The organism is Chryseobacterium indologenes (assembly GCF_018362995.1).
GTDB lineage: Bacteria > Bacteroidota > Bacteroidia > Flavobacteriales > Weeksellaceae > Chryseobacterium > Chryseobacterium indologenes_G.
On the sequence record NZ_CP074372.1, the window covers coordinates 1,035,901 to 1,151,243 of the forward strand.

The following is a 115,343-nucleotide window of genomic DNA, read 5'->3' on the forward strand; positions in this document are numbered from 1 at the left end:
AAGACATTCCGGGTTATCAATTAATAGTTTTTTCCATGTTAAATAAAATTATTGAGTTTTCTGTAAAGAATAAACTCATCATTGCTCTGTTTACAGTGGGGCTTGTTCTTTTTGGGGTCTATGAAACTACCAAACTTCCCATAGATGCTCAACCGGACATCACAAATAATCAGGTCCAGATCATTACCACAGCGCCTTCTTACGGTGCTGCAGATATAGAACGTCTTGTTACATTTCCTATCGAACAGGCTACAAGTAACATCAGCGGAATTACCGAACTTAGAAGTTTTTCACGTTTTGGACTTTCATTAGTAACGGTGGTTTTTGATGACAATACGGATGTCTATTGGGCACGTCAACAGGTTCAGGAACGTTTACAGCTTGTTCAGGACAACATTCCTGCGGGAATCGGTAAACCTGAATTAGGTCCTATTTCCACAGGATTGGGGGAAATTTTCCAATATGTCGTTAGGGCCAAAAAAGGATATGAAAATGTCTATGATGAAACTGAACTCAGAACCATTCAGGACTGGGTAGTCAGAAGACAGCTTCTGGGAACTAAAGGTGTGGCAGATGTTAGCAGCTTTGGAGGAAAACTGAAGCAATATGAAATTGCCATTAATCCAAACAAACTTCAGGCATTCAATATCAATATCAACGATGTTTTTGGGGCATTGGAGAAGAATAACCAGAATACAGGAGGTGCTTATATTGAGAAGAAAGAAACCGTTCTGTTTATCCGCAGTGAAGGGCTTCTGGGAAGTACGGAAGATATCGGAAATATTCAGGTGGCGGAAACCAAAGAAGGTATTCCGGTGCATATTAAAGATGTTGCTTCCGTCAAGATAGGGTATGCAACAAGGTATGGCGCTATGACCTATAATGATACCGGAGAAGTATCCGGAGCTATTGTACTGATGCTGAAAGGAGAGAATGCCAATGTAGTGATTGGGAATATTAAAGAAAGACTGGAAAAAATTCAGGAATCACTACCTGAAGGCATTGTCATTGAACCTTTCCTTGACCGTGCAAAAATGGTAAACAATACCATCAGTACAGTAAAAACAAACCTGATGGAAGGAGCTCTGATTGTTGTTTTCATTCTGGTTTTATTCTTAGGAAACTTCAGAGCTGGATTACTGGTAGCGTCTGTGATTCCTTTAGCCATGCTTTTCGCGATCATCATGATGAATATTTTTGGGGTAGGAGGAAATCTGATGAGTCTTGGAGCACTTGATTTCGGGCTTATCGTAGACGGAGCCGTCATTATTGTAGAAGCGGTACTGCATCAGCTGGCCCACAAAAAGCATTTTGGAAAAGACAATATGCTCAGCAAAAAAGAAATGGATGACCAGGTTTCCGGTTCTGCTACTAAAATGGTGAACAGTGCGGTTTTCGGGCAGATCATCATCTTAATTGTATACCTTCCGATCTTTACGCTTCAGGGAATTGAAGGGAAAATGTTTAAACCAATGGCCCAAACCGTTGCTTTTGCACTGATTGGAGCATTTATTCTTTCCCTTACTTATATTCCTATGATGAGCTCTCTGGTACTGAGCAGAAAAAAGAAGGAAAAAGAAAATATTTCAGACCGCGTAATGGGCAAAGTGGAAACAGGCCACCAGAAATTCCTGATAAAAGCCCTTAAATACAGAAAAACCATTATTCTGGGAGTATTAGTACTGTTTGTTGGTGCTGTTCTTACTCTTTCCAGAATGGGGGGAGAATTCATTCCATCTTTGGAAGAAGGTGATTTTGCGGTTGAAATGAGAATCCTTCAGGGAAGCAATATTAACGAAACAAAAAAAGCAACCACTCAGGCCGCCAATATCCTTTTAACCCAGTTTCCTGAAATACAAAAGGTGGTTATGAAGATCGGTAGTGCAGAAATTCCCACTGAACCGATGCCCATGGATTCCGGAGATATGATCATTGTTTTAAAACCTAAAAAAGAATGGACTTCCGCCAAAACATTCCCGGAGCTTTCTGATAAAATGAGTAAAGCACTGAGCGTTATTCCGGGATTGACTACCAGCTTCCAGTTTCCAGTACAAATGCGTTTCAATGAATTAATGACCGGAGCGAGACAGGATGTGGTATGCAAAATTTATGGAGAAGATCTCGACAGCCTTGCTGCTTACGCAAAAAAGATGGGAAGTATCATCAATACGGTAAAAGGAGCTCAGGATCTTTATATTGAGCCCGTTGTAGGAGCTCCACAGGTTGTGATTGATTATAACCGTTCAGAACTGTCCCGTTATAATATTTCTGTAGCTGATATCAACAGGGCAGTCAATATGGCTTTTGCAGGGCAGACAGCAGGCGCTTTGTACGAAGGTGAAAAGAAGTTTGACATCGTTGTCCGAATGGATAATGAACATAAAAAAGACATCACCAGTATTCAGAATCTATTAATTCCTACATCATCAGGAGAGCAGATTCCATTGTCACAATTGGCAAAAGTTGAGCTTAAAAACAGTCCGAATCAGATCCAGAGAGAAGATACCAAAAGAAGGATTATCGTTGGGTTTAATGTAAGAGGAAGAGATGTTCAAAGTATTGTTGAAGAGCTTCAGCAAAAAGCAGGTAAAAGCCTGAAATTATCACCTGGATATACCGTCTCTTATGGAGGAGCCTTTGAAAATTTAAATGAAGCCAAAGCCAGACTCGGAGTAGCTGTGCCGATTTCATTAGTGATGATCTTTCTGTTACTGTTCTTTGCATTCGGCTCTGTAAAACACAGCTTACTGATCTATACTGCCATTCCATTGTCAGCCATTGGAGGTGTTTATTTTCTGGCATTGAGAGGGATGCCTTTCAGTATCAGTGCGGGGGTAGGATTCATCGCTTTATTCGGAGTTGCGGTACTTAACGGAATAGTTTTGATATCAGAGTTTAACCGATTGAAAAAGAACGGAATAGCCAACACTAACAGAATTGTACTGATAGGCACAAAAATCAGGCTTCGTCCGGTTTTAATGACTGCTTTTGTTGCTTCGTTAGGATTTCTTCCTATGGCCATCAGCAACGGTGCCGGAGCAGAAGTACAGCGACCTTTGGCTACTGTTGTCATTGGTGGATTGATGCTCGCTACACTTCTCACCCTTTTTGTACTTCCTATTCTCTATGTTTTGTTTGAAAATATTAATAAAGATAAAATGAAATTCTCTAAAAAAACCAATTATAAAAAACTTTCAGTTTTCTTATTGCTGATCTCTTTCGGAAGTCTTCAGGCTCAGGAAAACATTACCTATGACCAGGCTTTGGAAAAGGCATATCAGCAAAACGGACACCTTAAAAACTCAAAATTAGTATCTGATTATCAGGAAAAACTAAAAGCCAGTTATCTGGATATTCCGCAACTGGAAGTTACAGGAGGATTCGGGCAGATTCAGGGAGAAGAAACCGATAATTCATTCGGAATTTCTCAGAGATTCAGTTTTCCTACTGTATATTCAAAAAGGAAACAGATGCTGGATGCAGAATGGTCTGCAAGTATCATTAATCAAAACCTGACTAAAACACAGCTTACCAAAGAGGTTACAGACGTTTTTTACAGAATATTGGTTCTTCAGGAGAAGAAAAAAGTATTGGAATACATCAGCCAGATGTACAATAATTTTGCTGACAAGGCAGGACTAAGATTAAAAAAAGGAGAAGCCAATATTCTGGAAGAATCAACCGCTGAAATCCAGAAAGAACAGGTGAAAATACAGCTGAACAGTCTTGAAAATGATCTGAATATGGCAAAACTGCAGCTTCAGTTATTACTTCAGTCCGAAACTCCTTACCAGCCGGTTGCTGATAAACCGATAATGAATATCGGGCTTCAGATTTCCGAGGAAATGGTAAAACAACATCCTGAGCTTCAGTATCTGCAGCAACAGATCAAAGTAGGAGAGGCCGAAGTGCAGTTAGAAAAAAGTAAACTTCTTCCGGATCTTCTTTTTGGATATACCAATCAGAGCATGAAAAACATCAATAACAACCGTTTCAATTCAGTGCAGGTGGGAGTAGGAATTCCTTTATTTACAAAGGGACAAAGAGCTTTGGCAAAGGCGGCGCAGGCTAAAATTGCCATCTCTGAAAATCAATACCAAAGAAAAGAAATTGAACTTAAAAACAGATTGAAACAGCAGCTGAATAATTATATGAACCAACAGAGAATCATTGAAAATTATGAACAAAAACAGCTTCCAAAATCCGAGACTATTTTAAAGACAGCCCAGAAACAGATGGAAGTAGGAGAAATTGATTATCTGGATTGGGTAATATTGGTGAACCAGGCCGTAAAAACGAAATCAGATTATATCGATCAGCTGGAAAAACTAAATCAGATCGGTGCCGAACTTAATTTCTTAATTTCAAAATAACAACGTCATGCATTTCAAGAATATATCAATATACAGCCTTGCCTTAATCCTTACTTTATCTTCATGTTCAGGAAAAAAAGAAGAAGAAAAAACGGTTTACGAAAACACAAAATTCACCAAAAACAATGAGAATTCGGTTCATCTTACGGAAAAACAAGTTCAGTCTGTAGGAATTACCATCACATCCATTCAGAACAGGAATATGGAGAAGCTGGTAAGACTGAACGGAAAAGCAGAAATTGCACCTTCTCACATCAGTTCGGTTTCCAGTATCATGGGCGGACACATCAAGTCTATTAACGTAATTAACGGAAGCCACTTCAATAAAGGACAGGTTCTAGCTGTTGTAGAAGATCCACAGTTTATACAGCTTCAGCAGGATTATCTGGTGACAAAAGCACAGCTTGAAGCCGCAAGACTGAACTTTAACCGTCAGAAAGACCTTAATACGAGCAAAGCAAGCAGTGATAAGACGATGCAGACCGCTCAGGCAGACTATTCTACTCTGAATGCTACTTTAAGAGGGCTTGAAGAAAAGCTGAGAATCATCGGAATCAATGCCAAAGGTTTACATACCGGGAATATCAGAAGTAAGATCAATATTTACGCTCCGTTTACCGGTTTTGTAAGTAAGATTCTTGTGAATAACGGACAATATATCAATCCGGCAGATACCTTGTTTGAGCTGATCAACCCCGCAGGACTGCTTTTGGAATTAAAAATTTTTGAAAATGATGTGAATGATGTGAAAGTAGGTCAGGAAATTTTAGTGTACAACAATCAGAATCCGGATGTAAAATCCAACGCCAGAATCGTCAGTGTAGTTCCAAGTATTGAAAATGGGGGATCCGCAACTGCAATTGCTAAGTTGTCCTCGGTAAATTCTGAATTTGTAAAAGGAATGTATATCAATGCTGAAGTTAATATCAGCAGCCGTTACACACAAGGGCTTCCGAACGAAGCGGTAGTATCTTTTGAGAATAAAAATTATGTTTTTGAAGATCTCGGAAAATCCAATTACAAAATGATTCCTGTGGTAGCCGGAATTTCTGATGATCAGTTTACAGAGATTGTAAAAGCAGATGCTTTAAAAGATAAAAAAATTGTGCAGAAAGGAGCATACAGCCTTTTGATGATGCTTAAAAACAAAGCAGAATAAGTTCTAAATACATATCATGCAATTAAAAGATCAGTCGAGAGATTGATCTTTTTTTATTTTAAAAGAATAAATACAAAGTATTCAGTTAAGCCTTTATCAGTAACAAAGTCGCGTCTCTTTACTTTCTCAAAATTGGCATTTTAATCATGTTACTTTGCGTTAAGAATTAAAAAAACATGACATTTGACATGTTTTAAGTATTGAGAAATGTTATTTAATGCATAATTCATTTTAAAATAATATATTTAAGAAGTGAATAGTTTTTAAAGGATTTTTTAGATGAATAAGAAAAGAACTTTTATCAAAAATTTATGACAAAAAAACCTTTGCACAATTTCCATATTCCGGTAATGGGACTGGCTTATACCATAGACAGCCCGATCCGTGTTGCACAATATGGAATTTCTTCTGTGATCTCTATCATTGATGATGAAATCCTTGAAAAGATGAAAAACTTTTATAACAAAAAGTTTAATCTTGACTATTTTGGAATCTCAACAAAAACAGACGATTACAGGGCAAGAAGAGTTACTGCCTATCTGGATATGGTGGATGATATCGTGAATGAAAAATTTGAATCTTTCAAACAGGAAATCAGCAAAAATACGGAGGCATTAAAAGACTTCATGGCCATACTTCCGAATACTTCGGATCTTAAAACCGGCCTTCAGAATCTTATTAATCAAAAAGATAACTGGAGCTCCAATATCAAAAACTTCATAGAATCCAACCTTAAACCGGGAAGCATTGATGTCAATATCATGACGAAAGTGGATAAAGACAATTATCAGAACAATGAGCAGCTTCCGGTAATGTATAATGATGCCCATGCTTCACTGCGCGGATTTGCCAAAAGCAAACTGTCATCATCAATGGTTCTTTCTGCAGGAATGAATCCTCGCCTGTACAGCTATATGGAAGAATTTGAAGACTTTTATCCGGATGAAAACGGAAATATCAAAAAGAAAATCATTCTTAAAGTAAGCGACTTCCGTTCAGCAATGATTCAGGGAAATTTTCTGGCTAAAAAAGGATTGTGGGTCTCAGAATACAGAATAGAATCCGGATTGAACTGCGGAGGACATGCTTTTGCAACTGAAGGATTGCTTCTTGGGCCGATCATGGAAGAATTCAAGCAAAAGAAAAATGATCTGATACAATCGGCACATACATTAATGACAGCCGCTTTGGAACAAAAAGGAAAGCCTATGGTGTCTGAACCTTTAGAAATGAAAATTACTGTTCAGGGTGGAGTAGGAACTTCCGAAGAGCATGAGTTTCTGTTGGCCAATTATAATGTAGACAGTGTAGGATGGGGCTCTCCGTTTTTATTGGTGCCAGAAGCTACATCTGTAGACACTGAAACCAGGAATCTGCTTGTGAAATCAAAAGAACAGGATCTGTATCTGAGTAATATTTCGCCTCTTGGAGTTCCTTTCAACACGGTAAAAGGAACCTCTAATGAAACATTGAAGTATGAAAAAGAAGCCAAAGGCAAATATGGAAGTTCATGTCCTAAAAAACTTCTGGCATTAAGCAAAGAGTTCTCTCCTGAAGGAACCTGCACCGCTTCCAAAAAATATCAGGACATCAAACTCAAAGAGTTGTATGCAGACCGTGAAGCCTTAACAGAAAAGGAATTCGATAAAAGAAAATCTCAGATTACCGATAAAGCCTGTCTGTGTGTAGGCCTTGTAAACGCTGCCTATATGGAGCAAAATCTTGAAATCAAAGGAGAAAAGCAGGGTGTTGTGATATGTCCCGGACCCAATATTGCCTTTTTTGACAAAGAAGTTTCACTTTCGGAAATGGTAAAACATATTTATGGAAATACCAATATTCTTTCCAATACCCAACGTCCGAATATGTTCATCAATGAACTGAAAATGTATGTGGAATATCTGAGAAAGGAAATTACAGAATCATCCGTACAGATTACCCATTCCCAAACAAAAAAATGGAATACTTTCAAGAAAAATATACTTGAAGGAATAGAATATTATCATGATCTTTTTAAAGGGTCATCATTTTTCCGCAACGGATTATCAACCATCAACCTGCAATTACAGGAGTTTAAACTTCAGCTTACCGCTATTGAGGTTCCGCAGGTTGAAAAATAACCGTATTTTTTAATTGATAGATAATAAAAACAGCTTTCAACGCGGAGGCTGTTTTTGTTTTTTTCTGTTCTGTTGAAGAAGCACAAAGCCGATAAGCGATAAGATTTATAATAGTAATACATAATTTAAGGCACTAGAACATTTCGACTTCGCTCAATATCAGATTTTTCAGCAAGTGCGTGTATAGTTTTTACAGCACACAATTTTATCGGAGATAAAATCCTTGCGCCTTATAAACGATGGTACAAATAAAATTCTTTGCGCCTTTGCGTGTATCCAACTTCTAATTATTTCAATAGATAATAATAAAAAAAACCTTGTAAACATCAGTATTTCCATTCATAATAACTATAACGGGAATGGCTATTTTGAATATTCATCAGGTTTAATATTCCTTACCTTAGAGGTCACTTAGTAAAATTATTTTTATGGAAAAAAGAAAGATCAAGAACACCGATTTAACGATTGCACCAATCAATTTCGGAGGAAATGTTTTTGGATGGACACTGGATGAAAAACAGTCTTTTGATATACTGGACCGCTTTGCAGAAGCAGGATTCAATTTTGTAGATACAGCAGATACTTATTCATGGTGGGTGAACGGGAAAGGAGGACAGTCTGAAGAGATCATCGGAAAGTGGATGAAAAGCCGTTCCAACCGTAATGACATCGTTCTGGCAACCAAAGTAGGTTCTGAAACCAAAGAACATGGCTATGATATCAGCAGAAAACATATTTTACAATCAGTAGATGAGTCACTGAAAAGACTTCAGACTGATCATATTGATCTCTATTATACTCACTTTGATGATAATATCACTCCGGTAGAAGAAACGCTTTCGGCTTATGATGAGATCATTAAGGCTGGAAAAGTTCGTTATATTGCGGCTTCTAATTTATCACCTGAGCGATTAAAAGCATCATTTGAAGCCGCGGAAAAGAATAATCTTCCCAAATATGTTGCATTGCAGCCTCATTATAACCTGATGGAAAGAGAAGGTTTTGAGAAAAATTATGCACCTCTGGCAGAACAGTTTGATTTAAGTGTATTTCCATATTGGTCTCTTGCTGCAGGTTTTCTAACAGGTAAATACCGTGATGAAGCGGACCTTGCAAAAAGCGCAAGAGGTGAGGGCGTAAGAAAATATTTAAATGATAAAGGACTTGAAGTATTAAAGGCTTTGGATCAGGTAAGTGCAAAACACAATACTACTCAGGGAACGGTTTCTTTAGCATGGCTGTTATCCAATCCTTTGATCACGGCGCCCATTGTAAGTGCTACAAGTGCATCACAGCTTGAAACAGTATTCAATGCCCCAAAACTTATTCTGGATCAGGAAGATATTGATCTGTTGAATAAAGCAAGTAACTAATTTTTCAACTTTCATTATAGACTAAAATTAAATCCGTTCATCACTGAACGGATTTTTTTATTATTTAACAACGCTAACCACCCCGTCAAAAATTCTTTGAATTTTCGCCATCCGATTAGGATTATTCAGCTGTTCATTAATCAGAGTATTCCTTCAAAAGCTGTCTGTAGCTCATCAGTATTGAAGATTTTGAAATAAAGCCTATAAAATCATTATTCTCACTCACTACCGGAAGGTTCCATACCCCTGTATCATCAAAAGTCTGAAGAATATCCAGAGGTTTATTGTCACGGTGGAGTATAGCCGGTGGTGCTTTCATAATCTGAATAACCAGTTGGAAAGCATCCATTTCTTTGTTAAAAAGATAAGGTCTAATATCATCGAGAGTTAGGATTCCCTTTAGCTTTTTATTATCATCTACAACGGCAAAGATATTCTTATCTCCATTTTTTACCATTTCAAATAGTTCAGTAACAGAAGCATTTTCATTAATCGTCTGAGAATACTGATCGATAAAATCTTCCGTTCTCAAAGCAAAAAGAAGGTTCTTATCATGTTTATTGGTCAATATTTTTCCTTCATCAGCTAAAGATTTCAGTTCCGGAGAAATTGGGGAAAACCATTTGGCAATAAGGTAAGACATCACAGAAACAATCATCAGAGGAATGAACAAATCATACCCGAAACTGGATTCAGCAATCAGAAATATCGCTGTAAGAGGAGCGTATAATACACCACTCATTGCTCCGGCCATTCCTACCAAAACAAGATTCGTTACCGGAACATCTGTAAAACCTATGTGCTGGCAGACCAAAGCAAATAAGTACCCTAAAGTTCCTCCTGCAAAAAGCGACGGGGCAAAATTACCTCCGTTACCTCCGCTGAATATCGTAAAAGAAGTAGCAAATGCTTTTAACAGCAATACCAGAACTAAAAATATAATAATGGTCCATTCTCCGATCTCAAAATACCTGAAAAAACTGTTTTCAATAATAGAATGGGTATTTCCGTTGGTAAATGCTTTCACAGTTTCATATCCTTCTCCGAATAAGGGAGGAAAAAGAACACACAATAATGAAAGTACAGCGCCTCCAAACATTGCTTTACGCATTCTGGAAAGCTGAAGCCCTTTTATAAAATGTTCTACTTTTTGAGAAATAATTACAAAATAACGGGCATACAAGCCTGTTACAATTCCTAAGATAAGGTAATAAGGAACATTTTTATAGTTGAACGCATCTCTTGTATAAAACCTGAAAAGAACATCTTCCTGAAGCAAAATCCTCGACAAAAGACTTCCGCAGACAGCAGCCACAACCAGAGGAATAAAGTCTGTAAAAACCACTCCCGTCAGGAGAATTTCAAAGGCAAACATGATTCCGGCAATCGGCGCATTGAATGCCGAAGCAATCCCTGCTGTAGCACCTGCAGCCAGCAATAAAGTACGTTCTTTGTAACTTAATCTGTAGGTCTGCGCATAGTTTGAGCCAATAGCAGCTCCGGTAACGGCAATAGGACTCTCCAATCCTGCGGAACCTCCCAACCCAACAGTAACTGCACTTTGTATTACCTGAGAATACATTTTAACGGAAGCTACGATACTGGAATTCTGTGCAATTTCATACAGAATAGCCCCGATACCTTTACGGTCCTGTCCTTTGAACAAGGTCAGAACAATCATCGTGGTAAGAACAATTCCTAAAAAAGGAAAAACAATATAGAACAGTATCTGATATTCAAAATGGACTTTATTCGTAATGAAATTGTGAATATAGTGTACCAGCGTTTTCAGAATAACTCCTGCAAGCCCTGCGGTGCAACCTACCAAAATTCCGGAAAGAACAAGAAACTGATTCCGGCTCAGTCTGTTGTTCAGCCAATGCAGAATAAGCTCATAACTACGTGCTTTTTCTAATCCGTATTTCTGGAAATCTCTTTTAAATTTAAGGAAGCTCAGGTACTTTTTTTTGTTGTGAATTTTCACCTTGGAAACATTTTTATGCTGCTATGAATGAATACAGCTCCGTAAATTTATGAAATATCTTACAAAAACACCTAAAAACACCTTTCTCAATTTCTGTTCATGATCTTTATTTATGACAAGCTTTATCCCGTTTTCTTAGAATTACCCGTCAATAGTAATCCTGCAGCCACAGCTCCAATAAGTCCTGCACCTGCCCAGATCAAAGGTTTTGCAGGAATAGAGAACAATGTTTTTCCATCAATTCCCATATTTCCTTTAGAAGGTTCCTTTACATTTCCGCCGGTGTTTTTATCCCGATGCGCTTTTTTCATGACCATCCGCATTCCTGCTGAAGAGACATAGCGAATGACTCCCGGAAACATTTCATACAGGTTTTTAAATACCACTGCAGACCAATCGGGATAGGTAGCTTCTTTTGGATTCTTAGCAGTCTCTACAATAGAAGCGGCCAGCTTACGCGGATCAAATGAAGGTGGAGGCGTACTGAGTTTTATTCCTGAGTAATTAGCAGCATGTTCTATTCCTGATGATTTCTGAAATCCCGGGTAAAGCGCACAGATATGAATATCAGGAAAATCTGAAACTTCTCCCTGTAAGGTTTCCACCATACCACGGATTCCAAATTTTGAGGCGGTATAGGCTGTTCCATAGGGTGCAGGCATCCATCCGCCAATGGAAATATTGTTAAGCAGTACTCCCTTTTTCTGTTTCTTAAAGACAGGAAGCACTGCATGGGCCGAGTGCATATATCCCAGCAGGTTTGTTTTCACGATCTGATCGCTCACATCAACCGGAATTTCTTCAAATTTACCAAATGCCAGCACTCCGGCATTATTCACCCAGTAATCAATTTTACCACTAAATTCAAGGGCTTCTTTTACTAGATTTTCAACCTCTCCGGCTATAGAAGTATCTGTGGGAACAGCAATTACCGTAGCGCCCAGTTTTCTGCATAGTTCTGCTGTTTCTTTCAAAGCATCTTCACCTCTTGCTGCCAGCACAAGATCTGCTCCCTGTTCTGCAAAAGCTTCTGCTACAGCCTTCCCAATACCACTTGAAGCACCTGTAATGACCACTGTTTCTCCAAAAAAAGGAGGTCTTCTTTGATTTTTCATAATAATAAAGATTTAAGTGTTGGTATTTTTTTAATTATCCGTTCCCTGTATTTCTTTTTGGAAAGAGAATAAGCCTAATGGATGGATTGTTGGTAATAAACAGACGGAACCAGTCCATGGCCATCTGAATTTTATTTTTGAATCCTACCAAAGGAATAATATGAATGAAAAGCCAGGTGAGCCACGCTATGAATCCATTAAAAGAATGTTTTGGAAGATCTACCACAGCATTGTATTTTGAAATAATGGCCATACTGCCTTTATCATTGTACTGGAATTGCTCCAGAACTTTTCCGTCTTTTATCCGTTTAAAATTAGCAGCAAGATTTTTCCCCTGCTGAATGGCAACCTGAGCGAGCTGGGGATGTCCTTTCGGAAATTTTTCATCAGCCAGCATTAAAGAAACGTCTCCCAATGCGTAAATATTGGTCGTTCCTTCTACTTTATTATAGGCATCTACTAAAACTCTTCTTCCTTTTCCAATGCTTTCTTCCGGTAGTCCCGGGATTTCTTTTCCGATCACTCCGGAAGTCCAGATCAGGGTCTCCGTTTCAATAGATGTGCCGTCGCTTAGAATGACTTTATGATCAGTATAGTCTTTTACGGAAACATTCAGCAGAATTTTAACACCTAATTCTTTCAGTTTTTCATAGGCAGTTTCCTGAGCCAACTTGCTCATCGGTGAAAGTAAGGTAGGTAAAGCATCAATCAGGTAAAGGTTAGAAAGCCCCAGTTTTATTTCAGGATATTCTTTCTGAGCAATATATTTTCCCATTTCAGCCAGCATCCCGGCCAGTTCTACTCCTGTAGGACCACCTCCCGCAATCACGATATTCTGAAGTTTTTCTGCTTCTTTGATGTCTTTATTCCGGGCAGCTTCTTCCAGAGTCAGCAGGATATGATTTCTGAGATAAAGAGCTTCTTCTATATTTTTCATAGGCATGGCACATTTCTTTACATTTTCCATTCCAAAGAAATTAGATTCTGTTCCTAATGCCAATACGAGATAATCATAGTTCAGGTTTCCTGTATCAGTTTCTATGGTCTTGTTTTCGGGGTTTACTTTCAACAGGCTTCCCATATGAAATTTCACATGTTTGTCGTTGGAAAAAAGTTTTCTGAAAGGGTAGCTGATATTGGAAGCTTCTATGAAGGAAGTAGCAACCTGATAGATGAGTGGCGGGAAAAAATGATAATTGTTCTTATCAACCAGGGTTATTTTGAACCTTTTATCATTTTTGAGAGATTTGATAAGATTGATCCCCGCAAATCCTCCTCCTACGATTAGAATATGCTTTTTCATAATAAATTGTTATTGAAATGGTGTACTGAAAGTGATTCAATAACAGGACCAAAGAAGTTCCAAAATAAATATTTAACATAATGTTTAAAACAACAAAACCTACCTTGTTTTAATGAGAAACAAGTGTTTCAGGATGTACTGTCTATTTTTCTTTTAACGTTTCGCACGATGTTTGCAGCCTGTTTAAGAATCCAACACTTTAAATATATTCATATAAAAACAGACATTTTAACAGAAAAGCACCGACTGGGAATAGGTGGAGTAGCGATAGGAACTGCTTTTGAAAATATTACAGATGAACAGGCTTATAAGATACTGCAAACAGCCTGGGATACAGGAATCCAGTATTATGATACGTCTCCGTGGTATGGACTGACCAAGAGTGAGCGAAGATTCGGAGGTTTTCTTAAGGATAAAGACAGGAATGACTTTGTTTTTTCAACCAAAGTAGGGAGACTTTTTCATGAGGTTCCTGAATCTGAAGTTCCGCCTACCATGTGGAAAAATCCTCTTCACTACGATTTCTTTCATGATTATACAGCTGATGCTGTGCAAAGATCTATTGAAGACAGCCTGGAAAGAACCGGACTGAGTCATATTGATATTGTTTACATACATGACCTGTCTGAAGATCAGGTAGGAGACCGCTATCCTTATTTTCTGAAACAGGCAAGAGAAGAGGCTTTTAAGATTCTTTCAAAGCTTAGGGAACAGGGAGTTATCAAAGCATGGGGAATGGGTGTGAATAAAATAGAACCTATTTTGGATTGTATTGACTCTGCCGATCCGGATATCTGTCTTTCTGCAACGCAGTATTCTATTCTGGAACATGAAGATGCGGTGGACCGGCTGCTTCCTGTTGTGAGAAAAGCAGGGGTAAAACTTGTTTCGGGAGCTGGATATAATTCAGGATATCTGGCTGGAAGAGAGCGCTACAATTATAAAGATGTGATCCCAAAAGGAATGCATGAGAAAAGAGCCCGTATGACATCTATTGCAGAAAAATACAACATAAGTATTATTGATGCTGCTCTTCATTTTGTATTGGCCGCTGATGAATTTGCTTCTATTATTCCCGGAGCGAGCCAGCCTGAACAGGTAAAAGATAATATGAAAGCTCTAAATACTACTATTCCTGTTGAATTCTGGAAAGAGTTAAAAAATGAAGGGCTGATTTATGACAAGGCACAGGTTCCGGGAGGAAAATAAATAATTTGTATCTTTTATGTTTATTCGCTTAAATTCAAAATTTCTTCAAAATTTAATGATAGTTTTATGGCATGAAAATCCTAATCGTTGAAGACGAAGCAGCACTTACCCAAAGTATTTCCGAATATCTGTCCGGAGAGAACTACCTGTGTGAAGCAGCCAGCACATTCAGTGAAGCCATGAGTAAAATAGAGATATTTGACTATGACTGCATTTTACTGGACATTATGCTTCCGGATGGAAATGGTCTGAAGATACTTGAAGAATTAAAAAAGCAACAAAAACAGGACGGCCTAATTATTATTTCTGCCAAGAATGCTCTGGATGATAAAATTGAAGGTTTAAAACTGGGTGCGGATGATTATCTTACCAAACCTTTTCATCTCTCCGAGCTTATGGCAAGGGTATATTCTATTATCCGGAGAAAGCAGTTCAGCAGTTCCAATGTGGTAAAACAAAATGAACTTCAGATTGATTTGCTGGCTAAAACAGTTGCTGTAAATGATGAAGCCATTTCGTTAACAAAAAAAGAATTTGATCTTTTAATTTATTTCATAGGCAATAAAAATAAAGTTATCTCCAAAAGTACACTGGCAGAACACCTTTCCGGAGACCTTGCAGATATGCTAGACAATCATGACTTCGTATATGCTCACGTAAAAAATCTTAAGAAAAAGCTGTATGATGCGGGATGTGGACATTATTTGAAAACAGTGTATGGAACGGGGTATAAGTGGGAAAGCTAGAATAATTATAAATTATAAATTATGAGTGAAAAGAAAAATGTACTGAAAGATAAAAAGTTTTAGTTTTGCAGTAAGGATTATTAATCTTTATAAATATCTTTCAACTCATAAAAATGAATATGTTCTGAGTAAACAGCTATTAAGAAGTGGAACAGCAGTAGGAGCCTTGATAAGAGAGTCACAGAATGCAGAAAGTAAGGCAGACTTTATTCATAAGCTCGCTGTTGCTCAAAAAGAATGTGACGAATCTATTTACTGGATTGAGCTTTTATGTCATACTGAATATTTATCATCTACTGAATTTGAAAGCATAAATAATGAAGCCATAGAAATATTAAAAATAATCCGAAGCATCATCATTACATCAAAAAACAAATAGTCTTCCGTAAAAAACAATTCATAATTTATAATTCATAATTCATCATTATCTTGAAGCCTCTACTAACCAAAACCACAAAACCCTTTCTCATCTACGTACTTATTGTACTGATGATAAGTATTCCTGTCTATTATTTTGTGGTGGACACCATCTGGAAAGGTGAGCTGGATGAGCATAATCACATTATTATCAAGAAAACAGCTTATGAATTTAACCAATTAAAGCTGTCTGAAGAAGAATTGGACAAAAGCGTTACGCTATGGAATCATATCCAGCCTGAAACGAATATTGAAAAAATTTCAACTCAGCAAATAAAACGGGATACGGTTTATACTTATGAAAAACATTTACCTTTTATTTCGGAACAAAAAAAAGAACGGTACAGATGCCTGAAAAAGGTCATTTATCTGCAAAACAAACCTTATCTTTTTACCATACAGACCAATATTGAGGAATCACACGAAACAATAGCGGTGATCGCAATGATTACCATTTTTTTCTTTGTAATCATTGTTTTAGGGCTTTTATACCTGAACAGAAAGCTTTCTTCATCTATCTGGAAACCATTCAGAGATACATTGGATCAACTGAAAACCTTCAATCTTAACAGCCAGAATACCCTACAATTTCCGGCTTCTGACACCACAGAATTTGAAGAACTGAATCAGTCTCTTTATAAACTGATAGAACGCAATATTTCTACTTATAAAACCCAGAAAGAATTTACAGAAAACGCTTCCCATGAGCTGCAGACTCCGTTGGCCATTATTAAGAATAAGCTTGATCTTTTGCTTCAGGATCAGAATCTCACTGAAAAACAGTACAGAATCGCTGAAGATATAAACAAGGCTCTTACTAGAAGCTCCCGCATCAATAAAAACCTTTTACTGCTTGCTAAAATTGAGAATAATCAGTTTGATGGTTCAGAGATTGTTTTGTTTGACCATTTACTTCAACAAAGTATTGACACACTTGGGGAACATTTTGAGCAAAAAAATATTTCCGTTCAGGAAGAGATCTCTGCTAGTGTACAGGTGAATGGAAACAGCATTCTCACAGAAATACTGATCAACAACCTCATCATCAATGCCATTCGCCATACTTCTCCCGGAGGTTTTATTTCTATCCAATTGACGGGTTCATCTTTTGAAGTTTCCAATTCCGGTGCTGAAAAGCTGAATACGGATTTCCTGTTCAAAAGATTTTCAAAACTTTCAACAGATAACAGCGGAAGCGGGCTGGGACTCGCTATCATTCAGGAAATCTGCAGGTTTCATCATTGGACGATCAGCTATCGCTTTGAAAACAATCGCCATATCTTCACTGTTAAATTATAGTTAAAGAATTTACGGCTCCGGCAATTCAAAATTTCTTCTAAATCACATTGCACCTTTGTATAGAAAATACTGAGGCAGATATTTATTTGTTATGACTGAAAATAAGTCTTCATTCACAACAACTATCTGGTTTTCTGAATCAATGCCATTGGTGGTATCTAAAAACAAAGCAATATGAGAACAGCAAACAAAGTAGCAGCCGTTACACTCCTTTTCTGGCTTATGAAAATTGTAGCCACTACCTTGGGGGAAACCTTGGGAGATTTTATTTCTATGACTCTTAATCTGGGGTATGTTGTAGGAATTTTGGTTACGCTCGCATTTTTCATCCTCATATTATCCGTACAGCTTCGTGTAAAAAAATATATTCCGGCAGTTTACTGGATCGTGATTATCGCAACAACAACTTTGGGAACAGAAATCTCCGATTTTATTGACCGTACTTTAAAAGCTGGATACCTGGTGGGGAGTCTGATTTTGCTTTTTGGCCTTTTAAATTCCTTATTCTTATGGTACAGAAAATATAAAAACCTTGAGGTTTATCCCATTTTTGAAAGAAATAAAGAATTCTATTACTGGACGGCCATCTTATTTTCGAATAGTCTGGGAACAGCTTTTGGGGATTTTCTGAGTGATAATTTAGGACTTGGATATATGACGGGAGCTTTGATCACCGGACTCATTATATTAGTAGTAGTGGCGCTTCATTATTTAACAAAAATCAATCATGTCGTCCTGTTCTGGATTGCTTTCGTTTTTACCAGACCGTTTGGTGCCACATTCGGAGATCTTTTGACAAAACCTTTAGCTAAAGGAGGTCTGGACCTTGGAACATTGAATGCTTCCCTGATATCTCTTGCTCTGATGGTTTTGATGATTATCATTTCACAAAGAAAGCACAGCCGGGAATTACCTCTTCAAAACGAATAATTAATATTTCTCCTTATAACAAACTTTTTATAGAAAATAAAGACTAGCATAATGAATAAGACAGCCTTATTATTTTTCCCAACCTGTATGGTAATTTCTTCCCTTGTTTCAGCGCAGACAGCTTCTGTAACGGCATCCGGAAGAATCATGAATAAAGATAAAACTGCAATACCTTACGCCCATATTATTTTAAAAAAAGAAAAAGACAGCACTTTTATGGCCGGAACCATTACCAATGAAGAAGGAAGATTTTCTATTACAGGCATAAAACCGGACCATTATCTTCTGGAAACCTCCATCACCGGATATGATACGCACACTCAGCCTGTTTTCATAGGAAGTCTTTCAGAATTTCTGGAAATCCCTGCCATTGAACTGAATCAGAAACAGGAAAATGAAACCAAAATAGAAGCCATCACCATTACGGTATCTAAAAAGAATGAGATAGACAGCCGACTTGATAAAAAAACGTATTCTGTAGCAGACAACATCAGCCAAAGTGGCGGATCAGTATTACAAAGCATGCAGAACCTTCCGGGAATTACTGTACAGGACGGTAAAGTACAGCTTAGAGGAAATGATAAAGTAACGGTACTTATTGATGGTAAACAGACTGCTCTCACCGGGTTTGGAAGCCAGACAGGGCTGGATAATATTCCGGCTTCTGCTATTGATAAAATTGAAATCATCAACAATCCTTCCTCAAAATATGATGCGAATGGAAATGCAGGAATCATCAATATTATCATGAAAAAGAATAAACAGAACGGATGGAACGGAAAAGCAGGATTCACAACAGGTTTAGGTTCTCTTTGGGTAAGAAAAGAAAATCTTCCCACAATAAGACCACAGTATACATTAACGCCTAAAATAAACCCATCACTGTCTGTTAATTACAGAAAAAACAAGGTAAATATATTTTTACAGGCCGATAATTTATATACTGAAACTCTTAATAAAAATGAATTTGTAACCCGTACTTATGATGATGGAACCGTTATTAATTCTCAGCTGAAAAGAAACAGAAATACGAATTTTTTCACCACTAAAGCAGGAATAGACTGGACCATTGATCCGCAAAATACCTTAACCATTTCAGGAATGTATGGAAGCGAAAAGATCATCGACAGGGGAGACCAGCCGTTTTTCAATGGAGATATGTCCCAACGTCTGCGTCTGTGGCAGTTTTTGGAAGACGAGCTGAAAACAACCGTGATGGGAACCGCTTCTTATCAGCATAAATTCAAAGATGCCGGGCATGTTTTGAATGCAGGATTCAATTATACTTTCCACAGAGAGGATGAAAAGTATTTCTATGATAATTACCTTCCTTATTCCACAGGAACGGATGCTTTTAAGTTACTATCTGATGAACAGGTGTATGATTTCAATGTAGATTATGTAAAACCTCTGAAATACGGCCGGATAGAAACCGGAATTAAATTAAGAAACAGAAGCATTCCTACCAATATGAATTTCATTCCCGGTACCAACTCTGTGCTGGATGCTTCTGCAGGAGGAAAAGCTGATTATAAAGAATTTATTCCTGCGGTATACGGAAATTATGTTTTTGAAAATGAAAAATGGGAAGCAGAACTGGGACTGAGATTGGAATACGTAAAAATTCAATATGATGTAAATCCCAACCACCCAACTTATAAAAGTGACGGGTACAATTATACCCAGCCATTTCCGAATTTCAGACTTGCTTATAAGCTTGATGACCGTAATAAGTTCTCTGTATTTTATAATAGAAGGGTAGACCGTCCTAACGAAGTAGACATCCGTATTTTTCCAAAGTATGATGATGCAGAAATCATTAAGGTAGGAAATCCGGCACTGCGTCCTCAGTTTACGAATTCTATTGAGCTTGGATATAAACACAATTGGGATAATGGATATCTGTATTCTGCTTTATACCACCGTTTTGCCAACGGAACTATCACGAGAATTTCAAGTATTGTTCCGAACAGCACTCTTATCTATGCCATATTCCAGAATGCCGGAAAAAGCTATAACACAGGGATTGAAACGATATGGAATCAAAAGGTATCGGATGTATATTCCTTTAATGTCAACGGGAATTTATACCGTAATCAGATCAATGCATTTACTGTAGAAAATCTGTATCCAAAGCCTAATACTTTTTCTGCAGACCAGCAGACTGCCATTTCAGGGAATGTCAAGATGAATAACGTTTTTCATTTTTCAAAAGGCCTGGATATGCAGTTTACAATGGTTTATCTGGCTCCGGATATTATTCCGCAGGGAAGAATAAAATCAAGGTTTTCAATGGATGCAGGAGTGAAAAAAGCCATTCAGAAAGGGAAGGGTGAACTGTTTTTAAATGCTTCGGATTTACTCAATACAATGGTCATCAGAAAATCTATTCAGGGCAGCGGTTTTGCTTATACCAGCAAGGATTATTATGAAACCCAGGTGATCCGGCTTGGGTACAGTTATAAATTTTAACACAAAATTCGGTAATGCCATTTTATCAGAATAAAATTGTAGGAACAGGATTGGTAAAAACCTTTTAACATACAAAAGACTGTCTCAAAAGTCAGATAATTTCGCTTTTGTCATTGATTGAGATTCTTCATTTCATTCAGAATGACACTTTTGAGGCAGTCTCTTTTTTATACTACTTTCGCCTTACGGACTATTTTTGCCAACAGGTTCGGAAAGAATCTCTTCAGGTAAACTGCCATGACTTCTTTGCCACCTATGGCTTTTTGTTTTTTCTGTTTTTCTATGGCATAGAGCATTTTTTTTGCGAAAATATCTACGGGCATTCCATTTTTTGTGGCATCATCCATTGTACCTTGTAATGATCCGTCTCCGGTAACCGCATTAATGGAAATATCGGTCTGTATAAAACCCGGACAAATAATCGTAATCCCAATATTCTGACTGAATAATTCTGCCCGTAAAGCATCGAAAAAACCATGTAAAGCATGTTTTGCTCCCGCATATCCACTTCGCATAGGAGCTCCGAATATTCCCATAAGACTGGATACAACCGCAATCTGTCCTCCTTTATTTCTGATCATATAAGGTACTGTTGCTTTAGTCAGGGCCACCGTTCCGATATAATCAATATCTATAAGCTGTTTATCCACTTCAATATCCGTTTCCATGGCTAAAGAACGTTGAGAAAGTCCTGCATTATTGATCAGGATATCAATCTTTCCAAACTGTTCTGATGCTTTCGCTGCAATGGCAGGCATTTCTTTATAATTCTTCAGATCTAAAGGAATCACAGCATACCGATCTGTATTCAATCCGGCTTTTTCAGCCACCAGATGCAGCTGTTCTTCTTTTCGGGATGACAGAATGATTTTAGCATTGCTGTTCTTTGCAAGACTTGTTACCAAAGCTTCTCCGATACCTGATGAGGCTCCAGTAACCCAAATCACTTTATGATCGAAATAACTGCTCATTCTTTACTATTATTTAATTTTTAAGTCCTGCAATATATTTCCCGGCTTTCATTCCTGAAAAAATACAGCCTCCCAAAAATGTTCCTTCCAGCGCTCTGTAGCCGTGCATTCCGCCACCGCCAAAACCAGCTGCTTCTCCGGCTGCATACAGTCCTTCAATAATGCTGTCGTCATCTTTTAAAACCTGACCATTAAGATTGGTTTTTATACCTCCTAATGTTTTACGCGTTAAAATATTGAGTCTTACAGCAATCAAAGGTCCGTTTTCAGGAGCTAAAATTTTATGGGGAGCTGCTACACGTCCAAGTTTATCTCCTAAATAATTTCGGGTATTGCGGAGATAATTGACCTGTGTATCTTTTGAAAATTTATTGTCTAACTCTCTGTCACGGGCTTCGATCTGAGATTTTATTTTATCATAATTCAAAAGTCTGTTTCCGGCCAGTTCATTCATTCGCTTTACCAGATCTTCCAGATTATCTGATACAATAAAGTCTTTTCCATGCTCTTTAAAAGCTTCTACCGGTCCGGGAGCCTTTTTACCAAAAATTCTTTTCAGAAAAAGAACGTAGTCTTTATTCGTGATATCCGGATTCTGTTCTGACCCCGAAAGGGCAAATTCTTTTTTAATAATTTTCTGAGTGAGGATAAACCATGAGTAAGAAAAACCTGTTTCCTGTATATACTGTAAAGTTCCCAACGTATCAAATCCGGGAAGAAAAGGAGCGGGGAGACGTTTTCCTTTTGCATCAAACCATAAGGAAGAAGGACCAGGTAATATACGAATCCCATGGTTAGGCCAGATCGGATTCCAGTTTTGTAACCCTTCTGTGTAGTGCCACATTCTGTCGCGGTTGATAATATGAGCTCCAGTATTTTCTGCGATGCCAATCATTTTGCCATCTACATAGGCAGGAACGCCGCAGACCATATTTTCCGGTGCTTTACCAAGTCTTTCCGGCCAGTTTTTTCTTACCAGCTCATGATTGGCACCAATCCCTCCGGAAGCAATGATAATATTGGGAGCGGTATATTCAAATGATGAAATAACATTTCGGTTTGTTTCAGCGCCTCTTTCTTTAGTATCATTCTCCAGAATATCTCCTTTGAGACCTTTTATCTTCCCATTTTCTAAAATAAATTCCGTCACCCGATGTCTGAACTTCATCTGCAGCAAACCTTTTTCCTGAGCTTTGTATGCTTTTTCTACAAAAGGTTTTACGACTCCTGTCCCAGTTCCCCAACTTACGTGAAAGCGAGGCACCGAATTTCCATGCCCTGTTGCAGAACCATCACCACGTTCTGCCCAGCCAACCATAAACATCAGCTTGATCCCTAATTTTGAAATGTATTCATACTTTTCACCGACAGCAAATTTCAGATAAGCTTCAGCCCATTGACGGGGCCAGTAATCTTCCGGACGATCGAAACCCGCTGTTCCTTTCCAATCCTGAAGTGCCAGTTCATAAGAATCTTTGATCCCCATTTTCCTTTGCTGAGGAGAATTAATCAGGAACAGCCCTCCGAAAGACCAGAATGCCTGTCCTCCTATATTCTGTTCAGTTTCCTGATCCAAAAGCAGGACTTTTTTTCCGGCATTGGTAATTTCCATGGCAGCAGTAAGCCCTGCCAGTCCGCTTCCTATGATGATGGCATCAGGCCGGAATGTTTCTTCCATTTTCCAGGTATTTTTATTGAATGATACTTACTATAAATGTATTAAATATTTAAATGAAACAATTAAAAAATCTTAATACTTTTATTGTTTGTATAGAATAGAAAAATGAAATAAAATCATAAATACCAGGCATTTGCAGTATTAAATGACGGAACACGCCAGCCCATTGAGGCAGAATCAATTATTATCCAGCTGGAAGAGGAGGAAATTGAAATTCCATTAGCGCCACATCCTGTTTTTCAGGGAAAATTAACTCTTGTTACCGGATCAGCCATTCAGGGCAGAGAGAATGAAAGAGTACGGGGAACACAGTTTATCATAGAACCTGGCGCCTCTAATGTGATTCATATCACTCCAAAAAAGATATGATCTCTTCAAAATATCCTGTAAACGCTGATTTTCCTGTAATCCTCTATAAAACATTTCTATCTTTGTGAAAAATAGAAGTATGAAGTATTTGTTTATCATTGCCTGCTTTGTCTGTTCCATTTTCAGCCAGGCACAGCAAAAACAGGATCCATGGAAAGACAGCCAGCTTATGGACCCGGCGTTACTGGCTTCCCGAATCGAAAAGCATAAAACAAAAGATCTGGTAATCATTTCGGTGGGTCCTGAAGCTATCATCAAAGGTTCCGTAGACATCGGACCAACGCATGAGCCTGAAAACCTGGAAAAACTGAGAAACTATCTGAAAGACATTCCTAAAAACAGAGAAATCGTAATCTACTGCGGATGCTGTCCTTTTGTAAAATGTCCTAATATACGTCCTGCTTTTGCTTTACTGATGGAAATGGGTTTTAAAAACGCAAAGCTTTTAAATCTTCCGAAAAATATCAAAACAGACTGGCTGGATAAAGACTATCCTACAAATGATTAATATGAAGATCCGTTTTATTCTATTACTTTTAATAATCTTCTCAGGATCCGTTGTTGCCCAAAGTGCAATAGAAGCAGGAAAAAAAGCTCCTGAAATTACAATGACCAAGGCAGACGGAACTCCATTTGCCCTTTCAACATTAAAAGGAAAGGTAGTGCTGATCGATTTCTGGGCAACCTGGTGTGCCCCTTGTGTAGAAGAGCAGCCTGAGCTGAAAACATTATATGATACCTATTCTGAACAGGTAAAAAACAATACGTTTGAAATTCTGGGAATTTCTTTAGATAAAAATAAAGAAAGCTGGCAGAAAGCAATTGACAGATTTAATATCAAATGGATACAGATCAGTGATTTAAAATTCTGGAAAAGCCCTGTCGCGAAGTTGTATGAAGTTGATGAACTTCCTTTTAATGTCATCATCGACGGGCAGGGAACGATTTTAGCTAAAAATCTTCATGGTAAAGAGCTGGAAGAGTTTTTAAAGAAAACTTTAAATCAAAATTAAGAATATAAAATATTGCAGATATTGAAAGAGTGGTAAATAATTACCGCTCTTTATTTTTTATATACGCTACAAAGTAATTGATATACAGTATACAACAAGCCTTTCTTTCGTTTTATAGCTTTGAAGGATGAAAAAAAGTGTCTTCCTTCGCCTGGGGCTATCAGTGATATTGCTGATGCATAGTGTGATTTCCATTTTTAGTGGAGATGTTAATAATTTTGGACATTTTTATCTGGATAGTATAGGATTCAGCCCTATTGGAATTTATATGGCATGGGCAGTAAAACTCACTCATCTTTTCTCTGTGCCCTTACTTTGGTTTGACCAATATATAAAGCCAGTGGCTATTGCTAATATTATCATTTTTATTTTTGGAATCTACTTCGTACATTGGCAAAATGGCTGGTTTGTAGTGGGAGGCGGAACAAATGGAATCGAGTTCAATGTCTTGCTGATCTTCAGTTTTCTGAACCTGATGTATCCCGAAATTTATTTTAAAAAGCAGAACCGTTTTATCCATGAAAAGGATATTTAAGTCTTCTGGAAATCCGCAGGTTTTAATCTTTAATAACAATTCAAAACTGTAGTTTGTAGATCGTTACCTTAATTTGATCAACATATATTTCTATATTTGATTGAACAAACAGTACTTTGTACACCTAAAATCATGATCAACCTGAAATCATACAAAAGATCTAAGTGGCAGATTCATTTGCTTTTTTGGATATTGTATTATATCCTGGAGGTTTACCTTGACTTTTACTGGTCCAGGTATCAGTTTCCGGATTTCAAATGGCAAATAAGACTTCAGAATACCCTGATCCTTGAGCTAGGTTATCTTTTGATCAAAATACCTCTTGCTTATACTTTACTGTATGTATTTGAAAAGAGTCATATTAAATTGATTTTCAAATATTTTCTCTATATTTTTATCCTGACCACGGCTGTTTTAGGACATCGTTTTTTAACACATTATATTATTTATCCTTATATCTATGGTGTTAAAGAGACTCTGGATGGAAAGTATCCATCGGGGTTTATCAATGGTTATGTGGCATTCAATTCTTTTATGGATCTGATTTTCATGGTGGGTCTGATTTTCGGGGTTGAAATTACCCGGCAGAAAAATCTTCTGAAAGAACAGATCTCCCAGTTAAAGTCTGAAAAGCTTGATCAGGAACTTACTATGCTGAAAGCACAGATCAATCCTCATTTTCTGTTTAACACCCTCAATAATATTTATGGAATGGCTCTGAAAAAGGCTGATGAAACTCCGGATGTTATTCTTAAGCTATCCAAGATAATGCGGTATAATATCTATGAAGCAGCAGAAAAAACTATTTCTATAGGTAAGGATATTGAGAATATCAAGGATTTCATACAGATCCAGAAAATCCGCCACCGTCATCTTACCATACACTTTACGGAAGATATTGATCAGCCTTCTCAGGAAATCTCACCGCTGATCCTTATACAGTTTGTTGAAAATGCTTTCAAACATGGCGTTTCTGAAAGTTTAGGAGAGACATTTATTACCATCGATATCAGGTTGAAAAATGGAATTCTTACTTATTTCATAGAAAATTCCAAAGAAGAAAAGCCCAATACGCATTCCACAAAAATAGGTCAGAAAAATATCAGTAGACAGCTTGAACTGCTTTATCCTCAACACACTCTTTCTGTGGAAGATCAAAGTGACCGCTATATTGTAACATTAACCATAGATTTCCATGACGCACCAAATCTCTAAAAAATACAACTGCATTATCGTAGAAGACGAGCCAATTGCAGCAGAAATTCTGGAAAATTTTATCTCTAGGGATCAGGAACTGAATCTGGTGGGAAAATGTGCCGATGCCATATATGCCAGCAGTCTTTTAAGTATTCATGAGGTGGATCTGATGTTTTTGGATCTCCACCTTCCCGTGGTAAAAGGCTTTGACTTTTTGAGGAAAATAAAAAATCCTCCATTCGTTATTGTTACCACTGCTTATCATCAGTATGCTGTAGAAGGCTACGAATTAGATATTGCAGATTACCTAATGAAACCTATTCCCTATGAGCGTTTTCAGGCTGCGATAGGGAAGTTCAAACATTTAATGGAGGCGGAGGATGCATTACTGGAAGTATCTGAACGTGATTATATCTTCATCAATAGCGGGAAAAAGCAGATTAAAATTATTCTGCAGGATATTTTCTACATCGAGAGCTTAAGAGAATATATTCACATTCATACAAAAGCAGAAACTTTCACTTTTAAAATGCCTATCAGTAAAATAGAAGAGGTTTTAAATCCTAAAATGTTTGCCCGTATTCATAAATCGTATATCATTTCAAAAGCCAAAATAGAAGTTAAGTCGGCCAACATCATCCAGATTAGGGGGAAAAACCTTCCGGTGGGAAGGACATATAAGCCGTTGTTGGAGCTTTAACAGGGAAGTGTTTAAACCACCCCGTCAAAAATTTTAAAATTTTTGCCACCCCTCCGAGGGAAGGGAATTTTCAGCCGTTCAATTCAAAATTCAGGAAACCGGCAGTTTTTGTAGTTTCTGTTTCACAGTTTATAATTTTAGTAGATTTTATCGCGTTGTTGATATATATTTTTGACTCAATTCTTCACTTTTTATCCAAATTTACATAGCAAAAGATATTTTCATTCATGATAAAAAATCAAATGAGATAAATGTGGTTAGTTTATTATGCTAATGTTGAATGATGATTGGCTTAACGATTAGCGATAATCTTAAGCCAATTTCTTTTTCAGAAGGAATATCTTATTTTAAAATATTTTAAGTCCCACTATTCCTGCAACAATCAGTAATGCAGAGAGTAATCGTAAAATACTTGCTGAGTCCTGAAAAAACAGAATTCCCACCAATAAAGTTCCTACAGCACCAATTCCGGTCCAGACTGCATAAGCTGTTCCAATAGGGATACTTTTCTGAGCGTACCAGAGAAATCCGCCGCTAACGGCCATACAAACGATCGAAAATATGATCCAGCTCCATTTATTATTTTCCAGTTGTTGAGATAACTTAAGTCCCAAAGGCCATCCAATTTCAAAAATTCCTGCGATAATTAATGCAATCCAGTTCATACTACTTATTTTTTAATGATGTTACTTTTATTTAAAATGTCATTAAAATGAATTCTTTACAATAAAAAACATCATCAAATTACTGCTGTAAATTATGATTATCCACTCATATTCAATACAATAAACTGTGTGATCCCGCAAAAAGCAGAGATAAAACGTACTATACAGACTGTGAACCGTTCAATATTCCATAATAAAATGTGACTCTCAATATCCCTAATATTGATATCTTTATACTATAAAAAAAGAGAAGGCAGAGATCTCTTATTTTCTATACTATCATCTCAATTATGTTAACAGACATCATTACAGCTCATCTTAACGTCCTTTTTTGTGGAATCAATCCGGGTTTAAAATCATCAGATGACGGACATCATTTTTCGGGAAAGAGTAACCGTTTCTGGAAAGTCCTTCATCAGTCGGGGTTTACTTCTTATCAAATTGAAGCGGTGAATGATACTTCTATCCTGGATTTCGGGCTGGGGCTCACCACTGCTGTAGCAAGGGCAACTTCCCGTGCTGATGAACTTTCAAAAGAAGAGTTTGAGAATGCTTTGGATACATTTAAAGCAAAAATAACAGAATATCAGCCTAAATATGTTGCTTTTCTCGGCAAAGCTGCTTACAAGGCTTTCTCTAAAAAGAAAGAAATTCTATGGGGACTGCAGGCAGAAGATTTCTGTGGAGCAAAAGTGTGGGTTTTGCCCAATACCAGCGGTTTGAACCGGGGATTTTCACTTGATCAGCTGGTTGCTTATTATAAGGAGTTTTATCTTACACTTCACAAACCGTAACTGTTATATTGTATTCGGTTTGCTTACATATTTATTTCCTTTCACAAAGAACCGCCAGGGTAAAAGGGCATCTTCCTGAGCATAAGCAACGCCTATACGGGGAACCTTTATAATATCATCAGAAGGATATCGAATGCCGTGATCTTCAATCCATATTTCATTTCCATCCAGATCTTTTTTATTAAAAGATTGATCAATACCTAAAGCTTTGGCTGCAGATCCGGGGCCGGAAGAAATAGCTGCTTTACCGGCAGACATATTCCGTCTGAGTTCCATGATGTCTTTTCCTATTAATGGCTCAACAGCTCTGATTAAAACAGCGTGAGGCTCATCTTTTACAGAAGTTACAACATTGAACAGATGATGAATTCCGTAACATAAATAAACATAGGAAACACCACCATGACTGTACAGCGTTTCTGTGCGGTTGGTCCGTCTGCCGCCATACGCATGGGAAGCTTTATCCAAAACTCCGAAATAGGCTTCCGTTTCTACTATAATTCCGGCAGTTACTTCATCATTGATATCTGTAAAAAGAACTTTTCCCAGAAGATCCTGAGCGAGAAAAAGAACGTCTTGATGAGAATAATAGGAGAGTGGCAGTTTCAAATGAATAGCTTTATGGATTTAACAGGTTAAAAGTAAGGATATAAAAACAATTTTCATAGAGTTAAACAGATTGTCACTACATTTGAGTATGAATTTCATTCGCCCAAAAACAAAATTATGATGAAAGCTTTTAATCTGACGCTGTTTATGGTCACTTTTTGTCTGACAGCATTGCCATTCAGTATTCCTTATCAGCAGTCTTATCAAAAAATGATTGTTGGGAAGTGGCAGCCGGTACTTTCTATCACTGAAGGTATTGAAGCAAACGGAAAACGAACGGGACAGACTCATTCAAAATTCAGCAGCAAAGACATCATGCAGTTTAATGCTGACGGCTCTATTATTGATGGCGGACAGCTTTATTTTTCGTATTCACTGGACCCTGATCATAAGATCTTATCTTTATTTGATGGAAGTAACTCTGAGAAAAAATTTGAAATCATTCAGCTAGACAAAACAGCAATGAAAATAATAATGAATGAAGTTGATAAATACAAAGGAGAGCCCTTTCATATAACCTGGACCCTTACCTTTAAAAGAAAATAAAAAGTCCCACATTATTGTGAGACTTTTTTATAAATGATCCTATCTTCCTCCCGGAGGACAGTGTTCTTTTAAATATTTTGTAAATAGAGTAGCAAGGTGCTCTGACGTACCTTCCCCTTCATCAATAGAGTGTGTACGGTTAGGATAAGACATCAGCTGAAACTGTTTGTTGTATTTTACCAGTTCGTTGATATATACTTCGGTATTCTGGTAATGTACATTATCATCACCTGTTCCATGAACCAGTAAAAGATTTCCTTTTAGGTTTTTAGCATAAGCCAGTGGAGATCCATTCACAAAATCTTCTCTGTTTTCCTGTGGAAGTCCCATATATCTTTCCTGATAAATATTGTCATAGAACAACTGATTGGCTACCGGAGCAATAGCAATTCCGGTCTGGTAAATATCAGGATATTGTCCCAAAAGGTTCAGGGTAGAAGAACCTCCGCCGCTCCAGCCCCATACGGCAACCCTTGAAGTATCTGCATAAGGCCATTTTGCGAATAAAGCTTTAGCCCCCATTGCCTGATCACGAATATTAAGCTGTCCTATTTTACGATAAATCGATTTTCTCCATTCACGTCCTCTTGGAGCCGGGGTTCCGCGGTTTTCAAGGGAAACATACAGGTAACCGTCTTCCGCCATATCCCCAACGTATAATTGATTCCAGCCTGTATAGAAACCGTCTGTTACTGTTTGCATTGCCGGTTCTCCATAGACTGTGAAAACAACCGGATATTTTTTATTAGGATCAAAATTTTTAGGCTTTACCACCCATCCGTCCAATGTAACACCATCTTGTGTGGTAATCTGGAAAAACTCTGTTTTAGACTTTGCAGGATCTGCTTTTGCTGTTCTTTTGGCAGCAACCAGTTCTTTATGTTCCGGAAGTGATATTACCGAACCCATTGAAATGGCATTAACGCTGTTATTGGTGAACATTGCGATTTTCCCATTGGGTGATATCGTATATGTATTGGAACCTGTATAAGCTTCAGGGGTAACTTTTTGTGCTTTTCCTCCTTTCATACTTACTTTGTACAGATACTTTTGAGTCGCATTATTGGGTGACGCTGAAAAGTAAATCTGTTTGTTCTGAACATCAAAAAACTCAGGTTTTATCACATCAAAAGCATCTTTGGTAATCAATGTTTCCTTACCGCTCATATCTATTTTATAAATATGTCTCCATCCGTCTTTTTCAGAAAGCCAAAGGAACTCTTTTCCATTCTCAATCCAGTCCCAGCCACTTGGGTCATTATCGTTCCAACGGGATTTGATATCAATCCATGCAGCATCTGTTTCTGTATGAATAGTCTTACTGTTGCCGGAGCTGGCATCTGCCACGATGATCTTACTTTGATTTTGCTTTCTGTTCAGCTGCTGGAGAATAACAGATTTAGAATCCAGCACCCATTCCATTCTCGGAATATAGTTTTGCATTTCATCTCCTGCAATATCTGCTTTCTTTGAAGATTTAGAAGCAAGATCGTAAAACCAGATGCTGCAGCCTGAAGGATTTTCTCCTACTTTCGGATATTCTACAGGAACAGTAAATGAATACAAACTGTCTGTATTATTTATCATCAGGAAGTTTTTTGTACCTCTTGCATCCAGCTTCCAGTAAGCAATTTTGTTACCGTCGGGTGACCATCGGAAACCATCCTGAGTTCCAAATTCCTCTTCATATACCCAATCGAAAGTACCGTTGATCATCCCGTCTGTACCATCAGTCGTAATTTGGGTAATCTGATTGTTTGAAAGGTCTTCAACATACATATTATGCTTAGATACATACGCTACTTTTTTTCCATCCGGAGAATACTTTGCAAACATCAGTGACGAATAAGGCAATCCTTTTCCAAGCTGGGTAAGTTTTTTAGTAGTTTTGTCAAAGATCCAGTAATCTCCACGGGTATTGTCTCTCCATACTTTTCGGGTATTGGCAAAGAGTAACAAACTTTTGTCATCCGGAGATACCTGAAAGCTTTGTACCTGCAGTGGTTCAGAACTTCCCGCAGGAACAAGTTCATTGCTGTTTAAAAGTGTCTGGTCTTTTCCGGGATGCAGTACATCAACAATTTCAACCCCCTTTTTAGTAAATGAATAGTAAGCATTACCATCCGGAGTCCACTGTGTTTTTTGTGCCGCCAATGGCGACAGACACAGGAAGTATAATGCAATAACGGTTAGTTTTTTTATATTCTTCATAGATCGTATTTGATTAAGCTAAATATTCAGCTCTGTAATTTTCAATTTCTTGAACTGTTTTTATTAATCCGTTCCCAAGAAGTCTGTACCCGTCATCAGTAATCAGGAAATCATCTTCCACACGGATTCCTCCAAAGTTTCGGTATTCATTTACTTTATCGTAATTGATAAAATCTGCATTTTTATTTTCAGCCTGCCAGATATCAATCAGTTCCGGAATCATATAAATACCGGGTTCAACCGTTACTACAAATCCGGATTCAAGAGACTTTCCTAAACGTAAAGATTTAAGACCGAATGTTTTGGTATCTTTTGGTTCTTCTTCGGTATAGCCAATGTATTGCTCTCCGAGATCTTCCATATCATGTACATCAAGTCCCATCATATGTCCCAATCCGCATTGAAAAAATAGGGTATGGGCATGGTTTTTCACCGCTTCTTCAGGATTTCCTTTCATCAATCCAAGATCAATAAGACCTTCTACAAGATGCTGAGAAGCTTTCAGATGAATATCCTTGAATCGAACACCCGGTTTCAGAAGCTGTTGCGCATTATTAAAAGCATTCAGAACCACTTCATACATTTCCTTTTGTTTTGTACTAAAAATCTTGCTCACAGGAAAAGTTCTGGTAAGGTCGCCCGCATATCCCATTGCCGTTTCCGCTCCGGAATCGTTAAGGAAAAGATCTCCTTCTTTCAAAGTATTAAGGCGATAGTGATTATGCAGAATTCCTCCGTTTATGGTTACAATCGGAGGATAAGACATCTGACATTCTTTATTGGCAGCCAGATATTGAATGGCATTGGCTATTTCATATTCTTTAATGCCCGGTTTTGCAGTCCGCATTGCCAGCAAATGCATTTCATTGGATACATTCACTGCCTGTTCTATCTGCACTATTTCCTGAGACTCTTTTATAGAACGCTGCTTCACAATGGCTTTAATCATCTCTACAGAAGGTTGTAATGCAGCTATTTTAATACCAAGAAGATCAGCAAGTAAAATTTTATTGGAAGACTGATACGGAGGAAGATAATGTACCTTTCTGCCGGAAGTCTGTGCTTTTAAAATATATTGAGAAAGCTCTGTATAAGGCATGGTTTCCTGTACTCCGGATTTCAGACTTTTCTCTTTCAGGGTTTCCTGTCTGCCCATCCATACAATGTCATCTATACTTAATTCATCTCCGAAAATAATGGTTTTATTCTCATCAATATCAATAATGGCCGCAATACGGGGTTCCTGGATTCCGAAATAATATAAATACGTACTGTCCTGACGGAAATAATAAGGATTGTGTTCAAAGTTCACAGGATTCTCTATATTTCCCAAAAACAATAAAATTCCGCCCGATACATTACTTTGTAAAACTGCTCTTCTATCTTGATAGGTTTGTGTTGAAAACATATTATGAATACTTTTTAATTTAAAGCTTTAAAGTTACGATTTTGTACTATTGACCGCTCTTTATTTACTAAAATAAAGAATAATGTAAAGTTTGGATTTTAATATGATATCCAGTGTTCATATTTTGCTTAAATTCGGTCATATTTTAACCTTTTACATCAAAATATTGGTTCTATGAAGAGTCTTCAGTTTTCAGTCCCTGCTGATACCAACAAAAGTATCCGTATTCAGGAAGATATAATGCCCAATTTTTATCCTTACTTCCATCGCCATACGGAAACCCAGATCATGTGGATTCTTAAAGGACACGGAACACTGGCCATAGAACAAAATCTCTTTAATTTTGAGGCTGGTGATATTTTCTATCTGGGAGCTAATCAATCACATGTCTTCCGGGGTAATTTTGATAAAGATGAAAAACAAAAAGTTCATTCCATCTCTATATTTTTTGATCCGTATAAAAAGATCGCTGCATTTTTTGACTTACCGGAATTTGGAGAACTTAAAAATTTTATAGCCCATTCAGAAGTCGGTTTCCAGGTCGCTCCTAAATTAAAAATATGTATCGGGGAAAACATTGCAGCATTACAAAAAACAGAAGGAGTAGAGCAGATCATAGATTTTATCAGGATTTTAAACCATCTTATGCAAAACAGACATCTGCATATTCCCTTATCTTCAGAAAAGAATCTGCCCAATCATATTTCAGATTATGATCAAAGAATTATAGATGCCCAAACCTTTATTAAGAAGAATTTTGCTCAAACTAAACTTACCCTTGACAGTATTGCTCAGGAAGCCTGTATGACCCCTCAGGCATTTTGCAGATCTTTTAAAAAACGAACCGGAATCACTTATATTGAATATCTTAATGAACTCCGGGTACAGCGAGCTTGCAGACTACTGACATCCAGCAGTATGTACAGTATTTCTTCTGTGGCTTTTAACAGCGGATTCAACAGCCTTACCAATTTTAACCGGGTCTTCAAGTCCATTATGAAATATTCGCCTAAAGAATACCTTAAACACTATAAAGAGGCCACTATAGAGCAATAAAAAGCAACCTGTTAAAATACGGTTAGTATCTATTAAAATATTAACATTTACCGTTTTGAAATTCACCTAGTTTTGAATAAATATTATTTGATATGAGTACAAAACTAAACTGGGAAGGGATTTATCCTGCTGTATTAACTCCTTTTACCAAAGAAGGTGAGATAGACTTTGAAATGTTTGCTCTCAATACAGAAGCCCAGATTAAAGCAGGCGTTCACGGAATTATCCTTGCAGGAACATTAGGAGAAGCCAGTGCACTGGAAACTGAAGAAAAATTTGAGTTGCTTAAATATGCAAAAAAAATAACGCAGGGAAGAATTCCTGTCATTCTTAACCTTTCTGAAAATACTACCAAAAATGCAGTAAACTTTGCACAAAAAGCCAAAGAATTTGGGGCAGACGGTCTGATGCTTCTTCCGCCAATGCGTTACAAAGCCGATAATCATGAAGTCGTAGAATATTTCAAAGCAGTGGCTTCCGCTACGGACCTTCCAATCCTGATCTATAACAATCCGGTTGATTATGGAATTTATGTCACCCTTGAAATGTTTGAGGAACTTATTGAATACCCAACCATTCAGGCTGTTAAAGAATCTACTAGAGATCTTGCGAATGTAACCAGAATGATCAACCGCTTTGGAAAAAGAATTAAAATTCTTGGAGGGGTAGATACTATTTGCCTTGAAACCCTCATGCTTGGCGCAGACGGACTTGTAGCAGGTCTTGTAGATGCTTTCCCTTATGAAACCATGGCAATGTACAACTATGTGAAAGCAAATGAATATGACAAAGCCGTAGCCATCTACAGATGGTTTATGCCATTGCTGGAACTCGATATCCACCCAAAACTTATTCAGTATATCAAACTGGCTGCTACAGCAGAAGGAATAAGCAATCCGTATGTAAGAGCTCCACGTCTGGAACTTCATGGAGAGGAAGCTGAAAGAATTCAAAAGATTATTGAAGAAGGCAGAGTGAATCGTCCGAAACTACTAACTCCGGAAATACAGATATGATAGAAGAAACATCACCACAAAATATTGATAGAAGAATTCAGATGGCGGTAGAAGCTTATCAGTTCCTGAAGAATACCACTGTAAAAGAACGGGCTGCCTTCATGAACACCGTTGCCGATCAAATTGAAGCACTGGGAGAAGAACTTTTGACAACGGCTCATACTGAAACATCACTGCCTTTAGCCAGACTTACTGGTGAAAAAGCAAGAACAACAGGACAATGGAGAAGCTATGCCAAAGCGGTAGCCACCGGAATATATACAGAACCAAGAATTAATCTTGCCCAATCTGACAAACAAAAAGGAGACATCCGAAAATACAATGTGGGTATAGGACCTGTAGTTGTTTTCGGAGCAAGTAATTTCCCGTTTGCTTTTTCTACAGCAGGCGGTGATACGGCAAGTGCTATTGGAGCAGGTTGTCCTGTTATTGTAAAAGCTCATCCGGCTCACCCTAAAACCTCTCAGCTCATGGCTGATGCTATAACAGCAGCCGTGAAAGAATGTGGCTGGCCTGAAGGAATCTTCAGCCATATTACCGGAATATCCCATGACATCGGGGCTTATTTAGTTAAGCATAAAGAGATCAGAGCTGTTGCATTTACCGGTTCATTTGCCGGAGGAAAAGCGTTGTTCGATATGGCGAGTCACCGTGAAGATCCTATTCCTGTTTTCGCAGAAATGGGCAGTATCAATCCAATATTTGCCCTGCCGGATTTGCTTGAAAACAGAGCAGAAGCATTCGCTAAAGAATATCTTTCATCCTTAACATTAGGAGTGGGGCAATTCTGTACCAATCCGGGAGTATGTATTGCTCTTAAAGGAGAATCTCTGGACCGTTTTATCATTACCCTGAAAAATGAAATTCAGACAGCCATTCCCGCAAAGATGCTTCACAGAGGAATTTATGAAAGTTTTGAAAAACATAAGACCTTTGCAGCAGAACAGCCTGAAGTACAAATTATTGCAACAGCAGATACAGAAATTAATGAAGGGTACGGACGTGCTATGGTGATAGAAACCAACGCCAAAAACTTCATGAAAAATCCTGTACTAAGTGAAGAGGTTTTCGGACCTTTTGGTATCATTGTAACTTGCGAAACCCAGGAAGAGATGACGGAAATCGCTAAACAACTGAAAGGACAGTTAACAATTACCGTAGCAGCTACCGATGAAGATGCCCGTAATCATTTTATGCTTATTAATCTTCTGAAGGATAAATGTGGAAGGTTACTCTTCAACGGAATGCCTACAGGAGTAGAAGTTGTTTATGCCATGCAACACGGAGGCCCTTTTCCTTCCACTACTGATTCCCGTTTTACCTCCGTAGGACCGGATGCTGTAAAGAGGTTTATCCGTCCTATTTCTTTCCAAAACTGGCCGGATGAATTTTTGCCCGAAGAACTGAGGAATGAAAATCCGTTACAGATCAGCAGAATAGTCGATGGAGAAGTCAATTCAGAATCATTAAAATTACAAACCACATGAACAGAACATTTTTTTGTATAGATTCACATACCTGTGGATGTCCCGTACGTCTTGTTGCAGGAGGAGGTCCTATTCTAAAAGGAAAATCCATGATGGAACGTCGCCTTCATTTTATGAAAGAATACGACTGGATCCGGAAAGGGCTCATGTTTGAACCCCGTGGCCATGATATGATGAGTGGAAGTATTTTGTATCCGCCTTTTGACGAAGAAAACGATATCGGAGTTTTATATATTGAAACCAGCGGATGTCTTCCCATGTGCGGACACGGAACGATAGGCACAGTAACCATTGCCATAGAAGAAGGTTTGATTTTTCCTAAAATTCCCGGCAAGCTGCGCCTGGAAACACCGGCAGGACTTATTCTTATTGATTATATACAGGAAGGCAAAAAAGTAATCTCTGTAAAACTGACCAATGTAAAATCCTTTCTGTATGCTGAAAATCTGGAAGTTGATTGTCCGGATCTCGGAGTAATAAAAGCGGATGTAGCTTATGGAGGAAACTTTTATGCGATTATAGATCCTCAGGAAAATTTCAGCGATATTTCCGATTTTACAGCCAGCCAACTTATTCATTATGGAAAGATGATCAGAAAATTACTCAATGACAAGTATGAATTTATTCATCCTGAAAATGAACACATTACCGGATTAAGCCATATTCAATGGACAGGCAATCCTACAGATCCTGAAGCAAGCGGGCGAAATGCTGTTTTAGTGGGAGAGAATGCTTTGGACCGTTCACCATGCGGAACAGGTACCTCTGCAAGAATGGCTCAATGGTATGCTAAAGGAAAATTAAAAGAAGACGAAGAGTTTATCCATGAAAGCTATATCGGATCCCAGTTTATCGGGAGAATTGAAGGAACGGCTACTGTTGGCGGTAAACCGGCAATTATCCCTTCAGTAGAAGGCTGGGCAAGAATCACCGGTTATAATCATATTATTATTGATGATGAAGATCCTTATTGGCAGGGATTTCAGGTTATGTAAACACACATATGACACAGAATAAAGGAAAAGCACTCATTATTGGTGCAGGAATAGCAGGATTGAGCTCCGCCTATTACCTTTTAGAGAAAGGCTGGAGTGTAGAAATTCTGGAGCAGAACGATCTTACCAACAATTGTTCTTATGGCAATGCAGGAATGATTGTACCCAGCCACTTTACTCCGTTAGCAGCACCAGGTGTTGTGGCACAAGGAATCCGCTGGATGTTTGATAGCAAAAGTCCGTTTTATGTAAGGCCTTCATTGAATTCTGATCTTTTTTCCTGGGGGATAAAATTCTTAAAACACTCCAACCAAAAGCATGTGGACCGCTCAGCAACAGCCATCAGAGACCTTAATCTGGCGAGCAGCATCCTCTACAACGAGATTGCCTCAAAGAATGAATTTGATTTTGAGCTTAATCAGAATGGCATTTTAATGCTTTATAAAACAGAGAAAGTTGCAGAAGAAGAGATAGAGCTTGCTCACAAAGCAACCAGGATGGGATTACCCGTTGATATTCTGGATAAAAAAGATATTCAGGAACTTGAACCCAATGTTCAATTGGATGTTATCGGAGGGGTCAATTACAAATGTGATGGCCACATGAATCCCATGAAACTGATGAAGCAGATGATCTCTTATCTTAAAAATAAGGGCGTCATTTTTCATACTCATCATAAAGTAACAGGTTTTGAAACATCAGGAAGCATGATTAAAGCCATCATTGCCAATGATAAAAAGTTTACAGCAGACCGTTTCTTCATGACCGGAGGCTCATTTCTCCCTGAACTGGCTCAGAAGGCAGGAATCAAAATTCAGTTAATGCCAGGAAAAGGATATTCTTTCATGCATACCCCTGAAAATCCGGTCAATACCCTAAACCATGCTGCTTTATTACTGGAAGCAAGAGTGGCTGTAACTCCTATGAATGGGCAGATCCGTTTCGGTGGAACGATGGAACTGGCTTCCCATCATGATAAAATTAACATGAAAAGAGTAGAAGGTATCGTCCGGTCTATTCCTCAATATTTACCTGACTTTCAGATTGAAAAACCCAAAGAATCTGAAATCTGGTTCGGCTACAGACCCTGTGCTCCGGATGGGCTGCCTTATCTGGGACAGTCTTCCAAACTCAAAAACCTGATTATTGCAGGCGGCGGTGGTATGATGGGTTTAAGTTTAGGACCCATCTTTGGAAAAACAGTGTCAGAACTTGCCAATGACCAAAAGCCAACGGTTGAGATAAAGATATTCAACCCTGAAAGATTTAATTAAAAAACATCACATAAAACACAAAATTAAGCCAAAAACAATTTGATTATTCAAATAATTTATTAACAACCAAATCCAAAATTTATGAAAAAATTTAAATTACTAGTACTTGTTTCCCTGTTTCCAATAATAGGTTTTGCGCAAGAAAACAGACCTCGTGAGTGTAAAGCAGATGAAATGATGAAAAAACATTTTGAACTGCACCCTAAATCTAAGGCTGAATATGAAAATTTTGAGAAATACACCCAAGATTTCGTAAGAAAAATGGGATCAGACAAAAATTCATCGAATAATAGGATCAACAATCCAACCTACATCATCCCTGTGGTTTTTCATGTGTATGGAGAATCTCAGAGTAATGTAAAAGTAAATTACCAAAAAGTAGTTGATTTACTGGAACAAATCAACTTAAATTTCAATGGAATTAACACGGATTCAAATACTGTGGATCCTGATTTCCAATCTATCAGATCAGCATTAAGTATTGAATTCCGATTAGCTAAAATTGATCCAACCGGAAAAGCAACAAGCGGAGTGGTATTTCACCCTTTCAAAGGGGGATATGGCAACGGAGGTGGATATGATGCACAAATTGGCACAGATGCATGGGATAATATAAAGTATATGAATGTGTATATTCAAAATGACCTATATGCTAATAAAGATTTATATCAATCAGGAGTTGCCTGGTATCCGGATTCATACATGACTTCAGTAAATACAGCCAGAGTTGTTTATAATGGACGTTATATATTTAATGCTGCAGGAACAGTGGCTTCAAACGAGTTTTCTGATACATTTACTCATGAATTCGGGCATTGGTTAAATCTTCAACACACATTTAACGTTCCATGTTCAACTGCAAACCCCACTAATGATGGTGATGGAGTTGCTGACACCCCTGTAGAAAATACTTCTTCCGGATTAGGATGTTCAGCTGGAAACAATTGTCTTGGACAAAAAGTAAACGTTGAAAACTATATGGGATACAATGGTTCTTCCGGTTGTTATAAAATGTTTACCAATGGACAGGTTAACAGAATGCTGGCTGCATTAAACCATCCTTCGCGAATGAATTTATGGCAGCCTGCCAACTTAGCCGCAACCGGAGTTGCCAATACTCCACCTAGATTAACCCTTAGCAACAGTACATTTACAGAGAACTTAAACAATAATGGAGCGGTGTCATTAGATGGAACAGTAGCATCTGCCCCTACATCAACGATTACGCTAAAAGGAGCAACATTTGCCGTACCCAATGGAACAAATCTTACTGCAGGAACACATTTCACTTCTTCATTACCAGCAGGATTAACAGCAGCTATAGCGGTTACAAGCCCTACTACTGCTACACTTACCATAAATGGTGCGGCAACCAGTCATCCTAAAAGTCAGGTCCTGAATTCATCAATTACGTTCCTGAATCCGGCTATAACAGGAGGCATAACTTCATTAGGATCGACGACAGCTCTGGCATTAACTTTTTCTTACAAAGATCCCTATAAAATAGTTACAGGAACTCCTCTGGAAAGTTATGCCAACCCAACACCAACAACAGTAACCACCAACTCCGGGGCAACTTGGAAATATTTTATCATTAACCCGGAGCTTAGTGATGATGCAGGGTATGGCGCCTGGTACTATGGAGCCAATCAATTAAAATTGGAAACTTATTGGAAAGGATTAGTTTGCCAAACAGGAACACGAAATATCAGTTTAATTCCGGCTTGCACCACTATAACTAATGCAAATAATATAGGTTACCCAATTGGTACTCCCGGACAACTTGACGTGTACACTCCTACATACACTAACTGGTCTGGCCAAACCGCTTATGTTGGTTTTAGAAACCAATTCGAGGGCTATAATATTAACGGCTATTTCAAACTAACTGTTGGGGCCAATGGTTCAGGTTATTCTGTCAGTGAGTTTAGATACAATACACAGCCAAATGGCAGTATTACAACCCCTTGTGCATTATCATTATCCACTACAGACGTTGATACAGCAAACTCAGAAACTTCTATCTATCCAAATCCGGTTTCTGATGTATTAAATATTAAAACAAAAGGGAACATCAAATCAATTTCTGTTTATGATATGTTTGGAAGAAAAATGAATGCTAAAGTTACGGGGGATAAAGTTGATGTTAAACACTTCCTAAGCGGAACTTATTTAATTGATATTGAAACTTCTTTAGGGAAATCTTCACAAAAATTCATTAAAAAATAGGATCAAACGCTAAGAAACGAACAAGCTGTATTCTTGATATAAACTTTTTAAATAACAAAACACTTTTCTCAGAAATATGAATAATAGCTTAGTATTCATATGCAGTTGATTGGGCTTCATTGTAAGCCCAATTTTTTATTATATAGGTTCAGTTTCTGGTTTATTTGTGTACTTTTATTCTGTAATTACAATTCCAATGCATTATAAAAACGACACCATCATCATCCGCGAATTTACACCTGAAGAATTTCCTTTGTTTTCCACTCTTTTTGAAAATGAGAATGTTACCCGCTATCTGCCTTATAAAACTCCTGAAGAATATAAAGAAATGTTCGACAAAGCAGTGGCAGATTATGAAACAGGACCCTTCAGCAGATGGGGAATATTCAACACTCAGAATAATGATTTTGTAGGAATGTGCCTGGCCAGAATCTTCCTTGATAATCCGAACCAGCTGGAAATAGGATATACTTTAGGAGAAAATTACTGGGGAAAAGGTCTTGGAACTGAGGTTTGTAAAGCGCTTGTTGAGTATTGTTTATCATTAAATCATCACAAAGATATCGTTGCTGTAACCGATCTTGATAATATAGGTTCTCAGAAAGTTCTTCTGAACAACAAGTTTAAAAGAATTGAAAACCTAAAACGGGAAGATAGAGAACTGGCTTACTTTATATTACAGAAATAGTAACAGATCCTGATCCTTAGAACCGGAGGTCCGCAAATTCCCCTCCTTTGGAGGGGTGGCGAAAATTCAAAGAATTTTTGACGGGGTGGTTTTCAACTTTCACTATTAACATCCCTTTTGTAAGTGAGCTACATCAAAGCCTTCCACGGAAAACATTTCATTTATCAGATATTTATCATAACTTGCAGAAATTATGATGTCAAAACGTTGCAAATACGCGCTTAAAGCAATGGTCAGATTAGCAAGGAATTATAACCAGGGCTTTCTGCCAACCTCTGTTATTGCACAAGATGAGAACATCCCGAAAAAATTTCTTGAACAAATCCTTCTTGAACTTAAAAGAGCCAAACTTGTCAACAGCAAACAGGGCAAAGTAGGAGGGTACTATTTACTGAAATCACCCGATGAAGTTTCACTAGCAGACATTTACCGCATTTTTGACGGCCCAATTGCATTAACTCCATGTGTCTCTTTAAACTTTTACGAAGCTTGTGATGATTGTGTAGATGAAGCAGTCTGTTACCTCAGAAAAGAATTAATGATCGTTCGTGAAAAGACCAGAACAAGCATGATGGAGGCTACTCTGACTAAGTTTATTACTCAAGAATAAATTTTTTTTATTTAAATCCTACTATTTTGATAGGAGTTATAGAATTTTGTATATATTTGCAGGACTTAAATCTCAATTCAAAATGGAAAACAGTCTGAAAAATGAATACGAAAACCTTTTGAGAGAGGCTGCTGAAGCTTCTTTTCAAACTAATGGACTGCAAATACTGGCTGAAAGATTTCCGGATAAAGTGATCTTTTCAACCAGCTTCAGTTACGAAGATCAGGTGATCACTCATCTGATAAAAGATTTAAATATTGAAATTTTTACCCTGGATACAGGAAGGCTTTTTGAGCAGACCTACGAAACCTGGACTTCCACAAAAGCTTTCTTCAAAAAGAACATCAAAGCCTATTATCCGGATATGGAAGAGCTCAGAGAGTTTGTAACTGAAAACGGGCCTGATTCTTTTTATCAGTCTGTTGAAAAAAGGAAAGCGTGCTGTAACATCCGTAAGGTTCATCCATTAAGAAAAGCACTGAAAGGTTATAAAGTATGGATTACCGGTCTTAGATCCGAACATTCCCCAAACCGGCAGAATATGCCCCAGCTGGAATGGGATCAGGATAATAAGATCATAAAATTCCATCCCATCCTTCACTGGACAACAGAACAGGTGACAGAATACGTGAAAAATCATCATTTACCCTACAATCACCTTCACAAGAAAGGATTTGTAAGCATAGGATGTGAACCCTGTACCAGGGCGATTAAAGAAGGGGAAGATTTCAGGGCAGGGCGATGGTGGTGGGAAGATGCCAACAAAAAAGAATGCGGTCTGCATATTCATCAATAAAAAAGAAAAACATGTCAATACAGCAGTTAAACTATTTAGATCAGTTAGAAGCCGAATCTATTTATATATTAAGAGAAGTAGCAGGCCAATTTGAACGTCCGGCTTTATTATTCAGTGGAGGGAAAGACAGTATTGTACTGGCTCACCTGGCAAGGAAAGCATTTTTTCACGGGAAAATCCCTTTCACATTTGTTCATGTGGACACAGGGCACAACTTTCCGGAGGTGTTGGATTTCCGTGATCAGCTGGTAAAGCAGTTAGATGTTAATCTTGCTGTGAGAAAAGTGGAAGACACTATCAAAAGTAAAAAACTCACCGAGGCTAAAGGTAAATTTCCAAGCAGAAACTGGCTGCAAACCTATACACTTCTTGATACCATTGAAGAATTTGAATTTGATGCCTGTATCGGAGGAGCCAGAAGAGACGAAGAAAAAGCCCGCGCCAAGGAAAGAATATTTTCAGTTCGTGATGAATTCGGACAATGGGATCCCAAACTTCAGCGTCCTGAGTTGTGGAATATCTTTAACGGAAAAATCCACAAAGGAGAAAATGTAAGAGTTTTCCCTATCAGCAACTGGACAGAACTTGATATCTGGAATTATATCCGAAGAGAAAAAATTGAACTTCCTTCTATTTATTTCTCGCATGAAAGGGAAGTGGTAGATTTTAACGGCCAGTGGCTTGCCAATTCTTCACATGTTGTATTAGAACCTGAAGATATCATCACTACCAAAAAAATACGCTACCGTACCGTAGGAGACATGACCTGTACCGCAGCAGTAGAATCCAATGCAGTGACAATAGATGCCGTAATTGAAGAAATTGTAGCGACCAGAATTTCAGAACGTGGGGAAACAAGAATTGACGACAGAGTGACAGAAGCCGCTATGGAGGACAGAAAAAAAGGAGGCTACTTTTAGATAAGCAATCAGCAATGAGTAATAAGTAATAGAACAGACAACTTTACTCCTTAACGACAGAACATTACTCATTGCCCCATTACTCATTATTTATAATTAAAATCGGATGGATATATTAAGATTTATAACAGCAGGAAGCGTAGATGACGGAAAAAGTACCCTTATCGGCAGACTGCTTTACGATAGCAAAAGTATTTTGCAGGACCAGTTGGAAGTTCTTGAAAAACATTCCAAAAATAAAAATGAAGATGGGGTAGACCTTGCCCTTTTAACGGATGGTCTTCGCGCAGAAAGAGAACAGGGAATCACCATTGATGTTGCCTACCGTTATTTTTCAACAGCAAAAAGAAAATTTATCATCGCTGATGCACCCGGCCACGTGCAGTATACGCGTAATATGATTACCGGAGCATCAAACTCTGATCTGATGGTTATCCTGATCGATGCAAGAAAAGGAGTGATTGAACAGACCAAAAGACATTCTATCATCGCTTCTTTATTACAATTAAAGAAAGTGGCTGTAGCCATCAATAAAATGGATATGGTAGATTATTCGGAAGAAGTTTTTGAATCCATTAAATCTGAATATTCAAAAATTGCAGAAAATCTGGGATTAAACGATGTCACTTATTTCCCCATTTCAGCATTGAAAGGAGATAATATCGTTTCAAAATCCTCCAGAACAGATTGGTACAAAGGAAATTCACTTCTTGAATATCTTGAAGAAGTAACCCTGAATGAAGAAAAAAACAATGGAAACCGTTTTCAGGTTCAGTATGTTATTCGTCCTCAGACCGAAGAACTGCACGATTACAGAGGATACGCCGGACAAATATTAAGTGGAAAATTCACAAAAGGAGACAAAATCCATATTCTTCCGGCAGATCTCACCACTGAAATTACTAAAATTGAGATCAATGGTATTGAAAAAGAAGAAGCTTTTGAAGGGCAGCCTGCAGTGATCCATCTTGCTCATGATGTAGATGTCAGCAGAGGAGATATTTTTGTCACGGCAGAACAGATTCCAGCTGTTGAAAAAGACCTTCAGGTTTTGTTATGCTGGCTTGATCAGAAACCGTTACAGCCAGGGAATAAATACCTTCTGCAGCAGAATAGCAGACTTGTGAAAGCAATTGTTAAAGAGGTAGATTACAAGATCAATGTTAACACCCTGATCCATGAACAGGCAGACAGCGAAATTAAACTGAATGAAATTGTAAAAGTTACCCTGCGAACGGCACAGCCTTTGGTCTATGACAGCTTTACCCATAATAAAACAACGGGTTCTGCCATTTTGGTGGATGAAACGTCCAATTCAACGGTAGCAGCCTGTATAATTCAATAAAAAAATGGCAATTTCCGATCAATTAACGCAAAGAATTCATCAGACCAAACAAAATAGTAATCATGGATTCTTTGATAAAATAAAGACCAAAAGATGGGTTAAGGATTTGTATGAAACACTTTTCCTTCCTCAGAATGATAATACTGAAGATCAGCTGAAAAGAAGTTTTGAAGCGCTGCGGGAAACTCTTTCAGAACAGATCAATACCGTAACAGGTGATCAGGACAGTACTGACAAACAGGTGAATCAGTTTTTTGAATCCCTGCCTGACCTTTATGATCAGTTGGTACTGGATGCAAAATCTATTGTAGAATTTGATCCTGCGGCCGATTCTCTGGAAGAGGTCTATCTGGCATATCCCGGCTTTTTTGCTACTTATGTCTATCGTATTTCGCACCAGTTATGGAGTCAGAAAGTGAAAATAGTACCACGCGTCATTTCAGAGTATGCCCACAGCAAAACAGGAATTGATATTCACCCGGGAGCCACCATTGGAAAATCTTTTTTTATTGACCATGGGACAGGAATTGTAATCGGGGAGACAACGGTCATCGGGAATAATGTAAAAATCTATCAGGGAGTGACCCTAGGAGCCTTGAATGTTTCCAAAGAAAAAGCCCATCAGAAAAGGCATCCTAATATTGAAGATGATGTGATTATCTATTCTGGAGCAACCATTTTGGGTGGTGAAACTACCATAGGCAGAGAAAGCATTATCGGAGGAAATGTCTGGATAACACAGGATGTTCCAGCCAATTCATTGGTTTACCATAAAAGTGAAATAAAAATAAAGGATAATACTTCATTACCGGAATCATTAACCTTTGTCATTTAAAAAAACAAAAAAATAAAGATATGAGATTTCAGAACGCATTAGAAACGATTGGAAATACTCCCGTCGTAAAAATTAATAAATTATTCAATTCAGATCACGAAATCTGGATTAAACTTGAAAAAAGCAACCCTGGCGGAAGCATCAAAGACAGAATTGGCCTAGCCATGATTGAAGATGCAGAAGCAAAAGGATTATTAAATAAAGACAGCACTATCATAGAACCTACCAGCGGAAATACAGGAATAGGTCTTGCATTGGTGGCGGCAGTAAAAGGATATAAACTGATTCTTGTAATGCCCGAAAGCATGAGTATAGAACGCCGTAAAATTATGGAAGCTTACGGTGCCGAATTTGTGCTTACTCCACGAGAAAAAGGAATGAAGGGTGCTATCGAGAAAGCTAATGAATTGGCCGAAGAAACACCCAATTCATGGATTCCAAGACAGTTTGATAACCCTGCCAATGTAAAAGTTCATGTTGAGACGACTGCTCAGGAAATTTTAAAAGACTTCCCGGATGGGCTCGACTATATCATTACCGGAGTAGGAACCGGAGGACATATCACCGGAATTGCAAAAACCGTCAAAGAAAAATATCCTAACGTAAAAGTATTCGCCGTAGAACCGGAATTATCTCCTGTTTTAAGCGGAGGAAGTCCTGCGCCACATCCATTACAGGGATTAGGAGCTGGATTTGTTCCTTCCATTCTGGATATTACCCTTTTAGATGGAGTAATTACAGTAGGTAAAGAAGAAGCCTATGAGTACGCTCTCAATGCAGCGAAAAAAGAAGGCCTTTTTGTGGGAGTTTCCACAGGAGCCGCTTTAGCAGCCATCGCAAAACATTTACCTGAAATACCACCTAACGCTAAAATCCTGACGATTAATTACGATACCGGAGAAAGGTATCTGTCTGTGGAAGGACTCTTCTAAATCCTTAATTAACATCTACTTCAATGAAAACAAATATAAAATCACCAAAGGTATTCCTTATCGGTGCAGGGCCCGGCAACCCTGAACTGATCACTGTAAAAGCAGTAAAAGCGATAGAAGAAGCAGACGTCATTTTATGTGACCGCCTTGTAAGTCCTGAGATTCTGGAAACATACGTCAATAAAAATACAGAAATCATCTACGTTGGGAAAGAATGCAGCAAAAATGCTTCCACCCCTCAATCTCATATCAATACTTTGATGGTGGAATATGCCCGTCAGAACAAAACTATTGTAAGGCTGAAAGGAGGCGACGTTTCCATATTCTCCAATATTCTGGATGAACTGCAGGCTTTAAAACAAAATCATATTCCTTACGAGATCATCCCGGGAATTACAGCCGCTTTAGGAGCAGCAGCATTTGCAGGGATGCCTTTAACGGCAAGAGAATACTCTACATCAGTTCGTTTTCTGACCTATTATAAATCAGAGATTGTAACCGAAGAATACTGGAAAGAGCTTGCTTTCACCAATGATACTCTTGTTTTCTACATGTCCAAAGGAAATCTTACTCCTCTTGTGGAAAAGCTTATACAGCTAGGGATTTCAAGTGATAAAAAAATTGCAGTCATTGAACAGGCTACAACGCCTTATCAAAAGGTGTATACTTCATCTTTTGAGGATTTTAATGAAAAATTCGAAACCAAAACCTTTGCATCCCCTTCTCTGGTTGTGGTTGGAAAGATCGTCAATCTGCATGAAGAATTTTCATGGCTTGAAAATGCGGAAGAGGAAGGTCTTTACTTCAAATCAGTGGAAAACGGAAGTCTAATCCCTACAACTCAAAATTTCTTTGAATATGCTGTCTGAAACTAAATTAAATGTATTAAAACAAATCTCCGGAGACCTTTCCAGAGACGAAGCCATCTGGGCAAGCGGATATCTTGCGGGTATTGCCGGAGGAACTTCACTGACCGCTGTACTACCGCCACAGCAACTCAATAACAGCACTCAAAATGCTGTAAAAAAAATAACGCTGGCTTACGGAACAGAAACCGGAAACAGCAAAAAACTGGCTACAGCACTGGCAGGTATCGTGAAGAAAAAAGGACTTCAGGTTAAACTTGCTGATCTTTCGCAATACAAACCTAAAGATCTGGCTAAAGAAGAATTCTTTTTCATTGTGATCAGCACTCAGGGAGAAGGGGAACCGCCAGCCCTTGCCAAAAAATTCTACGATTATATTCATGAAAATGAAATTGATCTCAGCGGATTGAAATATGGAGTACTGGCCTTGGGAGACAGCAGTTATCCGCTGTTCTGCCAAACCGGAGAAGATGTAGATTCACGTTTTGAAATATTAGGGGCACAGCGCATTATTCCAATCAGGAAATGCGATATAGACTATGAACAGGAAGCTTCTCACTGGATAGAACATGTAGTAGAAACGGTAAATAAAAATGCAGATCAGAGTTCAAAAAATGTTGCAGCACCAAAGGTTTCTACCGGAAGAAAGAAATACCAGGGGAAAGTTTCAGCCATCATCAATCTGAACGATATTACTTCTGAAAAAGAAACCTATCATATTGAAATTGAAACAGAAGAAGCACTTACTTATCAACCTGGAGCAGCTTTGGGAGTTATCCCGTTCAATTCAAAATCTGTAGTGGATGAAATTATTACGCTGACAGGAATTGATCCTCAGAAACAGATACAAACAGCTAAGGTTACAGCTTCTGTTGAAGTACTTTTACACAAACATCTTAACATCAGCTATTTACTCAAATCTGTTGTTGCACAATATGCAAAAATAACGGGACATTCCATCCCGGAAGTGAGACTCAGCCTTCTAGATCTCCTCAGAATTTATCCCGTAAAAAATGCAGAGGAATTTGAAGAAATCTTACATATAGTAACCGCTCAGGCACCACGTCTGTATTCAATCTCATCCTCTCTGGAAGCACATGGTGACACGGAAATTCATATTACCGTTGCGAAATCAGAGTTCTTTATTGATCATCAGAAACACAACGGATTATGCAGTGGTTTTCTGAGTGAATTTAAAGAAGGAGAAGAGGTTGAATTTTATATTCAGGATGCAGGACACTTCAAACTTCCGGAAGCCGATAAAGACATCATTATGATAGGACCGGGAACAGGTATTGCGCCATTCAGATCTTTTCTTTGGGAACGTGATGCAACAGGTGCAGAAGGAAGAAACTGGCTGTTTTTCGGAGACAGGAATTTCGTTTCAGATTTTCTTTACCAGGCTGAACTTCAGGATTTCCTTAAAACAGGCAGCTTAACTCATTTAGATCTTGCTTTTTCCAGGGATACAAATGAAAAAATATATGTTCAGCACAGGTTGGAGCAAAAAGCTCAGGAAGTATTTTACTGGTTGGAAGGTGGTGCATCAGTATACGTATGTGGCGCTAAAGAACCAATGGCCCGTGATGTGGAACAAACACTTCTGAACATTATTCAGAATGAAGGAAAACGCAGCAAAGAAGATGCTGTAAACTATCTGGAAGAAATGGAGCTTGATGGCAGATATGCCAAAGATGTTTATTAGACAGAATAAAGAAGTATTCGTAAAAAATTAAAGGAAACATTTATGAACAACGATAAAGAAAACCTTTCACCGGTAGAAAGGATTAAAACCAGCAGTAATGGGCTCAGAGGATCTTTAAAAGAGAGCCTTGCTGATCAATTTACCGGAGCTATCCGGGAAGATGACCAAACTTTGATCAAATTCCATGGAATGTACCAGCAGGACGACAGAGACCGAAGGGAAGAGCGTGTCTCCAAAAAACTGGAATGGCTGTATTCTTATATGATCAGATTGAGACTTCCCGGTGGCTTTTTAACTCCGGAACAATGGGTAGGATTGAATGAAAAAGCAGAAGATCATTCTACAGGAACCATTAAAGTAACCACAAGACAAACCATTCAGCTGCATGGGATTTTAAAATCGCATTTAAGACCTACCATTCAGAGCTTCAATCTGCAGCATCTGGATTCTATTGCAGCCTGTGGAGATGTCAACAGAAATGTTACCTGTACAGCCAATCCTTCAGAATCCCCTTTACAGCAGGAAGCTTACGAGCTGGCAGGAAAAATCAGTGAAATGTGCCTTCCAAAAACCAAATCTTACTACGATATCTGGATTGATGATGAACTTTTGGTTGATCGTAAAGCTGAAGAAGATCCGTTATACCAGGACAGATATCTTCCAAGAAAACTGAAAATAGGAATTGCTGTTCCGCCAAATAACGATGTAGATGTATTTATCAATGATATTGCATTGATCGCCATTATTGAGAATGATAAAATTGTGGGTTACAATATTGCTGCCGGAGGCGGACTGGGAGCCACTCACGGAAATGAAGCCACGTATGCCCGTCTTGCATCAATCCTTGGATTTGTGGATACGGAAGAAAAAGTATTAAAAGCCGTCTACGAAATCATCACGGTTCAAAGAGACTTTGGAAACAGAAGCGACCGAAAATTATCAAGGTTAAAATATACGATTGATAAATTGGGTATCAACCAGTACAGAGCTGAAGTAGAAAAAAGAACGGGATTCAGTTTTGAACCGGCCCGTGAATTTACATTTACACAAAGAAAAGACCGCTACGGCTGGATCCAGAATCACGAAGGAAAATGGTTCTATACTGTATTTGTAGAGCATGGAAGAATCCTTAATACAGCTGAATATCCTTTAAAATCAGGATTATTAAAAATTGCACAGACTGGTAAAGCCAATTTCCGTTTTACCTGCAACCAGAACCTTATCCTAGCTGATATTGATGAAAAAGATAAAGCTGAAATTGAATCTGTCTTAAAAGAACACGGAATCTTTGATAATACAAACGGTGCAAGCGCCTTACGTAAAAATTCTGTTGCCTGCGTAGCTTTGAATACCTGTTCACTGGCTTTAGCGGAAGCTCAACGTTATCTTCCTTCTCTGGTCACAAAAATAGAACCTATCCTTGAGAAACATGGTCTTTTGGAAGAAGATATTACAATCCGTATGACCGGCTGTCCTAACGGTTGCGGAAGATCTCCCAATGCGGAAATAGGATTTGTAGGAACAGCCTATGGAAAATATAATCTTCACATCGGAGGAGACCGTTTAGGAATGCGATTGAATACAAAGTTTAAAGAAAATATAGGGGAGGAAGAGATTCTTACCACGCTGGATGAGCTTTTCGGGATTTATGTACAGAAAAGACTTGTAGAGGAAACATTTGGTGATTTTTCATACCGTTACTTACACACCTTAAATTAATTATATGGCTAATTTTCATTATGATCTGAAAAAAAACAAAAATAATCAACCTCTTCTTTTAGGCAGACGAATGTGTATGTGTTGTTGATTCTCAAATAACAATACATACAAAGCTGTTTCAACTTTTTGAACCATGAGAAAAAGTTAATACGACATCCTGTCATTGCGAACCAAAGGTGAAGCAATCTCAGCATTATATTAACGGCTTAAACCACCCCGTCAAAAATTCAATGAATTTTTGCCACCCCTCCAGAGGAGGGGAATTCTAAGCCCTTCAATTGTAACATAAAAACGATATTGAAGATTTCATCATTAAAGGTGAAAAGTTCAGACAGCTTCATTCTCAACCTAAAAAATGAAGAAAAAAATGAAAAACAAAAAGCAGGGAAATTTTCTACCTAAAGCAGGTATTATAGCATTTACATTTCTATTTTTTAACCTTGCAGAAGCACAGCAGCAGCTTATAGAGCTTAGCGGAAGCATCAAAAATACAGGAACACACAAAGGTCTCGATTCTGTAAAAGTACAGATAGAAAATACACAGGACACCGCATTAACCGATCAATCGGGTAATTTTAAGCTCAGAACAAGGGTTACTATTCCATTCAGAGTGGTTATTCAGAAAGACGGATTCAGCAGCCAGACGGTTGAAATCCTTTCACCTTCCAACAAAATAACGGTGGGACTTAATCCTCAGAACACCATCATTGATGATGTCGTGATTTCAGCCTCCAGAGTTCCTGAAAAAATATTAAGATCACCGATCGCCATTGAAAAAATTGATATCAAAACAATCAGGGAAAGTCCGGCAGCTTCGTTTTATGAAACCCTGGAAAATGTAAAAGGGTTACAGCTTTTAACGTCCAGTCTTACCTTAAAAATCCCCAATTCAAGAGGATTTAACTCGCCTAATAATTTCCGTTTTATGCAGTTGGTAGATGGTGTAGATGTACAGTCGGCAACGCTGGGCGTACCATTGGGAAATGCAATAGGCCCTACAGAACTGGATATCCAGTCAATGGAAGTAACCCCGGGAGCCGCTTCAGCACTGTACGGAATGAATGCCATTAACGGACTGGCGAGTTTACAGACCAAAGATCCGTTTACTTCTGAAGGAATAAGTGTTTATTTCCGTGGCGGAGTGAATCATGTAGATAATGTTAACCATAAAATAAGTTCCCTGGGAGAAAGTGCCATCCGTTTTGCAAAAGTGATTAATAAAAACTTTGCAGTGAAGGTGAATGCTTCCTATTTCAGCGGAACAGACTGGATTTCCAATAATCTGACTGATCAGAATCCCGGTCCATTGGTAACAGCCAATCCTAATTTTTCGCTGGCCAATAATCCGGCTGAAGACCTCTGGAATAAATACGGTGACGAAAGAAACAACCGTTTTGCCGTAAAAGTGGATTACAACGGTAAACCTACTACATTCAACGTTTCCAGAACAGGATATCTTGAGAAAGATCTTGTGAGTCCTGATGTGAAGAATATCAAATTCGATGCAGGATTATATTACCGTTTCGGAGACCAGTGGAGAACTTCTTACGTGTATCGTTACGGTTTGCTGGACGGAACTTTCCAGAGAGGAAATAAAATCCGCTTGCAAAACGCTACGGTTCAGAACCATAAAGTAGAACTGACAGGAAGAGAGTTAACTTTCAGAGCATATGTATCCATCGAAAATACGGGAGATTCTTATAACCTGAAGCCTTTGGCAGACAATCTGGACCTTACGAATCTTTCCAATACCAACTGGAAAAATATATTTCAAACTGCTCTTCAGAACAGCTTAAATGCTGGAACCAATCTTAATGACGCATTTATTCTCGCCCGTCAGGAAGCTGATAAAAACAGGGCAGTTCCCGGAACCACAGCCTTTGAACAGTTAAAAAACACCATTATCGGAATCAATAACTGGGATTCAGCCAATGCAGGAGTAGCTGGAGCTCCGGCAACAGGAGGAGCAAAGCTTGAACAGAAATCCCGCTTTTATCAGGGTGAGCTTACCTATGATTTCAGCAGATTTGTGAAAATTTTCAGCCTTCTGGCTGGTGTGGATTACCGACTGTATAGCATTACTCCGGATGGAAATAACTTTGTTGATTTCAACCGTCCTGTGAGTGAAAGAAATATTCCTTTAGCCAACGGCACCTTCGGGAAAGATGTGATCTATCAGAAATATGGTGCTTTTGCACAGATTACGAAGCTTTTCTTTGATGATAAATTAAAAATCAATGCCGCTTTACGTGTCGACAGAAATCCGGAGTTTGAAGCAAAGCTCAATCCAAGGATCAGCGTGGTGTATTCCCCTGTTAAAGAACATAACTTCAGGGCATCTTTTCAAAACGGATATCGTTTCCCTTCGTTATTTGAAGCACTTTCTTTCGTGAACAACGGGAATGTAAGAAGAGTAGGAGGTCTTTCAAAAGTAAATGACGGATTAGGTTATCTGGAAAATTCTTATACACTGGCTTCTATTGACCAGTTTACCTCAGCGGTAAATGCAGATGTGGATGCAGGAAAAACCCAAAGCCAGGCTGCTCAGGATAATAAACAGCTTTTAACGGTAGCCAGTTTACAAAAACTACAGCCGGAAAAAATCAATTCATTTGAAGTAGGATATAAGTCTGTGTTTTTCAATAATAAACTGGTGCTGGACTGGGATTTCTATTACAATATCTACGAAGGATTCCTGGGGCAGGTAGAAGTGGCTGTTCCAAAAAACAGCCAGGTGGGAAGCAATGCAGCCGTACTTGCGATGCTCGACAGAAGTAAACAGGACAGATACAGGGTTTATACCAACAGTAACAGCACTTACAAAAGTTATGGAACCTCTTTGGGAGTCCGGTATAATATTACAGGAAACTATAATATCAATACCAATGTTTCTTATAACGATCTTGCATCCAACAATACCTCAGACCTCTTTATTACTGCATTCAACACTCCGAAATGGATGGTAAACGTAAGTGTTGGTAACAGAGAAATCGTCAAAAACATAGGGTTTACCATTGTAGGAAGATGGCAGAGTGGCTTTACATGGGAAAGTCCTTTGGCATCAGGACCCATTCCGGCTTATTATACGATTGATGCACAGGCAACATGGAAACTTCCTGAAATTCATGCGAATATTAAAATTGGAGCTACCAATTTACTTAACCGCCGTTATTTCCAGTATGCAGCTGGCCCTGAAATCGGAGGCCTGTATTATCTCGCTTTTACGTATGACTTAAAACTGTAATCAGGATGAGCAATTCTTTATATCCCATATTTTTAAAACTTGAAAACCTGTCACTGCTGATCATTGGTGGTGGCAAGGTTGCCCTTGAAAAACTAGAGTCCGTATTGGGAAACTCTCCGGATACTTTCATCAAACTGGTGGCGAAAGAAATTATTCCTGAAGTCAGAGCCTTACAACATGAATTTTCTAATCTAACCCTGCATGAAAGAGGCTACGATGAGCATGATTTTAATGATGCCGATCTTGCCATTATTGCAGTAAATGATATTGAACTGGCAGGAGAAATCAGGGGAAAAGCCCAGCAAAAAAATGTATTGGTGAATATTGCGGACAAGCCTGATCTTTGTGACTTTTATTTAGGTTCCATTGTCAAAAAAGGAAGTCTCAAAATTGCTATTTCTACCAACGGAAAATCTCCGACCATTGCCAAGAGATTAAGGGAAACCTTTACCGAAGTCATTCCTGATGAAATGGATCATGTGTTGGATAATATGCAGCATATCCGGAACAGACTGACCGGAGATTTCAATTATAAAGTGAAGGAACTCAACAAAATCACTACGGAATATCTGTCCGATGGAAAAGTTTCTTTAAAACCAGATATGGAAATTGAAAAACTGATTAATATTACCAAAACAGCCCAAAGAAAAGCCAATATTTACCTTGCAATCATTGGTATTTTACTTCTTTTCGGGTTATTTGGACTTGTGGTCTATCAGTTTAATCTTTCAGATGATATCCAATATTTTCTGAACAAAGACGGTCATATCTTTTATTGGATGCTGTTTGCAGGCTTTATGGCGGAAATTGTCGCAGGATCTATGGGAATGGGCTATGGAGTAATATGTACCACAATTCTCTTACTGTTAAATGTTCCACCGCCTGTTGTGAGTGCGAGCATCCACTCTGCAGAATCGTTTACCACAGCAGCAGGAAGTTTCAGCCATTACAAACTGGGAAATGTCAATAAGAAAATGGTATGGGTATTATTTCCGCTGGCTATTGTGGGTTCTGTTATCGGTGCATTGACGCTGTCTCATTACGGGGAACACTATGCTCATATTGTAAAGCCTATTATTGCCTGCTACACATTATATCTTGGAATTAATATCTTACGAAATGCATTCAAAGATAAAAAATCAGGGCAAACAAAAACCAAACGCAGAACCAATCTCAGAATATTAGGATTGGCAGGAGGTTTTATTGATTCCTTTGCTGGTGGCGGCTGGGGTCCTTTGGTAACCGGAACGCTTATCAAAGAGGGAAGGATCCCCCGTTATGTCGTGGGAAGCTCCACTGTAGCCAAGTTTTTACTGACCGTAACAAGTGCGATAACATTTATTTTCACTATTGGAATTCATCACTGGAATATTGTTTTAGGACTTTTATTGGGGGGTATTTTTACGGCTCCGTTTTCGGCGATGCTTACGGCAAAACTTCCGACAAAAAAAATGTTTGTTGTGGTAGGAATTGTGGTTATTCTGATGAGTCTTGTTACAATAACAAAGTCTTTTTTGTCATAAAAAAATTAAACGCAGAGATTTTAATGTTTTACTTTATTTTGAGGCATCAGGGGGAAGAATCATGATATCGTCTATTGGCACTATCATTACTCATTTTTAGTAAAAATCTGAAACCATTAGAACTTTGCGTTTTTTTATTTTTTTTTAAACTATATATAAAATGTTTTTGGGAAACGCAAAGGCGCAACATGATTAAAAAAGGCTGCTATAAGGCACAAGGATTTTATCTTCGATAAAATTAAATACAGGATATCTTAGTCTCCCATCAATTATTTAGATTTAGCAATTGATTCTTTTAAGTGGTGTATAATCCAAAGCTTCATCAACGATACAGTCGTAATCTTTGCTCACTTTATTAAAAGCTTACATCTTCAAACTTTGCGTTTTAATTTTACATATTTTAAAGAAATTTAAATACATTATATCATTGCCCGCTTTTACTTTTCAAGTTCACGAATTACTACTTTAGCCATTTCTTTAGAACTGAAAGGGTTTTGTCCCGTGATCAAATGTCCATCCACCACAACGTTGGAAGTCATCGGAATAAAAGCTTTTTTATAATATACGTCCCGTTCTTTAAGGGCTGCCTCAAGATTAAAAGGAACTTCATTTTTTCTTCTTGCCAAAGTTTCTTCAAACCAGTCAAATCCCGTAATATTTTTACCTTTAATCATGTATTCTCCATCAGAAAGCTTTACGTTCAATAATCCTCCAACTCCATGACAGATCGCTGCGACCATTTTATTATTTTTATATTGGTCTCTTAGTATAATCCGTAGAGTTGTATTATCAGGAAAATCATACATTGTTCCATGCCCTCCAGCCAAATAAATGCAGTCGAAGGATTCATTCTTTACCTCATTGAGACTTTTTGTATGTGTTAATTCATTCATAAACCCTGAATTTTCATAATATTTTTTTGAAATTCCATCAAGAACAAGAGGTTTAAGGCTTTCCGGGTCAACGGGAGTATTCCCGCCTTTAGGGGAAGCTATGGTAATCTGCCATCCTTTCTCCCTGGCAGCGTGATAAATATGAGTAAGCTCACTCAGCCATAAGCCTGTTTTAAAATTGCCGCTGGCATATTGATCTACGTTCGTTACGATTAGCAATATTTTTTTAATCATGATAGTATTAATTAAAAGATTTCCTGAATTCTAACGGTGAAACAGCAGTTTGGTTTTTAAATAAGCGATGGAAAGACTGTGGATGTTCAAATCCTAAATTATACGCAATCTCAGAAACAGATAGTGTTGTGGTTGACAGCAGTTCTTTTGCCTTTTCTATTACTCTGTTCTGGATATGCTGCTGGGTAGTCTGTCCTATATGAACTCTTAGCATATCGCTCAAATAATTAGGACTGATATTCATCTTTGACGCCACAAACTGTACAGTAGGAATACCATTAATCAATAATTTTTCATCTTTAAAATAATCATCAAGTAGATTTTCCAGCTGGCTTAAAAGATCATGATTCACCTTTTTTCGTGTTAAAAACTGGCGGTTGTAGAATCTGTCGCAGTATTTTAACAGCAAATCGATATTGGATACCAGTAAATCCTGGGTGAAACTATCCATATTAGCTTCTATCTCCCTGCTGATATTATCCATGATATCCGTTACGGATTTTTCTTCTTTTTCGGAGAGATACAAAGCTTCATTCGCAGTATAGGAGAAGTAGCCATAATCTTTTATTATGGAAGCTAACGGATATCCCTGCAGAAAGTCAGGGTGAATAACCAGCACGCTTCCTCTTACTTCGGAAAGCAGAATATCTTCAAACTGTAATACCTGGTGGGGAGCAATGAAATACATAATCCCATCTTCGAAATCATAATAATGTTGTCCGTATTTGCATCTGCCTGCACAATCCTTTTTAATGGAAACTACATAAAAATCCGTAGTCACCGCGCTCAGAATAGTTTGCGGATCTATATTCACTTCATTGAAATCAAAGACACTGATCAAAGGGTTGGAAGGCCTTTTCAGATTCAGGTATCTGTGTAATGCGGTGATGGAGGTTACTTTTTCGGGAGCTTTCATTTTGTTTCTTTTTTACCATATAATATGTCATTCTGAACACAGATAGAAAGTCTGCGAACGCAGTTCATAAATGTAGTGAAGAATCTCATATATTGGGTTATTAAAGATTCTTCCTTCGTCAGAATGACAAAAGCCACTTTAGTTGACCTTTGAAACAGCATCAATATTTGCCCTTCGGTTGTGGTATTGGTGTTTCTAAGTTACTTATTTTAACGAAATTATTTTGCTGATTGCTGTTCTTTTTTGATCTGCTCAATTCCTTGTCTGTAAGTCGTCACCGCAAATTCCGGGAATCTCTTTCTGAATTTTGAGTCATCAAAAAGATTATCATATTGATATCTCGGAAGCAGTTCCAGTAATTCTTTTGCATTTTTGTTGAATAAGGATCCTATTATAAAAAACAGTTTTGGGATTACAGAATACCTGAATTCTATTCCATAAACCTGAGAAGCCAAAGCAATAAATTCTTTATAATTCAGCTTATGATCATCTACCGGTAAATGCCATGTCTGTCCGTAGGCATCAGGAGTATTTCCGATCAAAGCAGTAGCACGGCTGGCATCAGGGGTCCAGATCAGGCTTCGAAGTTTATCATCTCTTAAGGGAACTCTTAATTTCTTTTCTTCTTTAATAGCATTAAAAATAAGACTATTGGTAATACTCTGAGTTTTTCCGGGACCATAAAATTCAGGAGCTCTGCAGATAACCGCTTCTATGGTTCCGGCTTTCATTTCTGTTAAAAGCATTTCTGTCATCTGTTTTCTTATCATTCCTTTTCTTCCCACAGGTGCGAATCTGGTTTGCTCTGTTAACACCTCATTATTTTGAGGATACATATAGGTGTTATCAAAATAGACCAGCTTTGTTCCGTTGATTTTACAGGCTTCAATTACATTTTTCATGATGGTTAAAAACTGTCTTTCCCATAAATCCGTATCCATGGGAAGGCCAAGGGTAAAATAAGCTATTTCACTTCCTTTCACGGCTTCTATTGCTTTTTCTCTATCTGATAAATCTGCTGAGAAAACAGTATCTGTATCATTTACTTTTTTGGCATTTCTGCTGACAATACGGATATCTGAAGTGTAATTTCTTTTCAGTTCTCTTGCCAGTTCTTCACCAATCTGCCCATTGGCACCTAATATAGTTTGCATCGTTTTCTATTTTGAGGGTTATGTATTCCATTGAAAATAACCAATATTTTCAGCTGCTTTTATTTATGATACAAAATTCGGGCATAATTATAAAAACAGAGTAACTTAATCCATGGAAGTTGTAACATAATCTCCGAAAACACAAAAAGCCGGAAAAATAAAGATAGCAATCTTCGAATAATACATTTCTTTTTATTCCCTTGCTTCGTTACTTTCCCGGCTTTAATCGCTTTCTTTGTCTTTATTATTTCCTGTCCAAAGCCAGAAAATTGTCCTCAATTCTGCTGATCAGAATATAGAACAACCCGGCATAGATCATCTGAATACCCATTGCTTCCCAGTTTTCAACCGTACTGCTACCAAAAAGCAGCAGAATAATCAGAGATGCTCCGGCCATAGTGGCAATACGGGTTTTAAAGCCAATGGTCAGCAGAACGCCAATTGTAAATTCGAGAAAGGGGAGAGTGACACTAAAAAGATGAACCATTGGCTGCGGCAGCCAGCTTGTTTCAAAACCTTTCATCATTCCTGATGCAAAATCCTGTAGTTTCACCAAACGGACTAATCCGTGTCCTAAAAGATTGATTCCCATCGATACACGAAGGAAAAAATAAGCTGTTTTTGTATTCATATAGTAGTATTTTTTGGTTAGAAGAGGGAAGCTGGAGGCTGGAAGTTATATATGTTATGATTCACTTTTATTGTGCTTATCATTTATTTCTTATTCTGTAATTTGTTTTTATGGACTTCAATAACTTCCTTCCTCAAGCTTCCAGATTCCTTACTTATTAAACTTTTCTTCACTGTTATCAACAGGAGTATCAGGATCATTCATCACCATTTTAGCAATATCATCTTTTCTCATAAAGACTACACCTTGCTTTTCTTTGGTATATTTTATAAATTCTTCCATGGCATGCATCATTGCGGGAGTTCCACCGATTCTGTCGTGAAAGCTGATGCTCATCATTCTTCTTTTGGAAGCTCCTTCTTCATACAGACGGTCGAATTCAAATTTCAATTGATTCAAAAACTGATCGGGGCTCCAGTGTTTTCCTTCAATATTGACGATATCATTATTCCGTAATGTATAAGGGATTACGACAAAATTTTTCCCTTTTACTTTGGTAATGAAAGGCTCATCATGGCTCAGATCATCTATGTGGTACAGGAATCCTAGTTCCTGTAAAACTTTAAGCGTATTCGGGCCTCTTCTCAGCCAATTAGCATTATAGCCTACCGCTTTCTTACCTGTAATTTTTTCAACAACATCTACGCCTTGTTTCACGAAATTCAACTCGTCAGCATAATTCTTGTTCCACTGATTGTCCCATGCAATTCCATGGGCGGCAATTTCATGGCCTGCGTTCGCAATCGCTTTAGCCACTTCTGGATACTTTTCTGCGGCTGTTCCCACAACATGAGACGTTACTTTGATGTCGTATTTTTTCCATAGATCCAGCATTCTGTAAATTCCTTCATTTCCTCCGTAGCGATACCAGCTTTCTGCCGGAAGATCGGGTTGCCCTTTAGGAAGGGGAGTTCCGCTGAAAGGACTTTCAGCGCCCTCAGGCTGCCCTCCGGTTTCAAACTGCATGGAAACGGAAATTACCAGCTGAGCCCCATTAGGCCAGTATTTTTTTGTTGAAGTCTGTGTTTCGTGTTGATCTTTTTTTGTTCTTTTATCTTTGTTATGATCAGAAAAAGACATCAGAACAATTGTTGAAGCAAGCAACAGAACAGATTGTTTTATGTATTTCATTTTGAATGTATTTAATAAGACAAAATTGATCAATAATGAATCATAGTGTGTTGTAAAAATTAATGGTAAATTTGTAAAAATCCATTTTTCATGAAACGAATCGTTAATTTCAATTCTTTTAATGTTTTCAGCATCGAAAAAGAAAACTGGGACGTTGAGTATCACAATCATAACTTTTATGAACTGATTATCATAGAAAAGGGAAAAGGATTTCACCACCTCAACAATATTACTTTCCCCTACCAAAAAGGAGATGTTTTTCTCCTGCGGCCCAGCGACGGTCATGAGTTTTCTATTACTAACAAAACACGGTTCATTTATATAAAATTTACAGAACAATACATCTGGGAAAATCTGCTCTCCAACAAGAAGAATGAGCTGAAAAAAGTGGTCCAGCTTCTGATGGAAGACCATTCTTTTGTATACAAATCGGTGATCCAATGTAAAACGGACAGGGAACATCTGTTGCAGCTGGCCCGGATTCTTCTGTACGAGTTCAGTCATAAAAACACTTATAATAACGAGATAAGCTCAGATCTGTTTTCCGCCATTATTACGATTCTGATCCGGAACACGATGAGCAATATCACGGCTAAAAACTGGCTTACTCAAAACTTAAGCAGAATTGAAAGAATATTGTATTATATCAACATCAATGCTTTAGATCCAGATAAAATGAAAATTGAAAATCTGGCCAAAGAGTTTATGCTTTCTCCCAATTATATCAGCATTTATATCAAAAAGCAGACAGGTTTCTCCATACAGCAGCACATCATGCAGCATAAAATAAAAACGGCTGAAAAGCTTTTACTTCAGAGTCATTATAATATCAGTGAAATTGCTGACAAGCTGGGGTTTAATGATGCCAGTCATTTCAATAAAATATTCAAAACCTATAAAGAAATGTCTCCTTCTGAGTTTAAAAAGAAAGGTTTATCTTATTGATCATGAGGTTTATATATTTTTCATACCTTTAATAATCAAATCTTTAAGTCTATGAAAATAAGCGCAGGGATTTTACTGTTTAAAAAGGAAAAAGACAGTCTGTATTACTTTCTGATACATCCCGGCGGTCCTTTCTTGAAAAATAAAGACCTGGGAGCGTGGTCTATTCCTAAAGGAGAAGTTTTTCCTGATGAAGATTTATTGGAGCGTGCTTTGAAAGAATTTAAAGAAGAAACCGGTAAAACAATAGATGGGAAGTTTATCGAATTATCACCCATTAAACAGAAAGGAGGAAAAACCGTTTATGCCTGGGCTTTAGAAAATGATCTTGAAATCGCAGACCTTTACAGCAATACTTTCCCCTTAGAGTGGCCACCCAAATCCGGTAAAATATTGGAAGTCCCGGAAGTAGATCAATGGGAATGGTTTTCTTCAGAAGAAGCACAGAAACGCATAAACACGGCACAAAAAGATTTTATCACAGAGCTTGAAAGTATCATAAAAAAATCAATAACACCTTAAAACAAAGACCATGAAAAAATTAAACAGAAGAACATTGAAAAACATCATTGGAGAAATCGGTATTGAACTTAATCTCCCTCTTCCTGTAGGCGTTTGCCTTGGAAACCTACTTTCCCTGTGTCCTCCTCATTCCCACTGCCGTGCAGATGAAAGATGTTATCCTGATGCAGCAGGCCCTTGTATTAACGGACTGTGTCCTTCAGGCTATCACTGCCATTCAGGAGAATGTGTAAGATAGTATATCAAAAAAATAAAACGTTTATCAGGTGATAAACGTTTTTTATTATATCTAAAGTTTTACCTTATTATTCCGATCGCTTTTAACGCACTGGATGTCAAGAATATATCATCAAATACCGTAAGTGACTCTACATCATTAAATCCTGAAGGAAGCAGATCATTTTTATTGAAAGAAAGCTCTATCGAAGCATCATAGGCAGCTGTAATACGAACTTTTGAATATCCGTTATAGTCAACTTGAAAACCTTCGAACATACAGTTCTGCTCTGCCTTCTGGTATTCTGCGTATTCTTCAAATCCTGCAACATCCGTTCTTTTCCCGTCATTATGATTCAGAGATTTCCATGCAGTATAATTCTTTGGTTCTTTCAGAATATTTCCTTCACGATCTAAGGGAACAAACATTCCAAGAGTCAAACGCTTCTTTAAAAAATTGGCATAATTATTCATCAGATTCAAAATCTGAAGATCGGCATATCCTTCATGTGAATAATATTCCAGCACGAAAGTGGTCATCGGAATCAGCTTATGAGAAGCATCAGTCGGCATAAATTAGTCTTTACTTTTTTTGGCCGATAAAAATAGTATTTTTATTTACTTTACCCAATGGGAGGTGATGAATAGCATGGAATTTATACCGATTCTGAATAACAATAAGAGTAGGAAAACCTTTTATTTTTCAGTAATTTTGAGGAAAATAACTCTAAAACAATAACCAATCCATCTATAAAAACTGAGGATTTACACCTTTTACAAATTATTAAATGTTGAAAAAGATACTATTAGGAGCCAGCATCATTCAATGTTGCTTTTACAATATTATGGCTCAGAATCCCGGCCAGCACCCGGTTTATACTTCGGAATGGGGACATCTCTTTCGTGATCAGGAAAATAAGAAAGATATTCTGGGAATATTTTCTACCGAAGCACTCGTTTATCTTCTCGATTCTACCCGAACACAATACAAAGTGCAGGTAAGCAATGGGGATCTTGGTTTTATAGACCGTCAGCCTTTACAAAAAAACATGCGTGGTAATAAATCTGCCGGAGAGCCGGCCCAATATTTCAACAGAGGATCACAAGGATTCCAATGTCCGCATTTCTATGTACAGGTATCGGAATTACGCGTACGAAAAGCTCCCACAACAGAAAGTATGCCGGTAAGAAGAGCCGCCTTAAATGAATTGGTCTGTATTGATTATGTCCCTTTATATCAGGACGGCTGGATCTATATGGGAGATCATTTCCACGAAAATCCCGAATATATCCAAATGAAATATCTGGGTGCTGAACTTACCTATGAAAAAGTACTAAAAGACTATCTGGCAGCAAAGGGCAAAGACAGGGAAAAAGAACTGGCCCAGGTTGGAAGATTACGTGAATTGGCATGGATTGAGGATAAAAACCTTAAACAGGCCTTACAATATTGGAAAGAATCTAATACCGGCGTAGAAAATCCAAAGATAGATATCGACTTTGAACTTCTGTTGGCAGATCAATTCGCGAAAAAACCAGAAACAGAAGCCTATGAAAAAAAATTAAAAGCTTTGAATCTGCATTTTATATGGAAGGAAACCGCCCTTTTTGACGGAAAAATTACGGATGTACAGATGAAACAGCTGGAGATGCAGAAAGTGAAGGATATTCCTAATGTGCCGGAATGTGGCTGGGAACCTCAATATTTTTACAGAACACCCAATATCATTATTGCTTTTGAAGAATATAAAGGAAAAGTTTCCGGAAGTATCTACAAAATGTCCTTCAGTAATGGTGAAACTGTAGTGTTAGGAAATGAACGTATGGATTCCAATTATGATGAAAAGAATTTTGTGACCCGTTTTGGTGATATGCTTTCTGCTCGATGGATTTCTTCCCCACATGAATATCACATTCAGAATGGTGATGCCGGACTTCTTATTTTCACTTTTAAAGATGGAAAGCTTTTCAGCTACGAATGCATGTACTATTGTTAAATGAACTATTAACCATATTGATCAAAATAAGCGGGTTTTAACCCGCTTATTTTATTATCTGCCATTCCAAAGGCTTCAGCCAAACCCATACGATATTAAGTTTCGGCTGAAGCCGAACTATCTGTATGCAATTGTTAGAACGGGCTAAAGCCCGTCCTATTAAATATTCATCCCATTCTCAGATATAGTACCAGGTTTATGTATCAATAGAGGCGGGTTTTAACCCGCTTATTGATTAATAACCCTATAAACGGCTTCAACCAAAACTTTAAATATTTTCCAACATAAGTGATTAAATTTTAAAGCTGTATCTTTACGCTACCAAACAAAATATTATATGTCATTTATTACACCGGAAGGAGCCAGGAAGGCTCAGCTATCCTTATCCGAAAGAGCACCCGTTGCTCATGCTATTCTCTCAGGAGCAGAGAATATCTCGAAATACAACAGTGGAGTATGTCATGATGTGGTTGCCTATGCTTTATATATGCGGGGTGCCTCCATAAGTCCTGCTCAGCTGGCAGAATCAGCCGGACAAAAATGGTTAACTCTATTCAATTATCCTGCGGGAGAAAAATGGGATGGATATTCACCTATTCCTGCAGGAAAAGCGATTGGTTTTTACAGACTTATTGATAAAACCTTCTTTCATTCAGCTGTTACAACAGGAAAAGGAAATGAAATAAGATCCGTTAACGGATTTTCATTAGGCTCTGCATGGTCTGTACCTGTAGATATGAAATGGGTATTAGGCAAAAAAAATTCTGACGGCACTTTCAATTATGATGGTACCAAAATAGAAGTCTATATCTCTTCTTTATAGCAGAGATTTTATTATGATATAACACAGGCAGATTTGCAAATTAGCGAATCTGCCTGTGTTATTATAGAACAACTAGGCATCAGCACATTTCGGGCAGATGCCGCTGATAATAAAATTATATTCCTGCGCGATAAAATGTTCCGGCAAACTGATTTCCGGGATTGCGTTTTCAATACACGTCACAGAATGACATTCTTTGCAGTTGAAATGAACATGATTATGAAAATGCTCTTCATGACTACATTTCCCGCTGCACTTCGCAAAATTCACCACGCCGTCAATATTGACGATCTTGTGGATAGCACCTTCGTTTTCAAGCCTTTCCAACACTCTGTAGATGGTTACTCTATTGCATAGATCACCCAATTTCTTCTGAATATCAGAGTGGGTAAGGGCTATATCTGAATCATTGATAAGATTTAAAATTTCAGTTTTTGCATGTGTATTTCTGACCTGTTTCATATTTTAATGCAACAAAGTTGCGTTATTTAAATTTTTATCTATACTTTTGCAACAAAGTTACAATAAGAAAACTAATCCATACTATTATGAAGTCAAAAATTCTTGATGCTGTAGGAATCTCCGCTGCTGTTTTGTGCCTGATTCATTGTATAGTCTTTCCGTTATTACTGATTGTCCCTTTGGGCATATCCCATAATCCTTATATCGATTTAGCCTTCCTGTGCATCGGTACCGTTTTCGTGTTCAGGGTTACCAAAAAAATAACCAAACGATGGCTGAAACTTTTATTCTGGATATCTGTTTCCCTCATTTTTATTTCTGTACTCACAGATCTGATATTTGAGATTCATCTTCCTCTGATCTATGTTGGAACTGCAGGCTTAATCACTGGTCATATAATCAATTTTAAAAATCATAAACATTAAATACATGACGAAGAAACTTCCTGTAACAGTACTCAGCGGTTTTTTGGGAGCTGGAAAAACCACATTGCTTAATCATATTCTGCACAACAAACAAGGCTTGAAAGTAGCTGTCATTGTAAATGATATGAGTGAAGTTAATATTGATGCCCGCCTTGTTGAAAATCAAAATACCCTTTCGAGAACGGAGGAAAAACTGGTAGAAATGAGTAACGGATGCATCTGCTGCACACTCCGTGAAGATCTGATAGTAGAAGTAGAACGTCTTGCCCACGAAAATCGGTTTGATTACTTATTGATAGAAAGTACGGGAATCAGTGAGCCCATTCCGGTTGCCCAGACCTTTACCTATATTGATGAAGAGAGTGGAATAGACCTTTCCCGCTTCAGCTATGTAGATACAATGGTAACTGTGGTGGATTGTTTTAATTTTATGAAAGACTTCGGATCCAATGAATTGCTGATGGATCGTGATCTCACCGATATGGAAGGAGATTATAGAACAATTGTAAACCTTCTTACTGACCAGATTGAGTTTGCAAACGTTATTATCTTAAACAAAACAGATCTTATAGATGCTGAAACACTTGGCTTTTTAAAAGCTGCTATTAAAAAATTAAACCCTGATGCTGTTATCCTGCATTCCGAATTTGGAAAAGTTGAACCTCAGCAGATTTTAAACACCCGGCTTTTTGACTTTGATAAAGCGCAATCTTCAGCCGGCTGGCAAAAAGAATTACAATCTGATCATCACACCCCGGAAACTGAAGAATATGGAATAAGCTCAATGGTGTTCAGGGATAAAAAACCCTTTCACCCTGTAAGACTCTGGGAATACCTGAATCATCATTATCCGGAAGGAACAATAAGAGCAAAAGGTTTGTTCTGGCTGGCTTCAAGACCGAGTGATGCTTTGAACTTTTCACAGGCTGGCGGCTCTTTCCGACTTGAAAAGGCAGGGGTATGGTGGGGTAGTATGCCTATGAACCAAAGGGTACAATATTCTTCATTTACAGAAAATCAGGAATTTATAGAAAGCAGATGGGACAAAAACTGGGGCGACAGGATCAATGAGCTTGTATTCATCGGACAGAACCTGGATAAAGATCAAATGATATCAGATCTTCAGCATTGTCTTATTAGTGAACAGGAAAAAGAATTGCTTGAACAAAAAACACCTTTTGAAGACCCTTTTCCAAAGAATATTTAAAATTAACCTTTAATTAATGCAACTTGGTTTCGATAAAAAATTAAATGCAATAACTTACCACATTATTTCTAAACAATATGGACAGAAGAAAATTTCTAAAAGGTTCAGCATTACTTTCAGGGTTATTGACCTTATCACCGTCTGATCTCTGGAGCTTCGGGAAAACGAATGAAAATCCCCAGGCAGGAAAAGCAAAGAACATCATCTTTATGGTAAGTGATGGGATGAGTCTCGGAACGCTTTCAATGGCAGACCTGTATTCCCGGAATATTTTAGGAAAGGGGAGTAACTGGCTTAATCTGTATCACGACAAAAAAGTAACCCGTGCCTTGATGGACACTGCTTCAGCAAGTTCTATCGTTACAGATTCTGCTGCGGCAAGTTCAGCCTTCGGAGGCGGAATACGTGTTAAAAACGGAACCCTGAACATGGGGCCCAACGGAGAAAAGCATCTTCCCATATGGCAGCAATATAAAAAAGCAGGAAAGAAAGCAGGCTGCGTGACAACCGTTACCATTACCCATGCCACTCCTGCAGGATTCTGTGTAAATTCTTCAAAAAGAAATGCAGAACCCCAAATTGCTGAAATGTATGCCGAACTGGAACTGGATGTACTGCTGGGAGGCGGAGACGAATTTTTCAATCCTGCCAAAAGAGAAGACAAGAAAGATGTCTATTCCCTGTACAGCAAAAAAGGATACCGGATTCTAAAAACACAAAACGACCTGAAAGAAATCAAAAAAGGAGAGAAGTTATTAGGAATATTCAGCACAGGAGCATTGCCGTACAGCATTGACAGAACCTATCTTCCGGAATTTAAAAATACACCAACTCTTGCTGAAATGGCAAAGACCGCTATTGATCAGATGAAAGATCATTCCGGTGGTTTTGTACTTCAGGTAGAAGCCGGAAAAGTAGACTGGTCTGCGCATGCCAATGATGTAGCGGCACTCATTCACGATCAGCTGGCATTTGATGAAGCTGTAAAAACGGTAATGGATTTTGCCGAAAAAGACGGAAACACATTAGTCATCATCACTACAGATCATGGAAATGCCAATCCCGGAACAATTTACGGAACTGATGCCACCAGGAACTTTAACAGCATATCAGACTATAAGTATACCAACGAATATATTCTGAACAAGATTCAGAAGGACTATTCAGTTAAAGATATCAAAGACTGGATCTATGAAGGCAATAAAATCATTCTGAATGATGATGAAGCCAAACATCTTCTGAGTTTTTACAACGGATTGGAGAAAGAGGAAGAAGGGCTCTATAATTATAAAAAACTGCCTTTCAAGCTTTATTCGGAAATTCAGAAAAGCAGGAATTCTGTAGGATGGATCAGCATGGATCATTCCGGAGATTATGTGGAAGTAGCGGCTTATGGTCCCGGAAATGAACTTTTACAGCCTTTTACTAAAAATACAGATCTGCATGATCTGATGCTGAAAGCCTGTTTGATATAGACATTCATATTTTTTCATATTTAATTATTTGGGAGAGTGCAAGGCGGATTGATTGTGTCCGCCTTGTTTTTTTGTTATTTATTTACATGCTTTTTATAATACTGCCTAGTCTTTTCAAAGCTTTTTCTACTTTATCATTCCAAACATTATTACAGCTGATCCGGATGTAATTTCTATAATCTCTATTATTGGAAAACAGCGGCCCCGGGGCAAAATTTACAAACTGATCAAGGGCTTTTTTCTGAAGCTCAAATGCATCAATATGGGCAGGCAGCTCTATCCATACTACCAGACCTCCTTCGGGCCGGCTCATCCGGATATCAGATGGAAAATATTTTTCTATCGCCTGAATTGTCAATAGCATCAGTCTATGCAGTTCAGGCCGAAGCTTGCGAAGATGACGGTCATAGGCTCCTGTTTTCAGTAACTGCAATAAAGAAGACTGTACTATACTTGCCGTAGCAACATTAGTAACAGCTTTCAATCTGACCACCTGTTCTGAAAACCGTCCTGCAGCACACCAGCCGATTCTGTAACCAGGCGCAGCCGATTTGGAAAAAGAGGAGCAAAGCATCACCCAGCCATGCTCATCATAACTTTTTATAGTGGTTGGGCGTTGTGACTGAAAATGTAAATCCCCATAAATATCATCTTCTATGACCGGAACATGCATTCTTGCAGCAAAAGCGGCTATTGCTGATTTCTTTTCATTATTTAAAGAAATACCATTTGGATTATTAAAATTTGAAAGTAACAGACATGCTGAAATCTTTTGTGTGCTGCAGATTTCTTCCAATTCCTGAATATTAATTCCGGTCAAAGGACAACCGGAGAATTCAATGACTTTGAGATCAAGGCTTTCTATTGTCTGCAAGATACCATGGTAGAAGGGAGACTGCACAAGTACAGTATCACCTGCTTTTGTTACAGCACGCAGACATAAACTGACAGCTTCCAATGCACCATTGGTGACAATCACATCATCAGCTGAAAGATTACCCTGCCAAAGGAAAGACCTGCGGGCAATTTCGGTTCTCAACTGACTATTTCCTGCTGCAGGTTCATACTGTAAATGCTGGCCTGTTAAATCTCTGGAAGCCTGCTGCAAACTTCTCCGTAAAGCATTAAAAGGCAGAAGGTCCGGATGTAAAACAGCATTGAAAAATGAAACATAAGATTTGTTTTCTGAATCCGGAAATGATACTTCCTGTAACACTTTCCCGATCGCTATTTTTTGAGCAAGCGTATTGTTTTCCGCCTGTTTTGGCAGATTTGCAGAAGAAACTGAGGTACGGAGCACAACAAACCCTGACCTTTCTTTTCCTGCCACTAGCCCCTTATCTTCCAATAGAGTGAAAGCTTTCAGAATAGTCCCAACACTTATTTTAAACTGCTGCCGGACACTGCGTAATGATGGCAGCTTGGCTCCAACCGGATACGTTCCGTTATTAATGGAAAGCTCGAACTTATCTGCCAATGCTATGTATTGAAAATCCTTCATCTGTTACAATAATATATTCATTTTTTGTATCTGTTACAATACAGCAAAGATATCTACTTTTACTGAACAAAAAAAATAAGAAGAATATGAAAAAATTAGGATTGGTAGGAGGTATCAGCTGGGCTTCAACTTTAGACTACTACCGTCTTCTGAATGAAGTAATTAATCAGCAATTAGGTGGATTGAATTTTGCGGAATGTATTATTTATTCTGTCAACTTTAACCATTTTCAGCAATTTAATGCAGAGTATGACTGGGATGCAACTTTTGAACTTCTGTATAATGCTGCCGAAAATTTAAAAAAATCCGGAGCAGAAGCTATTGTGCTTTGTGCCAATACAGCACATATTGTTGCAGACAGGATTGAGGAACAGATAGGATTACCGCTCATTCATATTACAACGGCTACAGCCAATGCGGTAAAACGGAAAGGATTAAAGAAAATCGGTTTATTAGGAACCAGTTATACAATGGAGCTGGATTTTTATAAGGATAAACTGATAGAAGGCGGCCTGGAACCTCTGATCCCTGAGAGAAGTGAAGACAGAGATTATATCGAGGATATTTTAAGAAATGAGCTAAGCAGAGGAATTATTAATCCTGAAACTAAAAAAAAATACCTGAAGATTATTCAGGAGCTTATAGACCGTGGAGCAGAGGGAATTATTTTAGGCTGCACAGAAATTCCGCTTCTGATTAAGCAGGAAGATGTTGCTGTTCCGGTATTTGATACTATCCAGATTCATGTAGATGCTGCCGTAGCATTTGCCGTTTCCAATCAAAACATCACTGTTAATTCATAAAACACTCAAATACAATATAAATACAGTTCAATTTAAAAGAAACCCACAATAAATTTATTTAACGGTTTCAAACATAAGTACCCTATCATCACATATGGTACTTTTTCTTTTCATAATCCCCATTACTTCCTTCAAAATCCTGAATTCACTTCAATTCATTTGAAATAAACAGAGATATACCTTTATTGTCAAATTTACTACAATGGATTACGAAATTATTTCGTATTTTGCTTTACTTATTAAAATAATAATTTAAAGTACCTAAAAATGTTTAAAATATAAACTTTAAGGCTCTGATTATCATTTTTTAATAATCAAAAAAGAAAAATCTCTAATCATTGAAATAACATATGAAGAAATATCCAATTCCTGCGAATGAAGAAGCCCGAATGAGGAAACTGGAGTTTTTTGATCTTTTAAACCTTGAAAAAGATCCCCAGTTAGACATTTTTGCAGAGACGGCATGCCTGGTGACCGATTGTCCCGCATCACTTATTGCAATGATGGAAAGCGAAACCCAGACCATCCAAAGTTGTGTAGGACTTGCCCTCGATTTTGTAGACCGGAAAAATACGGTATGCCAATATTCTATTGCAAGTGGGGACGTTGTAATTATCAATGATACTTTATTAGATGAAAGATCTTCTGACAACGCAATTATTCTGGCAGGAGGAATCAGGTTTTATGCAGGAGTACCCCTGATTGATGATGAAGGATTCGTATTAGGAACCATCTGCGTTATCGATTATAAACCTAAAACGATTACAGACGATCAGATTTCAACCCTGAAAAAAATAGGAGAGGCGATCACAAAAGTCCTGATGGGGAAAAGAAAAAATATTCAGGCTGAATACTTTCAACAGACCTTCAGTATTTCCAACAACCTGATCTGTGTTTTGGATAAGGATTTCTCTATAAAAGACGTCAATCCGGCTTTTGAAAGCGCTTTTCAATTGGAGAAGTCTCAGGTTATTGATCAGAATTTCCTAAATATTTTAGGCAGCCATAATTCTCAATTGCAATTACTTACCAAAAATCTGCCCACTACAGATGAAGAAGTAACATTTACCACTTCTACACACATAGATGATACACAGACTATTATTGTAGAATGGTATCTGAAATTAAATCAGAAGCACTCTGAAATTTTCTGTTTCGGGATCAATATTACCCAGCGCATCGATGAAAAGCTCAAACTTGAAAGTTCTGAACGCCGTTTCAGAAGCTTCTTCGAAAATGCAATAGGCCTGATGAGTATGCATGATATGGAAGGGAATATTATTGCCGTAAACGAAAAAGGAAGAGAAACCCTGCAGTATTCTGCAGAAGAAGTGGAAGAACTGAACCTGAAAGATCTTGTCCCTGAAAAAAACTGGCCGCTGCTGGAACAATACCTGGAAAGAATCAACAAAAACCAGGAAGATTTCGGAACCATGATCCTGAAAACCAAAGGAGGTGAAGAGGTCATCTGGATGTACCACAATCTGGTGGAAATCAATAAAGAAGGAAAACCTTATGTAGTAAGTACCGCACTGAATGTCACCGAAAGAATGACGCTGGAAAAAGATCTTGTTCATACAAAAAAAATGCTGGAACAGACAAGTGCTGTGGCCCAGGTGGGAGGATGGGAAGTGAATCTTAAAAAGAATACCGTATTCTGGTCACAGTCTACCAGAGAGATACATAAAATAGACAAAACATTCCAGCCTGACCTGGAAAATGCACTGGGCTTCTATAGCGAAGACAGCCGGGAAAAACTGAAATTATTATTTGAAAGAGCTGTAAAAGAAGGTGTTCCTTACGATGAAGAGTTACAGCTTATCCGTAATGACGGTGTGATGATCTGGGTAAGGGTAAAAGGAATACCTGAGTTTGAAGAAGGGGTTTGTATCAGAGTATATGGAATTATTCAGGATATTGATAATTTCAAAAAAATCTACCTTGAGCTGGCCAAAAAAGAGGCAATGCTTCAGTCATTCGTTACCTATGTTCCCGCAACAGTGGCTATGTTTGACAAAGAGCTTAACTACCTTTCAGTAAGCACCAGCTGGAAAGATGAGTTCCAGATGAATGACATCAGGCTGATCGGCGAAAATATGTTCAAAATTTCACCTAATGTCCCGGATGAAAGAATAAAGATATATCAGGATGCGCTGGCAGGAATTGCCTATAAAAATGAAGACATGGCCATAGAAATTCCTGGTAAAGAAGTCATTCAGCATTACAATATAGAAGTTACACCATGGTATCTTTCCACTCATATAATAGGTGGGATCATTGTTTCTGCACAAAATATTACTGCATCAGTAAGAATCAATAAAGAGCTTAAAAATGCCAAGAAAATGGCTGATATTGCCAATAAAGCAAAATCTGAATTTCTGGCCAATATGAGCCATGAGATCAGAACTCCGTTGAATGGTGTCATCGGCTTCTCTGACCTTCTGCTAAAAACGCCGTTGAATGAGATACAGACCCAATACCTCAATTATATTAATGAATCCGGAGAAAACCTGCTAAGCATCATCAATGATATTCTTGACTTTTCCAAAATAGAATCCGGAAAAATGGATCTTTTAATTGAGAAATCCAATGTGTATGACATTGTAAGCCAGGTGATCAACGTGATCCTTTATCAGTCGCAGAAAAAGAATATAGAATTACTGTTAAATATAGAGCCGGGACTTCCGGAAACCATCTGGGTGGATGAATCCAGACTGAAACAGATTCTGATCAATCTCCTCGGAAATGCTGTCAAGTTTACAGCACAGGGAGAAATAGAACTTAAAGTAGAAAAGCTGAAGCTTGACCATAAAGATATCACCTTAAGATTTTCAGTGCGGGACACCGGAATCGGTATTCCTAAAGAGAAGCAGCAGTTTATTTTTGATGCCTTCACACAGGAAAACAGCTCTATCAGCAAACGTTATGGCGGAACAGGACTTGGACTTACCATCTCAAACAATATTCTGAAATATATGGGAAGCAGCCTGTCTTTGGTAAGCGAGGTTGATAAAGGTTCTGTTTTCTATTTTGACATTCAGATTCCTTGTGAAATGACAGAACGCCATGAAGATGAGGATCTGAAAATAAACAGAGTTCTTATTGTTGATGATAACGAAGCCAACAGAGTGATTCTTCAGCATATGCTTGCCTATAAAAATATAGATTCAAAGCTTGCTGCCAATGGTATGGAAGCCCTTCAGATACTTCTTGCAGGGGAACGTTTCGATGTTATTCTTATGGATTACCATATGCCGATCATTTCTGGGCTGGAAACGATAGAAAAAATCAAGGAAATGTTTAACAAACAAAATGAACTTTCACCTCTGGTTATCCTTCATACCTCTTCAGAAGAGCATGATGTCATCAATTCCTTCCGTCAGGAAAACAATTCTTACTTCCTGCTGAAACCTATCAAATCTGAAGAGTTGTATAAAACATTGAAACAGGCCGTAAAGTTCACAGAAAATGAAATCAGTCAAACTCCACAGCCGGAAACAGAAACTTCAGTACTGATGCAGGCACCTCAGGTTTTACTGGTAGATGATAATCCTGTAAATATGGTCCTGAACCACAAAATGGTGCGTTCCCTGATTCCCGATGCGGAGCTCACAGAAGCTACGGACGGCCTTCAGGCTTGGGAACAGTGCAAAGAAAAAACATTCAATATCATTTTAATGGATGTTCAGATGCCGGTAATGGATGGTATTGAAGCTACAAAACAGATCCGTTTACTGCCTAGCTATGCCGATGTTCCGATTATTGGAGTAACAGCCGGAAATGTATTGGGTGAAAAAGAAAAATGTATGAATTCCGGGATGAATGATTTTCTGCCTAAACCTTTACGACAGGCCGATCTTCTGGAAATGCTGAAAAAATACATCATGAGTAAAAATCATAAGATCACTGAAGAAGTTCTGGATGAGACAAAATACCTTGACATCAATCTTTTGAATGAACAAATAGGCGATGATGATGAAGACTTCAGAAAAGTATTTTTGGATCTCGTAATACAGCAACTTACCCAAGCTGAAGAGGATATTAAAAAAAGTACAGCTGAAAAAGACAGTACCATCCTGAAATTAATCCTTCACAAGCTTAAAGGAACAGCAGGAACAGCAGGATTGGTAAAGCTTACAAAAAATGCAGCCAGCTGGGAAAATAAAGCAGAACCCGACATGGATTTTATCGCCATGGAAAAAGAAATGATCCAGGAAATAACAACAGGATTACAATTAATTAAAAATTTAATACAATAAAAAAAATAAAACTATGTTGATTCTAATCGCCGAAGACGACGAACTGATTCTAAAAACAATAGAGCACAAATTATTAAAAGAAGGGCACGAAGTAATCCTTACCCGCAATGGTAAAGATGCGATCGAAACCCTTAGAACCAAAGAGGTAGATCTGGCTATCACAGATATCATGATGCCCTTTGCCTCCGGAATTGAAATACTTTCAGCTATCAAAACGATGGACAAGCAGATCCCGGTGATCATGCTTTCCAGTATGGGGCAGGAAGAAGTGGTACTGAATGCTTTTGACCTCGGAGCTGCCGATTTTATTGTCAAACCATTCAGCCCCAATGAATTGATATTAAGAATAAAAAGATTTTCAAAATAAACTTCAGCCATGTTTCTCACCACTTCTGTGCATTTTCTTTTTCTCGTATTTATGGGAATGCTTTCCTTGGTACTCTTACTGATCATAGCCGTACTCATTTACAGCTTTTATCAGTATAGAGAATCGCTCCATACTTTCAGATGGTCAGAAATGATCAATAAAAGAATCTCAGAAGTGATTGTATATGGTGAAGAAACCTCTGCAGATCATAATTTTTCGGCAGCATCCGGAAATTCTTTGTTCAGAAATTTATTCCTTCAGAAGCTGGCAGAATCCGAGAAGAAATTTTCCGGGGCAGCACAGCATAAACTCAAAGACCTTTTCCAGGAATATGGTCTTCAGGAAGAAGCATTAAAAAAACTGAATCAGAAAAAGATACATTTAATTGCAGGAGGCATACAGGAACTTACAGCAATGAATGTAGAAGAAGCACTGCCAAAGATTTCCACATTTTTAACGCATCCTTCAGCACAGGTTTACCAGGAAGCACAATATGCGATGGTTCATTTTAAAGGATTTGAAGGGCTTCATTTCCTGAACAGTATTTCAACAAAAATATCAGAATGGCAGCAGCTTCGTCTGCTTATTTCAGTCACCAGTATTCCTGAGAATTCCAGTGATAGTATTAAAAGCTGGGTTGAAAGTTCAAACGATTCAGTGGTTATTTTTACCCTTAAGCTGTTAAGAAAATTTCAGGTATTATCACTTTATCCTACAGTTGTTGATGTGCTGGATCACCCTTCTGTTGATGTTCGGGTACAGGCAGTACAGACATTGTTATCTCTTGAAAATTCATCAACCGTTGCCCACCTCATGGAAGTGTATCCTCAGCAGCCTCTTGAAGTGCAGAAAGAAATCCTTAAAGTAATGAAGAAGTCAAAAGACCCACGCTCTGTAGATTTTCTGAAAGATCAATTGTTAAATAACACTGATTCAGGAATAAAAGTCTATGCAGCAGAAGCCCTATGCTCATTGGAAAAACAGGAATTTCTTGTAGAAACATCTAAAAATGAGACTTCATCAGATGAATTAATTCAAATCATTAAATACGCATTACAGGAAAAAGTATGTTAGAATTCTCACACATCATCTATGAAGTTGTTATCTGGGTGTTTCTGATTTACGGAACAGCAATAACTCTTATCTATGGCTGGATAGGAATCTATGCACTTGGAGCTGTACTTCGTTATAAAAAAGAAAATACATTTACAGATTACAGCATTATTGCGGCCAATCCCAATGCTCCGGTATTCAGTGTTATTGCTCCGGCTTATAATGAGGGAATGACCATTGTGGAAAATGTCCGTTCCCTGTTATCCCTTTACTATCATAATCTGGAAATTATCATTGTGAATGACGGAAGTAAGGATGATTCTATCCAAAAACTTATTGAGGCTTATGAATTGGAATCCATAGCTTACTTCATTCAGGGAAAAATAGAGACCAATACGGTAAGAGGTGTTTATAAAAGTAAAAACCCAGCCTTTAAAAAGCTGATCGTTGTTGATAAAGAAAACGGAGGAAAAGCAGATGCCCTGAATGTGGGAGTAAATATTTCTTCCGGTGAATATCTGGTTTGTATTGATGTAGACTGTATTCTGGAGCAAGATGCGATTCTGAAACTCGCAAAACCAATGCTGGAACAGACTGATAAAAAGTTCATCGCCTGCGGTGGAGTCATTCGTCTGGCCAATAACTGCGTGATAGAAAATGGTAAAATAGTAAGTGTCAACATGCCGAAAACGCTTTTGGGCAGAACCCAGGCATTAGAATACATCAGAGCTTTTGTACTCGGACGTATGGCGTGGTCAAGGGCATCAGGATTGATTCTTATCTCCGGTGCTTTCGGAGTTTTTGACAGAAAAATAGTACTCGCTTGTGGCGGCTATGATAAAAACACAGTTGGAGAGGACATGGAGCTGGTAGTAAGAATGAGAAAGTACATGGAAGAAAAAAATGAACCTTATGAAGTACTTACCATTCCGGATCCTTTATGCTGGACAGAAGTTCCCGAATCTAAAGATATTCTCAGAAAACAACGTAACAGATGGATGCGCGGAACCATGGAAACCCTGTGGAAGCACAGAAAAATGATGTTCAATCCAAAATACGGAAAATTAGGAATGATCAGTCTTCCTTATTGGTTCTTTTTTGAATTTCTGGGTCCGTTAGTTGAGTTTTCAGGGTATATTATCTTTATTGTTTTTTTACTGCTGGGAATTATCAATTGGCCGTTCTTTACGGTTCTGTTTGCCCTTGTGATCTCCATGGGATTTCTTTATTCTATTTATTCAATATTAGTGGATCTTGTAAGCCATCAGGTTTATACCAAAAGAAAAGATTTCCTGGCGCTTATTGTAACGGCTTTTTCGGAACCTTTTTATTTCCATCCTATTGTGGTAAAAGCAGGAGTAAGCGGGTTTATAGATTATTTCAAAAAATCCCATGGATGGGGCGAAATGACGAGACAGGGCTTCAATCAAAGCACACAGCATTTACCTTTTAAAGAAAGAATGCTTGCTATTCTTCAGTCTGGTCTTAAAAGATGGGGAATACTCGCATTGGTTTTCTTTGCATTATTTTTAATGGGAGTAACTGCAGAATGGTTATGGTACCGGCATACTTTTTCTAAATTTGATACCCCCGCGATTGTCGGGAATCTTTTCACAGAGAATATTTTATTTGCCCTAAGGTTCACATTTTGTGTTGGAATTGCTTATCTGATTATTAATTTCATCAAAGAAGGCTGGGCAAAGACCCTAACGACTGTAGCTTTACTTATTGTAACCGTTACCCAGTATATTTTATTCCTGTATTTCTCAGAAACCCGCAACGTATTGGGGGCAGACCTTTTGTACTACAGCAAAGAAGAGATGAAGCAGATTTTACAGGCAAGCGGAATGCTTAATTTTAAGAACTTTGCCTTGTTGGGTATTTTAATAACAGCCTCTTTTGTTCCTATATGGATAGCCAGTAAAACAACCTTAAAATCCATCTATCCGGGACTTGTATTACTTTTTTTCGGGTTAGCAGCTTTTTTCATTCCATCCGATATATTAGGATCCAAAACCTTGAGCTCTGAGAATGAATTTAACCAAAATGCCGCAAAAAGTAAATGGGCATATTTCTTTAAATCCAATGAGGATAATTTCATCAGTGATCATCCTGAACTGAATGAATTACTGAGTAAAAATGAAGATTTCACTGCCAATGCCGAAATGCTCAATAAAAATTTCCCTTTCTGGAGGAAAGAAAATACCCCTGATTTTTTAGGATCTTATTTTAACAGGTCTGAGAAAGTTCCCAACCTTGTTTTCCTTATCATGGAAGGTTTCGGACATGCTTATACTTCACCAAAAGGATATATCGGAAACTTCACCCCTTACATGGATTCTTTGTCCGGCAAAGCATTGTATTGGGAAAGCGCTTTAAGCTCAGCAGGAAGAACATTTGGAGCATTGCCATCAATCACAGGATCGCTTCCTTTTGGAAAAAATGGATTCCTTGAAATTGAAAAAACACCGGAAAACTTCAATCTTTATAATATCCTGAAAGCTAACGGGTTTGAAACAGGTTTTTATTATGGTGGTCATGCATCCTTTGACCGTTACCGTGAATTCCTTGAATATAGCGGGGTAGATCATATCATAGATGAACCCTCATTCAGCAGTCCTTACCGTAAGCTTCCCGCCAATAATGGAGAAAGCTGGGGATATGAAGATCAGGCCGTTTTTGGTAAAATGCAACAACAGCAAAAGCCGCAGGATAGACCCTATTTCAATATGATTCTTACCCTTTCAACGCATAATCCTTTTTTAATCAACAATAAAGATTATTATGAAAAGCTGTACAATCAAAGACTGAATTCAGGTATTTTAACTTCCGAACAGAAAAAATGGGCCACAGCACACAAAGACCAGCTGATTTCGGTTCTTAATGCCGATGATGCCATCAAAGGATTCTTTGAAAGTTACAGCAAACGTCCGGATTTCAAGAATACCATTTTTGTGATCACGGGAGATCACAGTATGCCTGAGATCACATTAGAGTCTAAAATTGACAGATTCCATGTACCTTTAATCATCTATTCACCCTTATTGAAAGAATCAAAACGTTTCTATAAAACTGTAAGCCATTTTGATATTGCTCCTTCTATTTTGGCTTATTACAGAAATAATTATAAGCTCAGTACACCTTCTACAGTAACATGGGTAGGAAGAGGGTTTTCTCCGGATTCCGAAATCAGCAAAACCGGAATTCCAATGATGCAGAGTAAAAACCAGCTGATTGATTTTGTTTCTGAAAAGTATTATATTCATGACGGACAGCTTTTCACCCTGAAAGACATGGAAGAAGATGCCTCCAATGATAACGCAGCCCTGAATAAGATCAACAGCAGATTCAACCAGTACAAAAGCATGAATTCTCAGTTTTATTCTACTAAAAAACTGATGCCTGATTCGGTAATGGTCAACTTTAAGAAAAAAGTAAGATCAAAGTTCTAAAACTTTCTGGTATAGCCTAATGTAATGTCAAACTGATTCCCTTTTTCACCCGGACGGTATTCCTGGTTGTAATACATGGTTCCTATAGAAAACAGATTGGAATGGTAGGAGAAATTGTATTCACCTCCTATTTTAAACGTTTTAAGCTTAAAGGTTTCATTTTCCAGAAGGTTGTTTCGGTTTTCTTCCGGACTGATCCCGGTTCCAATCTGAAAAGCAAAATAATCCTGGGCACCTTTTGTATAATACCTTACAGTTCCCGTATAAGAATGTGAAATATTCTTGCTGTCTGGAGTGATATAAGTACGCAGATTAAACCAGAAATTTTTATAATATTTTCCTACGGCAGCGGTATACATCCAGATATTGCTGTTGAAATAAAGCTGGCGGTAACCTATTTCTGCTTCAAAACTATGGGGAAGATTGGCGTTCAGGGAAACTCCGGTTCGGTACTTCGGAAACAAGCCGACATCATCAGAATATCCTCCGCCAACATACAGGTAGAACATTTTAGAAAGCCTTGGGTAAGCCTCCAGTTCAATCTGTGTGCCGCTCTGGGCAAATTTATTGGCATAATTTCCGCGAAGAATCACAGAACCAATAGGAGTAATCCTTTTATAGCTTACTCCCACAATATGCCAGTCGTCATCAAACTGCTTGTCAAAATGAGAATAATTATATACAATTCCTACTGCATTTTTGGAATTAAGTTCATTGATTCTTACCGCGAGAGCCCTTGCTTCAGTATTTTTAGGATTGATGGTCAAAAGCGTAGTTACAGCTTTATCTGCTTCCTCGTAATTATCCATCCCAAAATACACTTTCGCTTTCAGCAATAACAATGTTTCGGATTTAGGATGATAGGAGAGTCCTTTATCTAAGATTTCAATAGCTTTTGTATTCTGATCATTCCAATATTCCAATGAAGCATAGGCCAGAAAATAATCTTCATCCTGAACCTCTTTTTTACCAAGTTCTTCAAATACAGCCCTTGCAGAAACCAGATCTTTGTTCCAGGTATACAACCTTCCCAGGAAAACTGAAATATCCGTATAATTAGGTGCTTTTTCCAATGCCTCTTTAGCCAGAGCAATAGATGCAGGATAGTCTTTCTGTTCAAAAGCAGCATTTCGGGCTTTAACGAATAATTCATCAGCGGATAAATTCTGCTGACTATACATTGTAATTGGAAAAAGTAATGCAAATAAAAAGGTTGAATATCTTTTCATTGAAAGTTTAATTATTAATGAACTTCTTGTATCACAAATATATTGAACTTTTACATCACAGCCCAGAGATTATTCGTCAAAACTTATATTTTTTAGATTATTTTTCAATTAAACACCCCATAAAAAGCGGTTATGATGGAATAATTATTGCCGTAATTAAAAAAATCTGATTTCTTCAAAAATGTTATCATGAAAATAGCTACCTATAATGTCAACGGAGTCAACGGACGTCTGCCTGTTTTACTGAAATGGCTGAAAGAAGCCTCACCAGATATTGTCTGCCTTCAGGAATTAAAAGCACCTCAGGAACGTTTTCCTGTAGAGGAAATTAACAAAGCAGGCTATGAGGCGATCTGGAATGGACAAAAAAGCTGGAATGGAGTTGCTATACTGGCGAAAAACAAAGAAATAACAGAGGTACAAAGATCTTTACCCGGAGATCCCGAAGATGTTCAAAGCCGTTATATTGAAGCCATCATTGATAAAATGGTCATCTGCTGTCTTTATCTCCCGAATGGCAATCCTTATCCCGGACCTAAATTCGATTATAAATTATCCTGGATCAAACGTTTTAAAAGAAGAACCAGCCAACTTATCACCATGGAACTTCCCGCTATCCTTATTGGCGATTTTAATATCATTCCGGAACCTATTGACGTCTACAAACCCGAACGCTGGGAAAATGATGCCCTGTACAGAACAGAGGTAAGAAAAGCCTACAAAGATCTTCAGAAGAAAGGATGGCTTGATGCGATACGCAGTCTTTATCCCGAAGAAAAAATATACACCTTCTGGGATTATTTATATAAAGCTTATGACAGGAATGCAGGCATGAGGCTGGACCATATTTTACTGAGTCCTTATCTGCAGAACCGGCTGCAGTCCGGTGGAGTAGACAGTCATGTACGCGGCTGGGAAAAAAGCAGCGATCATGCTCCTGTGTGGATTGAGCTCGCAGACGAATTATAACTCAAGAATAACAAGATCATATATAGTATACTCCCGGTTTATAAAAAATCAGGAGTATAAGTATATAATAAGGTTGATTGAATACTAAGACTATTTACGGCGGCGGCCGGAAACCTTTTTATCAAGATCTTTGATGTCCTGTCTCAGCTCACGGAACATTTCTTTAAAATTATAGCTTTCATAGTCACCAGGCTCAAAATCTTCCGGAAAAATTCCTGAAGCATACTGCCAGATTTCTACAACTTCTTCAAACGGTATCTCATAAGGCTCATAAAAAGAATTGTCAGCACTTACACAGATTGCATTTTCTTTTCTTTCCTTAAAACGTTTATAGGTAATCCCATCATTCAATGTAACAAAAACATAGGTTTTCCCTTGTTTCAAATCATTAATTCCTTCCACATATTTTCCTACAATATAGGAACCGCTTCTGAATGGAGGCATAGAATCCCCATCCGCAGGGAATGCTCTGTATTTTCCATTCGTAAGAAAAGGAAGAGCAATACGCTGAAGACTTTCAATATAATCTACATCACTGTAACCTTCCAGATATCCCATAGAAGCTTTTTGGGGGATAATCTCTATAGTATCATTCCCATGTGTGTCTACCGCAACCGGAAGCACAATTCTGTTGTCCGGCAATTTCAGCATATCATCCATAGGATACTTCTGAATATCTACCGACAGCATAAGGTCAATGCTCACATGAAAATATTTGGAGATTTTTACAAGCAGTTCGATAGGAGGTTCAGATATTCCGTTCTCATATTTTGAATAACGGACTCTGGAGATCATCAGTTCATCAGCTACATTTTGTTGGGAGAGCTTTCTCTTGGCTCTTAAGAAGCGTATATTATTTGAAAAAATTGACATTGATAAAAGTATGTAAGCAAAAATACAAAATTTGTGTGCGTTACCAACCACCAAACCGGGCTTTACTATAAGATATAAGGAAATTTGGCTAGTCATCTCTTAATTTTTAATAAAACGAGACAATTTTCACAGTTGAATATTCAATTTTCTCACACTAAAAAATAGATTTCTGATTAAATATACAAGGCTTTCCATAGGTTAAATAATAATCATTAATAAATAGAATTTAGTACAGAAATAATAACTCTAAATTTCACAAATTGAGTTATTATTTTTAACATTTAGTAAATCAATCACATATAAGTGAAAATCATATTTTTATTAAAATACAGATATATTAATGAAATATTAAATAATAAAAACATATAATTAATTTATTGAAAATAATTTGCAATTGTATTATTATTATTCATATATTCGTGATGTAATAATCATATAAAATTATAGTTATGAAAAACTTAAAAAAATTAGACAGAAACGAATTAAAAGCTATTTCAGGTAACGGATTACTAGATCCAATCGGCGGACTTCTAGGTGGACTAGGAGGTGTTGTAGGTGGAGTAGTAGGCGGAGTAGGTACTATCGTTGGTGGCGTAGTTACTGGCGTAGGATCTACAGTAGGTGGTGTAGTTGGCGGTGTAAGCACTGTTGTAACTAACGCTTTATGCCAGACACAATGTGTTGTTAATGGTGTAATCCACATCAAATTACTTGAGTGCGGATCAACTTGCTAGTCAGTAAGCATTACATGTAAAAAATCAGACCGCTCTTTTCAGAGCGGTTTTTTTATGCCTCAAAATGAGCAATTAACAAAAATTAAATACCATACAATTCAAAAAATGTACAGCTAAATATTATTCATTTGTGACAATGTATTTTATTTTGTGACCTTCAACAATATATGACATAAAAAGCATTGGAGAATGATATGTTTTGACAACATTCGACAGCTTATGACAATTAGATTATAATACATAATCACTTGTTTAGCAATAGCTTTGCAAAGTTAAATCACAGAAATGTTTTTTTCTATCCGACAGGCTGAATAAAAATATAAACTGATTAAGATTCAACATAAAACACAAATGATGAAAAAATATTTAACTATTGCATTCTCTGCAATTGCACCCTTTTTCTGGGGACAAGTTGGAATTGGAACCAACTCTATAAATCCCAACATTATACTACAGGTGGAAAGTATTCCTTATTCCGGCAGTACATCGAACGGAGGAATTTTATTCCCAAGAATCGCACTCACTGCAGCCAATATTTTTGCTCCGGTAACCGGAACACCAGTAACGGGATTGATGGTTTATAATACATCTACAAGCGGAACAGGAAGTAATGCAGTTACTCCAGGACTTTATTTCTGGGATAATACGAAAGCGATCTGGTACAGAATGGCTCAGAAAGATGCTGATGATGCGGCTTTATTTTCTAATCAGGACATTAACACAGACTTAAATAACGGTGTAAACTATGCCGACCTTTTCGCCAATATAAGATTCAATAATGATACAGCTCTTTATGAAAAAGTAAATAATACCACATTGAAAATTAATGAAGTAGGCTATTATAAAGTTATTCTAAATCTGGATCTTACCAACAGAGACGGAACTAATGATAATTTTGGAATTAAAATACTGGTAAATGATACCCCAAATATTGTTACTGATCAGTTTTATATTCCTGGGAGAGGTACCGAAAATGCTTCGGTAGGTAAATCAGTGGTCTATTATATTCCTATTAATACTGCAGGAAGTACATTAAGATTTCAGGCATATGAAATAGACCCAGGGACTGAAGTTTACTTTAAGAATTCAAATACATCAACTGTTTCTATACAAAGACTAAGATAATTATGAAAACAATCTATATAGGCATTTTTAGTGCATTATTATGTCCAATTTTGAGCTATAGTCAGGTTGGGATAAACACTTCAACAACTAAAGACGGTGTAACTCTTCAGTTAGAAGCAACAAACAAAGGAGTATTGTTCCCAAGAATTGCATTAGTTTCACGTACATCAACAAGTCCTTTAGCGGCAAGTATACCTACCGGAACTATGGTTTTTAATACCGCAACTACAGGAGTTTTCCCTGATACCATCACACAAGGATTGCACTGGTGGAGCGCTGAAGAGCAACAATGGACCAGCCTTAATATCAATATTGAAAATGCAATTGTAAAGTACACCAATTCAGAAGTAAGTACCAATTATAATACGACAACATGGCAAAACGCCAAGTTATTCGGAAACAAAATTTTTAATGAAAGTAAGAGTATATACGCAGTCAATACTTCAAACCAGACCCTAACAATAGGGAAATCAGGATTATATTCTATTTCTGCTTTGTTATCTTTTAATAAACTTCATGGTGGAGATGAAGGAAGAATTGCATTAAGTGCCAGAGTATACATCAATAATACAGCGGTAGGGACAGAACAAGCCATTAACTCTGATTATACTTTAGGCGTTGATGATGGTAAAGGATTATTTTCACACTCATTTACAGAGTATCTTGAACTTAATGATGGAGATGTCATTAGTATAAGACTTAAAAAAACTACCGGAACCTATTCAGGAAGTGACGGTTCTGCTGCAGTTCCGTTCAGCCTTAATGGTCAATCCAGTATTGCTATTTCGCGTATACGTTAAAAATAATCTCACAATAAAAAAACACAATGAAAAAAATATTTAAAATAATTCTATTGCTTTCTGGCACTAGCTTTTCATTCGGGCAGGTGGGTATAGGTACTGCCAATCCTGTTTCTTCATCAATTTTAGATATAACATCTTCTAATAAAGGAGTTTTAATTCCCAGGGTTGCATTACTGGCAACCAATAATACCTCTCCATTGTCAGTGAATATTCCTGACGGAACAATGGTATTTAATACAGGAAAGTCGGGGACAGGTACAACTGCTGTTATTCCCGGAGTTTATATCTGGATCAATAACAGGTGGGTTATTCCTGCTGCGGTAAAAAACAATACAAAGGCTGCAAAATTCAATAATCTCTCAACAAGTATTACGAATTTTAATCCAAATCTTGTAAGTACCCCTGTAAACATTGATATTTTCGGCTCTACAGCATTTAATGATGACCCTGCAATTATTGAGAAACTGAATAATTATCAGGTTCGTCTGAATACTTCAGGGCTATATCTGGTGAGTGCCAATCTTGCATTAAGACAGAATCCTGCAGCTGAAGATTCTCAGGTACAGGATTATATCCATTTCAATTTGGACGGAGTTCTTGCTTCTTCAAATATTTCTACTGTAGTTCCTCAAAATAACCCTTCGGATATTAATACCAGCGGAAGATTTGCATTTGGATCAACCTCGTATATCTATGCCACAGCCGGACAAATTTTAACATTACAATCCACCAGAGCAGCGAATGGAACTAATGGAACTGTAAACTTTGATGGAGTGAGTCTTTCCAGCGTAACGATTATTAAGCTTCAGTAGTCTGTTATTCATCAATTTCATTCCATGCAATTTTAATATATTTTTTTAAATGGAGGATATCTTACAGGATATTCTCCATTTTAATTTTATAAATTTCTATCCTCTATCTTTTTAATTGGTTCTTATTACTTTTTCTTTGTGCACAACATCAAAAAAGTAATAGCAAAACCATAAGAATAGCCCTAAGGATTAAAAGATCATTTGAATTTTGAAAACTTAAAAAATATACAATTTAACATAATATAAATTATAGGATTTTTATCAAAACACTTGAAAGAGTGTACTAACCGCTCCAGAATCCCTTATTCTTATCATTTTCCTTTCAAATATTCTTTAGACGTTTCTAAGAACTCTTTGTTAATAATAAACAGGAACCAATCCAGAAAATCTTCATGCTTCCTTCGTTTTCAATTTTTGAAATTCCTGTACACCATAGGATTTTCCTGATCAGATCTTATAAATAACAAAATATTCAGGATACTGTAAAAAATAAAACAAGCAGATAAATTCCATTTCAGAGCCTCCTACAATTTCTTTTATTTTTTATTCATTTATAAGGCTGTCCAATTCTTCGTAATCCTCTGTAACGTCTGTATTTCCTCCTAACAATTTTAACTATATAATAATACCCTCAGTCACGGTTCTATAATTTATTTTCGTTATATATTATGTTAAATTGAAACCATTGAGAACTCTCTCTTAAAAAATATAAAATCTTGTCACATGACAGCTTTTATCATGATGAAACTCAATACCTTTATCTTAACCAAAAAATAAAATAATATGAAACCTAAAATGATTTGGGCCAATCTGGCCGTAGCCGATCTTGAACGCACTCAGAAATTTTATACAGAACTGGGATTCAAGCCCAATAATCCACACACTTCTAATGAATTGGTAAGCTTTTTTGCAGGTGAAAATGAATTTATTATTCACTTTTTCTTAAAAAACATCATAGAAAGGAACCTAAAAACAATGAAATTTGGAGATCCTCAAACTTCCAATGAGATCATCTTTACCCTTTCCGCATCAAGTAAAGAACAGGTAAATGAATGGGCTCAAGAGGTTAAAAATGCCGGAGGAACTATTGTTTCAGAACCGGAGAGTTTTGGAGAAAACTATTATGGATTTGTATTTGCAGACCCTGATGGGCACAAGTTTAATGTTTTTTATATGTAAGCATTTAAAATATTTTTCTCTATATTTGACATTCAACAGATATATTATGAACCGCTCGAACTGTCTGCCTCCTCCGGCACCTTAATATTTTCAAATTAATTTGAAGTGTACTTATGTTGTTAATCAATTAACAACCCAATTCGTTATGCTTCTAATTCTAACAAAAAATATTAATTCAAATCTTACAGTTCATTATCTAATGAAAAAATCATATTTATTATTGCATCTGGCCGTAGTATTGGCCGGATTTACAGGGGTATTCGGAAAATTAATATCACTTAATGAAGGTCTTTTAACCTGGTACAGAGTTCTGTTCTCCTGTATTATTCTGTTTTTCATTCTGAAAATATTTAAAATTCCCAATACTGCTTCAGCAAAAGAAAAAATGAAAATCGCTCAAGCAGGACTTCTTATTACTTTACATTGGGTACTTTTCTATGCAAGTATCAAATATTCCAATATATCAATTGGAGTTGTATGCTATTGTCTCACAAGCTTTTTTACAGCTTTATTTAAACCAGTCATTGAACGACAGAAATTCAGGTTATCAGAATTGGGACTCAGTACTTTGACACTTCTGGGAATCAGTCTCATCTTTCATTTTGATGCATCTTATCAGCTGGGAATTATTCTAGGGGTATTTTCTTCAGCAGTTGCGGCGCTTTACACTATTTATAATGAACGTCTGGTTCAGCGTTTTGACAGTATTGTTATCAACTATTACCAGATGCTTGCCGGTACTGTTTGCCTCGGAGCAATTTTGCCCATATACCTCCTCTATTTCAAAGCAGATAGCATAGTTCCTGACTTAAAAGACACGGCTTATTTGGGGCTTTTAGCACTTTTTTGTACTGTAGGACTGTATGTGATATTTGCTGAAGTTTTGAAGAAAATTCCGGCCTTTACGGTTAACTTAACCTTCAATCTGGAGCCGGTATATGCTATCATTATTGCTTTTTTATTTTTCGATGAAAGCAAAGAAGTTAATCTTTCATTTTATATCGGATTGGCATTTATTATTGCTTCTGTAGTTTTGCAGACATTGATTTCGATTAAGAAAGCAAAAAAATAAATAAAGTAGTTTAAATCATTTTATTTAAACAAAAACCGGACACCTAAAGTTAATTTGAGTGTCCGGTTTTATCTGTAATAAGCTGAAAAATATTATTTATTCACTCCCAAACTGTTATATAACTGCACCTGCCATATTCCTACGACCTCTTTAAGCATGACAAAAGTAAATGCTGCATTATAGCTATTGGGAAAGGCCGTTATTTCAGTATCAATAAAATCTGATGCCTGCGGAATAGGTTTTAAGCCAAATATCTGAAACAGAGAAACAGATCTTTTCATATGAAAACCTGAAGTAACCAGATACACACTTGTAGAAGACAGCTTTTTTATAATCGGGCTTGAGAATTTTGCATTTTGATAGGTATTCATGCTTTTATCTTCCTTAATGATATCAGCATCTGATACTCCCATTTTTTTAAAGTTTTCACTGAATAATTCTGCTTCACTGGTATGACCACTTCCCTTTCCGGAAATTACTATTTTACAAGGCGTATTATTTTTCCTGAATTCATGATACAGCTGATAAGCTGTAACGATTCTGGAATAAGACATTGTATGCAATTTTTCAGTATTGTTAACGTCTACAACTCCACCGCCAAGTACAACAATAACGGGATTCTGAGCAGTTGTATTCTTCACCTGCGAAGTATGGGTATAACTATTCTGTAAATATCCAGAGATGAGTTTCCCCAGAAAACCATTTCCTATAAAGATGATGATTAAAACTACTGATATTCCAATTCCTATTCTTAGATTTTTGCGTTTATTTTTTCTTTTCAACAGAGCAATAATAACTACTGCAAGAAATAATAAGAAATAAGGTTCTGTAAAAAGCTGTAAAACACGGAATAAAAGGTCCAGTAAAAATTTCATCTATGATAATATTGATTAATGTATAGAAAACACAGGACTACAAAGGTAGGCATTTTCATAAGGACTGCTTTTCTCAATGGTCAAGCAGGCATCCCTTATAAAGAATATGATAAGATGCACTTCTTATTTTGCATATCATAACCTGGTTTTTGCATTTCCATACAGCCATACAATGTATTGGAAGTAACAAATAGTTAAAAATTATTGGAATATTTCGTTTAATTTATCTTTTTGTTTATACAATTATTTTATACATTTGCAGTCATTAAACAACACACTTTTTAGTGTGCTAATAAAAATGACAAATACCTACCCAAGTGAAAAAGCAGAAAAGCATCAACGTTTTTATGGCCGTAATCCATATATTTTTGGACAGGCATTTTTGTAAAGAAAAAAACAAAAACTCTTCCTTAAGTATAAAGAAACGATTTCAACTTTAAACGGTAAAAATATCTTTAAACCTATTCATTATCAACAAAATATTCATCTCAGGAAAGAAATACAGGCTTTTCTCACGGATGATTATTTCTTGTATATCGCTATAATATTTTCATAACAATATATATTTCGGCCGCCTTTGGCGGCCGAAACTATTTCTACTCCAACATCTCATTATCTTAACAAACCTATTTATCTACCTAAAAATAACGCATCTCATCATTTAAAACCCTGTGCCAATTACCGGATTATATTATTAAAAAATCTTGAACAGATTTAACATAAAAATTAATATTGTCTCAACGCAATCTAGATTTAAAAAAAATACATTTGTCTTGTAACTTTAATATAATCAATGAAATGTCAACAGTTCTCAAAACATTTGTAGCGTATCTTAAAAGGCCTGCTCTTTATCCTGAACTGGGCAGAAAAATTATTAAAAATACGGTAAGCAGAAGAAGCCCATTCAAAGGAAAAGCAAAAACAAATTCCTGGGCTGCATCCATAGCAATTTCTCAAAAAACAGCAGTATCCTGGCTTTTCTCTATGGATACTGACCAATTCAGAAATACCTATGCTGATATTCTGGAAAAAGCAATTGCAAAAGAAGCACAATGCCCTATTACAATGGGTGGTCCCGGCGCACTGGAGCTTATTTATTATGCATGTGAATATACAAAAGCTCAGAATGTCCTTGAAACCGGAGTAGCTTATGGATGGTCTTCTTTGGCCATATTACTTTCTCTTCAAAAGAGAAACGGAACACTGTACAGCTCAGATATGCCTTATCTTGCTCAGGATGGTGATGAGTATGTAGGTTGTGTTGTCCCTGAAAACCTTAAAAAATATTGGAAGTTATTCCGTTTTGCAGATAGAGAATCTTTACCGAAAATTTTCAAACAGGTTTCTTCTTTTGATGTCTTTCACTATGATTCTGACAAAAGCTACCACGGAAGGATGTGGGCTTATCATCAAATTTATAAAAGATTGAAACCCGGTGCAGTCTTTATCAGTGATGATATTGGCGACAACTCAGCTTATCAGGATTTCTGTACTAAAAAAAATATTAACACTACTGTTGTAGAATATAGCGGAAAATACATTGGTATTTTTATAAAACAATAATCTCCCACTCATCACGCAAATATCACAGATTAATTAATACACTTCAAAAATCCGCTAATTTCAAAATATGCGGGAAACGATCCACACCGCTTCATCAGGCAAATTCACTGCCCACTCTTTGCTCCCTAAAATGAAGCACCTCATCGGATAGAACTTTGCGTTTATAAAAAATCAAAATCAGGATGAGTCTAATATTAAACCATTAAGAATATATTAAGCTGTTAAGAATATTAAGAAAATATCTAAAGACATTTGTTAAGCACACCGCTTTATTCAAATTTATTTGAACCTTAATGTTCCTTAAAAACTTAAACCTCCTTAATGGCTAAAAAATATTCTCTCAATAGTAATCAAATATTTCAGATCAATTTTCACAAAAGCATTATTTACATAACAAAATGGAGAGCATTAGGTTCTCCATTTTTCTTTTAATGATCATTGACCTTCTCCCATAAAACCTTACCATTTAAAAGTAGAGATTTTCAATAAAATTATAACTTTAAAAAAAGAAAATCTTATGAAAAAGAGCAAATTCACGGAGAGCCAGATTGTCTTCGCCTTAAAGCAATCTGAGACAGGGGTCAAGGTTCAGGAAATCTGTCGTAAAATGGGCATCAGTGAGGCAACCTATTACAATTGGAAAAAGAAATATGGGGGATTGGGTATTTCTGAGCTTCGGAGGTTACGACAGTTGGAAGAAGAAAATAGCCAGCTTAAGAAACTGGTTGCCGATTTAAGTTTGGATAAGCAAATTCTACAGGATGTTTTGAAAAAAAAGTTCTGAAGCCAGCTCAAAAACGTGGGTTGGCTTCAGAAATACATGATAATTATAAGGTATCATTAAGAAGAAGCTGTGATTTGGTAATTCTGCAACGAACGGTTTATTACTATCAATCTCACCGTAGGGATGATACGGCCCTTAGAATGCGGCTGGTGGAGCTTTCACAAATTCGTGTCCGTTATGGCATTCAACGCTTGCAAGTTCTTCTCAGGCGTGAGGGTTGGAAAGATAATCATAAACGAGTGTATCGGATTTATTGTGAGGAAGGCTTGAATCTGCGTAGAAAGAAGAACAAGAGAATAAAATCCGCAAGAAACAGAAAGCCTACGGATGGTACATCCTCCAGTTTACACGAATGCTGGAGCATGGATTTCATGAGCGATGCCTTGTTTGATGGGAAGAGATTTAGGCTTTTCACTTTAGTTGATAATTATAGTAGAAAATGCTTGGCCATTGAGGCGGGAATTTCCATCAAGGGAGAAAACGTCACAGAAATATTAAAAAACATTACCTTTGAAGAGAAGGTTTTTCCCGAGCGTATCAAAATAGATAATGGTCCTGAATTTATCAGCAAGGAATTGGATAGATGGGCTTATGAAAAGAATGTAGAATTGGAATTCTCCAGACCTGGAAAACCTACTGATAATGCATTTATAGAGAGCTTTAACGGTTCATTGAGGGATGAGTGTCTAAGCGTAAATTGGTTTTTGTCGCTTCAGGATGCACAGGAAAAATTAAATGCATGGAAGTTGGATTATAATGATTACAGACCGCATAGCTCATTAGGAAATCTAACCCCGAATGAGTTCATCGAAATGCAATCAAAAAAGCAAATTTCTCTATTTTAGATTGGTAATATTAACGGGGAGAGGTCAATCACAATTATACAAACATCATAAAAATTTTTCAAAAAAACCTTGCGTAGCTAAATAACTACACATATATTTGTAGTCAAATAACTACACGATGAATTTAAGAAGAGATGTTTTTCAGGCAATAGCAGATCCTACGAGACGATCTATATTGATGTTGGTGGCGGCACAGTCGATGACAGCGGGAGCCATTGCTTCTAATTTTGATACGGCGAGACCTACCGTTTCAAAGCATCTCCAGATCCTTACAGAATGCGAACTGCTAAGATCTGAACAAAACGGCCGCGAAATAATCTATCACCTAAATCCCAATAAAATGAAAGAAATAGCCGATTTTATAGAACCCTTCCGCAAAATGTGGGACGAGAAATTCAATAAGCTGGAAAGTGTAATGAAAGCGTATCAAAACAATAGTGATAAGAGATAATAGACGAAGAGATGAGAGACACTGGACGTCAAAGCTTAAATTGTGAATGTTAATAGTGAAATTTGATTTGCAAGTGAATCGCCAATTACCCTTGAAAGATAACAACCTTGAACATTAAACTTTAAACCTTGAACGCTTGTACTCTCCCACTCTAATACTCAGAAAACCCTCAAACACCGAAACTCAAAATATGGAACTTAAAACAAAAATTCACGCAGAAGACGGAAAACAGGAAATTTTCATCACCAGAGAATTTGATCTTCCGGTAGAACTCCTTTTCAAAGCGTATACAGAAGCAGAACTCTTTGAACAATGGATGGGCACCAAAGTGACAAAATTTGAAAACAAACAACACGGAAGTTATCGTTTTGAAACCTCCAATCCACAAGGTGACGTAGTTTTCAGCGCCAATGGAACGATTCACGAAGTAATAGATAATGAGAAAATTATAAGAACTTTTCAGATGGAAAACACTCCTTTTCCTGTTCAGATCGAGTTTTTAGAATTTGAAAAAATAACGGATACCACCAGCAAACTTACGATCCAGACGATATATAAATCTGTAGATTTCAGGGACCAGATGTTGAAATTGCCGTTCGCACAGGGAATTAATATGGCGCATAATCGTTTGCAGGAAATGTTTAAAAGAGAAAATAGATAATAGACGAAGAGATGAAAGACAATAAACGACAAAGCTCAAATTGTAAACATAAATATCAATAGTAAATTTTGCTTTACAAGTAACTTATCAATTTCCCTTGAAAGGATAACAACCTTGAACATTAAACTTTAAACCTTGAACGTTTATATTCTCAAACTCTAGAACTCCCCACTCTAATACTCTCCAACCCTCAAACCCAAAACACATGAATCCAAAAGTCAATTTCTTCTTTGATAAAAGCCAGCAATGGCACAAAGAATTTGAAAAATTAAGAATAATAGCCTTAAGCACCGAACTTGTAGAAGATTTAAAATGGGGATGCCCATGTTATACCTATGAAGGGAAAAATATTTTCCTGATCCACGGTTTTAAAGAATATTGTGCAATCCTCTTCTTTAAAGGAGCTTTGATGAAAGACCCGGATCATATTCTGATCCAGCAGTCTAAAAATGTACAGGCTGCAAGACAGGTTCGCTTTACAGACGTAGAGCAAATCAATGATTTGGAAGATGTTCTTCGCAGCTATATGTTTGAAGCCGTTGAAATTGAAGAATCAGGTGCTAAAGTTGAAATGAAGAAAACTAAAGAGTTTGAAATGGCTGAAGAGTTTCAGAACAGACTGGATCAGGATCCGGCATTGCAGGAAGCTTTCAAAGCATTAACTCCAGGAAGACAAAGAGCTTACCTGCTCCACTTTTCCTCTGCCAAACAGTCCAAAACCCGGGAAGCCCGCATTGAAAAATGCATTCCACAAATCATGGACGGAATAGGATTAAACGATTCACTATAAAAAAATAAATCATGAACACACCACAACAATCACAAAAAAGAACAAAGATCATCTATTGGGTATTTACGCTTTGGATGGCCCTTGGAATGGTTTCCACAGCAATTGTACAACTGATGAAAAGCAAAGATGAACTGCTCAACTTCACCAATTTGGGTTATCCTTCTTACCTGATGACCATTATCGGAACATGGAAAATATTAGGCGTTATTGCCATACTGATTCCAAAACGTCTGCTGTTAAAAGAATGGGCTTATGCCGGATTTTTCTTTGTGATGTCAGGCGCTGTCATTTCCCATCTTATTGTGGGTGATACGGCAGGAAGAACTTTTCCGGCAGTATTATTATTGGTATTGGTCATTATTTCCTGGTATTTCAGACCTTCAGACAGAAAAATTACTATTATAGATTAATAATTTTTAGATAAGAAATCAAAAATTTTATCGAAGATAAAATCCTGGCGCCTTAAAAACATTCACATTAGTATAATTTGCGCCTTTGCGATTTCCAACTCAGTAGAATCTAAAAAATAAAACAAAATTTGACATGAAAAAGAAACTGTCCCCAGAACAAACCAACGAACTTTTACAAACATTAAAAGCCCGTTTTGAAAAAAATATGAACCGTCACAAGGACCTGAAATGGGAAAAAATCCAGCAAAAACTGGAAGCCGACCCTGAGAAAATCTGGTCTTTACACGAAATGGAAACTACAGAAGGTGAACCCGACATCATAGATTACAATAAGAAAACAGATGAATACTCTTTCGTTGACTGTTCCCCGGAAAGCCCGAAACGCAGAAGCCTTTGCTATGATTATCCAGCCTGGGATGCCAGAAAAGCCAACAAACCGGAAAGCAACGTCATCGATAAAGCTAAAGAAATGGGTATTGAACTTTTAACTGAGGAACAATACCGCAGCCTTCAAGAACTTGGAAAGTTTGATCAAAAGACCTCAAGCTGGATAAAAACACCATCACAGGTAAGAGAACTTGGCGGCGCTCTTTTCTGTGACAGACGATACAACACCGTATTCACCTACCACAATGGTGCAGATTCTTATTATGCAGCAAGAGGATTTAGAGGAATACTAAAAATATAAGGAGAATTATCTTTGATCAGAATAATTTAGGAATCTCTCAACCAGGGAGATTCCACACTCCAGAAAATAATTTTTACGCCAAGATAATTTTCAGCATATTCTACAAATTCTTCTTTGGTAAACGGCTTTTTAGTTTTCGTATTTGTATAAGTCAGAGTCGGTTCCTGAACAGCCATTGCTACTAAAGGCAGCTTTCCTTTGTATTGATTAAAGAAAGGATAAGAGTTTTTCATCTGGCCTTTTTTATTCGGAACAATATCCGGCCCTCCCAGTCCTATATTATTTTTATACGCAAAATCAAACAGTCTGGACATGTACTGATGGTCATTATCCCATTCACAGGGAAAGAAATTGACATACTGCAATACATTGGATTGATGAAAAGCATTTCTCGCAAACTTCAGATTTTCCAATTCAGCCTGAAAATAACGGTCACAGCTAAAGCCAGTTTTATCTGCTTTTATTTCTATATCTATTGATGTTTCCGGAAGATTAATTCCTTGAATTCTGCCGTCAAACTTTTGTGCCAATGCTCCTATAAGCTTCTGAAATCTTTCACGGACAGCAGGATTCCATTGCTGGGTAACCCATCCGCTTCCAACAGGTTTATTTTCCCCCGGATTATCATATTGAGGAACCAATCCTCCTGTATACTCTTTATCATTCAATACATAATCAGGAATATATCTGGCCTGTGGCTCAAAAAACCTGTCCTGAAGTTGAATAAATAGCTTTCTATTGATGGAAGTTAAATATTCCAGATCTTTTTCAATCACAGAAAAATCATACACATCTTTTGAGGTTTCCAAAGCTCTCCAGTTATAAACAATCTGTACTCCTCCGATATCCTGACGGGTAATTATTTTTTCTATTTTCCTAAGGTCTCCTGAAGAAGTATAAATATAATTCTGAGGCGTCTGCCCTGACATAAAATGCAGACCAAGCATAAACAATCCCAATCCCAGCGCTTTGGTAATCTTTTTCATTAAAATCAATTTTGCATAGTTAATCATTTTCCGTGCCTAAAATATTCCGAACAATGAGCTTTAGAAAATTATTCTTATTTATGAGCAATATTCTTTATTCTATAAATAGTTTATTATTTTTGAGCTTCAAAATTTGATTTAACAATTAAGGATATGAAAAAATTAATCTTATTGGGTGCTGTATCAGCTTTTTTAATCAACTGTAATAAGAAAACTGAAGCTCCGGCTCCCAAGGCAGTGGCAGATACTATCGCTGTTGAAGGACCTGTAATAGATACTCTGGGACCAAAATCGTTCTGCTATATCGGGGTAACAGGAAAAGACAGTGTTTTTGCTTCCATTGATGACAATTTAGGAACCATCACCGGAAAGTTATCTTATAAAAACAGTGAGAAAGACAGTTCAACAGGAGATGTAACCGGTTTCAAATCCGGAGATACCCTGAAACTGACTTACGAATTTGCCTCAGAGGGTAAAAAAAGCAAAAGAGATATTTACTTCATCCAGAAAGACAATGCTTTGACAGAAGGAATTGGAGATCATAAAGAGGAAGACGGACAGTCTAAATATGCAGATGAGAAAAAAATCAGCTATAAAGACGGACAGAAGCTAAACACTGCAGACTGTAAAGTAGTGAGTGAAGCTTTAAAAAAATAATCCAATGATAAATAAAAAAACAGCCTTGAGATAAGGCTGTTTTTATTTTATGGTAATTCCGTTTCAATAATTTCAATAAACCGGTTTACTGCTTCATCACCTGTATTCCAGGAAGTAATAAGACGTATTACCGAAAAATTCTCATCTACTTTTTTCCAGACAAAAAATTCAAAACTTTCAGAGAGTACACTTATAAGTTCATTGCTTACAATAGGAAAAATCTGATTGGTATAGGTATCTGCAAGAAATGTTACTCCTTTTTTCTGCAATGCATTTTTAATTTTCATAGCCTGCTGATTGGCATGTTTCGCCAGATCAAAATACAGATTGTCTTTCATCAGCTCCATAAACTGTATTCCCAGCAGTCTTCCTTTAGCTAATAACGCCCCTTTCTGTTTGATATTAAATGCAAAATCCTCCTGAAGAACGGGATTATTAATGACAATAGCCTCTCCTATCAACGCCCCGTTTTTGGTTCCTCCAAGGTAGAAAACATCCGTAAGAAAAGCTACTTTTTCGAGAGTAAGATCACTGATTTCTGAGGTCAGCCCATGTCCTAACCGCGCTCCATCCATAAACAGGTATAATTTCTTTTCTTTACAAAATGCTGAAAGCTCTTCCAGCTCTTTTGCCTGATAAATGGTTCCCAGCTCTGTAGAATTGGATATATACACCAGCTTAGGCATTACCTGATGCGGTACATTACTATGCCCTTCCAAAACCGGGATAATGTCCGACGGTCTTAGTTTTCCATCTGGAGTTTCAATGCTCAATACTTTATGACCAGTGGCTTCAATGGCTCCTGTTTCGTTATTCAGAATATGGCCGGGAGCGGCAGAAATAGCGCATTGATATGGCTTTAAAATCGCTGAAATAACAATTAAGTTCGCCTGCGTTCCTCCTGAAACCAAAAAAACTTCAGAATCCTGATTGTTGATTTTTTCTTTAATTAATGTTTTAGCTTTTAATGAATACTCATCTTCTCCATATCCGGCCTGCTGTTCAAAATTACTTTTTGTAAGCGCTTGTAGAATATTCGGGTGACATCCCTCTGAATAGTCGTTTTTGAATGAAAATTTCATAGAGTAAAAGTAAAAAAAGTTAAAATAACAAGAGTAAACTTTTCATTTTATTTTGTTAGATTTGTAATGAAAATCATCTAACATTTTGAAAACAACCCTAACAGAAGAGAATTACCTGAAAGCTTTGTTTCATTTAGTTGACAATGAAGGAAAGGTTACGATTAATGAGCTCAGCAAATTTTTGAATGTAAAAATGCCGAGTGTCAATAATATGATGAAAAAGTTTGCTGAGAAAAAGTGGGTCATTTATGAAACCTACAAACCTCTAATCGTTACCGAAAGCGGAAGACGGGAAGCCGCTCTGGTAGTCCGAAAACATAGACTTACCGAAATGTTTCTGGTTAAAAAAATGAATTTTGGATGGGAAAACGTTCACGAAATTGCCGAGCAGCTTGAACACGTACACTCTCAAATCTTTTTCGATAAAATGGATGAAATTCTGGATTATCCTAAATTTGATCCCCATGGAGAGCCTATTCCTGATAAAGACGGAAATATTATTTCCCAGGATCTGCAGAAACTAAGCCACTGTGAGCCTGGTGAAAATGTTACTTTTGCCTCAGTTACTTTATCTGATGATGCTTTTTTAACCTATCTCAACGATCGGAAACTGCTCCTTAATACCAAAGTAAAAGTTGTTAAAGTAGAAAGTTTTGATAAATCAATGACGATAGAAATTGAGGGCAAAACAGAAATTTTAAGCAAAAAAGCGACTGAAAAAATATTAGTTAAGAAATAATCTTAACGATTAAAATAAGCCTCACAGACATTACAATCTGTGAGGCTTTTCATTCCGGCAATATCGCATTAATTATTTTCTAAACTCTTAGAAAATGTGTATTTCATTTCTACAACTGTTAAAAAACGGTTAAACTCTCTTTTATAAAATACCCGAAAATTAATTTTTAATTAGGTTTGCAGAATATTCTACAGATTTTGTCTTTCTGACAATACCAATATTTTAATTATTCCAAAAAATTATGAAAAAAAGCATTCCGTTTTTTATTATTTCGATGTTATTAAGCCCATTTGCAAATGCTCAGGACACCAAGGTAAGAGATTTTGTGATTGAACCTCAGATTAAACCTAACTTTTATATATACAAAACTTTCGGAGTATTCGGAGGTAAAGAATATTCTACCAATGCTGTTTATCTGGTGACCAAAAAAGGAGTTGTTTTATTTGACGTTCCTTGGCAGAAAACTCAATACCAAAGCTTACTGGACACCATTCAAAAACGTCATAACCTTCCTGTTATCGCAGTATTTGCAACGCATTCACATGAAGACAGAGCCGGAGATTTAAGCTTTTATAACAATAAAGGAATTAAAACGTATGCAACAGCAAAAACCAATGAACTGTTGAAGAAAGATGGAAAAGCTACTTCCACAGAAATCATCAAAACAGGGAAACCTTATCGTATTGGCGGGGAAGAATTTGTGGTAGATTTTCTGGGTGAAGGACATACGACCGATAATGTAGTGGTTTGGTTTCCAAAATATAAAATACTGGACGGAGGATGTCTTGTAAAAAGCAAAGCAGCGGTTGATCTTGGCTATACAGGAGAAGCCAATGTTGCACAATGGCCACAAACCATGACCAAACTGAAAAACAAATATTCACAGGCCACTCTTGTAATTCCCGGTCATGATGAATGGAAAGGAGGCGGACATGTTGAACATACACTTGATCTTTTGGACAAAAACAAAAAGCCGGAATAATAATTTATTTTATAATCTTATGTAGCATAAAAAAATCCCGAATTTTCATTCGGGATTTATATTTTAATGATGGTTGTATTAGTCTAATACACTCCAACCTCTCTTAGGATTTGTATTTGTAGAAACTTCCTGCTCGTTGACAATAATATTTTCTTTTCTCTGACCGATATAATCAAGCTCACTCAGTTTAGAGAAAATGGTTTCAAGGCTTCTCAGCATCTGTTGAATATAAAGCAAAGGCTCACCACAGTTATGATGATCATAATTGGTCTCTGCCACAATAGAAAGCTGGTTCAATAAAGTATGAGGTGCAATCTCACTCCATTCTAAGCTATAGTTCAGCATTTCTTCCAATTCAGCAGGAACAAGAAGCTGGGTAGAATTATATAAATGAAGGGCCAGTCTTGCAAAAGACTCAATCAGAAATACTGGCGGCTGCCAAGGCGTAATATTTCTAAACTGGAAATACATGTCTCCAAAGGTATTTACCATTGTACTGCACAGGAACTTCACGTTTTGTGCCAACGCTGTATTTTGATTTTTATGGGAAGTCTTCTGAATAATTTTAAAAGCATACTGCTGAAGATTCCCGATAGATTTTGCATAGCTGCTGTAATATTCCACTAATGCCGGGTGACTCTGCACAGAAGTACAAGGCGGTATAAAGTTGGAATCTACCTGAGCGATATTCCCTTTTAAGTCTACTTTTCCAATGATAAGGTAATTACCTCCTGAATAGCTGCTGTTCAGAGAAGTTACAGGAAGCAGTTCAATATGGTGATTCGGCTGAGCACTTGGATGGCGCGGCGGAATTTCCTCAGGGTCAATATCTCCGAAAGGAACTTTATCAAAAGGATTTACAGAGATTAAGATATAATATTCTCCGTCTGCCTGCTCTTCGTTCATGGATTTCGCCAAAGACTTTACACTGATTCTTCTGTCTGTCAGCTCAATACGGTATCCCGCCATGGTCACAGCGCTGCAACGCTTGATAACAAGCTGTACATCATTGGTTGCTGTATTGTGAACATCAAAAATGGTACGGTCTGTAAATTCATTGGAAATAGGCAGAAGTCCATAGTTATATGTAGTAATTCCAAGGGAATTGGAATCTCTGATGGTATCAATTAAGAAATTATCCTGATCATTAAGGTGTCTCTGGGAAACCTTCATCCCATCCACCCAGTTGATTGCAAAATGTTTAATAGGCTGTATCATGTTTAATACTTTTTAATTTTTTGTGATTATGATTTTCTTGCGACTCCCTCCTCTTCATGCTGAATGACTCTCTTACAAATCACCACTTCATTTTCAGAAATGCTGTTTGTTGTAATGTCGTGGTCGAAATCTATATATTTTCTGAAACTGAAAAACGATTTTTTAGTGTAAAAAATCCAGTAATAAGGTTCATTTCCTTCGTCTGAAAGATGTATAACAGAACCCGGGTTTTTATGGTTGTAATCATCTACTACCCTATAGAACCAATCTCCGAAAGTAACCCCCGTTGGAAGGGTTTTCGCTTTGATTCTGAAACGGTTGGTATCTTCTAATTTTTTGCTCAATTCAACATTCAATACCATTAATCTGTCAAAATCTGCTCCTTCAAAATCTGGCAGCTTCTGTTCTGGCGAATATCTCCATGTTTTATAAATATCAAAAGGAATGGTGATAAACTGGATATAACAGTAATAAAATACCATTGGAACCACAAAGATCAGCATACTTGTTGCCGCCATTACAGCATATCCTGTTCCTTTGCTCATCCAGTTGAAGATCAGAGTAAAAAGATATCCTCCCAAAGCGATGCATGTCAATGAAAGCAGAGACTCAAACAGAATACTCATTGCCAGAGAATCGATATGCTTTTTAAAATACTTATGCAGTAAATTCACATGAATAATCCCAAAAATAAGGTAAATAACCTGTGCGATGAGATACCAGTACGGATTAAAGAGATTTCCGGCAAATCCGAAAAATCCAGGAATAGCCAGGCATAAACTGCACAGAAGCACGTATATAATAATTACTTTAATTTTGATCGCAGGTTTATTTCTCCTGATTACACCCAGTATAACCATCATAATAATTGCGATTAAAGGCATTAAGATATACCTTAAAAAAATACCTTTTACTGAAGAAATTTCCATTTGTTTCTTTTCGAATTTATACTTTGTTGGTAGTTGTAAATATAATAAAATAATTTAGAGGAATGTAGAATATCCAAGGCGGCTGGCATTTCTTCCATCGTCTTCAAGGCTGAATGAATATTCCTCTTTTTCTGTAACAAAATTTTCTTCCACATCCACTGTTACCGGAAGAAAATAATCATACAGTGCCTGAAGTACGTTTCTGAACGGACTTCCCGGGATATATTTTTTCATATCTTCATAAGGAATAGGACCAATGTTCACCACCCAGTTTCGCTGCCCGTCCATATGCGGACCACTTGGAATGTAGGTAACTCCTAATCTTGAGTTTCCCAATAACATGGAATTATCATTTTTCTCAATCCTATCAATAATGTTGGGTGAAAAAGTAACGTTTACCGGTACCTGCAGAAAAGCAGTCATACATCTTTCAAACCATTTTTTGTCCCCTCTTATCTGATGGAAAAACGGCAGGATATGCATGAAGATATAAGCATTCTGCTTATCCAGCATCTTTATCAGAGGCCAAAGCTCACTTACGGTTTCCAATAAAGAATCCGTATTGCTTGTAATATCAAATTCAGATTCCTTAAGTAAAGCACTGATTTCCGTAAAAAAAACCTCCAGTTCAAAAGGACGGAAAAACTTACGGGCATCATCTTCTACTCTTTTCTGTTTACGGATTTCCCGTACCACAGTATCTACATTCTTTCTGGAAGCTCCAAGAGACGGCGGGTGGAATAAACCCTCCGGAAGATAGTCATAAATGCCTTCCCTGTAACTCTCTATGGTAAATACTTCTTCGTCAAATCCTAAATAACTGCTTGAAATACTCTTAATATCCTTCAGGTAAGCACGGTCGTTCACGCCAACACGCTCAATGAATATATTGCTTACCGCACGGTGGTATTTCAATAGATTAACAGCCACAGCTTCAGCCTTAAAGTCTGTCTGCAGCTTATTGTAATGCATATCTACAATATTAGTCTCATACATAGTGTTTCCTCTGATTATGACTTGTAAAGATAATATATCTCATAAGTTTGAAAAAATATTTTGCTAATAATTTTATCCTAAAAATAATAATTTATTGACATTAAAAGGAATAATTTCAAGCAAATTCCGTAAAAATACGGTAAATAGAAGGTTTATTTGTTTTTTATAATTTAAAATTAACTATTCAGAATCAAATGGTTAAAGACTCAACATCCATGGTTTGATCTAGGAGTAATTTTTTTATTCTGCTCCTTCTTATAAATTAAAGATACAGTTCTTTCTACACTCTCCTATTCACGGTATCATTTATCTTTTAGTCTTTCTGACAAAAAATAAGCTTTCAAACGTAGTACAATTACATCTTTTACGTAAATTAAATTTTATTAACATCATCTTATGGAATAAATTCAGGATAATGCATGCTCATTCCGAAAGCGGGCCGTATCTTTGCAGACTGAAAATTGTTATTTAAAATGAAAAGTATCTATTCTAAAATTCTGATTTTAGCATTCATGGCCTCTTCACTTTATTCTTATGCATGGGGATTAACGGGACACAGGGTTATTGCAGACATTGCAGAAAACCATCTTTCCCGTAAAGCGAGAAGAGAAATTAAAAAGATCATGGGAAAAGAGCGTCTGGCTTACTGGGCGAACTGGCCGGATTTCATTAAATCTGATACCACAGGAGCATGGAAGCAGGCTTCATCATGGCATTATGTAAACATTGATCCAATGACTGACTTTAAAGCTTTTGAACAAAACCTAAAAGCGCAGGCAGGACCAAGCCTTTACACTCAGGTAAACACACTATCCAGCCAGATCAAAGACAAAAACACCTCTGAGAAAGACAGAAAAATTGCTTTAATCTTCCTTATCCATATTATGGGAGATCTTGCACAACCCCTTCACGTGGGAAGAGCAGAAGATTTGGGTGGAAACAAGATCAACGTTACCTATTTCGGGGATAAAACCAATTTACACTCAGTTTGGGACGGAAAACTGGTAGATTCTCAAAAATACAGCTACACAGAATATTCTAAACTTTTAGATATCAAATCTAAAGAAGAAGTAGCACAGATACAATCCGGGACACTGGAAGACTGGCTATATGATTCTCACAAGATTGCCAATAAAATCTATGCACAGACTCCTAACGACTCTAAATTATCTTTTGACTACCAGTATAAATTCAATGATACTTTGGAAAGACAGCTTCTATATGGAGGATTGAGACTGGCAAAAGTGTTAAACGAGCTTTTTTAATACGGGTTTCGAGTTGTGGGTTCATTAACCAAAGGCAGCTTAAAATAGTATTTCGAGATATAAAAACGGGACTTCGGTTTCGTTTTTTTTGTTTAACGTTTAAGGAAATTACAGCTTTTATTATTGACACATATTTTAATCAAAAAAAAGAAATTAAAATACTTATTATCAGTCAATTATCATTATCCTCACAAAACTAAAACCATCCAAAATACAACAAAACAACTGATTATCAGCAAATTAATCAATTCAAATACACTTGTACATTTTTATTCTGTACATTATACAAAAAAATTGCTTCTTTCAAATTTAAATAAAACACTGAATATCAAAAAATTAAATCAATATATAAAGGTATTCTTGCATTTTACTTTTTACATTGTGTAAAAAATACTCTACCTCGTGTAACCTTTTTACCTTTTCATACGTATATATTATAGTAACTCTTTTTTGAGGATAAAATAAATGAGACAATTAAAAATCACTAAGCAGGTTACCAACAGGGAAACTGCTTCATTAGACAAGTATTTGCAGGAAATTGGTAAAGTGGAACTGATTACTGCGGACGAAGAAGTAGAATTGGCACAAAGAATACGTGCTGGCGACAGAGCCGCACTTGAGAAATTAATCAAAGCCAACCTTCGTTTCGTAGTTTCTGTATCCAAGCAATACCAAAACCAAGGTCTTTCTTTACCCGATTTGATCAATGAAGGTAACCTAGGATTGATGAAAGCGGCAAAAAGGTACGATGAAACTAGAGGTTTCAAATTTATCTCTTATGCAGTATGGTGGATCCGTCAATCAATTTTACAGGCATTGGCTGAACAGTCAAGAATTGTAAGACTACCATTGAACAAAATTGGTTCCATCAATAAAATTAATAAAGCATACGCTCACCTTGAGCAGGAAAATGAAAGACCACCTTCTCCGGAAGAATTGGCTGAAGTTCTTGACATGAGCGAGGAAGATATTAAAGAATCAATGAAAAACTCCGGAAGACACCTGTCTATGGATGCACCTTTAGTAGAAGGTGAAGATTCTAATCTTTATGATGTATTACGTTCAGGAGAATCTCCAAGTCCTGATAAAGATCTGATGCTTGAATCTCTACAGATCGAGATTGAAAGAGCATTGAATACTTTGACGCCAAGAGAGGCTGATTTGGTAAGATTATACTTCGGACTGAACGGAAAACACCCAATGACTTTAGAAGAAATTGGTGAGACTTTCGATCTTACAAGAGAGAGAGTTCGTCAGATCAAAGAAAAAGCAATTAAGAGACTAAAACACAATACCAGAAGCAAGATCCTAAAATCTTATCTGGGTAAATAATTTTTAGCGTAAAAAATTTTATAGGCGGAGTCTGGTTTCAGGCTCCGTTTTTTTATTTACTTAGACTAAAGAGGATCAATTACATTCAATCTGCAGTGTAACATTTTTCACCGTTTATCCAACTAATTAAAATCATATCCTTTACTCATTTGCGATAAATTCTAAATGATTAATTTTAGTCGACGGGATATGATGTTGAGAACACCAAAATAAAACAGACTATGAAAAAAATACTTTTCGCTTCTGCAGTAGTTATTTCTTTACTTTCCTGCAGTGAAAATAAATCGCGGCAAGCTCCTACCGTAGAAAATGCAGTTGATAATGCTGAATCTTCAGTTTCTGGAGCTATTAAAAAAAATACCAGATACTCCTCACGTGAAGGAAACCTTGTTCATGAAATCTATCAGGAGCTGATAAAAAATGACAAGGATTTACAGGATCTTGACAAAAGAATAGCGGTTATTAATCAGGAAACGGAGGACGCAATGACCGAATATGATGATGTTATTCAAAAATCAGAAACATACTATAATGATGCAACGGCACTATCAAATTCGGTAACCGATTCTGTTACAAAGAAACAAATTGAAAAAGAGATAAAGGCCAGTTCTGAAAAATATGATATAAAAACACAAACTATCCGAGACCTCATCGTCAAAATAAAAGCAAACAGGACAACAGTTCATGATCAATACCTTGTATTTAAGATCAGAAAGACCCTTCCTGAAATTGAAAAGTACCAGAATGCCCATCCTCTGAAAACAGACAGCCTCAATCAATTCATCAATAAGCAAAACCAACTGCTGGAAGAATTGAAAAAATTAAAATAAATACCACCACACCTCATGAAATATACTACAAAATGGCTCACTGATAAAGCCCGCGTTAAAGAACTGGTAGACTTTTTTATTACCCATAAAACAGACTCTTATATTTCCCATGGCGAAATGATGTCCGGCAGAGCCATCGATTCCCATCATTGGAATCCGGATCTTGAACTGATTCTTACTGAACAGCTGATTACTGATTTTAATTCTGATGGCAGTTCCAAGCTGAATATTCTGATTGCAGAAAATGAAAATGGGGAAATTGTCGGAATGATGGTTTTCAATGTGATCAACAGTCCTTTTAAAAAGTATGCGATTTTAGAAGATATGCTTCTGGATCAGTCTGTAAGAGGCCAGTCACTGGGAAGCAAACTGTTAGAGAAAGCCATCCATGAATCTAAAAACTGGAATATCAGTTTCATCCTATTGGAAAGTGGAGTCAACAACCATGGAGCTCATAATTTTTTTAGTAAGTATGGTTTCAAAAAGGTATCGGAAAGCTATATTTTAACAATATAAATTAAATGATGTCTTATGAACACCATTTCAATCATCGGAGCCGGAATCGGAGGACTGACCCTCGGAAATGTACTGAAACAGCATCAGTATGATTTCGCGATCTATGAATCCGCTCCCGAAATAAAACCTGTAGGAGCAGGAATTATGATGGCAGTAAATGCGATGCAGGTTTTTGATCAACTGGGATTAAAGGAAAAAATTGAAAAAGCCGGTAATAAAATTCACAGAATTGTTATAGCCAACGAATCTTTACAGCCTATCTCCAAAACAGAAATTCTGGAATTGGAAGCTCAATACAATTCATGTAATGTTGCGATCCACCGTGCTGAACTCCAGAAGATCTTAGCTGAAAATATTTCTTCTGATTCCATTAAGCTGAACCATTCTCTACAAAAAATTGAAAAAAGAGAAAACTATATTTTAAATTTTGAAAACGGAAATCAATTTGAAAGCCAGATTGTTTTTGGAGCTGATGGTATAAAATCCCCTATCCGAAACCAGATTTTAAAAACCGGAACAATCCGTAACTCAGGGCAGAAATGCTGGCGCGGTCTTTTAGATTTTGATTTGCCTGAGAAACATCATCAGGAAGCCTTTGAAATGTGGGGAAAGGGAAAACGTTTTGGATTTGTAAAAATTTCTGATAAAAAAGTATACTGGTATGCCTGTATCAATGAAAAGAGTTTTAGCCGAGATGCATCGCTTACAGATATTTTTAAAGATTTTGATCCTTTGGTTTTACAACTGATTGAAGCTACAGATAACGAAAATATTATTTGTAATACAATTGCCGACCTCGCTCCTATTTCCAAATGGTATTCTGAAAATCTATGCCTGATTGGAGATGCTGCTCACGCCACAACTCCCAATATGGGACAAGGTGCCTGCCAGGCCATTGAAGATGCTTATATCATCGGAAAATTGCTGGAAAAAAATCAGGATTTCAATGCAGTTTTTGAAGCATTTCAAAGTATCAGAAGAAAAAAAGTAGATTATATTGTCAATACAAGCCGAACCATCGGAAAGGTTTCTCAATGGGAAAGAGGAAATTCAATACGCAATTTTCTCATGGGTATGATTCCGGAAAGCATGCATCAAAAAATGGCTAAAAAGATTATAGAACTGGAAATGTAGAAATCCGGCTTGGGAAAGATAAGATTTCAAAAATTATATTCGATTTATTAATAACAACTAAAAATTAAAAACATGAAAAAAATCTTTTACGTATTGCTCTTATTCATAGGAGTACATACAGCACGAGCACAGGATATCCCGGTACTGGACAGAGGATTATTTTTTGGAAACCCGGAAATTTCCGGAGGACAATTGAGCCCGGATGGAAAATGGATTTCCTTTACAAAAGAATATGGCGGTATCATGAATATATGGGTTAAAAAAATTGATGAACCTTTTGAAAAAGCCCGTCCACTAACAGACAGCAAACGCCCGATGAACGGATATTTCTGGTCTGAAGACGGAAAGTACATCCTTTATGTAAAAGATGGGAACGGTGACGAAAACATGAACATTTTCGCCGTAGATCCTATGGCAAAAGTTACCACCGGAGTTCCGGAATCAAGGAATATAACACCGCTTAAAGAGGTAACAGCACAGATCTACATGGTAAGCAGAAAAAATCCTGACTTACTGATGATTGGACTGAATAACCGTGATAAAGCATGGCATGATTTATATTCACTGAAGATCTCTACAGGCGAACTGAAAAAGATTTATGAAAATACAGACCGAATCACAAGCTATGAATTTGACTGGGATGAAAAATTAAGAGTGCTGTCCAAAACAGATGATAAAGGAACCACCCAGTTTTTTTATAAAGAAGGAGATAAACTTACGCCTATTTATGAAACATTGGTAACGGAAAGCGCCTATATTTCAAACTGGAATGAGGATAATTCTAAATTCTATCTGGTAACTAATAAAGGGAATCTTGATAAATCAACCCTATTCCTCATGGATCCGAAAACCAAACAGATCACAAAGATAGAAAGCGATCCTAAAGATAAAGTAGATTTTGGAGGACTTTTTCTTGACAGAAATACAAGAAAGATGATCTACACTTCTTACACCGGAGATAAAACAGAGTACTACTGGAAAGACAAAACGTGGGAAGATAATTATAAATTTCTGCAAAGTAAATTTCCTGGAAGAGAAGTTAATTTTTCAAGCTCTACGAATGATTATTCTAAATTCTTAGTTGCTGTTGGAGGTGATAAATATGCTTCTGAAGCGTATTTTTTTGATGCAAAAACAAAACAGCTAATTTTCCAGTATACCCCAAGAACAGAATTAAAAAAGGTTGAAAAGTATCTGGCTGCCATGACTCCTGTTTCTTATAAAAGCAGTGACGGCCTTGAAATTCCGGCATATCTGACCTTACCTGTAGGTTCATCCGGTAAAAATGTTCCTGTAGTTGTTTTGGTTCATGGAGGTCCGAAAGGTCCAAGAGATTATTGGGGATACAATTCAACCGTACAGTTTTTAGCCAACAGAGGATATGCGGTATTACAGCCCAACTTCAGAGCGAGTGGCGGATACGGTAAAAAGTTCCAGAACGGCGGAGATCTTCAGTGGGGAAAACTAATGCAGGATGATATCACCTGGGGCGTAAAATACCTGATTGATCAGGGAATCGCAGACAAAAATAAGGTAGTAATTATGGGAGGAAGCTACGGTGGATATGCAACACTTGCAGGTTTAGCATTCACTCCTGATGTATATGCTGCCGGAGTAGATATTGTGGGGCCAAGCAACCTTTTTACTTTATTGGATTCTGTACCTGCTTACTGGGAAGCTGCCCGTGCTTTCCTTTACGGAATGGTAGGTGATCCTAAAACTGAAGAAGGTAAAAAACGCATGCATGATGCAAGCCCCTTATTCAGTGTAGATAAAATCAATAAGCCATTACTGATTGTTCAGGGAGCGAATGACCCAAGAGTAAAGCAGGCTGAGGCGGATCAGATTGTCATTGCACTGCGTGATAAAGGCAAAAAGGTAAATTATATCCTTGCTGATGATGAAGGTCACGGATTCCGTAAGCCGGTTAACAGTATGGCGATGTATGCTGAAACTGAGAAATTCCTTGCTGAAGTAATCGGTGGAAGATATCAGAAAGAAATGCCAGATAATGTGGCAAAACGTCTGAAGGAAATGACGGTGGATATTTCAAAAGTGAACTATACACCAAAAAGCGAAAAAACTGCAGGAGCATCTAAATAAAGTTTCTGTATTAAATTAAATAAAGCCATCTCACTTTCACGAGATGGCTTTTGTTTTTAAGTTCTTATTTTTCCTTTTCAGCCTGCGTCAGTTCTACCCAGTGAACTATTTCTTTTATCTGTTTTTCGGAAAGTTTCGCTTCCGGATGAAGATAAGTGTAAGAAGCAAGCGGCATTTTTTTCTGCTGTATTTGATTCACAATAGATTCTAATTTATTAGTCTGTTTACGATGGCTGTAGCTCCCCCATTCATTAAAATTCAATTCTTCTTTTCCTTTTTTAATATGCTTTTCGAGATAATAACTTAAAGGCTGTATATAAGAATAAAATGGATAATGAGTAGAATTGCTGTGACAGTCATAGCAGGAATTTCTAAGAACAGACCGCACATTTTCAGGAAGTTTGTAAACCTTTGAGATATCTTTAGAAGGAACCTGCCCGTAATATTGATTACGGGCAGGCTGGATAATCTGAATAAGTAAAAAAATTAGAACAAACCCTAGCAATATGTTTTTCATGTGTCGGTTCATCTCTTTTTATTATTTTAAAATACTTTTTTTATAGATCCGCAGTTAATCATTTTCTGTCCTTCATATGGATTGATAATCTCTTCCGATTCACTGATCCAGGTTCCACCTTTTCCATTATTGTACATTGGACAGAAGTCCTGGTATAATTTTAATCCGCCAGTTCCCTTTTCTTTTATTAAATCATTAATATCATTACTCAGGGATAGCAGATGTTCTCTCTGATGAGCTATATCATCAGATTTTTCACCGATATGTTCTGCATTTTCCGCTGCACTTTCTACAATATCACGCAACTCAGAATTGTTTTTTGCATCGGTTTTACTGATATCTATTTTCTTTAATATAGAAAACAGACTTTTAGCCGCATCGGAAGCTTTTTTAGAATCATCCTGAGCCAGGGCATTTTTTAGAGGAAGGTAACCTTTGATAATTTGCTGAATCGGAAAAGCTGAAAGCTCGCCGGGTTCTTTTTTACTTTCTTCCTGGCTTTCTTTTACCTCCTGATTTGAGATTTCTGCAGGTTCAGTTTTATCCGTCGTTTTAATTTCCGGTTCTGCTTTCTTCTCAGATATTTTACTGTCGGGTTTATTACAAGAGTATAATGTTGCTCCCACAAACAGTACGGTTATTATATTTTTCATTGTTTTTTAAATAATATGGTTAAAAAAATTAATACGTTAAAGTAACACCTGCACCCCAGCCCATTTCATTATCATAGTTTCCGGAAACGGATAACCATTTTTGAAGAATATACCTCATTCCTGTTGAGAATTCACCATCAGAATTGACGCTGAAGTTTCCTCTCAGTCTTCTTGAAAGCGGAATATCCTCACGGCTTAGTTCTAACAGTACTTTTCCGTTTTGGTCTACACTTGCATCAGCTATAATCAACATCGGCAGTACATACTGCATACCTACCATGAATGCAAATTTGTTTTTGGAAGCTTTCTGCTGTCCGAACCAGGTCTTTTTCCCATGAAAATCCATACCCATATCCTCTGCCATCTGTCTTTCCATGATCTCATGATTTTTTTGAACTCTTACTCCTGCATAGGGAAGCGCCCACTGGAATTTTCCTAAAAACCGTCCTACTTTTGCACTTCCTTCAAAATGATCAAAATTCCAGTTGGAATGAAACTCATTCAGGTTAGCCCATCTTGGTCCGAACATCGTCATCGTTTCTGCATGAATCTTATTGCTTGCTACATCCAGCATCGCCATAGAACTGGTCATTTTATTATCCTGTATAAAGTTTTTCCAGGCTAATTTTCTGTTCGGAAGCTGTGGATTGGGTTTAGAGTTTTCATAACTGAAGATTCTTCCCATTCCCGCCATCATATGGTATAAGATATGGCAGTGGAAAAACCAGTCACCATCCTGATTCGCTGCAAATTCTATCGTTACGGTTTCCATTGGCATGATATCTACCACATTTTTCAATGGAGAATATTCTCCTTTTGAATTGATCAATCTGAAATCATGACCGTGAAGGTGCATCGGGTGGCGCATCATAGAATTATTATACATTTTAATTCTAAGAATTTCTCCCTTTTTTATCAGGATTTTATCTGTTTCCGTTACGGTTTTATTATCCAGCGTCCATAGATAATGGTTCATATTCCCCTCAAGTGTAAATTTCATTTCACGAATGCTGTCTGTAGGAAGAATAGTTTTTTCAGGAGATTTTAAAATATTGTAAGACAATCTTTTAATGGTTTTCTCTTCTCCCATATCCATTCCGGAGTGTTGAGAATGATCCTCTTTTTTATCTTCCTTCGTCTTTACCCCCATCATCTCATTGATATGCTTTGCTGTAGTTTTTCTTTGTTTTTCAGATAATTCCGGATACATTACTTCGTTCATATCCATCATCTGATTTCCCATCGTCATGGTCATAGGCTTCATATTTCCGCTCATTTCCATCATACCGTTCATCATTTTCATTCCTTCAAAAAGCATCAGCCTCGGAAGATTGGGAGCTTCTACCTTCTCACCTGAACCCAGCCAAAGGGAGGCGTGTCCTATTCTGTCTTCTGAAGTCGCTCTGAATTCAAAGCTTTTATTCTCCGGAATCATGACTTCAATATCATAGGTTTCTGAAACCCCAACAATCAAACGGTCAACTTCTGTCGGAACTACATCATTTCCATCATTTCCGACTACTTTTATCTTTCCACCACCGTAATTCAGCCAGAAATAGGTAGATGAACCTCCGTTGGCCACTCTTAATCTTACTTTGTCTCCAGGCTTTAGATTGGAATAATCTGAACTGGGAGTTCCATTGATCAGGAATTTATCATAATAGACATCACTTACATCCATCGCCTCCATTCTTTTCCATTCATTCAATGCTTTTGTCCCTAAATTTCCGGACTTGATGGCTTCCCAGTAACTCTGTACTGCATTTTTCTTCACAGCATACCAATCTGTATTGGCCATATGAAGTCTTCTTGCAATCTGCATCGGATCATCATCGCTCCAATCTCCCAGCAATACCGGAATCTCTGCATTATATTCTGTTTTGGGTTCACCTTCTCTTTTTTTGAAAACCAAAATTCCATTCATTCCTATCTGCTCCTGAAGTGCTTCGTGGGAATGATACCAATATGTCCCATTTTGGGAAACTCTGAATTTGTATAAGTGGGTTTCTCCGGGCGTTACAGGTTTTGTAGTAAGATATGGAACTCCGTCATGCTCATTAGGAAGAATTACTCCATGCCAGTGCAATCCTGTATTTTCCTTAAGCATATTGTGCAGGTAAATTTCGGCTGTGTCTCCTTCCGTAAAATATAAAGTCGGAGCCTGAAGTTTCCCGTTGATCGCAATTGCTCTCCTGTTTTTTCCGGTGAAATTGACAATGGTGTCTTTTACATACAGATCGTAACGAACCGTTTTCCCACCGAAAGTAATTCTTCCGTTTTCGGAGTTACGTTTTAAAACAGATTTTTCTTCTTTGGGATTTTCAGCCTGTGGATGAGAATGATCTTCTTTGTCTACCAGATCCATCCCGCATTTAGGGCATTTTCCCGGCTTATCCGAAACTACTTCAGGATGCATCGGGCATGTATAGGTAGTTTGAGCTTTAGCTGATGATACAACTTTTTTTTCTGGCTGAACAGAAGGCTTTATTACTTTTGTTTGCTCAACCTTAGTTGTTTCTTTTGCTTTATTTGCCTTATTTATTTTTGTTTCTGCAGGTTTTGCCTTGGTTTCTGTTTTAGCTGCAGGTCTCGCTTCCGGCTTTACAACGGCTGCCTTTTTAACCAGAGTCATTCCGCAT

General features: G+C 37.3%; 99 protein-coding genes (1 of these 99 running past the window's edge). 71 read left to right on the top strand and 28 right to left on the bottom strand.

Annotated features, from left to right (window positions below):
• Positions 1–35 precede the first annotated feature (35 nt).
• From DYR29_RS04675 to DYR29_RS04690, 4 genes are all read left to right on the top strand, one after another.
• Positions 36–4,373, top strand: coding sequence for a CusA/CzcA family heavy metal efflux RND transporter (locus DYR29_RS04675; RefSeq protein ID WP_213279508.1), 4,338 nt, complete (start codon positions 36–38; stop codon positions 4,371–4,373).
• Positions 4,374–4,380: 7 nt separating this feature from the next.
• Positions 4,381–5,532, top strand: coding sequence for an efflux RND transporter periplasmic adaptor subunit (locus tag DYR29_RS04680; RefSeq protein ID WP_213279509.1), 1,152 nt, complete (start codon positions 4,381–4,383; stop codon positions 5,530–5,532).
• Positions 5,533–5,843: 311 nt separating this feature from the next.
• Positions 5,844–7,652 carry a hypothetical protein gene (locus tag DYR29_RS04685; protein WP_213279510.1) on the top strand — a complete coding sequence of 603 codons (1,809 nt, stop codon included), beginning with the start codon at positions 5,844–5,846 and terminating at the stop codon, positions 7,650–7,652.
• A 428-nt stretch (positions 7,653–8,080) separates the two neighbouring features.
• Entirely contained in the window at positions 8,081–9,025 is a 945-nt protein-coding gene (locus DYR29_RS04690; protein WP_213279511.1) for an aldo/keto reductase, read from the top strand.
• A gap of 136 nt (positions 9,026–9,161) precedes the next feature.
• Here the strand turns inward: DYR29_RS04690 and DYR29_RS04695 are convergent, their stop codons facing one another.
• The 3 genes from DYR29_RS04695 to DYR29_RS04705 form a co-directional block, all read right to left on the bottom strand.
• Positions 9,162–11,009: a chloride channel protein gene (locus DYR29_RS04695; RefSeq protein WP_213279512.1), complete on the bottom strand. Its 1,848-nt coding sequence runs from the start codon at positions 11,007–11,009 to the stop codon at positions 9,162–9,164.
• Positions 11,010–11,131: 122 nt separating this feature from the next.
• Positions 11,132–12,124, bottom strand: coding sequence for an SDR family oxidoreductase (locus tag DYR29_RS04700; RefSeq protein ID WP_213279513.1), 993 nt, complete (start codon positions 12,122–12,124; stop codon positions 11,132–11,134).
• A 34-nt stretch (positions 12,125–12,158) separates the two neighbouring features.
• Positions 12,159–13,427, bottom strand: coding sequence for an NAD(P)/FAD-dependent oxidoreductase (locus tag DYR29_RS04705; RefSeq protein WP_213279514.1), 1,269 nt, complete (start codon positions 13,425–13,427; stop codon positions 12,159–12,161).
• A 168-nt stretch (positions 13,428–13,595) separates the two neighbouring features.
• On the opposite strand from DYR29_RS04705, the gene DYR29_RS04710 reads away from it, so the two are divergent.
• The 6 genes from DYR29_RS04710 (at position 13,596) to DYR29_RS04735 (ending at position 20,500) form a co-directional block, all read left to right on the top strand.
• The gene (locus DYR29_RS04710) at positions 13,596–14,636 is read left to right on the top strand and encodes an aldo/keto reductase (RefSeq protein ID WP_249413613.1); all 1,041 of its coding nucleotides are present in this window, start codon (positions 13,596–13,598) and stop codon (positions 14,634–14,636) included.
• A gap of 71 nt (positions 14,637–14,707) precedes the next feature.
• A complete protein-coding gene (locus DYR29_RS04715; RefSeq protein ID WP_213279515.1) occupies positions 14,708–15,382 on the top strand; it encodes a response regulator transcription factor in 675 nt (224 codons plus the stop codon).
• Positions 15,383–15,461: 79 nt separating this feature from the next.
• Positions 15,462–15,761, top strand: a complete 300-nt coding sequence (locus DYR29_RS04720; RefSeq protein ID WP_425394631.1) for a four helix bundle protein — start codon at positions 15,462–15,464, stop codon at positions 15,759–15,761.
• 50 nt (positions 15,762–15,811) lie between these two features.
• Positions 15,812–17,098: a sensor histidine kinase gene (locus tag DYR29_RS04725; protein ID WP_213279516.1), complete on the top strand. Its 1,287-nt coding sequence runs from the start codon at positions 15,812–15,814 to the stop codon at positions 17,096–17,098.
• Positions 17,099–17,272: 174 nt separating this feature from the next.
• The gene (locus DYR29_RS04730; protein ID WP_213279517.1) at positions 17,273–18,028 is read left to right on the top strand and encodes a hypothetical protein; all 756 of its coding nucleotides are present in this window, start codon (positions 17,273–17,275) and stop codon (positions 18,026–18,028) included.
• A gap of 51 nt (positions 18,029–18,079) precedes the next feature.
• Positions 18,080–20,500 carry a TonB-dependent receptor gene (locus DYR29_RS04735; RefSeq protein ID WP_213279518.1) on the top strand — a complete coding sequence of 807 codons (2,421 nt, stop codon included), beginning with the start codon at positions 18,080–18,082 and terminating at the stop codon, positions 20,498–20,500.
• A 167-nt stretch (positions 20,501–20,667) separates the two neighbouring features.
• On the opposite strand, the gene DYR29_RS04740 is transcribed toward DYR29_RS04735, so the two are convergent.
• Together DYR29_RS04740 and DYR29_RS04745 are read right to left on the bottom strand one after the other, a co-directional pair.
• Entirely contained in the window at positions 20,668–21,471 is an 804-nt protein-coding gene (locus DYR29_RS04740; protein ID WP_213279519.1) for an SDR family oxidoreductase, read from the bottom strand.
• 13 nt (positions 21,472–21,484) lie between these two features.
• Positions 21,485–23,149: an FAD-binding dehydrogenase gene (locus DYR29_RS04745; RefSeq protein WP_213279520.1), complete on the bottom strand. Its 1,665-nt coding sequence runs from the start codon at positions 23,147–23,149 to the stop codon at positions 21,485–21,487.
• 448 nt (positions 23,150–23,597) lie between these two features.
• Here DYR29_RS04745 and DYR29_RS04750 point away from each other — a divergent pair, with 448 nt between their 5' ends.
• The 5 genes from DYR29_RS04750 (at position 23,598) to DYR29_RS04770 (ending at position 26,963) form a co-directional block, all read left to right on the top strand.
• Positions 23,598–24,026, top strand: a complete 429-nt coding sequence (locus DYR29_RS04750; RefSeq protein ID WP_213279521.1) for a rhodanese-like domain-containing protein — start codon at positions 23,598–23,600, stop codon at positions 24,024–24,026.
• A gap of 1 nt (position 24,027) precedes the next feature.
• Positions 24,028–24,531, top strand: a complete 504-nt coding sequence (locus DYR29_RS04755; protein ID WP_249413614.1) for a TlpA family protein disulfide reductase — start codon at positions 24,028–24,030, stop codon at positions 24,529–24,531.
• A gap of 127 nt (positions 24,532–24,658) precedes the next feature.
• A complete protein-coding gene (locus DYR29_RS04760; protein WP_213279523.1) occupies positions 24,659–25,066 on the top strand; it encodes a DoxX family protein in 408 nt (135 codons plus the stop codon).
• A gap of 132 nt (positions 25,067–25,198) precedes the next feature.
• Positions 25,199–26,281, top strand: a complete 1,083-nt coding sequence (locus DYR29_RS04765) for a sensor histidine kinase (RefSeq protein WP_249413615.1) — start codon at positions 25,199–25,201, stop codon at positions 26,279–26,281.
• Complete coding sequence (locus tag DYR29_RS04770; RefSeq protein ID WP_213279524.1) at positions 26,262–26,963, top strand: LytR/AlgR family response regulator transcription factor; 702 nt, start codon at positions 26,262–26,264, stop codon at positions 26,961–26,963. Before DYR29_RS04765 ends, DYR29_RS04770 begins: the two co-directional genes overlap by 20 nt.
• A gap of 347 nt (positions 26,964–27,310) precedes the next feature.
• Here DYR29_RS04770 and DYR29_RS04775 read toward each other — a convergent pair whose 3' ends face one another.
• Positions 27,311–27,628: a DMT family transporter gene (locus DYR29_RS04775; RefSeq protein ID WP_213279525.1), complete on the bottom strand. Its 318-nt coding sequence runs from the start codon at positions 27,626–27,628 to the stop codon at positions 27,311–27,313.
• A gap of 290 nt (positions 27,629–27,918) precedes the next feature.
• On the opposite strand from DYR29_RS04775, the gene mug reads away from it, so the two are divergent.
• Positions 27,919–28,422 carry a G/U mismatch-specific DNA glycosylase gene (mug, locus tag DYR29_RS04780; protein ID WP_213279526.1) on the top strand — a complete coding sequence of 168 codons (504 nt, stop codon included), beginning with the start codon at positions 27,919–27,921 and terminating at the stop codon, positions 28,420–28,422.
• A gap of 3 nt (positions 28,423–28,425) precedes the next feature.
• On the opposite strand, the gene DYR29_RS04785 is transcribed toward mug, so the two are convergent.
• Positions 28,426–29,031 carry a DNA-3-methyladenine glycosylase gene (locus DYR29_RS04785; protein ID WP_213279527.1) on the bottom strand — a complete coding sequence of 202 codons (606 nt, stop codon included), beginning with the start codon at positions 29,029–29,031 and terminating at the stop codon, positions 28,426–28,428.
• 117 nt (positions 29,032–29,148) lie between these two features.
• Between DYR29_RS04785 and DYR29_RS04790 the strand changes: the two genes are divergently transcribed.
• Positions 29,149–29,577, top strand: coding sequence for a hypothetical protein (locus tag DYR29_RS04790; protein ID WP_213279528.1), 429 nt, complete (start codon positions 29,149–29,151; stop codon positions 29,575–29,577).
• A 39-nt stretch (positions 29,578–29,616) separates the two neighbouring features.
• On the opposite strand, the gene DYR29_RS04795 is transcribed toward DYR29_RS04790, so the two are convergent.
• Together DYR29_RS04795 and DYR29_RS04800 are read right to left on the bottom strand one after the other, a co-directional pair.
• Entirely contained in the window at positions 29,617–31,788 is a 2,172-nt protein-coding gene (locus DYR29_RS04795) for a S9 family peptidase (protein WP_213279529.1), read from the bottom strand.
• A 13-nt stretch (positions 31,789–31,801) separates the two neighbouring features.
• On the bottom strand, positions 31,802–33,196 hold the full coding sequence (locus DYR29_RS04800) for an aminopeptidase P family protein (RefSeq protein WP_213279530.1): 1,395 nt from the start codon (positions 33,194–33,196) through the stop codon (positions 31,802–31,804).
• A gap of 174 nt (positions 33,197–33,370) precedes the next feature.
• Between DYR29_RS04800 and DYR29_RS04805 the strand changes: the two genes are divergently transcribed.
• The 18 genes from DYR29_RS04805 to DYR29_RS04890 all read left to right on the top strand — a co-directional run bounded on the left by DYR29_RS04805 (position 33,371) and on the right by DYR29_RS04890 (position 56,436).
• Positions 33,371–34,252, top strand: coding sequence for a helix-turn-helix transcriptional regulator (locus DYR29_RS04805; protein ID WP_213279531.1), 882 nt, complete (start codon positions 33,371–33,373; stop codon positions 34,250–34,252).
• Between the two features lie 92 nt (positions 34,253–34,344).
• Positions 34,345–35,268, top strand: coding sequence for a dihydrodipicolinate synthase family protein (locus DYR29_RS04810; RefSeq protein ID WP_213279532.1), 924 nt, complete (start codon positions 34,345–34,347; stop codon positions 35,266–35,268).
• The gene (locus DYR29_RS04815; protein ID WP_213279533.1) at positions 35,265–36,755 is read left to right on the top strand and encodes an aldehyde dehydrogenase (NADP(+)); all 1,491 of its coding nucleotides are present in this window, start codon (positions 35,265–35,267) and stop codon (positions 36,753–36,755) included. Before DYR29_RS04810 ends, DYR29_RS04815 begins: the two co-directional genes overlap by 4 nt.
• A complete protein-coding gene (locus tag DYR29_RS04820) occupies positions 36,752–37,750 on the top strand; it encodes a 4-hydroxyproline epimerase (protein ID WP_213279534.1) in 999 nt (332 codons plus the stop codon). Before DYR29_RS04815 ends, DYR29_RS04820 begins: the two co-directional genes overlap by 4 nt.
• A gap of 8 nt (positions 37,751–37,758) precedes the next feature.
• Positions 37,759–39,024: an NAD(P)/FAD-dependent oxidoreductase gene (locus DYR29_RS04825; protein WP_213279535.1), complete on the top strand. Its 1,266-nt coding sequence runs from the start codon at positions 37,759–37,761 to the stop codon at positions 39,022–39,024.
• 81 nt (positions 39,025–39,105) lie between these two features.
• Positions 39,106–41,253, top strand: a complete 2,148-nt coding sequence (locus DYR29_RS04830) for a M43 family zinc metalloprotease (protein WP_213279536.1) — start codon at positions 39,106–39,108, stop codon at positions 41,251–41,253.
• Between the two features lie 196 nt (positions 41,254–41,449).
• Entirely contained in the window at positions 41,450–41,941 is a 492-nt protein-coding gene (locus DYR29_RS04835) for a GNAT family N-acetyltransferase (protein ID WP_213279537.1), read from the top strand.
• Between the two features lie 229 nt (positions 41,942–42,170).
• Positions 42,171–42,551, top strand: a complete 381-nt coding sequence (locus tag DYR29_RS04840; protein ID WP_249413616.1) for an RrF2 family transcriptional regulator — start codon at positions 42,171–42,173, stop codon at positions 42,549–42,551.
• Between the two features lie 82 nt (positions 42,552–42,633).
• The gene (locus DYR29_RS04845; RefSeq protein WP_213279539.1) at positions 42,634–43,347 is read left to right on the top strand and encodes a phosphoadenylyl-sulfate reductase; all 714 of its coding nucleotides are present in this window, start codon (positions 42,634–42,636) and stop codon (positions 43,345–43,347) included.
• 11 nt (positions 43,348–43,358) lie between these two features.
• On the top strand, positions 43,359–44,267 hold the full coding sequence (cysD, locus tag DYR29_RS04850; RefSeq protein WP_047430353.1) for a sulfate adenylyltransferase subunit CysD: 909 nt from the start codon (positions 43,359–43,361) through the stop codon (positions 44,265–44,267).
• Positions 44,268–44,373: 106 nt separating this feature from the next.
• Positions 44,374–45,612, top strand: a complete 1,239-nt coding sequence (locus tag DYR29_RS04855) for a sulfate adenylyltransferase subunit 1 (protein ID WP_213279540.1) — start codon at positions 44,374–44,376, stop codon at positions 45,610–45,612.
• Positions 45,613–45,616: 4 nt separating this feature from the next.
• Positions 45,617–46,447: a serine O-acetyltransferase EpsC gene (gene epsC, locus DYR29_RS04860; protein WP_213279541.1), complete on the top strand. Its 831-nt coding sequence runs from the start codon at positions 45,617–45,619 to the stop codon at positions 46,445–46,447.
• A 20-nt stretch (positions 46,448–46,467) separates the two neighbouring features.
• On the top strand, positions 46,468–47,379 hold the full coding sequence (gene cysK / locus DYR29_RS04865) for a cysteine synthase A (RefSeq protein ID WP_213279542.1): 912 nt from the start codon (positions 46,468–46,470) through the stop codon (positions 47,377–47,379).
• A gap of 23 nt (positions 47,380–47,402) precedes the next feature.
• Complete coding sequence (cobA, locus tag DYR29_RS04870; RefSeq protein ID WP_213279543.1) at positions 47,403–48,248, top strand: uroporphyrinogen-III C-methyltransferase; 846 nt, start codon at positions 47,403–47,405, stop codon at positions 48,246–48,248.
• The gene (locus DYR29_RS04875) at positions 48,238–49,950 is read left to right on the top strand and encodes a diflavin oxidoreductase (RefSeq protein ID WP_213279544.1); all 1,713 of its coding nucleotides are present in this window, start codon (positions 48,238–48,240) and stop codon (positions 49,948–49,950) included. Before cobA ends, DYR29_RS04875 begins: the two co-directional genes overlap by 11 nt.
• A 42-nt stretch (positions 49,951–49,992) precedes the next feature.
• Complete coding sequence (locus DYR29_RS04880; protein WP_213279545.1) at positions 49,993–51,669, top strand: NADPH-dependent assimilatory sulfite reductase hemoprotein subunit; 1,677 nt, start codon at positions 49,993–49,995, stop codon at positions 51,667–51,669.
• A 367-nt stretch (positions 51,670–52,036) separates the two neighbouring features.
• The gene (locus tag DYR29_RS04885) at positions 52,037–54,913 is read left to right on the top strand and encodes a TonB-dependent receptor (RefSeq protein ID WP_213279546.1); all 2,877 of its coding nucleotides are present in this window, start codon (positions 52,037–52,039) and stop codon (positions 54,911–54,913) included.
• Positions 54,914–54,918: 5 nt separating this feature from the next.
• Positions 54,919–56,436: a TSUP family transporter gene (locus DYR29_RS04890; RefSeq protein ID WP_213279547.1), complete on the top strand. Its 1,518-nt coding sequence runs from the start codon at positions 54,919–54,921 to the stop codon at positions 56,434–56,436.
• 437 nt (positions 56,437–56,873) lie between these two features.
• Here the strand turns inward: DYR29_RS04890 and DYR29_RS04895 are convergent, their stop codons facing one another.
• The 5 genes from DYR29_RS04895 to DYR29_RS04915 all read right to left on the bottom strand — a co-directional run bounded on the left by DYR29_RS04895 (position 56,874) and on the right by DYR29_RS04915 (position 61,395).
• Positions 56,874–57,563: a type 1 glutamine amidotransferase domain-containing protein gene (locus tag DYR29_RS04895; RefSeq protein ID WP_213279548.1), complete on the bottom strand. Its 690-nt coding sequence runs from the start codon at positions 57,561–57,563 to the stop codon at positions 56,874–56,876.
• Between the two features lie 7 nt (positions 57,564–57,570).
• Positions 57,571–58,479 (bottom strand): helix-turn-helix domain-containing protein, encoded by a 909-nt coding sequence (locus tag DYR29_RS04900; protein ID WP_213279549.1) that lies wholly within the window; start codon positions 58,477–58,479, stop codon positions 57,571–57,573.
• A 218-nt stretch (positions 58,480–58,697) separates the two neighbouring features.
• Entirely contained in the window at positions 58,698–59,633 is a 936-nt protein-coding gene (locus DYR29_RS04905) for an NAD-dependent epimerase/dehydratase family protein (protein WP_213279550.1), read from the bottom strand.
• Positions 59,634–59,877: 244 nt separating this feature from the next.
• Positions 59,878–60,264 (bottom strand): DoxX family protein, encoded by a 387-nt coding sequence (locus DYR29_RS04910; RefSeq protein ID WP_213279551.1) that lies wholly within the window; start codon positions 60,262–60,264, stop codon positions 59,878–59,880.
• Between the two features lie 150 nt (positions 60,265–60,414).
• Positions 60,415–61,395, bottom strand: a complete 981-nt coding sequence (locus DYR29_RS04915; RefSeq protein WP_213279552.1) for a polysaccharide deacetylase family protein — start codon at positions 61,393–61,395, stop codon at positions 60,415–60,417.
• A 90-nt stretch (positions 61,396–61,485) separates the two neighbouring features.
• Here DYR29_RS04915 and DYR29_RS04920 point away from each other — a divergent pair, with 90 nt between their 5' ends.
• The 3 genes from DYR29_RS04920 to DYR29_RS04930 are packed head-to-tail and all read left to right on the top strand — an operon-like array spanning position 61,486 to position 63,100.
• Positions 61,486–62,340, top strand: coding sequence for an AraC family transcriptional regulator (locus DYR29_RS04920; protein WP_213279553.1), 855 nt, complete (start codon positions 61,486–61,488; stop codon positions 62,338–62,340).
• Between the two features lie 51 nt (positions 62,341–62,391).
• Positions 62,392–62,862 (top strand): NUDIX hydrolase, encoded by a 471-nt coding sequence (locus DYR29_RS04925; RefSeq protein ID WP_213279554.1) that lies wholly within the window; start codon positions 62,392–62,394, stop codon positions 62,860–62,862.
• A 10-nt stretch (positions 62,863–62,872) separates the two neighbouring features.
• Positions 62,873–63,100 carry a hypothetical protein gene (locus tag DYR29_RS04930; protein ID WP_047430305.1) on the top strand — a complete coding sequence of 76 codons (228 nt, stop codon included), beginning with the start codon at positions 62,873–62,875 and terminating at the stop codon, positions 63,098–63,100.
• A 59-nt stretch (positions 63,101–63,159) separates the two neighbouring features.
• On the opposite strand, the gene DYR29_RS04935 is transcribed toward DYR29_RS04930, so the two are convergent.
• The gene (locus DYR29_RS04935; protein ID WP_142016180.1) at positions 63,160–63,651 is read right to left on the bottom strand and encodes a hypothetical protein; all 492 of its coding nucleotides are present in this window, start codon (positions 63,649–63,651) and stop codon (positions 63,160–63,162) included.
• 218 nt (positions 63,652–63,869) lie between these two features.
• Here DYR29_RS04935 and DYR29_RS04940 point away from each other — a divergent pair, with 218 nt between their 5' ends.
• Both DYR29_RS04940 and DYR29_RS04945 read left to right on the top strand, forming a co-directional pair.
• The gene (locus tag DYR29_RS04940) at positions 63,870–65,075 is read left to right on the top strand and encodes a hypothetical protein (protein ID WP_213279555.1); all 1,206 of its coding nucleotides are present in this window, start codon (positions 63,870–63,872) and stop codon (positions 65,073–65,075) included.
• A 337-nt stretch (positions 65,076–65,412) separates the two neighbouring features.
• The gene (locus DYR29_RS04945; RefSeq protein WP_213279556.1) at positions 65,413–65,898 is read left to right on the top strand and encodes a hypothetical protein; all 486 of its coding nucleotides are present in this window, start codon (positions 65,413–65,415) and stop codon (positions 65,896–65,898) included.
• Between the two features lie 72 nt (positions 65,899–65,970).
• Here the strand turns inward: DYR29_RS04945 and DYR29_RS04950 are convergent, their stop codons facing one another.
• Positions 65,971–66,360, bottom strand: coding sequence for a Fur family transcriptional regulator (locus DYR29_RS04950; protein WP_213279557.1), 390 nt, complete (start codon positions 66,358–66,360; stop codon positions 65,971–65,973).
• An 86-nt stretch (positions 66,361–66,446) separates the two neighbouring features.
• On the opposite strand from DYR29_RS04950, the gene DYR29_RS04955 reads away from it, so the two are divergent.
• The 3 genes from DYR29_RS04955 (at position 66,447) to DYR29_RS04965 (ending at position 69,467) form a co-directional block, all read left to right on the top strand.
• The gene (locus DYR29_RS04955) at positions 66,447–66,785 is read left to right on the top strand and encodes a MerC domain-containing protein (RefSeq protein ID WP_213279558.1); all 339 of its coding nucleotides are present in this window, start codon (positions 66,447–66,449) and stop codon (positions 66,783–66,785) included.
• Between the two features lie 4 nt (positions 66,786–66,789).
• Positions 66,790–67,992, top strand: coding sequence for a GTP-binding protein (locus tag DYR29_RS04960; RefSeq protein ID WP_213279559.1), 1,203 nt, complete (start codon positions 66,790–66,792; stop codon positions 67,990–67,992).
• Between the two features lie 77 nt (positions 67,993–68,069).
• Positions 68,070–69,467, top strand: a complete 1,398-nt coding sequence (locus DYR29_RS04965) for an alkaline phosphatase (RefSeq protein ID WP_213279560.1) — start codon at positions 68,070–68,072, stop codon at positions 69,465–69,467.
• 82 nt (positions 69,468–69,549) lie between these two features.
• Here DYR29_RS04965 and DYR29_RS04970 read toward each other — a convergent pair whose 3' ends face one another.
• On the bottom strand, positions 69,550–70,968 hold the full coding sequence (locus DYR29_RS04970) for a PLP-dependent aminotransferase family protein (RefSeq protein WP_213279561.1): 1,419 nt from the start codon (positions 70,966–70,968) through the stop codon (positions 69,550–69,552).
• Positions 70,969–71,054: 86 nt separating this feature from the next.
• On the opposite strand from DYR29_RS04970, the gene DYR29_RS04975 reads away from it, so the two are divergent.
• The 5 genes from DYR29_RS04975 (at position 71,055) to DYR29_RS22970 (ending at position 80,902) form a co-directional block, all read left to right on the top strand.
• Positions 71,055–71,771, top strand: a complete 717-nt coding sequence (locus DYR29_RS04975; protein WP_213279562.1) for an aspartate/glutamate racemase family protein — start codon at positions 71,055–71,057, stop codon at positions 71,769–71,771.
• A gap of 350 nt (positions 71,772–72,121) precedes the next feature.
• Positions 72,122–76,030, top strand: a complete 3,909-nt coding sequence (locus tag DYR29_RS04980) for a response regulator (RefSeq protein WP_213279563.1) — start codon at positions 72,122–72,124, stop codon at positions 76,028–76,030.
• Between the two features lie 13 nt (positions 76,031–76,043).
• Positions 76,044–76,397 (top strand): response regulator transcription factor, encoded by a 354-nt coding sequence (locus tag DYR29_RS04985; RefSeq protein ID WP_213279564.1) that lies wholly within the window; start codon positions 76,044–76,046, stop codon positions 76,395–76,397.
• A 9-nt stretch (positions 76,398–76,406) separates the two neighbouring features.
• On the top strand, positions 76,407–77,471 hold the full coding sequence (locus DYR29_RS04990; RefSeq protein WP_213279565.1) for a HEAT repeat domain-containing protein: 1,065 nt from the start codon (positions 76,407–76,409) through the stop codon (positions 77,469–77,471).
• Positions 77,465–80,902 carry a sulfatase-like hydrolase/transferase gene (locus DYR29_RS22970; RefSeq protein WP_213279566.1) on the top strand — a complete coding sequence of 1,146 codons (3,438 nt, stop codon included), beginning with the start codon at positions 77,465–77,467 and terminating at the stop codon, positions 80,900–80,902. Before DYR29_RS04990 ends, DYR29_RS22970 begins: the two co-directional genes overlap by 7 nt.
• Here DYR29_RS22970 and DYR29_RS05000 read toward each other — a convergent pair.
• A complete protein-coding gene (locus DYR29_RS05000) occupies positions 80,899–82,131 on the bottom strand; it encodes a YaiO family outer membrane beta-barrel protein (RefSeq protein ID WP_213279567.1) in 1,233 nt (410 codons plus the stop codon). The genes DYR29_RS22970 and DYR29_RS05000 overlap by 4 nt on opposite strands.
• A 189-nt stretch (positions 82,132–82,320) precedes the next feature.
• On the opposite strand from DYR29_RS05000, the gene xth reads away from it, so the two are divergent.
• A complete protein-coding gene (gene xth, locus DYR29_RS05005) occupies positions 82,321–83,100 on the top strand; it encodes an exodeoxyribonuclease III (RefSeq protein ID WP_213279568.1) in 780 nt (259 codons plus the stop codon).
• Between the two features lie 90 nt (positions 83,101–83,190).
• Here xth and DYR29_RS05010 read toward each other — a convergent pair whose 3' ends face one another.
• Positions 83,191–83,973 carry an XRE family transcriptional regulator gene (locus DYR29_RS05010; RefSeq protein WP_213279569.1) on the bottom strand — a complete coding sequence of 261 codons (783 nt, stop codon included), beginning with the start codon at positions 83,971–83,973 and terminating at the stop codon, positions 83,191–83,193.
• 449 nt (positions 83,974–84,422) lie between these two features.
• Here DYR29_RS05010 and DYR29_RS05015 point away from each other — a divergent pair, with 449 nt between their 5' ends.
• From DYR29_RS05015 to DYR29_RS05040, 6 genes are all read left to right on the top strand, one after another.
• Positions 84,423–84,707, top strand: a complete 285-nt coding sequence (locus DYR29_RS05015) for a bacteriocin-like protein (protein ID WP_002979306.1) — start codon at positions 84,423–84,425, stop codon at positions 84,705–84,707.
• 354 nt (positions 84,708–85,061) lie between these two features.
• Positions 85,062–85,832 (top strand): hypothetical protein, encoded by a 771-nt coding sequence (locus DYR29_RS05020; RefSeq protein ID WP_213279570.1) that lies wholly within the window; start codon positions 85,062–85,064, stop codon positions 85,830–85,832.
• Positions 85,833–85,834: 2 nt separating this feature from the next.
• Positions 85,835–86,632, top strand: coding sequence for a hypothetical protein (locus DYR29_RS05025; protein WP_213279571.1), 798 nt, complete (start codon positions 85,835–85,837; stop codon positions 86,630–86,632).
• A gap of 26 nt (positions 86,633–86,658) precedes the next feature.
• On the top strand, positions 86,659–87,447 hold the full coding sequence (locus DYR29_RS05030) for a hypothetical protein (RefSeq protein WP_213279572.1): 789 nt from the start codon (positions 86,659–86,661) through the stop codon (positions 87,445–87,447).
• 783 nt (positions 87,448–88,230) lie between these two features.
• Positions 88,231–88,626 carry a VOC family protein gene (locus DYR29_RS05035; protein ID WP_213279573.1) on the top strand — a complete coding sequence of 132 codons (396 nt, stop codon included), beginning with the start codon at positions 88,231–88,233 and terminating at the stop codon, positions 88,624–88,626.
• A gap of 199 nt (positions 88,627–88,825) precedes the next feature.
• On the top strand, positions 88,826–89,698 hold the full coding sequence (locus DYR29_RS05040; protein ID WP_213279574.1) for a DMT family transporter: 873 nt from the start codon (positions 88,826–88,828) through the stop codon (positions 89,696–89,698).
• 92 nt (positions 89,699–89,790) lie between these two features.
• Here DYR29_RS05040 and DYR29_RS05045 read toward each other — a convergent pair whose 3' ends face one another.
• On the bottom strand, positions 89,791–90,573 hold the full coding sequence (locus tag DYR29_RS05045; protein ID WP_213279575.1) for a YdcF family protein: 783 nt from the start codon (positions 90,571–90,573) through the stop codon (positions 89,791–89,793).
• Between the two features lie 798 nt (positions 90,574–91,371).
• Here DYR29_RS05045 and DYR29_RS05050 point away from each other — a divergent pair.
• The 7 genes from DYR29_RS05050 to DYR29_RS05080 all read left to right on the top strand — a co-directional run bounded on the left by DYR29_RS05050 (position 91,372) and on the right by DYR29_RS05080 (position 96,765).
• Positions 91,372–92,136: an O-methyltransferase gene (locus tag DYR29_RS05050; RefSeq protein WP_213279576.1), complete on the top strand. Its 765-nt coding sequence runs from the start codon at positions 91,372–91,374 to the stop codon at positions 92,134–92,136.
• 517 nt (positions 92,137–92,653) lie between these two features.
• Positions 92,654–93,765, top strand: a protein-coding gene (locus DYR29_RS05055) for an IS3 family transposase (RefSeq protein ID WP_213278853.1) whose coding sequence is annotated in 2 segments (ribosomal slippage) — positions 92,654–92,909 and positions 92,909–93,765 — 1,113 coding nt in all. Because the reading frame shifts where the segments join, the coding sequence is not laid out codon by codon here.
• 118 nt (positions 93,766–93,883) lie between these two features.
• Positions 93,884–94,216: an ArsR/SmtB family transcription factor gene (locus tag DYR29_RS05060; protein ID WP_149385862.1), complete on the top strand. Its 333-nt coding sequence runs from the start codon at positions 93,884–93,886 to the stop codon at positions 94,214–94,216.
• Positions 94,217–94,406: 190 nt separating this feature from the next.
• Positions 94,407–94,877 carry an SRPBCC domain-containing protein gene (locus tag DYR29_RS05065; protein ID WP_213279577.1) on the top strand — a complete coding sequence of 157 codons (471 nt, stop codon included), beginning with the start codon at positions 94,407–94,409 and terminating at the stop codon, positions 94,875–94,877.
• Between the two features lie 205 nt (positions 94,878–95,082).
• Positions 95,083–95,667, top strand: a complete 585-nt coding sequence (locus DYR29_RS05070) for a YdeI/OmpD-associated family protein (protein WP_213279578.1) — start codon at positions 95,083–95,085, stop codon at positions 95,665–95,667.
• 11 nt (positions 95,668–95,678) lie between these two features.
• Positions 95,679–96,077: a DoxX family protein gene (locus tag DYR29_RS05075; RefSeq protein ID WP_213279579.1), complete on the top strand. Its 399-nt coding sequence runs from the start codon at positions 95,679–95,681 to the stop codon at positions 96,075–96,077.
• Positions 96,078–96,210: 133 nt separating this feature from the next.
• The gene (locus tag DYR29_RS05080) at positions 96,211–96,765 is read left to right on the top strand and encodes a DUF4256 domain-containing protein (RefSeq protein WP_213279580.1); all 555 of its coding nucleotides are present in this window, start codon (positions 96,211–96,213) and stop codon (positions 96,763–96,765) included.
• Positions 96,766–96,791: 26 nt separating this feature from the next.
• Here DYR29_RS05080 and DYR29_RS05085 read toward each other — a convergent pair whose 3' ends face one another.
• The gene (locus tag DYR29_RS05085; RefSeq protein ID WP_213279581.1) at positions 96,792–97,751 is read right to left on the bottom strand and encodes a hypothetical protein; all 960 of its coding nucleotides are present in this window, start codon (positions 97,749–97,751) and stop codon (positions 96,792–96,794) included.
• 153 nt (positions 97,752–97,904) lie between these two features.
• On the opposite strand from DYR29_RS05085, the gene DYR29_RS05090 reads away from it, so the two are divergent.
• Positions 97,905–98,408: a hypothetical protein gene (locus DYR29_RS05090; RefSeq protein WP_213279582.1), complete on the top strand. Its 504-nt coding sequence runs from the start codon at positions 97,905–97,907 to the stop codon at positions 98,406–98,408.
• Positions 98,409–98,455: 47 nt separating this feature from the next.
• On the opposite strand, the gene DYR29_RS05095 is transcribed toward DYR29_RS05090, so the two are convergent.
• Positions 98,456–99,490, bottom strand: coding sequence for a threonine aldolase family protein (locus tag DYR29_RS05095; RefSeq protein WP_213279583.1), 1,035 nt, complete (start codon positions 99,488–99,490; stop codon positions 98,456–98,458).
• Positions 99,491–99,575: 85 nt separating this feature from the next.
• Between DYR29_RS05095 and DYR29_RS05100 the strand changes: the two genes are divergently transcribed.
• Together DYR29_RS05100 and blaIND are read left to right on the top strand one after the other, a co-directional pair.
• Positions 99,576–100,229, top strand: coding sequence for a metal-dependent transcriptional regulator (locus DYR29_RS05100; RefSeq protein WP_213279584.1), 654 nt, complete (start codon positions 99,576–99,578; stop codon positions 100,227–100,229).
• Positions 100,230–100,470: 241 nt separating this feature from the next.
• Entirely contained in the window at positions 100,471–101,211 is a 741-nt protein-coding gene (gene blaIND, locus DYR29_RS05105; protein ID WP_213279585.1) for an IND family subclass B1 metallo-beta-lactamase, read from the top strand.
• Between the two features lie 78 nt (positions 101,212–101,289).
• Here the strand turns inward: blaIND and DYR29_RS05110 are convergent, their stop codons facing one another.
• The 3 genes from DYR29_RS05110 to DYR29_RS05120 all read right to left on the bottom strand — a co-directional run bounded on the left by DYR29_RS05110 (position 101,290) and on the right by DYR29_RS05120 (position 104,330).
• Positions 101,290–102,429 carry a hypothetical protein gene (locus DYR29_RS05110; protein WP_047374599.1) on the bottom strand — a complete coding sequence of 380 codons (1,140 nt, stop codon included), beginning with the start codon at positions 102,427–102,429 and terminating at the stop codon, positions 101,290–101,292.
• 26 nt (positions 102,430–102,455) lie between these two features.
• Positions 102,456–103,292: a TssN family type VI secretion system protein gene (locus tag DYR29_RS05115; RefSeq protein WP_249413617.1), complete on the bottom strand. Its 837-nt coding sequence runs from the start codon at positions 103,290–103,292 to the stop codon at positions 102,456–102,458.
• Between the two features lie 120 nt (positions 103,293–103,412).
• Positions 103,413–104,330 carry a type VI secretion system baseplate subunit TssG gene (locus DYR29_RS05120; protein WP_249413618.1) on the bottom strand — a complete coding sequence of 306 codons (918 nt, stop codon included), beginning with the start codon at positions 104,328–104,330 and terminating at the stop codon, positions 103,413–103,415.
• Between the two features lie 497 nt (positions 104,331–104,827).
• Between DYR29_RS05120 and DYR29_RS05125 the strand changes: the two genes are divergently transcribed.
• The 6 genes from DYR29_RS05125 to DYR29_RS05150 all read left to right on the top strand — a co-directional run bounded on the left by DYR29_RS05125 (position 104,828) and on the right by DYR29_RS05150 (position 111,534).
• Positions 104,828–105,619 carry a S1/P1 nuclease gene (locus tag DYR29_RS05125; protein WP_142717938.1) on the top strand — a complete coding sequence of 264 codons (792 nt, stop codon included), beginning with the start codon at positions 104,828–104,830 and terminating at the stop codon, positions 105,617–105,619.
• Between the two features lie 465 nt (positions 105,620–106,084).
• On the top strand, positions 106,085–106,951 hold the full coding sequence (locus DYR29_RS05130; protein ID WP_002979276.1) for a sigma-70 family RNA polymerase sigma factor: 867 nt from the start codon (positions 106,085–106,087) through the stop codon (positions 106,949–106,951).
• Between the two features lie 221 nt (positions 106,952–107,172).
• Complete coding sequence (locus DYR29_RS05135) at positions 107,173–107,781, top strand: hypothetical protein (protein ID WP_213279586.1); 609 nt, start codon at positions 107,173–107,175, stop codon at positions 107,779–107,781.
• Between the two features lie 15 nt (positions 107,782–107,796).
• Positions 107,797–108,297, top strand: a complete 501-nt coding sequence (locus tag DYR29_RS05140; RefSeq protein WP_052186419.1) for a GNAT family N-acetyltransferase — start codon at positions 107,797–107,799, stop codon at positions 108,295–108,297.
• Between the two features lie 15 nt (positions 108,298–108,312).
• The gene (locus tag DYR29_RS05145) at positions 108,313–109,431 is read left to right on the top strand and encodes an FAD-dependent monooxygenase (RefSeq protein WP_213279587.1); all 1,119 of its coding nucleotides are present in this window, start codon (positions 108,313–108,315) and stop codon (positions 109,429–109,431) included.
• A gap of 72 nt (positions 109,432–109,503) precedes the next feature.
• The gene (locus DYR29_RS05150) at positions 109,504–111,534 is read left to right on the top strand and encodes an alpha/beta fold hydrolase (RefSeq protein ID WP_213279588.1); all 2,031 of its coding nucleotides are present in this window, start codon (positions 109,504–109,506) and stop codon (positions 111,532–111,534) included.
• A gap of 64 nt (positions 111,535–111,598) precedes the next feature.
• On the opposite strand, the gene DYR29_RS05155 is transcribed toward DYR29_RS05150, so the two are convergent.
• The 3 genes in view from DYR29_RS05155 to DYR29_RS05165 are tightly spaced (at most 28 nt apart) and all read right to left on the bottom strand, a layout consistent with a single transcriptional unit that may run on beyond the window.
• Complete coding sequence (locus DYR29_RS05155; RefSeq protein WP_249413619.1) at positions 111,599–112,051, bottom strand: heme-binding domain-containing protein; 453 nt, start codon at positions 112,049–112,051, stop codon at positions 111,599–111,601.
• A 26-nt stretch (positions 112,052–112,077) separates the two neighbouring features.
• A complete protein-coding gene (locus tag DYR29_RS05160; protein ID WP_213279590.1) occupies positions 112,078–112,704 on the bottom strand; it encodes a DUF3347 domain-containing protein in 627 nt (208 codons plus the stop codon).
• Between the two features lie 28 nt (positions 112,705–112,732).
• Positions 112,733–115,343 carry the 3' portion of a multicopper oxidase domain-containing protein gene (locus DYR29_RS05165; protein WP_249413620.1) on the bottom strand. Its footprint extends 128 nt past the window's final position, so the window shows 2,611 of its 2,739 coding nt (coding positions 129–2,739); the start codon falls outside the window, past its right edge — the gene reads right to left on this strand; the stop codon is at positions 112,733–112,735.

Excerpts from the sequence above, each read along its gene's own strand:
- DYR29_RS04675 (WP_213279508.1), top strand. The coding sequence starts at position 36 with ATGTTAAATAAAATTATTGAGTTTTCTGTAAAGAATAAACTCATCATT.
- DYR29_RS04680 (WP_213279509.1), top strand. The coding sequence starts at position 4,381 with ATGCATTTCAAGAATATATCAATATACAGCCTTGCCTTAATCCTTACT.
- DYR29_RS04685 (WP_213279510.1), top strand. The coding sequence starts at position 5,844 with ATGACAAAAAAACCTTTGCACAATTTCCATATTCCGGTAATGGGACTG.
- DYR29_RS04690 (WP_213279511.1), top strand. The coding sequence starts at position 8,081 with ATGGAAAAAAGAAAGATCAAGAACACCGATTTAACGATTGCACCAATC.
- DYR29_RS04700 (WP_213279513.1), bottom strand. The coding sequence starts at position 12,124 with ATGAAAAATCAAAGAAGACCTCCTTTTTTTGGAGAAACAGTGGTCATT.
- DYR29_RS04705 (WP_213279514.1), bottom strand. The coding sequence starts at position 13,427 with ATGAAAAAGCATATTCTAATCGTAGGAGGAGGATTTGCGGGGATCAAT.
- DYR29_RS04710 (WP_249413613.1), top strand. The coding sequence starts at position 13,596 with ATGTTTGCAGCCTGTTTAAGAATCCAACACTTTAAATATATTCATATA.
- DYR29_RS04715 (WP_213279515.1), top strand. The coding sequence starts at position 14,708 with ATGAAAATCCTAATCGTTGAAGACGAAGCAGCACTTACCCAAAGTATT.
- DYR29_RS04730 (WP_213279517.1), top strand. The coding sequence starts at position 17,273 with ATGAGAACAGCAAACAAAGTAGCAGCCGTTACACTCCTTTTCTGGCTT.
- DYR29_RS04735 (WP_213279518.1), top strand. The coding sequence starts at position 18,080 with ATGAATAAGACAGCCTTATTATTTTTCCCAACCTGTATGGTAATTTCT.
- DYR29_RS04740 (WP_213279519.1), bottom strand. The coding sequence starts at position 21,471 with ATGAGCAGTTATTTCGATCATAAAGTGATTTGGGTTACTGGAGCCTCA.
- DYR29_RS04745 (WP_213279520.1), bottom strand. The coding sequence starts at position 23,149 with ATGGAAGAAACATTCCGGCCTGATGCCATCATCATAGGAAGCGGACTG.
- DYR29_RS04750 (WP_213279521.1), top strand. The coding sequence starts at position 23,598 with ATGAAGTATTTGTTTATCATTGCCTGCTTTGTCTGTTCCATTTTCAGC.
- DYR29_RS04755 (WP_249413614.1), top strand. The coding sequence starts at position 24,028 with ATGAAGATCCGTTTTATTCTATTACTTTTAATAATCTTCTCAGGATCC.
- DYR29_RS04760 (WP_213279523.1), top strand. The coding sequence starts at position 24,659 with ATGAAAAAAAGTGTCTTCCTTCGCCTGGGGCTATCAGTGATATTGCTG.
- DYR29_RS04765 (WP_249413615.1), top strand. The coding sequence starts at position 25,199 with ATGATCAACCTGAAATCATACAAAAGATCTAAGTGGCAGATTCATTTG.
- DYR29_RS04770 (WP_213279524.1), top strand. The coding sequence starts at position 26,262 with ATGACGCACCAAATCTCTAAAAAATACAACTGCATTATCGTAGAAGAC.
- DYR29_RS04775 (WP_213279525.1), bottom strand. The coding sequence starts at position 27,628 with ATGAACTGGATTGCATTAATTATCGCAGGAATTTTTGAAATTGGATGG.
- mug (WP_213279526.1), top strand. The coding sequence starts at position 27,919 with ATGTTAACAGACATCATTACAGCTCATCTTAACGTCCTTTTTTGTGGA.
- DYR29_RS04790 (WP_213279528.1), top strand. The coding sequence starts at position 29,149 with ATGATGAAAGCTTTTAATCTGACGCTGTTTATGGTCACTTTTTGTCTG.
- DYR29_RS04795 (WP_213279529.1), bottom strand. The coding sequence starts at position 31,788 with ATGAAGAATATAAAAAAACTAACCGTTATTGCATTATACTTCCTGTGT.
- DYR29_RS04800 (WP_213279530.1), bottom strand. The coding sequence starts at position 33,196 with ATGTTTTCAACACAAACCTATCAAGATAGAAGAGCAGTTTTACAAAGT.
- DYR29_RS04805 (WP_213279531.1), top strand. The coding sequence starts at position 33,371 with ATGAAGAGTCTTCAGTTTTCAGTCCCTGCTGATACCAACAAAAGTATC.
- DYR29_RS04810 (WP_213279532.1), top strand. The coding sequence starts at position 34,345 with ATGAGTACAAAACTAAACTGGGAAGGGATTTATCCTGCTGTATTAACT.
- DYR29_RS04815 (WP_213279533.1), top strand. The coding sequence starts at position 35,265 with ATGATAGAAGAAACATCACCACAAAATATTGATAGAAGAATTCAGATG.
- DYR29_RS04820 (WP_213279534.1), top strand. The coding sequence starts at position 36,752 with ATGAACAGAACATTTTTTTGTATAGATTCACATACCTGTGGATGTCCC.
- DYR29_RS04825 (WP_213279535.1), top strand. The coding sequence starts at position 37,759 with ATGACACAGAATAAAGGAAAAGCACTCATTATTGGTGCAGGAATAGCA.
- DYR29_RS04830 (WP_213279536.1), top strand. The coding sequence starts at position 39,106 with ATGAAAAAATTTAAATTACTAGTACTTGTTTCCCTGTTTCCAATAATA.
- DYR29_RS04835 (WP_213279537.1), top strand. The coding sequence starts at position 41,450 with ATGCATTATAAAAACGACACCATCATCATCCGCGAATTTACACCTGAA.
- DYR29_RS04840 (WP_249413616.1), top strand. The coding sequence starts at position 42,171 with ATGGTCAGATTAGCAAGGAATTATAACCAGGGCTTTCTGCCAACCTCT.
- DYR29_RS04845 (WP_213279539.1), top strand. The coding sequence starts at position 42,634 with ATGGAAAACAGTCTGAAAAATGAATACGAAAACCTTTTGAGAGAGGCT.
- cysD (WP_047430353.1), top strand. The coding sequence starts at position 43,359 with ATGTCAATACAGCAGTTAAACTATTTAGATCAGTTAGAAGCCGAATCT.
- DYR29_RS04855 (WP_213279540.1), top strand. The coding sequence starts at position 44,374 with ATGGATATATTAAGATTTATAACAGCAGGAAGCGTAGATGACGGAAAA.
- epsC (WP_213279541.1), top strand. The coding sequence starts at position 45,617 with ATGGCAATTTCCGATCAATTAACGCAAAGAATTCATCAGACCAAACAA.
- cysK (WP_213279542.1), top strand. The coding sequence starts at position 46,468 with ATGAGATTTCAGAACGCATTAGAAACGATTGGAAATACTCCCGTCGTA.
- cobA (WP_213279543.1), top strand. The coding sequence starts at position 47,403 with ATGAAAACAAATATAAAATCACCAAAGGTATTCCTTATCGGTGCAGGG.
- DYR29_RS04875 (WP_213279544.1), top strand. The coding sequence starts at position 48,238 with ATGCTGTCTGAAACTAAATTAAATGTATTAAAACAAATCTCCGGAGAC.
- DYR29_RS04880 (WP_213279545.1), top strand. The coding sequence starts at position 49,993 with ATGAACAACGATAAAGAAAACCTTTCACCGGTAGAAAGGATTAAAACC.
- DYR29_RS04885 (WP_213279546.1), top strand. The coding sequence starts at position 52,037 with ATGAAAAACAAAAAGCAGGGAAATTTTCTACCTAAAGCAGGTATTATA.
- DYR29_RS04890 (WP_213279547.1), top strand. The coding sequence starts at position 54,919 with ATGAGCAATTCTTTATATCCCATATTTTTAAAACTTGAAAACCTGTCA.
- DYR29_RS04895 (WP_213279548.1), bottom strand. The coding sequence starts at position 57,563 with ATGATTAAAAAAATATTGCTAATCGTAACGAACGTAGATCAATATGCC.
- DYR29_RS04900 (WP_213279549.1), bottom strand. The coding sequence starts at position 58,479 with ATGAAAGCTCCCGAAAAAGTAACCTCCATCACCGCATTACACAGATAC.
- DYR29_RS04905 (WP_213279550.1), bottom strand. The coding sequence starts at position 59,633 with ATGCAAACTATATTAGGTGCCAATGGGCAGATTGGTGAAGAACTGGCA.
- DYR29_RS04910 (WP_213279551.1), bottom strand. The coding sequence starts at position 60,264 with ATGAATACAAAAACAGCTTATTTTTTCCTTCGTGTATCGATGGGAATC.
- DYR29_RS04915 (WP_213279552.1), bottom strand. The coding sequence starts at position 61,395 with ATGAAATACATAAAACAATCTGTTCTGTTGCTTGCTTCAACAATTGTT.
- DYR29_RS04920 (WP_213279553.1), top strand. The coding sequence starts at position 61,486 with ATGAAACGAATCGTTAATTTCAATTCTTTTAATGTTTTCAGCATCGAA.
- DYR29_RS04925 (WP_213279554.1), top strand. The coding sequence starts at position 62,392 with ATGAAAATAAGCGCAGGGATTTTACTGTTTAAAAAGGAAAAAGACAGT.
- DYR29_RS04930 (WP_047430305.1), top strand. The coding sequence starts at position 62,873 with ATGAAAAAATTAAACAGAAGAACATTGAAAAACATCATTGGAGAAATC.
- DYR29_RS04935 (WP_142016180.1), bottom strand. The coding sequence starts at position 63,651 with ATGCCGACTGATGCTTCTCATAAGCTGATTCCGATGACCACTTTCGTG.
- DYR29_RS04945 (WP_213279556.1), top strand. The coding sequence starts at position 65,413 with ATGTCATTTATTACACCGGAAGGAGCCAGGAAGGCTCAGCTATCCTTA.
- DYR29_RS04950 (WP_213279557.1), bottom strand. The coding sequence starts at position 66,360 with ATGAAACAGGTCAGAAATACACATGCAAAAACTGAAATTTTAAATCTT.
- DYR29_RS04955 (WP_213279558.1), top strand. The coding sequence starts at position 66,447 with ATGAAGTCAAAAATTCTTGATGCTGTAGGAATCTCCGCTGCTGTTTTG.
- DYR29_RS04960 (WP_213279559.1), top strand. The coding sequence starts at position 66,790 with ATGACGAAGAAACTTCCTGTAACAGTACTCAGCGGTTTTTTGGGAGCT.
- DYR29_RS04965 (WP_213279560.1), top strand. The coding sequence starts at position 68,070 with ATGGACAGAAGAAAATTTCTAAAAGGTTCAGCATTACTTTCAGGGTTA.
- DYR29_RS04970 (WP_213279561.1), bottom strand. The coding sequence starts at position 70,968 with ATGAAGGATTTTCAATACATAGCATTGGCAGATAAGTTCGAGCTTTCC.
- DYR29_RS04975 (WP_213279562.1), top strand. The coding sequence starts at position 71,055 with ATGAAAAAATTAGGATTGGTAGGAGGTATCAGCTGGGCTTCAACTTTA.
- DYR29_RS04980 (WP_213279563.1), top strand. The coding sequence starts at position 72,122 with ATGAAGAAATATCCAATTCCTGCGAATGAAGAAGCCCGAATGAGGAAA.
- DYR29_RS04985 (WP_213279564.1), top strand. The coding sequence starts at position 76,044 with ATGTTGATTCTAATCGCCGAAGACGACGAACTGATTCTAAAAACAATA.
- DYR29_RS04990 (WP_213279565.1), top strand. The coding sequence starts at position 76,407 with ATGTTTCTCACCACTTCTGTGCATTTTCTTTTTCTCGTATTTATGGGA.
- DYR29_RS22970 (WP_213279566.1), top strand. The coding sequence starts at position 77,465 with ATGTTAGAATTCTCACACATCATCTATGAAGTTGTTATCTGGGTGTTT.
- DYR29_RS05000 (WP_213279567.1), bottom strand. The coding sequence starts at position 82,131 with ATGAAAAGATATTCAACCTTTTTATTTGCATTACTTTTTCCAATTACA.
- xth (WP_213279568.1), top strand. The coding sequence starts at position 82,321 with ATGAAAATAGCTACCTATAATGTCAACGGAGTCAACGGACGTCTGCCT.
- DYR29_RS05010 (WP_213279569.1), bottom strand. The coding sequence starts at position 83,973 with ATGTCAATTTTTTCAAATAATATACGCTTCTTAAGAGCCAAGAGAAAG.
- DYR29_RS05015 (WP_002979306.1), top strand. The coding sequence starts at position 84,423 with ATGAAAAACTTAAAAAAATTAGACAGAAACGAATTAAAAGCTATTTCA.
- DYR29_RS05020 (WP_213279570.1), top strand. The coding sequence starts at position 85,062 with ATGAAAAAATATTTAACTATTGCATTCTCTGCAATTGCACCCTTTTTC.
- DYR29_RS05025 (WP_213279571.1), top strand. The coding sequence starts at position 85,835 with ATGAAAACAATCTATATAGGCATTTTTAGTGCATTATTATGTCCAATT.
- DYR29_RS05030 (WP_213279572.1), top strand. The coding sequence starts at position 86,659 with ATGAAAAAAATATTTAAAATAATTCTATTGCTTTCTGGCACTAGCTTT.
- DYR29_RS05035 (WP_213279573.1), top strand. The coding sequence starts at position 88,231 with ATGAAACCTAAAATGATTTGGGCCAATCTGGCCGTAGCCGATCTTGAA.
- DYR29_RS05040 (WP_213279574.1), top strand. The coding sequence starts at position 88,826 with ATGAAAAAATCATATTTATTATTGCATCTGGCCGTAGTATTGGCCGGA.
- DYR29_RS05045 (WP_213279575.1), bottom strand. The coding sequence starts at position 90,573 with ATGAAATTTTTACTGGACCTTTTATTCCGTGTTTTACAGCTTTTTACA.
- DYR29_RS05050 (WP_213279576.1), top strand. The coding sequence starts at position 91,372 with ATGTCAACAGTTCTCAAAACATTTGTAGCGTATCTTAAAAGGCCTGCT.
- DYR29_RS05060 (WP_149385862.1), top strand. The coding sequence starts at position 93,884 with ATGAATTTAAGAAGAGATGTTTTTCAGGCAATAGCAGATCCTACGAGA.
- DYR29_RS05065 (WP_213279577.1), top strand. The coding sequence starts at position 94,407 with ATGGAACTTAAAACAAAAATTCACGCAGAAGACGGAAAACAGGAAATT.
- DYR29_RS05070 (WP_213279578.1), top strand. The coding sequence starts at position 95,083 with ATGAATCCAAAAGTCAATTTCTTCTTTGATAAAAGCCAGCAATGGCAC.
- DYR29_RS05075 (WP_213279579.1), top strand. The coding sequence starts at position 95,679 with ATGAACACACCACAACAATCACAAAAAAGAACAAAGATCATCTATTGG.
- DYR29_RS05080 (WP_213279580.1), top strand. The coding sequence starts at position 96,211 with ATGAAAAAGAAACTGTCCCCAGAACAAACCAACGAACTTTTACAAACA.
- DYR29_RS05085 (WP_213279581.1), bottom strand. The coding sequence starts at position 97,751 with ATGAAAAAGATTACCAAAGCGCTGGGATTGGGATTGTTTATGCTTGGT.
- DYR29_RS05090 (WP_213279582.1), top strand. The coding sequence starts at position 97,905 with ATGAAAAAATTAATCTTATTGGGTGCTGTATCAGCTTTTTTAATCAAC.
- DYR29_RS05095 (WP_213279583.1), bottom strand. The coding sequence starts at position 99,490 with ATGAAATTTTCATTCAAAAACGACTATTCAGAGGGATGTCACCCGAAT.
- blaIND (WP_213279585.1), top strand. The coding sequence starts at position 100,471 with ATGAAAAAAAGCATTCCGTTTTTTATTATTTCGATGTTATTAAGCCCA.
- DYR29_RS05110 (WP_047374599.1), bottom strand. The coding sequence starts at position 102,429 with ATGATACAGCCTATTAAACATTTTGCAATCAACTGGGTGGATGGGATG.
- DYR29_RS05115 (WP_249413617.1), bottom strand. The coding sequence starts at position 103,292 with ATGATGGTTATACTGGGTGTAATCAGGAGAAATAAACCTGCGATCAAA.
- DYR29_RS05120 (WP_249413618.1), bottom strand. The coding sequence starts at position 104,330 with ATGCATTACAATAAGCTGCAGACAGACTTTAAGGCTGAAGCTGTGGCT.
- DYR29_RS05125 (WP_142717938.1), top strand. The coding sequence starts at position 104,828 with ATGAAAAGTATCTATTCTAAAATTCTGATTTTAGCATTCATGGCCTCT.
- DYR29_RS05130 (WP_002979276.1), top strand. The coding sequence starts at position 106,085 with ATGAGACAATTAAAAATCACTAAGCAGGTTACCAACAGGGAAACTGCT.
- DYR29_RS05135 (WP_213279586.1), top strand. The coding sequence starts at position 107,173 with ATGAAAAAAATACTTTTCGCTTCTGCAGTAGTTATTTCTTTACTTTCC.
- DYR29_RS05140 (WP_052186419.1), top strand. The coding sequence starts at position 107,797 with ATGAAATATACTACAAAATGGCTCACTGATAAAGCCCGCGTTAAAGAA.
- DYR29_RS05145 (WP_213279587.1), top strand. The coding sequence starts at position 108,313 with ATGAACACCATTTCAATCATCGGAGCCGGAATCGGAGGACTGACCCTC.
- DYR29_RS05150 (WP_213279588.1), top strand. The coding sequence starts at position 109,504 with ATGAAAAAAATCTTTTACGTATTGCTCTTATTCATAGGAGTACATACA.
- DYR29_RS05155 (WP_249413619.1), bottom strand. The coding sequence starts at position 112,051 with ATGAAAAACATATTGCTAGGGTTTGTTCTAATTTTTTTACTTATTCAG.
- DYR29_RS05160 (WP_213279590.1), bottom strand. The coding sequence starts at position 112,704 with ATGAAAAATATAATAACCGTACTGTTTGTGGGAGCAACATTATACTCT.